This window comes from Colwellia sp. KS18-150, from assembly GCF_057551365.1.
This window is the reverse complement of record NZ_BAAJMC010000002.1, coordinates 403,701-519,043: the sequence shown is the minus strand read 5'-3', so window position 1 is coordinate 519,043 and position 115,343 is coordinate 403,701. Positions and strand designations below refer to the sequence as shown.

The 115,343-nt window shown below is 38.3% G+C and carries 81 protein-coding genes and 1 pseudogene (2 of these 82 cut by a window edge); 35 read left to right on the top strand and 47 right to left on the bottom strand.

What is annotated here, in order from left to right; all coding sequences use genetic code 11:
* On the bottom strand, positions 1 to 577 hold the 5' end (the start) of the coding sequence (locus tag AC27IF_RS05435; protein WP_487052730.1) for a sulfatase-like hydrolase/transferase. 1,235 nt of this gene lie to the left of the window's left edge; 577 of the gene's 1,812 nt are visible here — the first part of the coding sequence; its start codon is at positions 575 to 577; its stop codon lies beyond the left edge, outside the window.
* Between the two features lie 40 nt (positions 578 to 617).
* On the bottom strand, positions 618 to 1,781 hold the full coding sequence (locus AC27IF_RS05430; RefSeq protein ID WP_487052728.1) for an AGE family epimerase/isomerase: 1,164 nt from the start codon (positions 1,779 to 1,781) through the stop codon (positions 618 to 620).
* A gap of 467 nt (positions 1,782 to 2,248) precedes the next feature.
* Here AC27IF_RS05430 and AC27IF_RS05425 point away from each other — a divergent pair, with 467 nt between their 5' ends.
* Complete coding sequence (locus AC27IF_RS05425; RefSeq protein ID WP_487052727.1) at positions 2,249 to 3,718, top strand: MFS transporter; 1,470 nt, start codon at positions 2,249 to 2,251, stop codon at positions 3,716 to 3,718.
* A gap of 61 nt (positions 3,719 to 3,779) precedes the next feature.
* Here AC27IF_RS05425 and AC27IF_RS05420 read toward each other — a convergent pair whose 3' ends face one another.
* Positions 3,780 to 4,775, bottom strand: a complete 996-nt coding sequence (locus AC27IF_RS05420) for a LacI family DNA-binding transcriptional regulator (protein WP_487052726.1) — start codon at positions 4,773 to 4,775, stop codon at positions 3,780 to 3,782.
* Positions 4,776 to 5,184: 409 nt separating this feature from the next.
* Between AC27IF_RS05420 and AC27IF_RS05415 the strand changes: the two genes are divergently transcribed.
* Genes AC27IF_RS05415 through AC27IF_RS05405 form a run of 3 tightly spaced genes read left to right on the top strand, consistent with a single transcriptional unit; the run spans position 5,185 to position 10,292 of the window.
* A complete protein-coding gene (locus AC27IF_RS05415; protein ID WP_487052725.1) occupies positions 5,185 to 6,375 on the top strand; it encodes a glycoside hydrolase family 130 protein in 1,191 nt (396 codons plus the stop codon).
* A 12-nt stretch (positions 6,376 to 6,387) separates the two neighbouring features.
* Entirely contained in the window at positions 6,388 to 7,596 is a 1,209-nt protein-coding gene (locus tag AC27IF_RS05410; RefSeq protein ID WP_487052723.1) for an AGE family epimerase/isomerase, read from the top strand.
* Positions 7,593 to 10,292, top strand: a complete 2,700-nt coding sequence (locus tag AC27IF_RS05405) for a hypothetical protein (RefSeq protein WP_487052722.1) — start codon at positions 7,593 to 7,595, stop codon at positions 10,290 to 10,292. The genes AC27IF_RS05410 and AC27IF_RS05405 overlap by 4 nt, the downstream gene beginning before the upstream one ends.
* Positions 10,293 to 10,542: 250 nt before the next feature.
* Here the strand turns inward: AC27IF_RS05405 and AC27IF_RS05400 are convergent, their stop codons facing one another.
* The 5 genes from AC27IF_RS05400 to aroQ all read right to left on the bottom strand — a co-directional run bounded on the left by AC27IF_RS05400 (position 10,543) and on the right by aroQ (position 13,602).
* Complete coding sequence (locus tag AC27IF_RS05400) at positions 10,543 to 10,809, bottom strand: hypothetical protein (RefSeq protein ID WP_487052721.1); 267 nt, start codon at positions 10,807 to 10,809, stop codon at positions 10,543 to 10,545.
* Positions 10,810 to 10,957: 148 nt separating this feature from the next.
* Positions 10,958 to 11,116: an oxidoreductase-like domain-containing protein gene (locus tag AC27IF_RS05395; protein WP_487052720.1), complete on the bottom strand. Its 159-nt coding sequence runs from the start codon at positions 11,114 to 11,116 to the stop codon at positions 10,958 to 10,960.
* A gap of 108 nt (positions 11,117 to 11,224) precedes the next feature.
* A complete protein-coding gene (accC, locus tag AC27IF_RS05390; protein WP_487052719.1) occupies positions 11,225 to 12,571 on the bottom strand; it encodes an acetyl-CoA carboxylase biotin carboxylase subunit in 1,347 nt (448 codons plus the stop codon).
* A gap of 23 nt (positions 12,572 to 12,594) precedes the next feature.
* The gene (accB, locus tag AC27IF_RS05385; RefSeq protein ID WP_487052718.1) at positions 12,595 to 13,044 is read right to left on the bottom strand and encodes an acetyl-CoA carboxylase biotin carboxyl carrier protein; all 450 of its coding nucleotides are present in this window, start codon (positions 13,042 to 13,044) and stop codon (positions 12,595 to 12,597) included.
* 99 nt (positions 13,045 to 13,143) lie between these two features.
* Positions 13,144 to 13,602, bottom strand: coding sequence for a type II 3-dehydroquinate dehydratase (gene aroQ / locus AC27IF_RS05380; protein ID WP_487052717.1), 459 nt, complete (start codon positions 13,600 to 13,602; stop codon positions 13,144 to 13,146).
* 565 nt (positions 13,603 to 14,167) lie between these two features.
* Here aroQ and AC27IF_RS05375 point away from each other — a divergent pair.
* Genes AC27IF_RS05375 through AC27IF_RS05365 form a run of 3 tightly spaced genes read left to right on the top strand, consistent with a single transcriptional unit; the run spans position 14,168 to position 18,212 of the window.
* The gene (locus AC27IF_RS05375) at positions 14,168 to 14,554 is read left to right on the top strand and encodes a type 2 periplasmic-binding domain-containing protein (RefSeq protein WP_487052716.1); all 387 of its coding nucleotides are present in this window, start codon (positions 14,168 to 14,170) and stop codon (positions 14,552 to 14,554) included.
* Positions 14,532 to 15,755, top strand: a complete 1,224-nt coding sequence (locus AC27IF_RS05370; RefSeq protein ID WP_487052715.1) for a hypothetical protein — start codon at positions 14,532 to 14,534, stop codon at positions 15,753 to 15,755. The genes AC27IF_RS05375 and AC27IF_RS05370 overlap by 23 nt, the downstream gene beginning before the upstream one ends.
* A gap of 9 nt (positions 15,756 to 15,764) precedes the next feature.
* Positions 15,765 to 18,212, top strand: coding sequence for a putative bifunctional diguanylate cyclase/phosphodiesterase (locus AC27IF_RS05365; protein ID WP_487052713.1), 2,448 nt, complete (start codon positions 15,765 to 15,767; stop codon positions 18,210 to 18,212).
* 63 nt (positions 18,213 to 18,275) lie between these two features.
* Here AC27IF_RS05365 and AC27IF_RS05360 read toward each other — a convergent pair whose 3' ends face one another.
* The gene (locus AC27IF_RS05360; RefSeq protein WP_487052712.1) at positions 18,276 to 20,177 is read right to left on the bottom strand and encodes a protein-disulfide reductase DsbD; all 1,902 of its coding nucleotides are present in this window, start codon (positions 20,175 to 20,177) and stop codon (positions 18,276 to 18,278) included.
* Positions 20,178 to 20,182: 5 nt separating this feature from the next.
* Entirely contained in the window at positions 20,183 to 20,497 is a 315-nt protein-coding gene (gene cutA / locus AC27IF_RS05355) for a divalent-cation tolerance protein CutA (RefSeq protein ID WP_487052711.1), read from the bottom strand.
* 141 nt (positions 20,498 to 20,638) lie between these two features.
* Between cutA and AC27IF_RS05350 the strand changes: the two genes are divergently transcribed.
* From AC27IF_RS05350 to AC27IF_RS05325, 6 genes are all read left to right on the top strand, one after another.
* The gene (locus AC27IF_RS05350) at positions 20,639 to 21,166 is read left to right on the top strand and encodes an FxsA family protein (protein WP_487052710.1); all 528 of its coding nucleotides are present in this window, start codon (positions 20,639 to 20,641) and stop codon (positions 21,164 to 21,166) included.
* 117 nt (positions 21,167 to 21,283) lie between these two features.
* Positions 21,284 to 21,574: a co-chaperone GroES gene (locus tag AC27IF_RS05345; RefSeq protein WP_487052708.1), complete on the top strand. Its 291-nt coding sequence runs from the start codon at positions 21,284 to 21,286 to the stop codon at positions 21,572 to 21,574.
* A gap of 88 nt (positions 21,575 to 21,662) precedes the next feature.
* Positions 21,663 to 23,312 carry a chaperonin GroEL gene (gene groL, locus AC27IF_RS05340; RefSeq protein WP_487052706.1) on the top strand — a complete coding sequence of 550 codons (1,650 nt, stop codon included), beginning with the start codon at positions 21,663 to 21,665 and terminating at the stop codon, positions 23,310 to 23,312.
* 742 nt (positions 23,313 to 24,054) lie between these two features.
* Positions 24,055 to 24,621 (top strand): DUF4136 domain-containing protein, encoded by a 567-nt coding sequence (locus tag AC27IF_RS05335; RefSeq protein WP_487052705.1) that lies wholly within the window; start codon positions 24,055 to 24,057, stop codon positions 24,619 to 24,621.
* Between the two features lie 69 nt (positions 24,622 to 24,690).
* Positions 24,691 to 25,197: a DUF3016 domain-containing protein gene (locus AC27IF_RS05330; protein ID WP_487052704.1), complete on the top strand. Its 507-nt coding sequence runs from the start codon at positions 24,691 to 24,693 to the stop codon at positions 25,195 to 25,197.
* A gap of 153 nt (positions 25,198 to 25,350) precedes the next feature.
* The gene (locus tag AC27IF_RS05325) at positions 25,351 to 26,982 is read left to right on the top strand and encodes a mechanosensitive ion channel family protein (RefSeq protein ID WP_487052703.1); all 1,632 of its coding nucleotides are present in this window, start codon (positions 25,351 to 25,353) and stop codon (positions 26,980 to 26,982) included.
* Between the two features lie 58 nt (positions 26,983 to 27,040).
* Here AC27IF_RS05325 and AC27IF_RS05320 read toward each other — a convergent pair whose 3' ends face one another.
* On the bottom strand, positions 27,041 to 27,349 hold the full coding sequence (locus AC27IF_RS05320) for a hypothetical protein (protein WP_487052701.1): 309 nt from the start codon (positions 27,347 to 27,349) through the stop codon (positions 27,041 to 27,043).
* A 42-nt stretch (positions 27,350 to 27,391) separates the two neighbouring features.
* Positions 27,392 to 28,432 carry an EF-P beta-lysylation protein EpmB gene (gene epmB, locus AC27IF_RS05315; protein ID WP_487052699.1) on the bottom strand — a complete coding sequence of 347 codons (1,041 nt, stop codon included), beginning with the start codon at positions 28,430 to 28,432 and terminating at the stop codon, positions 27,392 to 27,394.
* Positions 28,433 to 28,499: 67 nt separating this feature from the next.
* Between epmB and efp the strand changes: the two genes are divergently transcribed.
* From efp to AC27IF_RS05300, 3 genes are all read left to right on the top strand, one after another.
* Positions 28,500 to 29,072: an elongation factor P gene (gene efp, locus AC27IF_RS05310; RefSeq protein WP_487052698.1), complete on the top strand. Its 573-nt coding sequence runs from the start codon at positions 28,500 to 28,502 to the stop codon at positions 29,070 to 29,072.
* Positions 29,073 to 29,134: 62 nt separating this feature from the next.
* A complete protein-coding gene (locus AC27IF_RS05305; RefSeq protein WP_487052696.1) occupies positions 29,135 to 29,797 on the top strand; it encodes a porin family protein in 663 nt (220 codons plus the stop codon).
* A gap of 300 nt (positions 29,798 to 30,097) precedes the next feature.
* Positions 30,098 to 31,120 carry a LacI family DNA-binding transcriptional regulator gene (locus AC27IF_RS05300; protein WP_487052694.1) on the top strand — a complete coding sequence of 341 codons (1,023 nt, stop codon included), beginning with the start codon at positions 30,098 to 30,100 and terminating at the stop codon, positions 31,118 to 31,120.
* A gap of 79 nt (positions 31,121 to 31,199) precedes the next feature.
* Here the strand turns inward: AC27IF_RS05300 and AC27IF_RS05295 are convergent, their stop codons facing one another.
* From AC27IF_RS05295 to AC27IF_RS05285, 3 genes are all read right to left on the bottom strand, one after another.
* Positions 31,200 to 32,690: an MFS transporter gene (locus AC27IF_RS05295; RefSeq protein ID WP_487052692.1), complete on the bottom strand. Its 1,491-nt coding sequence runs from the start codon at positions 32,688 to 32,690 to the stop codon at positions 31,200 to 31,202.
* A 191-nt stretch (positions 32,691 to 32,881) separates the two neighbouring features.
* Positions 32,882 to 33,871: a glucokinase gene (locus AC27IF_RS05290; RefSeq protein ID WP_487052691.1), complete on the bottom strand. Its 990-nt coding sequence runs from the start codon at positions 33,869 to 33,871 to the stop codon at positions 32,882 to 32,884.
* Between the two features lie 17 nt (positions 33,872 to 33,888).
* On the bottom strand, positions 33,889 to 36,357 hold the full coding sequence (locus tag AC27IF_RS05285) for a glycoside hydrolase family 31 protein (RefSeq protein WP_487052765.1): 2,469 nt from the start codon (positions 36,355 to 36,357) through the stop codon (positions 33,889 to 33,891).
* A 282-nt stretch (positions 36,358 to 36,639) separates the two neighbouring features.
* Between AC27IF_RS05285 and AC27IF_RS05280 the strand changes: the two genes are divergently transcribed.
* The 4 genes from AC27IF_RS05280 (at position 36,640) to AC27IF_RS05265 (ending at position 41,926) form a co-directional block, all read left to right on the top strand.
* Positions 36,640 to 38,271 (top strand): alpha-glucosidase family protein, encoded by a 1,632-nt coding sequence (locus AC27IF_RS05280; RefSeq protein ID WP_487052689.1) that lies wholly within the window; start codon positions 36,640 to 36,642, stop codon positions 38,269 to 38,271.
* Between the two features lie 42 nt (positions 38,272 to 38,313).
* Positions 38,314 to 40,092, top strand: a complete 1,779-nt coding sequence (locus AC27IF_RS05275; protein WP_487052688.1) for an alpha-amylase family glycosyl hydrolase — start codon at positions 38,314 to 38,316, stop codon at positions 40,090 to 40,092.
* Positions 40,093 to 40,116: 24 nt separating this feature from the next.
* A complete protein-coding gene (locus AC27IF_RS05270) occupies positions 40,117 to 41,271 on the top strand; it encodes an alpha/beta hydrolase-fold protein (protein ID WP_487052686.1) in 1,155 nt (384 codons plus the stop codon).
* A 145-nt stretch (positions 41,272 to 41,416) separates the two neighbouring features.
* Entirely contained in the window at positions 41,417 to 41,926 is a 510-nt protein-coding gene (locus AC27IF_RS05265) for a DUF2780 domain-containing protein (protein ID WP_487052685.1), read from the top strand.
* Positions 41,927 to 41,994: 68 nt separating this feature from the next.
* Here the strand turns inward: AC27IF_RS05265 and AC27IF_RS05260 are convergent, their stop codons facing one another.
* From AC27IF_RS05260 to AC27IF_RS05225, 8 genes are all read right to left on the bottom strand, one after another.
* A complete protein-coding gene (locus AC27IF_RS05260) occupies positions 41,995 to 42,828 on the bottom strand; it encodes a substrate-binding periplasmic protein (protein WP_487052684.1) in 834 nt (277 codons plus the stop codon).
* 173 nt (positions 42,829 to 43,001) lie between these two features.
* Positions 43,002 to 44,078: a class II fructose-bisphosphate aldolase gene (gene fbaA, locus AC27IF_RS05255; protein ID WP_487052683.1), complete on the bottom strand. Its 1,077-nt coding sequence runs from the start codon at positions 44,076 to 44,078 to the stop codon at positions 43,002 to 43,004.
* A gap of 1 nt (position 44,079) precedes the next feature.
* The gene (eda, locus tag AC27IF_RS05250) at positions 44,080 to 44,703 is read right to left on the bottom strand and encodes a bifunctional 4-hydroxy-2-oxoglutarate aldolase/2-dehydro-3-deoxy-phosphogluconate aldolase (protein ID WP_487052682.1); all 624 of its coding nucleotides are present in this window, start codon (positions 44,701 to 44,703) and stop codon (positions 44,080 to 44,082) included.
* A 49-nt stretch (positions 44,704 to 44,752) separates the two neighbouring features.
* Positions 44,753 to 45,694, bottom strand: a complete 942-nt coding sequence (locus tag AC27IF_RS05245) for a sugar kinase (protein ID WP_487052681.1) — start codon at positions 45,692 to 45,694, stop codon at positions 44,753 to 44,755.
* 4 nt (positions 45,695 to 45,698) lie between these two features.
* Positions 45,699 to 47,075: an MFS transporter gene (locus AC27IF_RS05240; RefSeq protein ID WP_487052680.1), complete on the bottom strand. Its 1,377-nt coding sequence runs from the start codon at positions 47,073 to 47,075 to the stop codon at positions 45,699 to 45,701.
* On the bottom strand, positions 47,075 to 47,473 hold the full coding sequence (locus tag AC27IF_RS05235; protein ID WP_487052679.1) for a cupin domain-containing protein: 399 nt from the start codon (positions 47,471 to 47,473) through the stop codon (positions 47,075 to 47,077). The genes AC27IF_RS05240 and AC27IF_RS05235 overlap by 1 nt, the downstream gene beginning before the upstream one ends.
* An 11-nt stretch (positions 47,474 to 47,484) precedes the next feature.
* Positions 47,485 to 49,668, bottom strand: a complete 2,184-nt coding sequence (locus AC27IF_RS05230) for a heparinase II/III domain-containing protein (RefSeq protein ID WP_487052763.1) — start codon at positions 49,666 to 49,668, stop codon at positions 47,485 to 47,487.
* 92 nt (positions 49,669 to 49,760) lie between these two features.
* On the bottom strand, positions 49,761 to 52,016 hold the full coding sequence (locus tag AC27IF_RS05225; protein ID WP_487052678.1) for a chondroitinase-B domain-containing protein: 2,256 nt from the start codon (positions 52,014 to 52,016) through the stop codon (positions 49,761 to 49,763).
* A 584-nt stretch (positions 52,017 to 52,600) separates the two neighbouring features.
* Between AC27IF_RS05225 and AC27IF_RS05220 the strand changes: the two genes are divergently transcribed.
* From AC27IF_RS05220 to AC27IF_RS05210, 3 genes are all read left to right on the top strand, one after another.
* Positions 52,601 to 53,335: a FadR/GntR family transcriptional regulator gene (locus tag AC27IF_RS05220; RefSeq protein ID WP_487052677.1), complete on the top strand. Its 735-nt coding sequence runs from the start codon at positions 52,601 to 52,603 to the stop codon at positions 53,333 to 53,335.
* A 1,273-nt stretch (positions 53,336 to 54,608) separates the two neighbouring features.
* Entirely contained in the window at positions 54,609 to 57,605 is a 2,997-nt protein-coding gene (locus AC27IF_RS05215; protein WP_487052762.1) for a TonB-dependent receptor, read from the top strand.
* Between the two features lie 64 nt (positions 57,606 to 57,669).
* Positions 57,670 to 61,353: a VCBS domain-containing protein gene (locus AC27IF_RS05210; protein WP_487052676.1), complete on the top strand. Its 3,684-nt coding sequence runs from the start codon at positions 57,670 to 57,672 to the stop codon at positions 61,351 to 61,353.
* Positions 61,354 to 61,759: 406 nt separating this feature from the next.
* On the opposite strand, the pseudogene AC27IF_RS05205 reads toward AC27IF_RS05210, so the two are convergent.
* From AC27IF_RS05205 to AC27IF_RS05170, 8 genes and pseudogenes are all read right to left on the bottom strand, one after another.
* Positions 61,760 to 61,917 (bottom strand): annotated as a pseudogene (locus AC27IF_RS05205) (IS982 family transposase); the annotation flags it as partial.
* A 328-nt stretch (positions 61,918 to 62,245) separates the two neighbouring features.
* Entirely contained in the window at positions 62,246 to 63,130 is an 885-nt protein-coding gene (locus tag AC27IF_RS05200) for an NAD(P)-dependent oxidoreductase (RefSeq protein WP_487052675.1), read from the bottom strand.
* Between the two features lie 599 nt (positions 63,131 to 63,729).
* The gene (locus tag AC27IF_RS05195) at positions 63,730 to 64,218 is read right to left on the bottom strand and encodes a gluconokinase (protein WP_487052674.1); all 489 of its coding nucleotides are present in this window, start codon (positions 64,216 to 64,218) and stop codon (positions 63,730 to 63,732) included.
* 14 nt (positions 64,219 to 64,232) lie between these two features.
* Positions 64,233 to 65,471: an Nramp family divalent metal transporter gene (locus AC27IF_RS05190; RefSeq protein WP_487052673.1), complete on the bottom strand. Its 1,239-nt coding sequence runs from the start codon at positions 65,469 to 65,471 to the stop codon at positions 64,233 to 64,235.
* A gap of 42 nt (positions 65,472 to 65,513) precedes the next feature.
* The gene (locus AC27IF_RS05185; RefSeq protein WP_487052672.1) at positions 65,514 to 66,278 is read right to left on the bottom strand and encodes an SDR family NAD(P)-dependent oxidoreductase; all 765 of its coding nucleotides are present in this window, start codon (positions 66,276 to 66,278) and stop codon (positions 65,514 to 65,516) included.
* A 108-nt stretch (positions 66,279 to 66,386) separates the two neighbouring features.
* Positions 66,387 to 68,600 (bottom strand): polysaccharide lyase 6 family protein, encoded by a 2,214-nt coding sequence (locus AC27IF_RS05180; protein WP_487052761.1) that lies wholly within the window; start codon positions 68,598 to 68,600, stop codon positions 66,387 to 66,389.
* A 488-nt stretch (positions 68,601 to 69,088) separates the two neighbouring features.
* Positions 69,089 to 69,835: an SDR family NAD(P)-dependent oxidoreductase gene (locus tag AC27IF_RS05175; RefSeq protein ID WP_487052671.1), complete on the bottom strand. Its 747-nt coding sequence runs from the start codon at positions 69,833 to 69,835 to the stop codon at positions 69,089 to 69,091.
* Between the two features lie 120 nt (positions 69,836 to 69,955).
* Complete coding sequence (locus AC27IF_RS05170) at positions 69,956 to 72,859, bottom strand: TonB-dependent receptor (RefSeq protein ID WP_487052670.1); 2,904 nt, start codon at positions 72,857 to 72,859, stop codon at positions 69,956 to 69,958.
* A 497-nt stretch (positions 72,860 to 73,356) separates the two neighbouring features.
* Here AC27IF_RS05170 and AC27IF_RS05165 point away from each other — a divergent pair, with 497 nt between their 5' ends.
* Entirely contained in the window at positions 73,357 to 75,075 is a 1,719-nt protein-coding gene (locus AC27IF_RS05165) for a phytoene desaturase family protein (protein ID WP_487052669.1), read from the top strand.
* 14 nt (positions 75,076 to 75,089) lie between these two features.
* Here the strand turns inward: AC27IF_RS05165 and AC27IF_RS05160 are convergent, their stop codons facing one another.
* The 7 genes from AC27IF_RS05160 to AC27IF_RS05130 all read right to left on the bottom strand — a co-directional run bounded on the left by AC27IF_RS05160 (position 75,090) and on the right by AC27IF_RS05130 (position 85,082).
* Positions 75,090 to 75,989: a mechanosensitive ion channel family protein gene (locus AC27IF_RS05160; protein ID WP_487052668.1), complete on the bottom strand. Its 900-nt coding sequence runs from the start codon at positions 75,987 to 75,989 to the stop codon at positions 75,090 to 75,092.
* A 129-nt stretch (positions 75,990 to 76,118) separates the two neighbouring features.
* Positions 76,119 to 77,396 (bottom strand): M56 family metallopeptidase, encoded by a 1,278-nt coding sequence (locus tag AC27IF_RS05155; RefSeq protein ID WP_487052667.1) that lies wholly within the window; start codon positions 77,394 to 77,396, stop codon positions 76,119 to 76,121.
* Positions 77,389 to 77,763, bottom strand: coding sequence for a BlaI/MecI/CopY family transcriptional regulator (locus tag AC27IF_RS05150; protein ID WP_487052666.1), 375 nt, complete (start codon positions 77,761 to 77,763; stop codon positions 77,389 to 77,391). The genes AC27IF_RS05155 and AC27IF_RS05150 overlap by 8 nt, the downstream gene beginning before the upstream one ends.
* A gap of 200 nt (positions 77,764 to 77,963) precedes the next feature.
* Positions 77,964 to 78,875 carry an aldo/keto reductase gene (locus AC27IF_RS05145; RefSeq protein WP_487052665.1) on the bottom strand — a complete coding sequence of 304 codons (912 nt, stop codon included), beginning with the start codon at positions 78,873 to 78,875 and terminating at the stop codon, positions 77,964 to 77,966.
* 19 nt (positions 78,876 to 78,894) lie between these two features.
* On the bottom strand, positions 78,895 to 80,403 hold the full coding sequence (locus tag AC27IF_RS05140) for a tryptophan halogenase family protein (protein ID WP_487052664.1): 1,509 nt from the start codon (positions 80,401 to 80,403) through the stop codon (positions 78,895 to 78,897).
* A gap of 8 nt (positions 80,404 to 80,411) precedes the next feature.
* Positions 80,412 to 81,980, bottom strand: coding sequence for a tryptophan halogenase family protein (locus tag AC27IF_RS05135; protein WP_487052663.1), 1,569 nt, complete (start codon positions 81,978 to 81,980; stop codon positions 80,412 to 80,414).
* Positions 81,981 to 82,109: 129 nt separating this feature from the next.
* Complete coding sequence (locus AC27IF_RS05130) at positions 82,110 to 85,082, bottom strand: TonB-dependent receptor (protein WP_487052662.1); 2,973 nt, start codon at positions 85,080 to 85,082, stop codon at positions 82,110 to 82,112.
* Positions 85,083 to 85,519: 437 nt separating this feature from the next.
* Between AC27IF_RS05130 and AC27IF_RS05125 the strand changes: the two genes are divergently transcribed.
* Both AC27IF_RS05125 and AC27IF_RS05120 read left to right on the top strand, forming a co-directional pair.
* Positions 85,520 to 88,204, top strand: a complete 2,685-nt coding sequence (locus AC27IF_RS05125; RefSeq protein ID WP_487052661.1) for a hypothetical protein — start codon at positions 85,520 to 85,522, stop codon at positions 88,202 to 88,204.
* Between the two features lie 194 nt (positions 88,205 to 88,398).
* A complete protein-coding gene (locus tag AC27IF_RS05120) occupies positions 88,399 to 89,151 on the top strand; it encodes a hypothetical protein (RefSeq protein WP_487052660.1) in 753 nt (250 codons plus the stop codon).
* Between the two features lie 92 nt (positions 89,152 to 89,243).
* On the opposite strand, the gene AC27IF_RS05115 is transcribed toward AC27IF_RS05120, so the two are convergent.
* The 3 genes from AC27IF_RS05115 to AC27IF_RS05105 are packed head-to-tail and all read right to left on the bottom strand — an operon-like array spanning position 89,244 to position 91,635.
* Positions 89,244 to 89,396 (bottom strand): DUF5989 family protein, encoded by a 153-nt coding sequence (locus AC27IF_RS05115; RefSeq protein WP_487052659.1) that lies wholly within the window; start codon positions 89,394 to 89,396, stop codon positions 89,244 to 89,246.
* Entirely contained in the window at positions 89,396 to 89,800 is a 405-nt protein-coding gene (locus AC27IF_RS05110) for an SxtJ family membrane protein (protein ID WP_487052658.1), read from the bottom strand. The genes AC27IF_RS05115 and AC27IF_RS05110 overlap by 1 nt, the downstream gene beginning before the upstream one ends.
* Before the next feature lie 2 nt (positions 89,801 to 89,802).
* Positions 89,803 to 91,635, bottom strand: coding sequence for a carbamoyltransferase family protein (locus AC27IF_RS05105; RefSeq protein ID WP_487052657.1), 1,833 nt, complete (start codon positions 91,633 to 91,635; stop codon positions 89,803 to 89,805).
* 179 nt (positions 91,636 to 91,814) lie between these two features.
* Here AC27IF_RS05105 and AC27IF_RS05100 point away from each other — a divergent pair, with 179 nt between their 5' ends.
* From AC27IF_RS05100 to AC27IF_RS05090, 3 genes are read left to right on the top strand one after another with little or no spacing between them, the layout of a single operon-like run.
* Positions 91,815 to 93,701 (top strand): SGNH/GDSL hydrolase family protein, encoded by a 1,887-nt coding sequence (locus tag AC27IF_RS05100; protein ID WP_487052656.1) that lies wholly within the window; start codon positions 91,815 to 91,817, stop codon positions 93,699 to 93,701.
* Between the two features lie 6 nt (positions 93,702 to 93,707).
* Positions 93,708 to 95,492, top strand: coding sequence for an SGNH/GDSL hydrolase family protein (locus AC27IF_RS05095; RefSeq protein ID WP_487052655.1), 1,785 nt, complete (start codon positions 93,708 to 93,710; stop codon positions 95,490 to 95,492).
* Positions 95,493 to 95,527: 35 nt separating this feature from the next.
* Entirely contained in the window at positions 95,528 to 96,220 is a 693-nt protein-coding gene (locus AC27IF_RS05090; protein ID WP_487052654.1) for a GDSL-type esterase/lipase family protein, read from the top strand.
* Between the two features lie 47 nt (positions 96,221 to 96,267).
* On the opposite strand, the gene AC27IF_RS05085 is transcribed toward AC27IF_RS05090, so the two are convergent.
* Positions 96,268 to 98,235 (bottom strand): alpha/beta hydrolase family protein, encoded by a 1,968-nt coding sequence (locus AC27IF_RS05085; RefSeq protein ID WP_487052653.1) that lies wholly within the window; start codon positions 98,233 to 98,235, stop codon positions 96,268 to 96,270.
* Positions 98,236 to 98,447: 212 nt separating this feature from the next.
* On the opposite strand from AC27IF_RS05085, the gene AC27IF_RS05080 reads away from it, so the two are divergent.
* Entirely contained in the window at positions 98,448 to 102,635 is a 4,188-nt protein-coding gene (locus AC27IF_RS05080; protein WP_487052652.1) for an alpha-1,6-glucosidase domain-containing protein, read from the top strand.
* A 142-nt stretch (positions 102,636 to 102,777) separates the two neighbouring features.
* Here the strand turns inward: AC27IF_RS05080 and AC27IF_RS05075 are convergent, their stop codons facing one another.
* Positions 102,778 to 104,619, bottom strand: coding sequence for a DUF885 domain-containing protein (locus tag AC27IF_RS05075; RefSeq protein WP_487052651.1), 1,842 nt, complete (start codon positions 104,617 to 104,619; stop codon positions 102,778 to 102,780).
* A 218-nt stretch (positions 104,620 to 104,837) separates the two neighbouring features.
* Between AC27IF_RS05075 and pulA the strand changes: the two genes are divergently transcribed.
* Positions 104,838 to 107,642 carry a pullulanase-type alpha-1,6-glucosidase gene (gene pulA / locus AC27IF_RS05070; RefSeq protein ID WP_487052650.1) on the top strand — a complete coding sequence of 935 codons (2,805 nt, stop codon included), beginning with the start codon at positions 104,838 to 104,840 and terminating at the stop codon, positions 107,640 to 107,642.
* Positions 107,643 to 107,666: 24 nt separating this feature from the next.
* Here the strand turns inward: pulA and AC27IF_RS05065 are convergent, their stop codons facing one another.
* On the bottom strand, positions 107,667 to 108,539 hold the full coding sequence (locus AC27IF_RS05065; protein WP_487052649.1) for a 1-acyl-sn-glycerol-3-phosphate acyltransferase: 873 nt from the start codon (positions 108,537 to 108,539) through the stop codon (positions 107,667 to 107,669).
* Positions 108,540 to 108,764: 225 nt separating this feature from the next.
* Here AC27IF_RS05065 and AC27IF_RS05060 point away from each other — a divergent pair, with 225 nt between their 5' ends.
* The 4 genes from AC27IF_RS05060 to panP all read left to right on the top strand — a co-directional run bounded on the left by AC27IF_RS05060 (position 108,765) and on the right by panP (position 113,173).
* Positions 108,765 to 109,694 carry an ABC transporter ATP-binding protein gene (locus AC27IF_RS05060; protein ID WP_487052648.1) on the top strand — a complete coding sequence of 310 codons (930 nt, stop codon included), beginning with the start codon at positions 108,765 to 108,767 and terminating at the stop codon, positions 109,692 to 109,694.
* Between the two features lie 4 nt (positions 109,695 to 109,698).
* Positions 109,699 to 110,463 carry an ABC transporter permease gene (locus tag AC27IF_RS05055; protein WP_487052647.1) on the top strand — a complete coding sequence of 255 codons (765 nt, stop codon included), beginning with the start codon at positions 109,699 to 109,701 and terminating at the stop codon, positions 110,461 to 110,463.
* A 13-nt stretch (positions 110,464 to 110,476) separates the two neighbouring features.
* Positions 110,477 to 111,178: a tRNA (guanine(46)-N(7))-methyltransferase TrmB gene (trmB, locus tag AC27IF_RS05050; protein WP_487052646.1), complete on the top strand. Its 702-nt coding sequence runs from the start codon at positions 110,477 to 110,479 to the stop codon at positions 111,176 to 111,178.
* 366 nt (positions 111,179 to 111,544) lie between these two features.
* Positions 111,545 to 113,173 carry a pyridoxal-dependent aspartate 1-decarboxylase PanP gene (gene panP / locus AC27IF_RS05045; protein WP_487052645.1) on the top strand — a complete coding sequence of 543 codons (1,629 nt, stop codon included), beginning with the start codon at positions 111,545 to 111,547 and terminating at the stop codon, positions 113,171 to 113,173.
* A gap of 85 nt (positions 113,174 to 113,258) precedes the next feature.
* Here panP and panC read toward each other — a convergent pair whose 3' ends face one another.
* The 3 genes from panC to folK form a co-directional block, all read right to left on the bottom strand.
* Positions 113,259 to 114,113, bottom strand: coding sequence for a pantoate--beta-alanine ligase (gene panC / locus AC27IF_RS05040; protein WP_487052644.1), 855 nt, complete (start codon positions 114,111 to 114,113; stop codon positions 113,259 to 113,261).
* Between the two features lie 64 nt (positions 114,114 to 114,177).
* Positions 114,178 to 114,972, bottom strand: coding sequence for a 3-methyl-2-oxobutanoate hydroxymethyltransferase (gene panB / locus AC27IF_RS05035; RefSeq protein ID WP_487052643.1), 795 nt, complete (start codon positions 114,970 to 114,972; stop codon positions 114,178 to 114,180).
* A gap of 103 nt (positions 114,973 to 115,075) precedes the next feature.
* Positions 115,076 to 115,343 carry the 3' portion of a 2-amino-4-hydroxy-6-hydroxymethyldihydropteridine diphosphokinase gene (gene folK / locus AC27IF_RS05030; protein WP_487052642.1) on the bottom strand. It continues 227 nt past the right edge of the window, so only the last 268 of its 495 coding nucleotides appear in the window; the start codon falls outside the window, past its right edge; its stop codon occupies positions 115,076 to 115,078.

Sequence of the window (115,343 nt, the reverse complement as noted above, 5' to 3'; positions counted from 1 at the left end):
CTAACCAAGGCTCATGCGGAGCGAGGAAGCTTACATAAGCAAAAAATGGTTGCTCAGATGATTCAGACATAAAGTCAATGGCATAGTCAGTGATGACTTCTGATACCCATTTATCATGGGCTACCGGTTTGCCGTTGAAAAAGCCTGTGTTATTTTCGTGGCGGTAGAGCTCAGCATAGTAGGCACTGTCAAAACCTCTATCTTCAGGTAAGTAGCCTTTAGTTTTGCCTAAATGCCACTTTCCCCAAGTACCTGTTCGATAGTTATTATTTTGTAAAACTTGCGAAATAAGTGTTTCTGACAAGTGTAAGTAGTCTCTACCACCATGCACACCAGAAACACCTGTTTTATAAAAATCTCGACCAGTTAATAATGCTGATCGAGTGGTAGCGCATACAGGGGAGACGCCGAAATCGGTAAATTGTAATGATTGGCTAGCCAATCTATCGAGAGATGGCGTATTAATATGAGGATGAGATTGTGCTGATCTATCATCAAAGCCCATATCATCAGCTGATATTAATAAGATATTAGGTCGTTTTAGTTCTGCTGTTTCACCTAAAGGTATATTTAACATGAGACAGAGTGCCAATATGAGTTTATGGCTAACGGTTAGGTTATTTAACATGGTACTTACTCGCAAATTTTTGTGCTTCTAAACCAGCTACCACAAGGTGGTAAAGGGTACTGGCAGGGGCATTATCAACCAGTATTTGATTATCCTGATCAAGGCTGTCGATGTACTGGCCATGATGAGGGGAGTTTAAATAATGTTGTGATAATGCAGTAATCGCTGTAATGCTATCTGCAGTATAAGGGTATTCATCTTCATTGGAAGTAAACTCAGCTTGTGCCAAACTGGCCTTTATCCACTCTGTCATTGGCCAGCAGCGCTTTGATGGTTTGGTGACCACGCCAGAAAGGTTTACCGCATCGAATAATAGATTGCTTGGTTTGTCTAGACCAAACTTTAAAGCATTATGGTATAAAGCATGACAATATTCATCGACTGGGGCTTGAGTGTACTTTTGGTATTGTCTAAGCAGCCAAACCCATTCCATCATGTGCCCTGGTTCAACAACTTCCCCAATCTCACCTTGTGCTACTTGCCAGTTATCAGTAAAGTATTCTAGCAGCACTTTATTTTCATGATCAAAGAAGATGGTTTCAAACAAACAGTACACTTCACCCGCTTTGGCGAGCCATTTACCATCTTGAGTAAATTGGTATAGCGCTAAAAAGGCTTCAAATAGATGCATGTGAGGGTTTTGACGTCGATGCGTACTTGAGTAATCACCTTCCATCCAACCTCCTGGGGCTTCTTTTAAATTGTTATCAATAGTATTGAGTAATTGATTGGCTTTTTTTAGCGCATTTAAATCATTGAAAACATGATAACGCCAAGCATAAGCTAAAAGAAAGAAGGCAATATCATACAGATCATTATTTGGGTTAATAATGATATTATCTGCATTTAAGATGTGAGCATAATGAGACTTTTCAGGGATTTTGGCGTATTGTTGACAAAAATTTTCTAGTGAAACGACCAGATCAAAACCATTGTCAATCCAACCTTCTTGTGTAGCAGCGCTAAAGACAAACATTTGCCTTGCTTGTACCCGTACACGTTTATTACTTTCAAAGTCTGGCAATCCATTAGCAGAAAACTGCTCTATACTAGCTCCATCACTGTCTACCCCTTTTGAACTCCATAAGGGTAGGGCAGAGTTGGCTAACCATTCAACATAGTTTTTGATCGCTACCGATAGTTCTTTGTTCATTAATGATACTTCCAAAAATTAGACTTTTTTTCATTTTATCTAAAGCCACCTGAGAATAGCGTTATTCTTTCATACATTATGAACCGGTTCAAGTTGGATTTGTTCATCAACTTAAAACTAAGTGTTGTTTATCTATCACTGTGGAGTGATTGATTGAAATGGTGTACAGAATGTTTTTTTAAGTTGATGAATAGTAGATGTTTTGTTCATTTTTTTCTGGTTGTGTTTGTTAAAATTGATTTATTACACGTAACCTGTGGTTCACTATTATATTGGCAGTTATAGAAGGGAATTAATTATTGACAGTCTAGCTAATTGTTGATTACTATATTGGTATCTTTTGAACCGGTTCATGATAGGGCGGTTAATTACCGTATTCCCTGCGAAGCGGACACAATAAGCAATAATGAAATGCAGATAAATATTGTGTGAATTATAATAATATAAATAGAATAGGTAGTTACAATATGATTTTAAATGAGGATAGGCCGGCGTTAAAAGAAAAAATTGCCTATGGTTTTGGCGATTTTGCCTCGTCAATGTTTTGGAAATTATTTGCTGTCTATTTGATGGTGTTCTATACCGATGTGTTTGGTATGTCTGCTGCTGCAGTGGGGACCATGTTCTTATTAGTGAGAATTTGGGATGCGGCAAATGATCCTATTATGGGAATTATTGCCGATAGAACCAATACTCGATGGGGGAAATTTAGGCCTTTCATCGTTTTTGGCGCTATTCCTTTTTCATTGGTAGGAGTGTTAACTTTCACTACGCCTGATTGGGCGCTGGAATATAAAATAGCCTACGCGTACGTTACTTACACCCTTATGATGATGGTATATACCCTAGTAAATGTTCCTTATGGTTCATTACTTGGAGTTATGTCGTCTCATAGTGAAGACAGAACAACATTGGCTTCTTTTCGTATGGTATTTGCCTTCGCCGGCGGTATTGTTTCACTTGCCATGATAGAGCCGTTACTTGACTATTTTAGTACTATGGCCGGTAGTGAGCCAGACTTGCAAGCTGGCTGGATGTATACGGTAATGGTCTATGGCGTCTTGTGTTCGATATTGTTCTACTTTACTTTTGCTTGGACAAAAGAACGTGTACAGCCACCAAAAGAGCAAAAAAACTCACTCAAATCTGATTTAAAAAATCTAGCTAAAAACAAGCATTGGTTTATTTTATTAGGCGCAGCACTATCAACGTTGATATTTAATAGTATTCGAGATGGCGCAGCGGTTTATTATTTAAAGTATTACTTTGAAGTGAGTGAAGTCAATATTTTTGGTATCTCTTTTAGTCTTATTGCTACTTACCTTGTTATTGGTCAGGCTGCTAATATTATCGGCGTTATGTTAGCTAAACCTATTTCTTCGGCTATCGGTAAAAAGAATACCTTTATGTTCGCGATGTTTATTGCTGCAATTTTGTCTTTTGGTGTTTTTTATTTTAGCGCTACACAGGTGTGGTTTATCTTATTATCACAAGTGTTTATTAGCATGTGTGCCGGCATTATATTTCCACTGTTATGGTCAATGTATGCAGATACTGCGGATTATTCTGAATACACCACAGGTAGACGCTCTACTGGCTTGATCTTCTCTTCAGCCTCTTTCGCACAGAAAATGGGCTGGACCTTAGGAGGGGCAATCACGGGTTGGACATTAGCAATCTACGGTTATCAAGCGAACGTAGAACAAACTGAAACAGCCAAAGAAGGTTTACGTATGATGGTGAGTTACTTACCCGGCTTAGGAGCATTGTTATCAGGAATATTCATCTATTTTTATAACCTAACCGACGATGTTGTAGAAGAGATAAATAAAAAGCTACGCCAAGGAATTACTCAAAGGAAACAAGAGGCAACAGTCGGAGCTTACGAAAATGATATGAAAGCTGATTTACAAAAAGCTTCTACACAAGTTTCATAAATTAATTTTTGAAAGTCACTAGGTGTTGAAATAAATTCAATAATCAACACCTAGTTAGGCATCAGCTTTTTACCGCAGTACTTTCTCTAATAACAAAATCATAAGGAAGTACAAACTCAGTTTGATTAGGTTTTTTACCTTCAATGAGTTGCAATAATAATTCAGCAGACTTCTCACCTATTTTTTCTGCTGGCTGTGCTACTGTTGTAAGGGCAGGAGTAAGGTATCGAGATACTTGGCGATCATCAAATCCGGTAATTGATATATCTTCAGGCACTCGAATGCCATGGTTTGCAAATCCTTTCATTGCCGAAATAGCCATCTCATCATTCATTGAAAATATGGCAGTGGGCCTCTTAGTTTCCATTCGAGAAAAGTACTCTGATGCGCTTAATCCTGACCAGTATTTGAAATCACCTTCAAAAATTAATTCCTCATCAAAATCAATTTTGGCCTTTTCTAACGCTTTTTTGTAACCTGAAAGCCTATCTACTGTATGAGGATTGCTAGCTAATCCTGAAATAACGCCAATACGTTTATGACCTAGTGAAATGAGGTAGTCGACGACCTTTTGGCTAGCACCTACATTATCAATTCTCACCGAAGGATATGGAGTGTTTTCACAACTACCTGCACTAACAGCGATAACATCATCATTAGGAAGCATCGAATCTCCTTCAATAAAAGGACGCAAATTAATTATACCGTCAGCAAGGCGTGTTTCTACCATCTGAATGAAGTCTTGCTCACGCTTTATGTCGTCTCTAGTATCACCGAGTAATACACTATATCCCTGCTTTTGAGCTACATATTCAATACCACTAATAACTTGTGCGAAAAATAAGTTAGCAATATCCGGTACTAAGATAACTATGGTACGGGATTGTTTATTACGAAACTTTTGCGAAAGCATATTAGGTTTGTAATTTAATTTTTGAATAGCGGCTTGTACTTTAGTTAAATTTTTTGGAGATACTGTTTTAGGTGCACTAAGTGCTTTTGAAACTGTCCCTGTAGATAAGCCAGCTTCTTTGGCTACATCTCTGATGGTACTCATTTATATTTCCTTAAAGAATAATGTAAATACACGGAAAACAACTGCTTTATCATTATTTTTACAACTTAATTGAAATAATACTAGTAAAAATTGTTCAAAAAAGCTAAATTACAAATATGAACCGGTTCATTGTTGGTTTGTATTTTTGTTGAGCATGTTTAGTCCACTACTAATGAAACTTAGCTGTATTTTTGTTCGTTAATGTTAACTAATGAATTACGAGTAAATTATCTCCGGTTCATTGTTTTAGGAGCTGTAATAAATATTAATGTTGTTGAGACAATACTAACTAAGTTAGAGGGCATGCAGCTTGGCTGCTCAATCAATAAAAACAGAACAATGGTTTGTTATCACCTTTTGATTAGGTAATGAATTTCAGTAGTACAATGGAATAATAGAGAAGTAAATTATGACCAATAGAGTAAAAGTAAGTTTTCAGGAAAAGAAAACAAAATTATTAAATGAAAGTGAGCAGTTACTAACGTTAAAGAATCAGCCTAGTAAACAATATAACGGTATTTATCAACGTTGGGAAAACCCTATCATCACTCGCGATCATATACCATTGGACTGGCGATATGACTTTAATGAGCAATCTAACCCTATGTTATTAGAACGAATTGGAGTTAATGCTACCTTAAATTCTGGTGCCATCATGTTTAATAATAAATATGTTGTAGTTGTTAGAGTGGAAGGCAATGACCGAAAATCATTTTTCGCTGTTGCAGAAAGTGAAAACGGTATTGATAATTTTAGATTCTGGTCAAACCCAATAACCTTACCGGAAACAGAAAAGCCTGATACAAATGTTTATGATATGCGTCTTACTGCGCATGAAGATGGTTATATTTACGGGTTATTTTGCACTGAAAGAAAAGATACCACGCAAATGGAAAACACCAGTGCCGCAGAAGCACAATGTGGCATTGCCCGTACTAAAGATATGGTGAATTGGGAAAGATTACCTGATTTGATCACTTATTCAGGTCAACAACGCAATGTAGTTTTACATAGTGAGTTTGTCGAAGGTAAATATGCTTTATTTACTCGTCCACAAGATGGGTTTATCAGTGTTGGCGGAGGTGGCGGCATTGGCTGGGGATTAAGCGACTCTATGGAAAATGCAGAGATAAAAGAAGAGGTTATCGTCGACTCTAAAACTTACCATACCATTAATGAAGTTAAAAATGGTCAAGGCCCTGCGCCGATTAAAACAGCCGAAGGTTGGTTACATTTGGCTCATGGCGTGCGTAACACTGCAGCAGGTCTACGTTATGTTCTATATGCTTTTATGACGGATTTACAGCAACCATGGAAGATTATCCATAAGCCTGCAGGTCATTTAATTGCCCCTGAAGGAAGCGAACGTGTTGGTGACGTATCTAATGTTGTATTTAGTAATGGCTGGATTGTAAATGAACAAGGAGATGTCAATATTTACTATGCATCTTCAGATACAAGAATGCATGTAGCTACAAGCAGTATCGCTCAGTTAATTGATTATTGTAAAAATACACCAGAAGATGGTTTACGATCAGCAACATCAGTGCAGGCAATTAATACCTTAATTGCTAATAATGCTGCATACGCTAAATCATAAGGCGCAGTATTTATGGAAGTTCTTGCATTTAATAGCGATAGCATAACCACAGAGTTAGACAGTATTGGGCAGTGGTGGTTAAAAAATACTTTTGATGATAATCATGGAGGCTTTGTTGGTGAAGTCGATTTTGCTGGTGAAGTTGTGGCAGATGCCAATAAAGGCATTGTGCAAAATAGCCGAATCTTATGGTTCTATAGCGAAAAAGCACGCTTTAGTAATAAAGAAGAATATAAGCGTGCTGCTAAGGTTGCATTTGAGTATTTACTGACTCACTTCGATGATGATGAATATGGCGGTGCAATATGGGAAGTTTCGGCATCGGGCCAGCCAATAAATGGTAAGAAACAAACCTATGCACAAAGTTTCTGTATTTATGCCTTTTCTGCTTATTACCAATTAACCGGTGATGAAATAGCGCTTAAAAAGGCTAGGCAATACTTTCAACTCGTTGAAAAGCATGCAAGAGATTCTATACATGGTGGTTACATTGAAGCCTATACTCAGGATTGGAGAATCATTGATGATTTGCGATTAAGTGATAAAGACTTAAACGCACCTAAATCTATGAACACTCATTTACATGTACTTGAAGCATATAGTGCTCTATATACCGTTTTACCTACACCAGAAGTAAAAGAAGCATTAACTCATGTGCTGGCTGTGTTCGATCAACATATTATTAATCATGACAATAACCATTTAAGGTTGTTTTTTGATCTTGAGTGGCAGGATTTATCGCGAACCATTTCTTATGGTCATGATATTGAAGCGAGTTGGTTAATTTGGGAGGCCGTTGAAATTCTTAATTGTGAGGTGGTAATCACAAAGTTTCGTCCCATTATTTTGATGTTAGCTGATACTTGTCTAAAAGAAGCGATTGGTACTCATATGCAAGTGTGTGATGAATATGAAATTGCTGACAATGTACGACATGAAGAAAGTCACTGGTGGGTGCAAGCGGAAGCCTTGGTGGGATTTTTAAATGCCTACAAGCTAACTAAAGAGCAAAAATATATCACGGCTTGTGAAAATATATGGCAATTCATTATGCAGTACCATAAAGATGAAATTGCAGGTGAATGGCATTGGCTCTCAACGTTTGATAACAATGAAACAAGTGGTTTTTATAAAGCAGGCTTTTGGAAAGCGCCATATCACAATGGTAGAGCGATGATGGAAGTTGTAAAGCTATTTAAGGTATTAGGGGATAACTCGTGAGCTATAAATGGATAGTGTTGTTAGTTGCTTTTACCGCGACTACTGTGAATGCCGCTGACTTTGAAAACTTTATTACTCGTGATGGTCATCAATTAAAAGATGGCAAAGAAGACTTTCGCTTTGCTGGCTTTAATGCCCCAGAGTTACATCGCATTGAAGATGATAGTAAAGGTGTCTGTAAAGCAGACAGTCGAGGTTGGGGGCAATACTTTAAGTGGCCAACTTCTGACGAGCAAGAAAATTGGGTTAAGTCACTAGTAGGTACGGGTCATAAAGTGACTCGAATTTATGTGCTTTCTGTTGAACATGATGAAGATAAAGCGTGTCAGCGAGAAACTCATATTTTAAGACCGTTAACAGCCAATGGTATGCCACAGTTAAACGAGCAGGCTATGGTGGTTTATGATCAAATGATTGCTCATGCGAGTGAACATAAGCTACGTTTGATATTACCTTTTATTGACCATTGGTGGTGGTGGGGTGGCCGTGAACAGCTAGCCGCTTTTTATAACGAAACTGCAGATGACTTTTATGATACCAATAGTAAAACGTTTAACGCTTATTTAGATATTATTAGTCAGGTTATAACGCGTAAAAATACTATTACCGGTCGGTATTATTATCAAGAAAAGGCGATTATGGCGTGGGAAACTGGCAATGAGTTAAAAGATAGTACTGCTGATTTTGTACGTGTCACTGCAGCGCATATTAAATCATTAGCACCTCAACAGCTGGTGGTCGATGGTAATTATTTATCAATTTTAGAGCATTCTTTAAATGATGATAATGTTGATATTATTAACAACCACTTCTATACGGTTAATCACAATAATAAACCGGAAACTATTGTTAATGATTTAACTAAAATTGCTGGTCGAAAAGCCTATCTGGTTGGTGAATATGGCCTTAAACCTTACCAAGGTTTAGATGACATTATGCAAACGGCAATTCATCATGAGGTTGAAGGCGCTAAAGCTGTCGGGGCTTTTATATGGGGCTATAGAGGGCATAGGCACAATGGTGGTTTTTATTGGCATCGTGAAGGTAGTAGTCCTTATTATAGTTATCATTTACCGGGATTTAGTGACGGGGAAGCTAATGAAGAGTTGCAAGTTACGCAACTGGTAAGGAAGGCGCAAGCACAAATGAATGGTTTAGAAAAAGCACCTGCGTTAGCTAAACCAGAAGCTCCAAAGTTTAGACATATTTCTGCGGATAGAAAGCTATATTGGATGGGATCTCCTTTAGGGCAAAGCTACATTATAGAGCGCAAATTGAGTACTGATGATAACTGGCAGGTTATTGCAGAGAATATTTCCGATGGTCAAAACCGTTTCGACCCACAAACGAGTGTTTTGTTTCAAGATAAAAGTAATTTAGAAAAGAGCAAAGGTTATGATTACCGTATTATCGCAGTTAATGAAAGTGGTCAGTCAGAGCCATCTAAAGTTATCTCTATAGATTTTAACAAGGCTAATGATAATTTTGTGACGGTAAAGGATGGTCACTTTTATCGCCAAGGCCAGCCTTACCATTTTATTGGTACTAATTATTGGTATGGGCCTTTAATTGCCGCAAAAAATGGCGATCGCCAACGTTTACATCGCGAGCTTGAGCAACTGCAAGACCATGGTGTGACAAATTTAAGAATACTAGTAGGTGCAGACGGAGGGCAAGGTGACTCTGTAATTAAACCCGCTTTACAACTCTCGCCAGGGGAATATAACCAAGCTTTGCTTGAAGGCTTAGATTACCTCTTAGTTGAAATGAAAAAGCGTAATATGGTGGCGGTGCTGTATTTGACTAATAACTGGATCTGGTCAGGGGGGATGTCACAATATCTAAACTGGCATGGCTATGGTGAGGTGCCAAATCCATTTAAAGTTGGGGTGAGTTGGGATGATTACATGGCGTACACTAAGCAGTTTCATGGTTGCTCTCCTTGTACACAAGACTTTTATCAACATATTGAAACTATATTAACTCGCACCAACAGTATAACTGGAGAGTTATATAGTGACGATGCCACGATTATGTCATGGCAGTTAGCGAATGAACCACGAGTATTTACCAAGGAAAACTACCTCGCTTTTAAAACTTGGCTAGAAACTTCAGTAGCTTTAATGGCAAAGTTAGCTCCAAAGCAGTTAATCTCTACTGGTAATGAAGGAGCAGCAGGTAGTTTAAATAGTATTGAGGTATATAAAAACCTTCATGATAATGGTGATATTGATTATCTTACTATGCATATTTGGCCAAAAAATTGGTCTTGGTATGATAAAAATAATCAAATTAGCTCCACCAAAGTGGCTATTAATAAGGCTAAGAAATACATGGCAGATCATTTAAAGGTAGCACAAGTGCTGAACAAACCGATAGTGCTATCTGAATTTGGTTTTCCACGCCACCTAGAAAGTTTATCTGTGCTTAATTCTACTACCTATCGTGATCAATTTTTCACTGAAATATTCCAACTGGTATTAAGTAGTAAAGAGCAAAACGGTTACTTAGCAGGGCTAAACTTTTGGGCTTATGGCGGTTTTGGACGTGCTAACCCTGAGCATTACGGTCAATGGCAGCTAGGCGATGATTACTTGGGTGATCCAGCCCAAGAGCCACAAGGTCTCAATACCGTTTTTGCTTCTGATGACAGCACCTTGGAAATAATTGCCAATTATAATGAAAAACTGAAGTAGCTATTGCTATATTTTCTAGCTGGCTTGGGGGAGTTACTTCCTTAAAAACTTTTAATATTCAAAGAGCTTTAACCAAATGAACTACTACAACTCTAATTTTGTGATGATAATCATTATGAAATGGTGTTTAGTACAGCATTAAAAATGAAACCTCTATACAAGTGCAGTAATCGATTTGATGGTGTTAAATCGCTATTGAATTTTAGGCATAAAAAAACAGCTTCGTAGCTGTTTTTTTTATGCTTTAACGCTAATGCCTAAAAGAAATCTCAGGCTTAATATTGATCATGCCATCGGCAGTTATTGTAGCAATTTTTTTATCTAATTTTAAAATCGCTAACGGCGTGTTATTAACATAACGTATATAAGTTAGCATGTAACCAAATTGACCAAGGTTTGATACAGAGAATTGTTGGCTTAGAGTTAATTTATCCCAATCAACACCTTGCTCATCACTTGCTTCTCTTCTATCAGTTAACGTATTGTCTAACTCTAAAGTAGTGGCAGTATTTAACATGTATCACCTCGTTCATTAGCATAAATTAATAGTAAGCTAATCATATCAAGCTCATAAATCGATACTGTTTTGAAGTGTTAACCTCTGTTACATATTGTACAAATTAACATCAAGGTGAATGGTAGGAAAATTTAAGAGGATTATTCTTTTAAGAAGCTAACGTTTGTTGCTCTTTTAATTTAGCCTGCGCTATGCGCCACTTTTGTAGTTCAGCATAGTAATGATCCCAGACACAAGGATTACAAGCACCGCCACCGCAACAGTCGTCATCAGCGGGAGGGGAAGGTTTGTTTAATTGTTCACTCATAACATTTCTCGTTCGTACTACTCGCTGTTATTGTACAATAAAACATTCAGAAACAAAAAAGCTCTGCCAGTGCAGAGCTTTTTTAATTTAATCTTACGGTTGTAAAACTTATTCTGCTTCAGCTAATTTCTTTTCTAGGTAATGAATATTAGCACCGCCATTTACAAAGCCTTGATCGTTTAGAATATCTTGATGCAAGGTAATATTTGTTTTAATACCATCAATGACTAATTCAGATAGTGCATTACGCATACGAGCTATAGCAACGTCACGGTTATCACCCCAAGTGATTAGTTTCCCTATCATGGAGTCATAATGAGGTGGAACAGAGTAATCAGCGTAAATATGAGAATCCCAACGAACTCCTAGGCCACCTGGAGGATGAAAACGGGTAATTTTCCCTGGTGAAGGAATAAAAGTACGTGGATCTTCAGCGTTAATACGACACTCTATTGAATGACCTGAAATTTTAATATCTTCTTGGGTATAAGATAAAGGCTGACCGGCGGCAACACGAAGCTGCTCTTTGATCAGATCAACATCAGTGATCATTTCAGTTACAGGATGTTCTACTTGAATACGGGTATTCATTTCAATGAAATAGAATTCGCCATTTTCATATAAGAATTCAAATGTACCTGCACCGCGATAATTAATTTCGATACACGCATTACAACAACGCTCACCAATTTTGGCTCGCATTTCAGGCGTAATTCCTGGAGCAGGAGCTTCCTCAACAACTTTTTGATGACGACGTTGCATAGAGCAGTCGCGCTCACCTAAGTGTATTGCAGCACCTTGACCATCAGCGATAATTTGGATTTCAACATGACGAGGGTTTTCAAGGAATTTTTCCATGTATACCATGTCATTTTTGAAAATTGTACCCGCTTCTTTCTTGGTTAATGCGATTGACTCAATCAACTCTTCTTCAGAGCGAACAACGCGCATACCACGACCACCACCGCCACCGGCAGCTTTAACGATAACAGGATATCCAATGCGTTTGGCGTGTGCCTTATTAACATCCTCATCATCAGTTAATGGGCCGTCTGAGCCAGGAACACAAGGAACACCTGCGGCTTTCATTGCTCTGATCGCAGCAACTTTATCGCCCATAATGCGGATACTTTCTGCTTTTGGTCCAATAAAGGCAAAACCTGATTTCTCTACTTGTTCAGCAAAGTCAGCATTTTCAGCTAAAAAGCCATAACCTGGATGTATTGCTACAGCATTGGTAACTTCAGCAGCCGTAATAATCATAGGGATATTAAGGTAACTATCTGGAGCTGGTGCTTTACCTATACAGATGGTTTCATCAGCTAATAGTACGTGCTTTAAATTTTTATCAGCGGTTGAATGCACAGCAACGGTTTTGATACCTAGCTCTTTACAAGCGCGTAAAATTCTTAAGGCAATTTCGCCACGGTTGGCGATAACAACTTTATCTAACATGGAATGACCCTTTTAGGTTGGGCTTATTCAATGATGAATAGCGGTTGATCAAATTCGATAGCATCTTCGTTTTTCGCTAGCACTTCTTTGATTACACCTGATTTATCGGCTTCAATTTGGTTCATCATTTTCATTGCTTCAACAATACAAAGTGTATCGCCAGCATTTACGTGTTGACCTACTTCAACAAAAGATGGTGCGTCAGGAGAAGCAGAAGCATAAAAAGTGCCTACCATAGGTGAACGTACAAGATGACCTGTTAATGCAGGAGCACTAGCTTCAGCAGCAGGTGCTGCGCTAACTTGAGCGGCAACAGGAGCAGCGATTGGTGCTGCTTGCATAACAGGAGCCGCGGCAACTACAGGAGCGCCTCGGCTGATACGTACAGATTCTTCACCTTCAGAAATCTCTAATTCATTAATTCCTGATTCTTCAACTAATTCAATAAGTTTTTTAATTTTACGAATATCCATTGTGATACCTTTTGTTCGTTGTGCTTAAATTAATAGTAAGCTAATGACAAGTCACTAGCTGTTAATGTTTGTTATATCTATTTACGCAAATAACGCCTGCTATTTACTTTTATTGTTTGTTAAGTATGACTGTGCAAAATCAAGCGCATAGCTATACCCTTTTGCTCCTAATCCACATATAACGCCAGTAGCGACATCGGATAAATAAGAATGTTGTCTAAATTCTTCGCGTGCATGTACATTAGATAAATGTACTTCTATAAAAGGTATATCAACAGCTAACAATGCGTCACGAATCGCGACACTCGTGTGAGTAAAAGCAGCAGGATTGATAATAATAAAGTCAATTTTTTTAAATGCTTGATGTATAGCATCAATTAATTGATGTTCTGCATTTGCTTGTACATGCGTTAATGTTATGTGCTCAGCTTTCGCTTCTGCAGTTAAATGTTCGATTATTTCATCTAAGGTTTGAGCACCATAAATTTCTGGCTCTCGTTTGCCTAGCATATTTAAATTAGGGCCATTTAGCACTAAAACGTTAAAATTTGTCGTCATCTTCGGTAAAAACACCTTTAAAATAGAGTTACACTTGATAATTACATAAAACTACTTTGCTGTGAATAAAAAAAGCATTGTTTTTCATATTAGCGACATTATGGGGTATTTCGAAGAATATAGCAGCAAAATACTGGTCTAATCTCTTTTGTTGTAAGTTTGGTTGGTATTTTTTGATTAATACGACTACACTTGGTTTAGTGTTTACGATTTTTTAAGGTATTGTTTTTAAAAGGATTGTTCATAGTTCAATTGAACTGGATGTAATGGAATGTGTTAGTGTATCTTGTTATATATCAAGTGATTAGCTGTTGTATTAATATAATCTACACAGGATCACATATTTGATAACTTGATCAAAAACTAAAGGTTGTAACTCAAGGGTGAATTCTGATACCTTGTTACAAAATGTGAATCTTTGTATAACATTTTCAATAAGCTATAATTTATTTGTTTGAATTTTTCTTGTAGCTAACACCAATCCTATTAAATTCCCCCACTTAATAATTGGTGTAGCAAGGACTGTATTATCAAAACACTTTATTTTTTGTGCTTACTTATTCTTATGGTTAGCTTTAGCTCAACAGCGACTGCTGTTGAAATTATTGTGCATCCATCAGTAAGTGAGAACAATGTCACTATATCTCAATTACGTCGTATTTATACTATGCGACAAACCCAGTGGTCTGATGGCCACCATATTGTCGTGTTTGTTTTACCAAGGCAGCATCAATTGCATCAACGCTTTAGTAAAGAGCGATTACAAATTTTCCCATACCAATTAGAGCGCATTTGGAATAAATTAACTTATTCAGGCCTTGGTGTTGCTCCTATTTTAGTGAATACCCCAGAAGAATTAGTAGATGCAGTAACAAAAACACCTGGTGCAATAGGCTATACCGAAATCATTGTCGACAAAGGAGCAGTAAATGTCATCAGTATTAACCAATAATTTATATCGCCTAAGAAGGTGTACTTTATTATTACGGAACATGGCATGTGCAACCTTGATGATGAGTGCTTATTGTCATGGCGAAAACTTCCAAGTACATGGCTTTGCAGCTCAAGGTCTTATTAATGTCAATGGTAGTGATTTTGTTAATGATGACGGTGAGCTATCGGCTGAATTAACTGAAATAGGATTAAATGCTTCGTATATATTAACGCCGACGCTTAGATTGGCAGGTCAAGTTGTTTATCTTGATGGCGGAAATCGTTATGACCCAGGTGTTAGAGTTGATTACGCATTACTGGATTGGTCGGCATATAATAGTCAAAACTGGCAAGTTAATTTCTACTTGGGACGCTATAAAAACTATCACTGGCTATATTCAAGTACTCGGGATGTTCCTTTTACTAGACCTACTATCATTTTACCTCAGTCTGTATATTTTGACGGTTTTCGTGATATATCAGTCGGTGCAGACGGCGGAGCTATTAAAATAAGTCATAGTTCTGATAACTTGGGTGACTTTGATTTCAATATTAGTACCGGTTCGTCGCCGATCTCAGAAGAACAAACCAAAATAATTTTAAGTGAGTTTGCTTTAGGAGACATGAAGCACACCCATGATTTACAAACAAGTTTGTATTGGCAGCCCTTTTTATCTCCATGGCGTTTTGGTATTGCCTTATTAGATAGTGAATTTGAATATCATGCTGCTTCAGAAGGAGATATGTTTCAAGACGCTAATATTGTTTTACAACGTGTTATTGCTAATGTACTTTATGAAGGTGAATCATGGGAGTTCAGCGGTGAAATATTGCAAGAGCGTTTTGTTCTTGATGACTTCTATTATCAAGGATTTCATCAAGACAATATTGGCCAAGGTATTTATGTGCAATCTCGTTATAAGGTTAATACTGACTTAACCTTATTGGCAAGGTATGAGCGTTTCTATGCGAATAAAGATGATAAAAAAGGTTATGATCTTGAAGAAAATACGCAAGGGATCGTGCCTCGTTATTTTGGCTATCAGCATGATGCTACGTTAGGTTTGTCTTATGATTTGTCTGATAATTTAAGGTTGCAGTTTGAGTACCATTATATTGAAGGCACAGCACGACTTACACCGGTTGTTTTGCCTAATCCTGAAGTTAATGATAATGAAAATTGGCAGATGTGGGCAATGCACCTCATGTATTGGTTTTAGGGGCTACTGATGACTAAGCGCTTTATTAGTGTTCCGGTTAAGTTGTTAACCTTAATCATTTCTACCTTGTTATTTTTGGCAATAGGCTTTTCAATGTTGTCATTATCTCGCCTACAAGAGGATTATAAGCAATATCAGCAAAATACCTTAGATCAAGGGAAAGCACAATTTGAGCTCCATAGTGATATTTTACGTTCAAAATTGACTGTGTGGTTAGAGTCTTTCGCTGAATTGACTCAATTAGCGCAGCAAGATAGCTTCGAGCCGTTTTCAGAAAAGTTGGCTGAGCAATTTGATGGTTTACAATTACATTTGAATGTTGAAAATCTATGGTTGATTGATGCCAAGAATAAGTCGTTATTTATTACTTCAACAGTGCCTGACATTGTCAAAGAAAATATAGAACAGGTTCAGCGCTTTCAACAACCTCAACATAAAATATTTTGCCAACAATATTGCCAGCTCTTACTGAGCTTACCTTTACTTAATAGGCACGGCGAATTCGTAGTGGTAACCATGAGTGCTTCGTTGGTTGATATGCTCTACGCTATTAATACGTCTTTAAATAGCGATGTTGCGGTAGTAAGTTTTCCGGTAACTCAACGAGGGGAGGGAGAGGGAAAAATCATATCTTCCTCGAATATGCAATTAGCCCAATCTTTGTTAGATGCTAATCAAGAAAGTGATCTTACACTTGTATTGGAGCAAGGGTTACAAATAGACTTAGCAGAACAAAGTTACTTAATTAATTTATTACCTTTAGCTAGAAATATTGAGCGAGAGTTTTACCTTTCTTTAATTGATGATGTTACCCCGTTTAAAGCTCAAAACACTAAATATAGACAACAATTTCTTTTTTCGTTAACTGGGTTATTCTTATTGCTCAGCCTCTTTGTCTATTCTGTTGCTCGACCATTCACCAAGCGTTTATTGCGCTTATCAAATGCTTTACCTTTGCTAGCCAATAAGAAGTTTGACCAATTTCGTCAGGTAAAGTTAAAAAGGCCTATTGTATTTTCCGATGAATTAGATGTGTTAACTGACTCAGCGTTAGAGCTAAGTTATGAGTTGGAGCAACTTAATATTGAGGTAGAGCAAAAAACTAAAGAGCTTGAAAATATAGCCATGTATGACTTGTTAACAGGTTTACCAAATAGAAATATGCTGAACTATCAATTGCGTAAGTCTATTGCCAATATTGGCCGTTATGGTCATGGTGTGGCGGTACTGTTCTTAGACTTAGATGACTTTAAAAAAGTAAATGATAGTAATGGCCACAGTGAAGGAGATAAGTTACTGATCCAAGCAGCTGACCGAGTTAGGTTAAGTGCTGGGAAAATTGATCTTGCTTGTCGTTTTGGTGGAGATGAATTTGTATTAATACTAGGGCACTTATCTTCTGTCGAAGAAGCGGTAAACATTGCTGAACAATTACTTGTACAGTTTAAAGAGCCAATCAGATTAGGCTCGAGTATTTTCTATGTGTCTACTAGTATAGGTATCGCTTACACCGAGTCAGCCGGTGAAAAAGCAGAAGATTTAGTGTCTCATGCCGATATTGCTATGTATGAAGCAAAAGATAATGGTGGTGCTCAATATCATGTCTATCATCCTGCTATGTACCAACGTGTTGCTCATCGAGTGATGCTTGAAGGTGAGGTAAGACAAGCATTAGCGAAAAGGCAGTTTAGTTTAAGTTTACAGCCACAACTGTGTGCTAAAAATAAAAAACTATTTGGTTTTGAAGCTTTGCTACGTTGGCAACATCCTGAAAGAGGGATGATTTCTCCTGAAGATTTTATTCCTATCTTAGAAAACTCACAGCATATGATTGAATTAGGTTATTGGATTATTCATCGCTGTTTTGAGCTAGCATTAATGTTTAAGAAAAGAGGCTTGGGAGATTTACAGATTGCCATCAACCTTTCTGCAGGACAATTTGCGGATATTAATTTACCTGATTATTTACAAAGTTTATTGGATAAATTTTCATTATCAGCAGAGCAATTTGAATTAGAGTTAACTGAGCAAACATTAGTTAAAGATATTGATAATACAATCGCGATGATGGATAGCCTAAAAGCGATGGGCTTTAGTTTTGCAATTGATGATTTTGGTACAGGGTATTCTTCTCTTGCTTACATACGTAAAATGCCAATAGACGTGATCAAAATAGATAAAAGCTTTGTTTTCGGCATGTTAGAAAACCACGCTGACTATCAAATTATTATATCGACCATAGCTATGGTTAAAAATTTAGGGTTAACGGTTATCGCAGAAGGTGTTGAAACCGGTGCTCAATTGCGAAGCTTAACTGAGAATGACTGTGACATAATACAAGGTTACTATTTTTCTAAACCAGTACCAGAAGTAGAGTTGTTAACTTTTCTTGATAATCATATTCAAGACGGCTATTGGAAAACTAAGGTAGACAAACAAACTGCTAAAATAATTTAAAAATAAAGCCTTACTTAACATATCATTAAGTAAGGCTTTATTCTATTAAGTAAGTTTAGTTTGTTAAAAAATACTCTTTATATGAGCACTAAAATCATCTGCTTTCATAAAACCAGTCACTCTTTGTTGGCTTAGCTCTTTACCTTGCAAATCAAAAAATAAAATAGAGGGCAAGCCAAAAACATTAAAATGTTCCATTATGGCTACGCTATCATTAGTGCCAGTGTCAGTTAAATCAATTTGAAGTAACACTGAGTTTGCTAAGGCTGCTTGAACTTTAGCTTCAGGAAAAGTGTACTCTTCAAATTCCTTACAAGCTATACACCAATCCGCGTATAAATCTACCATCACAGTTTTACCCTGAGAGTTGGCCTGGGCTACCGCATTTTCTAGTTCAGCTAAAGACGTTACTTGGGTAAAATGCTGTATTTGACCGTGTTGTTCCATACCTTGAATAGACTGTGATTTATTAGGCATGAATGTTTGATAAGCCATATTAGCACCAATAAACATCATCAAGAAAATGAGTAATGAACGCAGACCATAAGCAAAGCCTTTTGGTTGATTAAGTGCCGAATTTTGATTGGCCACGTAAAAGTAACTTGCTGAACCGAGTACTAATAACGCCCATAGAGCTTGAGCGGCTATTGCAGGAATAAAGCGCTCTAATAAAAAGACTGGTACGGCTAGCAGTAATAACCCAAAGATGTTCTTAATAATATTCATCCAAGCACCTGCCTTGGGTAATAATTTACCGCCTGAGCTACCTAAGATTAATAAAGGTAATCCCATCCCTAAGCTCAATGCATATAAAGCAGATGCACCTAAGATCACATCGCCTGTTTGGGAAATATATAATAAAGCACCGGTTAGTGGCGCGGTAGTACATGGAGAAGCGACTAAGCCAGAAATAACCCCCATAATCACTACCCCAAAAATAGAGCCGCCTTTTTGCTTGTTACTTAAGTTATTCAGTTTATTTTGCCAGCTAGCAGGTAGTGCTAAATTAAAAACACCGAACATTGAAAGTGCGAGAAAAATAAATAATACGCTAAGTGCTATTAAAACTATTGGGTGCTGAAACATTGCTTGAAACTGAGCACCAGCTAATGCCACGACAATACCAAGTAAAGTGTAAGTTATTGCCATACCTTGTACGTAAAAGAAGGATAAGGTAAAGGCTTTCTTGGTTGATAAAGGAGTGTCCTGATTGTTCCCTGCACCAACAATAATGCCAGTTAAAATTGGGTACATAGGAAATACACATGGGGTAAATGAGAGTAGTAAACCACCAACAAAAAAAGCAACTAATGTTAAAAGTAAGCTATCTTGTTTTAACATATCCGCAAGCTGATGCTGCTCACTAACCTTGCTATTATCTTCTATATTAGCAGGGGAGGTATTGTTTTCTTCTAAGTTCATCGCAGAGAGAATGTCAGCCGGGCTGTTGTTTTCTGTCTGAGTTAAAATGTCATCCAGAGCAATAACCTTTTTGGTTGGGGGATAACATAATCCTTTTTCAGCACAACCTTGATACCGAACAGTGACAAGAGCATTCTCACCTGAATCTTCGATATTGATAATGAAATTAACAGCTTCTGTATAAACTTGTTGTACGCCAAAGAACTCATCTTCATGATCTATTCCCTGAGGTAACTCCACTGCGGATAGCGTTGCATTCTCACTAGCAAACTTAAATTGATGACGATATAAATAATAACCTTCGCTAATATCAAAGCTGATGTGTAGTTGATTATTCTGTTGATCAAAGTTAAATATAAAGGCTTCGTCTACTTTTAAAAACTCATCATCGTTACTAAACAGCGACGAATCTGAAGTGTCAAAAATGGATTGCTGAGCATGGACAATAGAAGGCTGTACACTACCAAGTATGAAAACTAAGGCAAATAATACGTATAAATGTTTTTTTAAAATTAAAATTAAAAACGATGGTAAATTTTTCATTACTGCTACTTCAAATATTCACGGATCCAGTTTAAATAGTGTTTATCACCTTGCTGGATATTCAAGGCAATCACTTCAACTACATCATAAGGGTGTAGTTCATTAATGCGTTCATTTAATAGTGAAAATTTATCACTATTAGTTTTTATTAACAGTTGTACTTCAGTACCGCATTTTAATTCACCTTGCCAATGATAAATGGAGGTCATGGTTGGTAAAATGTTTATGCAGGCTGCTAGTTGTTCAGTAATTAAAGTTTCAGCAAGCGCTTTTGCTACTTGCTCATCAGGACAAGTGGTTAATACCAGTTGAAATTCCATAGGTCACACTTTCGGTAATAGTCTTGTCTTATTCTCTTAAAAAAAACCTTACAACACCAGCAATAACTGTTGTAAAAATACTCTACGCTTGAAAAAGACCTGTTAACCCCAATATATCTTACAAAGAAAACAGGAGTCTTTATGTTTCGCATATTATTTGCACTATTTATTATTGTCCCAATTATTGAAATAACGGTATTGATGCAGGTGGGGGAATTGATTGGCGCTTGGCCAACAGTTGCTATTGTCATTGTTAGTGCTTGGCTTGGAGCTAAGTATGTACGCCAACAAGGTATTGCGACCTTGCAATCAGTACAAACTAAAATGGCTCAAGGTGAAATGCCTTCTAGTGAAATCGTCACCGGCATGATGTTACTCGTTGCTGGGGTATTATTAGTAACACCAGGTTTTGTTACAGATACCTTTGGATTATTGTTATTGATACCGGCTGTTAGGCAAGCAATCGCTAGTTCAGTGCAGCAGTATATCATTACCAATCAAGGTAGTACGTTTAGAGCAAGTGGCAGTTTTCATTCTTCTACGTTCACAAAAACAACTGGCAATACCTATGAGAATGAAGTTGATAACGATGACGTATTTAGCAATAAAGAGTCAATTAGTCATCATCAGGGGGAAACTATTGATGGGGATTTCAAACGAAAAGATTAGATAAAAATGAAAAACTTCATCTAAAGACTTGTGAAGTTCCTTTTTAGCCCCATTTATCTTATCAGCAGTATTCAAAATACATTTTATATTTAATTAATGACTCTCAGGAGAGCATAAATGAGCATTCGTCCATTACACGATCGCGTTATCGTAAAACGCAAAGAAGTTGAATCAAAATCTGCTGGCGGCATTGTATTAACAGGTAGTGCAGCTGAAAAATCTACTCGCGGTGAAGTGATTGCAGTAGGTAATGGCCGTATTCTAGAAAATGGCGAAGTGCGCGCACTAGACGTTAAAATTGGCGATCAAGTGATTTTCTCTGAAGGTTACGGTGTTAAAACTGAAAAAATTGACGGCGAAGAAGTATTGATTCTTTCTGAAGCTGATATTTTAGCAATTGTAGAATAGTCGCATAAATTAGTACGTAGGCGGGAATTTATTCGCGCGAATAAATTCCCGCTTACAAAAAACAAACCAAATCATAGGAATAAATAACATGGCTGCAAAAGACGTATTATTTGGAAATGACGCTCGTGTAAAAATGCTGAAAGGCGTAAATGTTTTAGCCGATGCGGTAAAAGTAACATTAGGCCCTAAAGGTCGTAACGTGGTATTAGACAAATCTTTTGGTGGTCCAACGATCACTAAAGATGGTGTATCCGTTGCTAAAGAGATTGAGCTTGAAGACAAGTTTGAGAACATGGGCGCGCAAATGGTTAAAGAAGTTGCTTCTAAAGCCAATGATGAAGCGGGCGACGGTACAACTACTGCGACAGTTTTAGCTCAAGCGATTGTTAATGAAGGCTTAAAATCAATTGCTGCTGGTATGAACCCAATGGATCTTAAGCGCGGTATTGATAAAGCCGTTGTGGCTGCAGTTGAAGTGTTAAAAGATACTTCTACACCGGTTACTGATAATAAAGCGATTGAACAAGTAGGTACTATCTCTGCTAACTCTGATGAAACTGTAGGCAAAATTATCGCTACAGCCATGGATAAAGTAGGTACTGAAGGTGTTATTACTGTTGAAGAAGGTCAAGCTTTAACTGATGAGCTTGATGTTGTTGAAGGTATGCAATTCGACCGTGGTTATTTATCTCCATATTTCATCAACAGCCAAGAAAATGGCACAGTTGAAATGGAAAGCCCATTTATTCTTCTTGTAGATAAAAAAGTTTCAAACATTCGTGAGTTATTAACAACACTTGAAGGTGTTGCTAAAGCTGGTAAGCCATTACTGATTATTGCTGAAGATGTTGAAGGTGAAGCCTTAGCAACATTAGTAGTTAACAACATGCGTGGTATCGTTAAAGTTGCCGCAGTTAAAGCACCTGGTTTTGGTGACCGTCGTAAGGCTATGCTTCAAGATGTTGCTACCTTAACTGCAGGTACTGTGATTTCTGAAGAAATTGGTATGGAGCTTGAAAAAGCTACTTTAGAAGATTTAGGTCAAGCTAAGCGAGTTATCATTTCTAAAGACAATACGACTATTATCGATGGTATTGGTGAAGAAGCCGATATCCAAGCACGTGTTGCTCAAATTCGTGGTCAAATTGAAGAGTCATCTTCAGATTACGATAAAGAAAAACTTCAAGAACGTTTGGCTAAATTAGCCGGCGGTGTTGCGGTAATTAAAGTTGGTGCAGCCACTGAAGTTGAAATGAAAGAGAAAAAAGCTCGAGTAGAAGACGCTTTACACGCAACACGCGCAGCAGTTGAAGAAGGTGTTGTTGCCGGTGGTGGTACTGCATTAGTACGCGCAGCTGAAGCAATTAAAGATCTTGAAGGAGCTAACGAAGATCAAACTCACGGCGTAAATGTTGCTATCCGTGCTATGGAAGCACCACTGCGTCAAATCGTATCAAACTGTGGTGATGAATCTTCAGTTGTATTAAACGAAGTACGTAATGGTGAAGGTAACTACGGTTACAATGCTGGCAATAGTACTTACGGTGATATGATTGCAATGGGTATTTTAGATCCAACTAAAGTAACTCGTAGCGCATTACAATTTGCAGCTTCAGTTGCTGGTTTAATGTTAACTACTGAAGCCATGATTACCGATGCACCACAAGATGCTGCACCTGCAATGCCTGATATGGGCGGCATGGGCGGTGGTATGGGTGGCATGCCGGGCATGATGTAATTTATGCTGGTCTAAATTGTTAATTTCATCGTTGCTATATAGCTCGTTTAAGAAACACTAAACGTCACTATAAAGCGCCTTGAACTAAACAGTTTATCCTGCGCATAAAGCATTTTAATGTCTATAGCACATACTGAATAAGTAAATAAAAGCTCGCTTAGGCGGGCTTTTTTGTTTTCGTACAAGCAGAAATGATTAGTTTGCTTAAGAAACACTAAACGTCACTATAAAGCGCCTTGAACTAAACAGTTTATCCAGCGCATAAAACATTTTAATGTCTATAGCACATACTGAATAAGTAAATAAAATCTCGCTTAGGCGGGCTTTTTTGTTTTTGTAAAAGCAGAAATGATTAGTTTGCTTAAGAAACACAAAACGCCACTATAAAGCGCCTTGAATTAAACTGTTTATCCTGCGCATAAAGCATTTTAATGTCTATAGCACATACTGAATAAGTAAATAAAAGTTCGCTTAGGCGGGCTTTTTTGTTTTTGTAATGCAGAAGTGAGTAGTTCTTTTAAGCTCGTTTAAGGAACACAATACGTCGTTACCAAGTGCCTTGCTCTAATATGATTTATCCAGCGAAAATTCTATATTCGTTATAAACTTTTAAAATCCGCTTAAGCGGTTTCTTGTTATCTTAATTACACTCTGTTTCATAAATAAACTTAGTGAATTTGTATTTATATGTCAGAATATGACACTATAGTTTTGAAAAAATTACTATTTCTAGGATTAGGAAATGAAAAGAATGATGAAACTGTTTGCTGTAGTTTTTACTACTATTACGTTAGCTGCCTGTGTACAAGTACCAGTAGAAAATAATAGCCGAGCAAACCAATTAGCGGTTTCTAGTGTTAGGGATATGCCAATGACATATCCAAAGGGAAGTCTTTTTTCAATGTCGCCCAAATATGTGAAAGAAACTTCACTTAAGGCGAGTCAAACTCAGGCTGTATACCAGTTATATACAAACGCTATTGTAGGCGACCTGCAAGAACACGGTTTTATGGATACACAATCGCCAAGCAAAGCTGCTTTTCATGTGGATTTTGGTATCGCGCTAACTCAAGATTTTTCTGATGATACTATTGATAAAAAATTTGGTATTTCACCAGGCTTGCCTGAGCAAGACGATTTAAAGAAAGGAAGCTTTTTAATTAGCATTGAAGATGTTAAATCAGGTGAGCGTGTATGGCGTGGTATCGCACAAGGATTTGCTCATGAAGAGCTCACAGAAGAAGAAAGGGTTCAGCGAACTAAACAAATAGTCACCACAGTAATGAAACAATTTTATCAACCTCATTAACATTTGTTAACAGCACTATCCTTGTGAATGTGTTTTACTTAAGCTGTACCAAAAGAAGAGGATATTGATATGAAAACATTAACTACAACCTTGTTAGCTTTATTTACTGTTGTTTCATTGCAAAATGTTGCTTATGCGGCAACTTCTGAGGTTACATGGACAGATTATGAAAAGTATCGCGATATTCACCCTGGTGAAGGCAGTCGAAAGCATTTTCGAGAAAATACCTTTCATAATTTTGAAAAGCACTTTACTAAATTAGCCGAACGCTTGCCTGAAGGGCAAGTGTTGAAAATAGATGTTACAGATGTTGATCTAGCAGGAGACACCAATGCTGGTGGCATAAATCGCTATCGTATTGTTAAGGAAATATACTTTCCACGAATGAATTTTTCTTATCAGTTAGTTGATGCCGATGGCACTATCATCAAAGAAGAGACTGTTGAACTGAGAGATATGAATTTTATGTCTGGAAGCAACCTTAAATATAGAAACAAATCGTTAGGTTATGAAAAGAAAATGCTAGATGACTGGTTTTTCAAAACCTTTGAAGACAAAATTATTAAACAAGAATAATTTATCTTTAAGTCATGAAAGTTAAATAAAAGCTGCCTCGGCAGCTTTTTTTATGTAAAAAACTTAATATTTTTGTGCTATTCAAAACTCCATCTTGAGGTTAATTGTTTACCTGTGTAATCTATTTGTAATCCTATCTCTCGGAAAATATTAATGAAATCCTTACTAAGCGCTTTTTTCTGTCTACATGTATTGTTAAGCCCTTTTAGTTTATATGCACAAGAGCAAGAAGCACCCAAAGTTTCACTCAAAGACGTCTTAGAGAAAGAAAGTCATAAAGAGAATCCTGAAGATGAAATTGAAGATACAGAAGACTATGATGTCCCAGAAGATAAATATAATAGAGGGCAGCCGAGAAATAGCTTTGAAGGCTTTATATTAGCGGCTGAAAACCAAGATTTTAGTCGGGCAATAGAGTTTCTTGATTTTAGAAATGTGAGTGAAAGCACCCTTTCGCTAGGTAAAGAAGAACTGGCGAGACAACTCTACGTGGTTTTTAGTCGGACTTTATGGCTTGATATCGACAGTATTACTAATGATCCACTTGGAAACCTTGAAGAAAAACATATCCCAAGCTACCGTGAGTTAATCGGTACTGTCCCTACGGCACAAGGTAAAATCAAACTCCTTTTGCAACGAGTGCCTAGAAAAAACGATAGAGTGAAAATTTGGAAAATATCTAATGCTACGGTTGAGAAAATTCCACTACTAAGTAAAGAATATGCTTATACCCCGCTAGGTGAATGGTTATCAAAAAACTTACCTTCCTCCAGTTTTTTAGGCGTTAAACTGTGGCAGTGGGTATATTTTTTATACATGTTCTTTATATTTTTCCTGATTGCTAAAGTGGTAACTTGGTTAGTGAGCAGGGTTTTAGTGATGTTTTATCCCACCCTTTCGTTGGAAACACAACATTTTATTAAGCGACCTTTAGCATTATTATTTGCCGTTATCTTTGTACGTAATTTTCTGCCGGAAGCTAATGCTACATTAGCTTCAAAAGCCGTTGCAGAGGGAGCAACGTTACTGACTATAGCTTGGCTGTGGCTGCTATTTTGTTTTGTTGACTTGATGAAAACTAAGCTAGCAGAGCGCTTTGTTAAACAAGATAAACCATTAGCAGTTTTTTTATTAAGACCGGCAGGTACGGTAGTAAAGTCTCTGCTTGTGGTGATGACGGTATTAATATGGTTTGAAAATTTAGGTTTTAGTGCCACTACTTTATTAGCAGGTTTAGGGATAGGTGGTTTAGCCATTGCTTTAGCGGCACAAAAAACCGTAGAAAATATCATCGGGGCAATCACTTTATACACATCAGCGCCAGTTAAAATAGGCGATTTTTGTCGGTTTGGTAAACACTTAGGCGTAGTTGAAGAAATTGGGTTACGGGCGACAAGAATACGAACGCTTGATAGAACCGTTATCTATATTGCCAATGCTAAGTTTGTTGATATGGAAATTGAAAACTTTTCGGAGCGTGAAAGAATAGCTTTTCGACCTAAAATGTATTTATCACCAACAACGACAATGGCAAATATTGAAGCTCTGTTAACAGAGTTAAGAGATACCTTCGCATCTCAAGATACTCTCTCTACTGAGCCACAACGTGTTCACATTAAAGCCTGTACACAAAAAGGTATTGAACTGAATATTTTACTCTATGTAAAAACCACTAATTTTGATTCATATTTAAATGAAATTAATCAATTAAATTTAACCATAATATCGTTACTAGAAAAACATCAATGTCCGTTGCATGTTGTTAGCGATAGAGTGCTTGTGTAGTTAGCCTGAGCTGGTTTAAAAGAAGATTTAACCGAGCTCAGATTAGGCGTGTTTTATTTTAGGCGCTATGACTTTGTTCAAAGCCAGCGAGCACAGTAAATAGTTGCTCTATTTTCTTCACTAAAGGTATTAATAATTGCTGCTGTTCTTTATTGGCTTGCCAATGTAATAAGTCATCAGCAATTTCTTCAACGTATGGCTGAAATGTATTTGCCGAGCATTCAAAGCCAGCGTCTTTTTTGAACACAGCTTCAAAGCTTGCTTTTTTATGTTCGCGAAGATCGGCTAGGGTTGCGTCAGCGGTAAGTGCTTTTTTTAAGATAACAGATATATTTTCAATTAACTGCTGTTCAATAGCTTTAGTCATGGTTAGTACTTCGTTTAATCAAGGGGTAAAAATCTGTGGGAATTATCGCAGATTTATCGGTGTTTTGTTAGTTTGGCCGGCAATTTCCCTTACTAACTTTGGCATTAAAAACCCAGGTAAACTTGCTAGCATTTCTTGAGCTATAGAGATTGCTTTTTCTTCACTAACATCAAAGTGAGCGGCACCTTGTACTTGATCAAATAAATGCAAGTAATAAGGCATAATTCCAGCATCAAAAATAGTTTCACTTAAGGCTATTAACGTTTTGGCATCGTCATTAACCTCTTTCAGTAAAACACTTTGATTAAAAAGCGGAATTCTTGCCTGACGTAGCGGCTCAAGTGCATCAATGACATCAGTTGATACTTCATTACTATGGTTAATATGTAGCACTATAGTGGCTTTTAAACGTGTATTAGCGAGTAGTTGCACAAATTCATGAGTTATTCGATTAGGAATGACAACAGGCAAGCGGCTATGAATGCGCAATCGTTTAACGTGAGGTATTTTTTCAACCTGCCTGATTAGCCAGCCTAAATGTTCATCGCTTGCCATAAGTGGATCGCCGCCACTGAAGATGACTTCAGAAATTGATTTATGTTCGGCGATATAGGTTAATGCACTTTGCCAGCGCAGCTTATTCGGACTATTGTCTTGATAGGGAAAATGGCGTCTAAAGCAATATCGACAATTAATCGCACAACCCGCTTTAACGATCATTAAGACACGATTTTTATATTTATGTAGTAAACCTTCTGCAACCGTATCATGCTCTTCTAAAGGGTCAGCAATAAAGCCGTCGGTAACAACAAACTCACTTGATAGCGGCATTACCTGCTTTAACAATGGGTCGTTAATATCACCTTTTTTCATGCGCTCAATGAAAGGTAATGGCACACGAACTGGAAATAATTTTTTCGCTTTGAAGTGCTGTAAATAGTTATCGGCATCAATATCAAGTAAGGAGAGTAACTTTTGTGGGTCCGTAACGACTTGACGCAGATCTTTTTGCCATGAATTTTCACTGCAAAGATGCAATTGAGGGTCAATTTGGGTTATTATCTGCGACAATTCTAATTTCAACTTATGTTCTCTACCTTATATGATGCGTAGTTTAAAGGTAATAGACAATTAATTAAAGAGCACACTTATGGCTAATTTCAGTACTAACCAGTTTAAAGCTGGACTTAAAATCATGCTTGATGGCGAACCTTGTAATATTCTTGAAAACGAATTGGTCAAGCCTGGTAAAGGGCAAGCCTTTAACCGCGTTAAAATTCGTAAGCTTGTTTCTGGTAAAGTATTAGAAAAAACCTTCAAATCTGGTGAGTCAGTAGAAGGCGCAGATGTTATGGATGTTGAATTAGCATACCTTTATGCTGATGGTGAATTTTGGCATTTTATGAATAATGATACGTTTGAGCAAATTGCTGCAGATGATAAAGCCGTTGCCGATACAGTGAAATGGTTAGTAGAAGGTGATGTATGTACTATCACTTTATGGAATAACTCGCCAATTTCGGTTACACCACCAAATTTCGTAGAAATAGACATTACAGAAACAGATCCAGGTTTAAAAGGTGATACAGCTGGTACTGGTGGTAAGCCTGCGACATTATCTACAGGTGCGGTTATTCGAGTGCCTTTATTTGTTCAAATTGGAGAAAAAGTAAAAATTGATACTCGTTCAGGAGAATATGTATCAAGAGCAGGGACAAAATAGAGTGTCTTGATGACATTTTTTTGTTAATTTAGTGTAAAGTTTTATTTATTAAAGGGAATGATATGAAAAGAATAGTGCTCATCAGTTGTATTTTGACATTATTTACGCTGAGTATTAGTACAGAGTCTAATGCTAAACAAACGAAAAGAGATGATAAGTGGGAAGCTAGCTTTCAATTACTCAATAGCTTATCTACTGACATTAATGGCGAAAATAACACGGGTGTCGAAATTGATGATGATATCGGTTGGGGCTTTACCTTAGGGTATAATGTCAATCCTCATATCCTCGTTAATTTTGAATTTGCTTCTACCACACCAAGATATGAAGCAACACTCATTGATGAAGATGAAGACCCTTTCACCCTTAAACATAAAATGGACTTGTACCACAGTCAATTTAATGTAGTTTATAACTTCTTCACTGAACAGTTTACACCGTATGTACAAGCCGGTGCCGGTTGGAGCTATCTTGATAGTAATATTGCTGATGGTCCACCAAATACTGTGTGTTGGTGGGATCCGTGGTGGGGTTATATTTGTGACGGTTATCAAAGTACATACGACGATACCCGCTTCTCATACAATGTTGCCGCTGGTGTTAGATATGAGCTAGATAATAGTATGTTTTTCCGTGCTAGCTACCAACAAAACTGGGTAGACTTAAGCCATTCAAGTGACTTAAGCTTAGGCATGATTCATTTAGAAGTGGGATCTATATTCTAAATTAATTGGTCATTGATTTTAAAAGCCCAAGTATTGTCTTAATACTTGGGCTTTTTACTTTCTAAAATAGTTTTTTGGACTTATTCAAGTTCGAAATATTTATCTAAAACTAGTGAGCATTGGTCATTCATTGTTTGTTAGGAAATGATTAAAAGAGACTAAAAATCTTAGTAGCCTCTAGTTTACATTTTACTGTTTTATTTAACTATTTGTACTAAAAGCACAACATTTAATCACTATACTTACATAGCATAGTGGGGTATATTCTGGTAATAATTAGCCTTGTTAGGGTTTACTTAAGTGAAAGAAAAAGCTACTTCTTTTGATATTGCTTATCAAGCAGGCGTTTCTCAATCTACCGTTTCTAGAGCACTGCGCAATAGTCCGTTAGTGAATGAAGAAACTCGACAAAAAATTCAGGCGATAGCCAAAGAATTAAATTATAAGGTTGATAAAAACGCCAGTAACTTGCGATCACAACATTGTGACACTATCGCTCTGTTGTTATTCGAAGATCCCACCAATGATGATTCGGCAATCAATCCATTTTTCCTTTCAATGTTAGGAAGTATTACCCGAGCTTGTGCTGATAAAGGCTATGATTTATTAGTTTCTTTTCAACAAGCAAGTAACGACTGGCATGCTGACTTTGAAGACAGTAATAAAGCCGATGGTCTAATTTTATTAGGTTACGGTGATTATATTGATTATAAAGAAAAGTTAATTCAACTTAGTGAACAAGGTACTCATTTTGTTCGTTGGGGCGCAGAAGTGGAAGACTTACCTGTTGTCTCTATCGGTTGTGATAATATTTTAGGTGGTAAAGAAATTACTGAGCATGTCATTAAGCAAGGTAAAAAACACTTCGCTTTTTTGGGGAGTGCCTCAAGCCATGCACCTGAGTTTTTCGACCGTTATAAAGGTCACTGCCAAGCATTAAATAATCACGGTTTAGTGATTAATGAAAATGCTCAATTTAATGCTTTTTATACCGAAGAAGCAGGCTATGATGCTGCTTGTAAGTTAATTGCTAGTGGTGAAAAATTTGATGCTATCTGTGCAGCAAGTGATTTAATTGCTATCGGTGCTATGCGCGCTTTAAAGGAGCACAATATCAGTATTCCTGAGCAAGTTGCCGTGGTTGGCTTTGATGATATAGCCATTGCTAGTTTTACTTTCCCACCGTTAACCACTGTGAAGCAAGACACCAAATTAGCCGGCGAGTTGTTGGTTAATACTTTGTTAGAGTCTATCGAAGGTAAAGATACAACAACAACCTTGATTCCGCCAGAGATGGTTATTCGTAAATCTTGTGGAACTTAATCGGATTGATATCAATCTCAAATAGATAATAAAAAAGGGCGCTAATTAGCGCCCTTTTTAGTGACCATTATAAATCACATTACGCTGTAACTTCTTTATTACTTGATGGTGAGCTTTGCTCTACACCATCTTTAACAAAAAAGACTGATAGTGCTGCTAAGAGCATTGAGCCACCTGCCATCATAATGATATAAATTGCTTGGTTATCAAACACTGCGGTTAAAATCCAACCGGCGAAAATACCTGAAACAATCTGTGGTGCTGCGATGGTAAAGTTGAAAATTCCCATATAAACACCAGTTTGTTTTACCGGTAAAGAGCCAGCTAGAATAGCGTATGGCATGGCTAAAATTGCCGCCCACGCAATACCTATACCTACCATAGGTAAGAATAATGATACTGCCCCTTGAGGTACTTCAATTTGCGTTATACCTAAGTTAACTAAAGTTAAGGTTGTATCTTGCATTAGCATAATACTGATATAACCAATACCACCAGCAAACAATGATAAAGAGTAAGTAAGTTTACGGCCTATTTTATTGGCAACTTTAGCCATGAATAAAGAGGCAATAGCGGCAAATAATGAGTAAGCGGCGAAGATTATACCCACCCAATCACCCGCAGTACCTTTTGCTTTAGCAATATGCTCAGGAATAGTACCGACAGTTTCTAAATGATGCGGGTCAAACCATTTAGCATCAATTTCCCAAATATGCTGTGCGATAGCTGGCATGGTATAAACCCACATAATAAATAACGCAAACCATGAAAAGAATTGCACCACGGCTAATTGCTTCATTGTGGTCGGCATCGTTTTCATTAGTCCAAAAAATGCAGATAGTTTCTCACCGAGAGAGCTTTCTGATTCATTCTTTTCTAACTCGGCTAGCCCATTAGTGCCAGGGGCATATTCTTTGGTTCTAAATACTGTCCATAGAACAGAGCCTAGCATGACAGAGGCACCTATATAGAATGCCCATATAACTGATGGGGCAACATTGCCGGTACTGGCAGTATTTTCTAAACCAATAACATTGGTTAGTAAGAAAGGAAGGATTGAACCAAAGACAGCGCCAATATTAATTAAAAATGATTGAATAGAGTAACCAATATTACGTTGTTCACTTGGTACCATGTCAGAGACTAAAGCTCGAAATGGTTGAAAAGCTAAGTTAAAGGAAGCATCCATTAAGGCTAGCATCATAGCGCCGAAAAATAATGGCGTAATGAAGCTCGCTAAAGTAGCTGAGTTGGGCATAAGTAACATACCAATGGCAGCAGCAATACCACCGGCTAATATATACGGGTTTCGACGGCCGAACTTGTTCCAGGTTCTATCTGATGCAGAGCCAACTATAGGTTGGATCAGTAAGCCCATGATTGGCGCTACCAACCAAAATAATGATAGTGAATGAAGATCTGCCCCTAAATCAGATAGTATTCGACTGGCATTAGCATTTTGAAGTGCAAAACCGAATTGAACACCTAGAAAGCCAAAACTGACATTCCATATTTGCCAAAAACTAAGGCGAGGTTTTTGTGAAGTAGAACTTGTATTATTGGAGGTCATGTAACGGACTCTTCTATTAATTCGATTGGTTTGAATCATACACATCAACTTTAGTTGTTATGCATTAAACAAGGGTATATTGAAAAAGTATCTTATACACAAGGTATGAGTTATTTCAATATACCCAGATTGCGAATTAACAGCTATCTATTACATACGTATTCAATGATTAAATACGTTAAGGAGGGAAACTACTGTTGTAATAAAAAAGCAGCAGCGCCAAGTAGGCCTGGCTGTTGCTCAGTGATCACATAAGTCGGTGCTTGCTCAGTAATATGAGATAAACGGCCTTTAGTTTCAAAGCGCTCTCTGAACTTACTCGCTTTAAGAAAGTCGATAAAACGAGGCACAATACCACCGGCAATATAAGCACCGCCTTGGCTGTTAGTGATTAAGGCTAGGTTACCCGCAAAACTTCCCAAGGCTTGACAAAAGATCAATAAAGTTTGGTGACAAAGATGACAAGTTTCATCAATACCTTGCTTACTGATTTCTTCTGCCGACAGTTTACCTTGCACTTCATCTTCATCTTCATTTGCTAAAGCTTGATAAATTTGTTCAAGGCCATAGCCTGATAAAAGCTGTTCATAAGAAACACGCTCTTTAATGGTATTTAAAAAACGTAACACAGCAATTTCTTGTTCACCTATAGGGGCAAAGTCTACATGCCCACCTTCACCACTAACGCAGTGCCACTGACTTTTACCTGCAATTGATACCGGAATTAAGTTAGCAACCCCTAAACCTGTACCTGGACCACACACTGAAATTGGCATACCTGAAACTGCCTCACCGCCACCGATTTTAACTTTTTGGTCATCGTTTAATAGAGGAATAGCCATCGCGATAGCTGTGTAGTCATTGATAAAAGTTAAACTATTTAATGATAAAGTGGCTTTTAATTCTTTTTGAGAAAATTGCCAAGGCAAGTTTGTCATCGAAATTATGTCTTTGTCAGTAGGGCAGGCAATGGCCAAACAAGCATCAATAGAGCAGTCGTATAGCTCTTTAGACTTAATATATAGCGCAAGTACGTCTGCTAAGCTGTCAAAATCAGCACATCGATAAGTTTCAATATCAGTAAACTTCTTTTCAGTTTCGGCATTTGCCTGTGCAATACGAATATTGGTGCCGCCAATATCGGCAATTAATTTGATGGTATTGGTTACTGCTGTATTCATTGTAAAATATTACCCGATTACTTTATTTGTAGCGTTAATGGTTTATGCTGCCAAGAAAGTGAAATGGTTAAGGTATTATTTTTCTCATTCCAAACACTGTCAATATGTTCTTTGTTTGCAATCGTTACACGACTTGGTTTTGCTTGCCAATTATGGATAACTAATGTGATATCTCTACTACTTGGCATACCCTGATAAGCATTCTTATTATGGGTTAAATTGACGGTTAAATTTTGTTCTTTCTGGCTTGCAGTAAATGATAATAGCTCAAACGCATCTTGCTTGATAGCTTGAAATATTTCACCGTCATCTTCATACATTTGATAGTCAGCTGAGGTTACTGATTTATCAGCATAATAATGTAAAGTAAGCTTACTTGCGTCATAATCTTTGGTAGATTGAATATCATCTATCATAGGGATGAAACTACCCGCTCGCACTAACACAGGTAAGGTTTCTAATTGAGTTTCGAGTTCAATAACTTGCCCACCTTGGTACTTTTTACTTGGCGAGTTTTCATCAGTAAAGTAATCAAACCAAACACCTTGAGGTAAAGGGATAGAAACTGACTTTACGCCAGCATCGACAACAGGAGTCACTAAAAAGGCATCACCCCAAAGGTAAGTTTTAGCATTATTTAATTGCTCACTCTCTAGACCTTGTTCAAAAAATAGCGGGCGCATTAATGGCATGCCTGTGGTGCTATTTTCATAAGCTAGGGTATAATTATACGGCAGCAACTTGTACCTAAGCTTAATAAATTTTCGTAAAATATCTTGGGTTTCTTTATCGTGAAAAACTACTTCTGGTGCGATATTGTCTTGTGCGTGTGGGCGATAAATAGGCTGGAAAACACCGTATTGCAACCAACGAATATACATTTCTTTATCAAATTTTTCACCGCCAGCAAAGCCGCCTAAATCAGAATGGGTGTAACCCATACCTAATAAACCCATTTGTAAGCTCAATTCAACTTGTGGTTTTAAACCGCCCCATGAACGACTAACATCGCCTGTCCAAGGGATCATGCCATAACGTTGTGAACCCGCAAAGCCAGAGCGCATCAGAATAAATGGTCGTTTAGTGGGGGCTAGCGACAATTGGTTATCAAAGACCATTTTTGCCCATTGATGTCCATAGACGTTATGGATGGCATCGCCATTAACAACACTGCCATCACTTAGTGTGTGTAAGGTATCGCTTGGATGAACTTCAGGCTCACCCAAATCCCCCCACCAGCCTGCTACACCTTGTTGGTATAAATCTTTATAGATGTCATTAAACCAAGTTTGTCCTTTGTTATTAAATACATCCACTAAACCTGTATTACCAAAGTAAAAATCAAAACGCTTTGGTTTTCCGTCTTCAGCTTTCGCTAGCGCTTCACTTTCTTCTGCATCAGCCCATTTTTTTGAGGTGGTTAAGATAAATGGCTCAGTGATTAATAAGGTATTTACCCCTTGAGCTTTAATGTCACTCATCATGTCGACTGGCGTGGGAAATGCTTTCTTATCCCAAGCTAAATTACCCATATGGCCTTGAATATCTTTACCAAACCAATATAGATCTAAAATCAAGGCATCCAATGGAAAGTCTAATTCAATGAATTTATTTACCGTATCTCGTACTTCTTGCTCACTGCGGTAACCAAAACGTGAGGCATAATTGCCAAATGCCCACCTTGGCGGCATAGGTTGTTTACCTGTCACTTCAACATAGTTATTAATGAGCTCAGGGTAACTGTCACCAGCAAAGACAATGTAAGCCATACGACCAGAGACCGCTTCAAACTGCATGATGTTTTTGTTTGATTTACCCAAATCCATCCAGCCTTTAGCAGAGTTATCAAAGAGCAATATGTACTTATTACTCGACATGACCGCAGGTATACTGAAATTCATTTGGTTGGATTGTGTTTCATAACCATAATGGGCACGGTTATATAGTGGCATTCTATGGCCTCGTCTATCCATACCTAGTACGCGCTCACCACCGCCAATAAGCTTTTCATTACCACTTAACGCGAATCGAAATCCTTGTATACTATGATCTTGCTCGTCCTCGCGGACCTTACCAGTAAAAAAGCCTTGCTCTTCTTTTAACAATAGCTGCTGCTTTTTATTATCGATTCTATAAAAGGCAATACTTAAAGGCGATTTAGTGATCACTGCTGATAATTTTTCGCTTGAAAAAGATAGTTTATTGTCTTTATCTTTCAATGAAAATACTTGCTTGCTAGCGTCTTCTTTTATCGCAAATGAAGGCAATTGAGCAGCGCTTTTAGCCAAAGAGCTTAACTTGCTGCTATCAGATTGAAAGTGTACTTCAATGGCTTGTTCGCCATAAGCGCTCAAGTTCAACTGACCTTGCGCAGTGTTGATCACTAAGGTGTTATCAGTTAATTGGTGATTAACGTAAGTGTTTTTAGTACTGGCATAACTTGTAAATGGAATAACCAAGAACGTTAAGAGTGTAGCTGCTTTCATAGAGGTAAAAAAAGTCAAAAGGTATTCCTCAAGTAAACTCATTTTATAGTAATTTCGATAATACCCCCCACAGCCAAGAGCAGCATCTTGAATACGTATGCAAGTTGAAAACTATTGGTCACTGTTGCTAGCTACAAATCAATCAATACATACGTATGCAATCATAAAATATCAATACATACGTATGCAAAGGCTATTACCTGTTTAGTTTATTACGTATTCTTGATTTAGATTCATAGACAAAAATATAACAGCAAAAATAAGTAATAACCGGGGTTAAAGATGAGTGAACAAATGTGGTGGCGCGGTGCGGTAATTTATCAGATATATCCGCGTAGCTTTTCTGATGCTAACCAAGATGGCATAGGTGATTTACCGGGTATCATTAATAAATTAGATTATATTGCTAGTTTAGGTGTAGATGCTATTTGGATATCTCCATTTTTTAAATCTCCTATGAAAGACTTTGGTTATGACATCAGTGACTATCGCGATATTGACCCAATCTTTGGCACGTTAGATGATTTTGATGAGCTTATCGAAAAAGCGCATGCATTGAATATTAAAATTATGATTGACCAAGTGCTAAGTCATACTTCAGATCAACATCAATGGTTTCTTGAAAGCCGTGAAGATCAAGCAAATGATAAAGCCGATTGGTATGTATGGGCTGATGCTAAAGAAGATGGCACCGCACCTAATAATTGGTTATCTATTTTCGGTGGTACAGGCTGGACATGGGAGCCTCGTCGTCAACAGTATTACTTGCATAACTTCTTATCTAGTCAGCCAGATCTTAATTTTCATAATAAGGCTGTACAGCAAGCAGTACTTGATAATGTTGAATTTTGGTTAAAACGCGGTGTCGATGGCTTTAGACTTGATGCGATAAACTTTTGTTTTCATGATGCTCAATTAAGGGATAATCCAGCAAAACCTAAAGAATTAAGACAAAGTATCGGCTTTGATGAAAAAAATCCTTACGCTTATCAGTACCATTATTTCAATAATACTCAAGATGAAAATTTAGCGTTTATTGAATCAATTCGCAGCTTACTAAATAAATACCCTAATACCGTGGCATTGGGCGAGATATCTTCTGAAGATTCATTGAAAACAATGGCCGAATATACCCAAGGTGAAGGCAGGTTGCATATGGGGTATAGCTTTGATTTGTTAACAGATGATTTCTCAGCAGATTATATTAAACAAGTGGTGAAATCTTTAGAGGCTAATGTTGCCGATGGTTGGCCTTGTTGGGCAATTTCTAACCATGATGTACAACGAGTGGTGAGTCGTTGGGGTAATACGCTAAACGCTGAGCACAATACTGATTTAGCTAAAATGCTGTTTGCAATGATCTCTTCTTTACGTGGAAGCATCTGTAGTTATCAAGGTGAAGAACTGGGTTTAACTGAAGCCGATATCGCCTATGAAGATATTCAAGATCCCTACGGTATTACTTTTTGGCCACAATTTAAAGGTAGAGATGGTTGTCGTACCCCACACCCTTGGGAACATGATCAAGTCAACGCGGGCTTTAGCTCAGAAAAACCTTGGTTGCCAGTTTCAGTTGAGCATCAAGAAAAATCAGTAGATTTACAAGAAAGTGACGAAAATTCAGTGTTAAATGGTTACCGCCACTTTAATCAATGGCGTAAAAATCACAGTGCGTTATTGTATGGCGATATTACCTTTATTGATTCACCAAAGCATATACTTGCTTTTATTCGACAAGATGGTGATGAACAGTTACTGGTTTGTTTCAATTTTTCGGATCAAAGCCAAACCTTTGCAAATGAATTATTTTCTAAAAAGTTATCAACACTAACGGATCATAAATTACTAACAACAAATATTGATGACGGGCAGATAAACTTGCCAGCCTTTGGTTGTTTTTACGCGACTTTATAATAATAAAAATATCTACAATAGTGCAGTTTTTGAGGGTTAAAAATGAAAAAGCAGTTTTTACAATCGAGTGTGTTAATACTGAGTTGTGTATTTAGTAGCATAGCTGTTAATGCAAAAGTAACTGATGCGAAACAAGATAGTACAGCAAAGGCTGCTAAATTGGCGCCATATCAACAAAGAGACTTCCAAGATGAAGTGTTCTATTTTGTTTTACCTGATAGATTTTATAATGGTGATACCAGTAACGATCTTGGTGCCGCCGCCGGTGATAAAAAACGTGCCATATCGCGTGGTGGTTTAGATAAAACAGATAAAGGTATGTTCCACGGTGGTGACTTAGTTGGTCTTACTGAAAAATTACCTTATTTAGATAATATGGGCATTTCAGCTATTTGGTTAACGCCAGTGCTTCGTAACCAAGCGATGCAAGCGGATAGCTCAGGGTACCATGGTTACTGGATTTTAGATTTTACTGAAATTGACCCTCATCTAGGTAGCAATGCTGACTTAAAACACTTTATCGATGAAGCACATAAGCGTAATATCAAGGTGTTTTTCGATATTATTACTAACCACACCGCCGATGTTATCAAGTATAAAGAGTGTCATGGCGAAGATGGCTTAGGTTGGTTAATCGAAGAAGGGAATTGCCCTTTTAAATCGTTAGCACAAATGGCTAAGGGTGATAAATACACACCACTAATTCCTACTGGCAACGAAGAACTTAAAACACCAGCATGGCTTAATGAAATTAGTGCTTACCATAACCAAGGTGACTCTTTTTGGGAAGGTGAAAGTGCGATTCGCGGTGACTTTAGTGGTTTAGATGATGTTGATACTAATAGCGACTTTGTTGTTAAAGGTATGACACAGATATATACCGATATTATTGATGAATTTAGACCCGATGGTTTTCGAATTGATACCGTTAAGCATGTCAATATTGAGTTTTGGCAGTCGTTCTCTCCAGCACTTATTAATCATGCTAAAAAAATAGGCATCGATAACTTCTTTATGTATGGCGAAGTGTATAGCTTTGACTCAGAATTTTTAAGTCAATTTACCACCAAGGCTAAACTACAATCGGTTTTAGATTTTGCTTTACAAGGTGCGATAAGAAGTACGCTAGTCGATCAAAAAGGCACGAATGAATTGGCGAATTTATTTGCTCAAGATCATTTTTATACGACAGATCATGATGGCTTAGAGAACACCAATGCCAATCAACTGGTCAATTTTACCGGTAATCATGATATGGGACGCTTTGCTTTCTTCTTAAAAGACAGCAAGTTTAACTATAGTGAAGCAGAGCAAATTCAGCGTAACTTACTGGCTAATGCCATTATGTATTTCAGCCGTGGTGTACCGGTTGTGTATTATGGTGATGAACAAGGTTTCATTGGTGATGGTGGTGATCAAGCTTCTCGCCAAGATATGATGCCTTCAAAAGTGGCGAGTTATAATGATGACGACTTATTAGCGACAGATAAAACGACCGCGGATGATAACTTTGATACAAGCCACTTGTTTTATCAAACTTATGCTAAGTATGCAGACTTGTATCAGCAATATCCTGCATTACGTTTTGGTGAGCAATCAACGCTTTATTCACAAGATAAGCCAGGGATTTTCGCTATACAAAGAGCTTATACCGCTAACGATAAAGCGCAAGATGTTATTGTGGTTTTCAATACGGCGAAAGAAACGCAAAAACTTAATACCGTCACTAAACTAGCTAATGCCAAGCTAGTGTTCCAATCTACGAGTAATGAAACGGGTACTATTGCACCGCTAAGTTTTTCTATTTACCAAATTAATTAGTAGATAGATAGACAAGGAGTTGTTGTGAAAAAGGTTGTCTTGATTTTAGCTCTGTCTGCAGTCTCAATATCAATTATCGTTTCAGCCTTTTTTACTGATGACAGTAATGCAATTACTTTTGTACTTGAATCGCCAACGTTAACGGCTGAAAGTGATGTCTATGTTGAAGGTAACCATAGCCAACTAGGCTCATGGCAACCGGATCAAATCAAGATGACTTACTTTGGGGTAAAGAAAGGGGGTCATCGTTGGCAAAAGACCTTAAGCTTTCCCCGCGGAGAAATTATCGAGTTTAAGTTTACTCAAGGTAGCTGGTCTAATGAAGGCGCCAATCCAGATGGCTCACCGTTAGCTAATAATTATTTAACGGTAGCATCGTCACAAACCGTTATTACAAAAATCACCCATTGGCGCACTGGCGTAGACTTACCTGTACACGGACAAATTACCGGTATGGTTAAGTATCATAGGCAATTAACCGGTGAGGGCGTATTACCCCGAGATATCATTGTTTGGTTACCACCTAATTATCAACAAAATAACCAAGACCGCTATCCTGTATTGTACATGCATGACGGCCAAAATATTATCGATCCAAATACCTCTTCATTTAAAGTTGATTGGTCGGTTGATGAAGCGCTAACCACCTTGATATCGACAGGAAAACTACCACCCATGATTGTGGTAGGGATGAATAGCACTGCTAATCGAGGACCAGAATACGCTCCTGGTGTTGATGGTGAGGCTTATATGAATTTTGTGGTGAATAAAGTAAAGCCCTTAATTGATAGTACTTACCGCACTAAAACGACTAGAGAGCATACTTTAGTTGGCGGCTCATCGATGGGAGGAATGATATCGTTAATGCTGTTATGGCAATATGATGAAGTTTTCTCAAAGGCTATTTGTATGTCACCTGCTTTTAAAATTGAAACGCTGGACTATGTTGCTGAAATTGAAAATTACCAAGGCCAGAAAAAAGACATCAAAATTTATATCGACAATGGTGGCGTCGGGTTAGAAAAGCGTCTGCAACCAGGGATTGATGATATGTTGCAAGCTTTAAAGGCACAAGGATTTCAAGATGACTTACGCTGGGTTGTTGATGAAAGTGCTCAACATAGTGAAGCTGCTTGGGCTGAACGTTTTCCATTAGCGTTAACTTGGTTAATGGAATAGGTTGGCAATTTTTATTCTCTTCTGTCTGGCTTATGTGTTTTATCGCAACGATATCATAGTGATTAAGGTTAGCTAACCTAGTTAATAACATGTTAATATTTGTTTAATGTCATCTAAAATTAAGAGCACTAAAGGAATACTTATCATGAAAGCCAATGTAGTTTTATTATCAATCGCAATGGGAGTTGTTGCTATGCCAACAGTTGCGATTGAAATTCCAAATGTATTAAAAGAGCAAGCCAAAGAAGCTAAAACAGAGCAAAGTGCCAATAGCAATGAATTAGTAACGCTTGCTGCAAGTCAACTTGGCTTGTCAGAAAGTACTATCACTAGCGGTTTAGGCTCACTATTTAAAGTAGCAAAAGACAACTTGTCTGCTGACAACTTTTCAATGTTATCTAATGCAATTCCAGATATAAATACTTATATCAAAAAAGCACCTAGCTCTTCTTTATCAGGTGTTTCTTCTTTATTTGGCAGTACTGATACTAGTAAAAAAGCGGAAGGGATTGCTTATTTAGACTCTGCCTTTAAAGAATTAGGCATTCCAAAAGACAGTATTCCAACCATGGTGAGTACCGTTAGTGGTTATTTGGAAAGTAATGGTTATGGTGATGCTTCGAACATGCTTAAATCAGGGTTAAGTTTCTTATAGCATTTCTCTATTGCTGTATCTAAATGATAAAAGCCGATAGTAACTATCGGCTTTTATGTTTTATCATCTTATTGTTGATACTCTTTATCAAACTCAAACCATAGCTCCTTTCGATGTAACGGTGTTAATTTAGGCAAGTTGGTTGATTTAACTGAAAATACCGTACGCTGTGAGAGTTTCGCTCTCTTTAATTTATCTTTATAGTACTTATTAAATAGCGCTTTTAGCATACCGTTGCTCACCATAAGCTCCAAACCTTCAGTTAAGCGTTTAGCTAGCCTAGGCTCTGTTGGAGACACAAAAATGTAGGTTGGTGCAGGAATATAAAGAGCAATATTGGGTGCAACCATTAAATCCTTTAACGACTCTTTATGGGCTGTAATTTCATCGTAAATCTCATTAACTCCTCTTGGAATATAATCAATACGCTGGCTCTGTAGCATATAGAAAAGCCCTTCATATGAGCTTGAAACATTTAAAGTAAAGTTGTTATTAGCTAACACCTTTGTTGTCGCCCAGCCGCGGCGAACTCCGGCTTTTAAATTTTTTAAATCGTCAAGGGTAGTAATAGAGGTAAAGTCAGTTTGGTTATTTTTATTAATTGCTAATAAGCGATAATTCAATATCCCCCGTCGAATAGGAATGCGAATAGCTAAAGTATTGTCTTCCCATAGCTGGGTAGTGAGCGCTACGAAGGTATTAATGGTATTGCCTGATTTAATTTCTAATATAGCTCTTTCTATCGATGTTGCTGGCCCTTGAAGTTTTATTTCATAGTCGCCAAATTCAGGCTTAGTTAAGGTTAACGCTTTATTGATAAGCTCCATTTTATAAACTGAGCGTATGTCGGAGCTTGCTTGTCCTAGGTTAATCTTAATAACATCAACGGCAAATGTAGTCATTGAATTGATTAGACAGCACAACAAGAAAATGAACTTACTATGGAATAACACATTATCTTCCTTTGTTAATAGCACACCAACCAGTTCGATTGGTGTGCTTAAAAGGTTTAGCTATTTTTATTGAGTATAGCCAGTAAAGGTAACAATTCCATTCTGTTAGATTTTAAAAAAGATTAATATCTGTCTTTACAATTTAAATCTAAAAAGCACTTTTGCAGTCGTTCATTCATGCTTTCTTCTGCTTTTCGTAACCAAACTCTAGGATCATAGAATTTTTTATTTGGCGACTCATCTCCTTTCGGGTTACCAATTTGACTTTGTAAGTACTTAGTTTTTTTCTGATAATACTGATGTACACCTTGCCAACATGCCCATTGAGTATCAGTATCAATATTCATCTTGATAGTACCGTAAGAAATTGCTTCTTTAATATCACCAATATCAGATCCCGAGCCACCATGAAAAACAAAATTTAATGGATGGTGGGGTAGTGAATATTTTTCAGCGACATAAGCTTGAGATTTTTTCAAAATCATCGGTGTTAAGGTGACATGACCTGATTTATAAACACCATGAACGTTTCCAAAAGAAGCGGCGACAATGAAGTTACGACTAATGGCACTTAACTTATTGTAGGCATAAGCAACATCTTCTGGTTGCGTATAGAGTTTAGCGTTATCGATATTGGTGTTATCAACGCCATCTTCTTCACCACCAGTACAGCCTAATTCAATTTCTAAAGTCATCGCCATGTTAGACATTCGCTTTAGATAATGAGCTGAAATAGCAATGTTTTCTTCAAGCGTCTCTTCTGATAAATCAATCATATGAGAGCTAAATAAAGGCTCGCCAGTTAGTTCAAAATGTTTTTCACCTTCAGTTAATAACCCGTCGATCCAAGGTAATAACTTTTTAGAGGCATGATCGGTATGGATAACTACAGGTATGCCATAAAACTTTGCCACACTCTGAATATACTTAGCCGCAATAACTCCACCTTGAATAGCAGCATCCATAGCGGATAAGTTAGCGCCTTTGCCAATAAAAAATGCAGCCCCTGAATAAGACAACTGAATGATAATAGGAGAATTAATTTCCTGTGCTGCTTCTAAAGCGGCATTAACGGAATTAGTACCAACAACATTCACTGCAGGTAAAGCAAACTGGTTTTCTTTGGCATAATCAAAAAGCACACTAAGATCTTCACCAAAGACAAAGCCGCTATTAATTAAGTCGGATAAAGGTTTCATTTTAATCAGTACTCAGAGCTTCTCTACAAGCGGCGGTGATTTCAGACCATTGACCAGACTCAACCCAATCAGCTTTGGCAACCCAAGTACCACCCACAGCAAAAACATTTTTTAGCGATAAAAAGTCCTGTTGATTGTTTTGACTGATACCACCTGTAGGACAAAAGGTAATATCACTAAACACTGAGCCCATGGCTTTTAAGAATGGAGCCCCACCAGATAATGACGCTGGAAATAATTTTAGCTCTCTATAACCAAACTCTCGAGCCAGTAAAATATCGGCGGCATTTGATACACCCGGTAAAACAGGCACTGAGCAATCAGCTAGATCAGATAATAATCGCGCAGAAATAGTCGGAGTAATAATGAAGTCACTTCCTGCTTCAATAGCTTGTTTTAAAATGTTGGCGTCAACTACGGTACCTGCACCAACTTTTAATTCTGGTAATTGTTCTTTGATGGCTTTAATAACATCAATAGAAGCTTCGGTTCTTAAAACAACTTCAACTAAATGAATGCCAGCAGCAGCCATTGCCTTGGCAATTTCAACGCCTTGAGTCACTGTGTTAGCTTGAATAATAGGTAGCAGTGTTTGCGTTCCCATTAAGTGGGAAAATGAATTCATGCTTTTTCCTTGATAAAAATTGATAGATTTTGGATGTAATTAAAAGAATTTAACTCGATTGTTTAATGAAGTTAGAAAATATATCTCGGTCAACAATAGCGCCGTAATGTTGTATAACAAAGCCTGCTGCTTTTGATGCTAAATCTACCGCTGAAGATATATTATGTCCTTCAACTCTAGCACCCAGATAAATACCATTAAATGAGTCACCTGCAGACGTTGTATCAACAACATGCTCCACCGGCGTGATCGGAAAATGATATGCCTTTTCATCGGCATAGCAAAAAATACCTGCTTCGCCATTTTTGATAACTAATTCTTTGAACTGGTATTGTTTACAAAATTCATACACTGCTTCTGAGTTATCAATTGAGTAAAGTTGTTCAAAATCATCAACACCGGGTAACAAGGTATCAGCATATTTAAAGGCTAATTCAAATTGCTCCTTAGCTTGCGCTTGGCTATCCCACATGCGAGCACGGTAATTTGGATCGAATACAATTGAAACCCCAGCCGCTTTGAGTTTTTCAACCATCAGCCAAAATGCTGAGCGAGCCGCTGGCTCAACTACAGCCAGAGAAATCCCTGAGAAGAAAAACATATCACCTTGCGAAAGTGCATTAATAGCATCTTCGTCAATATGTTGCATCACTTGTCGTGCCGCAGAGTCACTGCGCCAGTAGGTGAAGCTACGCTCACCTACATCATCAAGTTGAATAGAATATAAACCAGGTATCTTGGTCTGAGATTGATAAACAAAATCAGTACCAATATTTTCATTATCAAAATACTGGATCATATCGGTACTGAAGTTATCTTGCCCAACGGCTGTTACTAGGTGCACTTTTACCTCAGAAAAAGTGCGCTTTAAGTAGACGGCGGTGTTAAAAACATCACCAGCGAAAGACTGCTTTAATGTAGTTGATGACTTATCTTGTGAAGATGCCATCAACTCAATCATACATTCGCCGAATAAAAAAATGTTTTTCATGAAACTAACCTTTCTCTTGTATGGGTTGAGCATTTTCTATTGAATCGGTTGTGTTTGGCTTTATAGGTTCAACTTTTGGAATAAGGAACCAAATTGCAGCCATAGCAATAATTGCTAATGATCCACCAATGATAAATACAGGCATATAACTCACAACACCATCTGCATCCGGGCGAGTTAAAATTGGTACTAATGCAATTAAACCAGCTACTGCTAATTTAGCAGCCATACCGGCAAAACCGGCAAGTGTACCAACTGAATTTTTACTAAATAAGTCACTTGGGAGTGTTTGAACATTACCAATAGCGGTTTGGAAACCAAATAAAATAACTGCCATGGTGAGAACAATAGAAATACTTTCGTACTCTTTACCAATCACTAAAAATAATGGGTAAACCATTAAAACAAACGCTGGTAGCATAATTAAACAACCCAACGTAATGACTAACTTACGAGTTTTGTCTGTATTCCATCCCGCACTAAAGCGATTTTGAGCAAGAAGACCACCAAACCATGCACCAAACATTGCGCCTACGTATGGTATCCAACCGTATTGAGCAATTGCTGCAAGATCCATATTGTATACATCAGTAAGGAAAATCGGTGTCCACACAACAAATAACCACCAGATAGGGTCAATCGCAGCAGAAGCTATAATAACTCCCCAACTTTGTTTATGTTTAAGTAACTCGGTTGTCGTTGGTGTGTATGCATCTTCTTCAGATTCAACTACTTCAGAGTGCTTCTGACCCGTTAAGATATATTCACGCTCTTCTGGGGTGATCCAAGGGTGAGCGCCTGGTGGTGCTTTAACAAGAATACACCAAGGAATAAGCCACAATAAACCAATTGCACCAATAACAATAAACACGGTTTGCCAGCTATTATGAAGCGCCATCCAAGCAATTAATGGTATTGAAATAATCCCACCAATAGCAGCACCCGAGTTAAAAATACCTTGAGCTAAAGCTCGCTCTTTAGCGGGGAACCAGTCAGCGTTACTTTTTGTCGCACCAGGCCAGTTACCTGCTTCTGCAACACCTAAGATTGCTCGGAATATAGAAAAACTCAGTACACCTTGTGCAAAAGCATGAAGCACAGTAGCGATAGACCACACACCAATAGCCAGAACAAACCCTAATCGAGTGCCAACCCAGTCAAATATTTTACCGAAGATAGCTTGACCGAAAGCATAAGAGAACACAAAAATCACTGAGATTGTTGCATAAATTTGATTTCGCTCATACGGGCTGCTATCAGGAAATAAATCGACTGAAATTGATGGCCAAAGTACACTAAGTGCTTGACGATCAATATAGTTTATAATAGTGGCTAGTGCGATTAACGCAATAACCCACCAACGTAATCCTTTTAATTGCATTATTTATCCTCCACGGGTTTACTGTTTAGTTTTTCTACATCGATATTATCAAATGCGCCTGCAGGTAAGAAGTCTTCACGAGGAGGGCTAAAGGTATCAATCAAGATACCGCCTGTCGGGCAAGTAGCACCATGGTCTGCCCATGGTTGTATTAAACAACTGTCACCAGCTTTCATTATTGTGGTGACACCATCAATGTTAAAATGAAATTCACCTTCTACAACATAAGTGACTTGAGAATGTCGATGAGCATGATTGTAACCAATTGCCCCTTTATCGAACCAAATTTTAACGGCCATTAATTCGTGGTTGTAACCTAACATTTGACGTTTTAAACCGCCGCCAATGTCCTCAATTTCTGCGTCACTTGCAGATGTAAAAATGTCACTTTGACTCATAATTAAAACCCTTACTTCTTAATTTCGAAAAATGTAAAACGGCTACTAAATTGATACTCTGAGCCATTGAACGAAAATTTATTAACCTGTTTAGCTTTACTGTTTTTAGTTGAGTTAAAAGCCAATAAATAATGCTTATTGCCTAAAAAGCTAATGGTGACTATGTCTATTTCTTTATCTTTACTATGTGTTAAAGCCTGTAACTTACTAACTGCATCTATGGTGAATTCTTTTGATGGGTTGTATTCACCGTGTGGCTCTAAGACACTGACAAAAGAATGGTTTGCCACTTGCTCTTTACGGTAAATAAATGCGTTTTCATTACGTAGGTTAAACAAAGGATCGTTAGCACCAAGCTGAGTAAAGATTATCGAGGAATCGCCATCCATAAGTGAAGATTGTGTATAGAACTTGCCATTTTCATTTAACCAAGTGATCTGAGCTAGTCCTGATTTTGGCTGTGCTTGTGATTTTAACCATAAGTGCTGATAGCCATTATCTTTTCCTAAAACTGGTAAGCTGGTTAAATTAGTATCTAAATCAAAGTTTGTACTAATTAAATGGCCTTTATAATGAGTAGGTAAGTCATATTGGTGTTTGTTTTTAGCTGAGGCATCAAATATATCCACCACTAAAGCTTGCGCTAACTCAGGTATCTTAATCAAAGCCATAGTGCGCTTTAAGTTAACATCTGGATAAGCGGTATTGATTTGGGCTGAGCTAACAGTAATGTTTTCATCTTTTTCAAAAAAGATTAACTCTGGCGTATTGGCATTGCCGACTTTTACATTAGCATTAAAATGGCTTTGTTCATCAACTATTACAGTGTTATGCGCAACTGTTTGTTTAGCCCATGTTTTATTCTCAGGCAGGTATCTGCCACCATATTTGGCTTCTACATTTAAAAAACGTGCCGCACCATAATCTGAAACAATCTCTTCGCCGCTATCATAAAACTGCCAAGTTAATTTATCAAAATGGCCGTGCCCCAAACCCTGTGCTGCAGGTTTAAATAGTAATGCTTGTTCGCCATCAACATCTTGGCGCATGATAACTAACGCACCTTGCTTGCCGTCATTACCGTCGCCAAATGCTACCGATTTAAAATGATAGGTTTGTTCAAGGTTTTCATCTAATGCCTGAGCAACCTTTAAACCATCCCCCGTTAATAAAATCTGATCTTGCTGCTTGGCAATATCAAGAAAGCCAGTATCGCCTGTTAACCCATAAGCTATGGTAACCCCATTAACTAATTCTATGGTGTCCGTCCCTTTAGATTTGATGGCATCATTGATGGGAAAGAAAAGTTTGTTGTAACTTAATTGAATCGTAGTATCTATGGCTTTTAGTACAATACCGTCTCGATATTCAAATATTTTACGCTGTGGCTCATTAGTCTCAATGGCTTTTGCAAAGGTGATAAAAGGCATTAAAGCGTAACGTTGGTAATAAGGACCTTCGTTATAATAACCTTGTGGTGAAAATAGTTCGTCAAGTTGTCTTAAAAAGCCACCCTTGCCAGATTTATCTAATCCATAAAGCGCTTGTTCAACCCACTCTAATTCACCCAAGACATAACCTGTCATACCAACTGCGGCCGTTGTCCATGTGCCGTGATTATGAACCTTGTTAAAGGTTTCAGGTGAATCTACCGATAGAAACTTAACAATAGGGCGAAATAAACCTGTCTCAATTTTGTTTTTTTCATTACTCGTTAATGACGTTAAAATTAAATCGTAAGCTTGGCTAGTGTGAACTAACCACACGGCCTCATTTAAACTTTGCCAAAATAATTTTCCTGGGTTTTGTTTGCCAACTTTTCTTTTAGGATGCACCGGTAGGGTAGGGTAAAGCTCGGCGTAGCTTAATAGCATGTCACGAACAAAATTAGCATAACTAGTATTATCTGTAAGCTGATAAAGCACACCAGCATCATACATTAATTTATAATTTTTCTTATGGCGCTCATGGGTATAGCCGCCACCACCATCTTTAGGAATAGGCACTACCATAGGACTCTTTAAGGCAGCATCAACAGATTTTTGTTTAGCTAAGAAAGCCGTTTGAAACTTACCAGGTTTGGTAATGGCAACTTTCATCTGAGTAACATCATTTTTATCAATCACTAAATTAGGATGCTCTGCAGCTTTAGTTTCAGTGATGGAGAATAATATTGATGCACAAAACAATAGCATTGCGGAACTTTTTAGTATTGAGTTAACAATGCTTTTGCTTAACATGTTTTGTACCTGCTTTGTGTGAGTGTTAATAAACAATTTAATACCTACTACTTAACGTGGTTATTTTTTATGATGGCTGTATGAGGCATAGGCGCGTAAAGTTCGATTACCTTAGGCAAGTTGGTTTTATCAAATTGGTTTTCTATCACCCATGTAATGGGTTCACCAACTGTATGCTCAATATCAATGCCAGCTGTGTCGGTGAAAATGTTTTTTGAAATATGAGTCGCCTGAACACCGTGTAACTTAATAGTAGCACCACTCTTATTACGTTTACCTTGAGATGATTGGCTTATGCTGTTGTCAGAGAAAAGTAAGTGGGGTCCAAATGTACTCTCATCTTTACCACCACGGTATAAGTTTACTAAAGCCCCTTGAATGTTTTCAAAAGTATTATTAGTAATGTTAAGGTATTCTGCATTATAAATACCTAAATCATCTTGCTCTTTGTTTAATCTAAAAATATCACCGGTGATATTGATGAACTGATTATCAGTTATATCAATGCTATCAGCGAAAGCTCTACTGCCAGAATCAAAGAAATGGAAAGAATGATTAATATCGAGATCTTTAATAACACTGTTAGTAACCACTAAACGGTAGTTAACTAACATCCCCCATTTAGCTGTTCTAATTAGCGTATTACCCGAAGAGTCAGGGCTGTTTTTTCCAGAGATGCTCAAGCCATCAATTTTCAAACTACCGTCATTGATAATTTCAAATAAAGTAGAACGTTCAAAACTTAACGCCACTGATAGTGGCTTTACTGCTTTAATGGTGAGTGTTTTATCTAGCTGAATAATTTTACTTTCAATATACTCACCTGCGGACAGCATTAATATATCACCGTCACTAGCCGTTTTAACGGCATTGAATAGGGCATTTTCGCCAGACTGAACTTGAATAACCTTGCCGCTATCAAATGGCGTGACCAATTCAGTTTTTTTATACCAGCTAGGACCTGTTTGTGCTTTAGTCGTTGGTACTAATGATTTAGTTGCACCTACATTTTGATTTTGTGGGTACAGTAGGCCATTTTGAGCTCGGGCTAACTTGACAACTTGTTCTGTTATGCCACTGTTAATAACTTGGCTGGTCACTGGATTGGAAATATTATCGACAAAGGTGATACCACTAATGTCATCAAAAAGAGTAAACGGAGATTTTTTATTTTCATTGAAAAATAAGTTTTGCTTAATTATTGAATCTTGCGGAGTTGCTGAGCGCTCTTGATCACTGCCTGCCGCTAATTGAATGTGAGCTACGTTAATAAAGCTATTATTTTCAACCTGTGCATTAACAACTTGATGGTAGCGATTGATTGGAGAGTTAGGTACACCATTCATGATAGTAAAGCCACTACCAAAACGGTAACCGGTTAACCCTTCTAAATAGTTATTTTTGATGATTTGATCGCGATTGATGATGCGGATACCACCGGTATGCTCAACACCATTGCCTTTAAATACATTGCCCTCAATTAAATTACCATTACCATGGCGCATGGTTAAGGTACCTCGAGATTCAAAAAAGGTGTTATTTAGGATTTTGTTTTTACCTGATTTAATCGAGATGATTTCTACTTCGCCGTCACAACGATCAAAATAGTTATTTTCAACGATAGTAAAAGAGTCAGACATGGAGAAGTGGCTAGTGCCAATCCGTAAGGTTTCCCCACCATTTGAGCCTAAAATTGGGCGAGGACCAAAGTAGTTATGATCGATACGATGATAATTTTGCTGACTTTGTTCAGTATTGAGACGAACGGCTAGCGTTACGCCTTTATTTCTTTTACCGACAAGAGAATTATGATCAAAGCGGTTATGTCGGCCATACATGCTCACCCAATAGTCAGATTCAAACCTGTCTGGGTTGCTATAATTTTCGATGACTACTTCAGTGACACGTGAATGATTAGCAAGCTCACCTTTTTTGTGACGAAAAGCGATGACTTCATTGCTAGGGGTGTAACCGTTTTTGAATACTAATCCTGAGACGATTAAATGCTCACCAGCAAGTCTCAAGTTAGACTGGCCAGATAAGATTACTTGGCCTTTGGTTTCTGCGGTTAATTCTATAGGGTTTGCTTTAGTACCATGTCCTTTAAAAACAATTTCAAAATTGTTCCATGTGCCATTTTTAAGCATGATTTTATCGCCGGGTTTAACCGCGGTTAAAGATTCTTTAAATGCTTTTGGCGACTCTACCAGCCAGTTTTTCGCTAAGGCTTGCACTGAAAACACTACGCAGAAAAGCGAAATTGCAAGAGCACGGATAATGTTAGGTGTTTTTATATTAAGCATAATAACTCTATATGTACTTTTGAAAAATAAGGGCTCAATCTACTCCTGTAATAAAGAGCCCTTTACAACTAAATTTAACTAAAATGATACCTTGGCGCGTAAGAAGTACTTGCGACCAGAGTACTAGTATGTAGTAACAGTTCCTGTATACCACCTTCTACTAAATAAGCTTGTTGCGATTTATAAAAACAACTTTGCCCACTAACGCTAAACGGAATTTTTAAAGTTCATAACACGACTAGGGCCAGCAATTGGTGATAGTACTGCTATTCAACGTAGAGTGGACCCAATAAGAGTCTAAACCACGAATAGATATTTAATTTTAGTAATACCTATTGTATTTTAATTTAAACAATACCAAGCCCTTTTGTCAACCAATTTATATTACCAATGGAATTGTGTTTAATGCTAATTGGTAATAACTCATTATTGGGCTTCAACTAGCTGGAGATTGGGCTTTAACTTGGATGTTTTTGTTAAACAATAACGAATAAAGTTGCTTAATACCTTTGCCATTAACAAAATAAGTCGATATGATTATAAAATATAGTCATTATTTTTTTCGTTATTGGTAAGGATCGAATATGGGCAACCGCAGGTTGTTTTGGAGCATTGTTGAAAAGATTGAAGCGTCCATTAATTCAGGGCTGTATTCGCCTGGTAGTCGCTTGCCCCCAGAGCGAGAGTTAGCTGAAACGTTTGATATTAGTAGACCGACAGTTCGTGAAGCTATTATAGCTTTAGAAGTTAGAAAAAAGGTTGAAGTTAAAACGGGATCAGGTGTATACGTTTTAAAATCGGTTAACCAGCTAAGCGCCGAAGAAAAAGTAAATGCCTTTGAGGTTACACAAGCTCGAGCGTTGATTGAAGGTGAAGTAGCTGCTATAGCTGCTACCACGATAACTGAAGCGGAATTAGAAGCGTTACATCAAACATTAGTTGACATGGAAAATGGTCAATATGTTGAAGCGGCTGATAAAGAGTTTCATCGAATAATTGCTCATGCTACGCGCAATAACGCCATGATATTATCAGCAACAAACTTGTGGAAGTTACGCTCTTCAACTCCTGAAATAATTAAAGATTATGACAGTGTTTGTAGTAAAGATAACTCAAAAACGCTTGCTGAGCATAAAGCAATTTATCAGGCATTAAAGTCCGGAGACGCAACTTTAGCAAGAAGTGCCATGCATAGTCATTTTAATAGGCTAATTAATGCCTTGTTTGATGCGATTGAATCGAGAGCCTTAGAAGAAATACAGCGTAAAAACAGTGAAAAAAGAGGGCTTTATTCAATCCCTAACCCGACCAGCAATTAATTTCATTTATTGTATTGAGACAGCTAATGACAAAAGATAAGTGGTCATTAGCTGTTTAAAATCATCGCATTCACCCCTTTGTAAATTCTAAATCAATCTTAATAAGTACTTTATGTTTATAGATGTTAAAAACAGCTTCGAGTGTCATTTTTATCATCTATTTAGTTTTATCTTCAGCATCACCTTATATACTTAAAAACATAGTAAATAATCATTCCTGTATTTTCCTTGTTCATAACTATTGCTCCTCATCTTTTGGCAATTTCAACTTTTGTCACTGGTGTGTATTTTTGATGTTATTGGTAATATGCTCGCGTTCTATCGATAACTCAGAGGTATAAGCTGTCATCAAATAATTTAGTCATTCATGAAGACTGTTTTTGTAAATCAAAAGTAGTCTTTAAATACTTTTGCTAACTTCATATTTAATAACTGCATCTAAGTTGTCGTTATCTTTTAGCCAACGGTTACTTTGTATGAGGGGAGTTATTCCTCTATACCAATATTAATCAAGCTTTCGCATAATTATCTAGTACATTACTCAATAATTACGCTTTAAGTTTTGGTAAGTTGTTGTGAATTAATTTGTTTTTCATTGTATATAAACATGGTAAGGCAGCGTGTTAGTCTTTGTTACAATTGTGTTGTAACCAATATTGTGTTTTTGGTAATGTTTGTTCCTTGTTTTTGGTTGACAATTGGTTGTTGCGGTGGTTATATTGTACTCATAATAAAAATACTGATGTGAATAAATTGATGGGCAGGTATTAGTGCTGGGTCATTTACATATGATCATATACGTAACAATTAATCATAGCTTTTTGGTGTTTATTAGAAGAAATGTTTTATCTATTTTATTTCGTTCTTCAGGGTTAGTTAATTTCATGTGCAGACGCGCCACTATACGCTGAGCGTTCAGATACTTGATATATAGTTGAAAATAGTTAAACCAAAAATACACCAATAGATTCAGTAAAGAGAGTGGAAATTATGAAGCATTTCAATATCCAGACATGCATAAAGATATAAGTTTTAGGGCTGTTAACCCATAAATTTTTAAATTGTAACTCGTAACTATAATTATTGGTTATGTTTTCTGGTAAGTGCGTCTCAATAAATTGGCTGTCAATTTAATTTGGGTTTTATATGCGAAATTGATATCCCTCTAACACAAGTATAACAAATAAATGGCAGTAACATGCTTATAATAAAACAAAGCGGAGAATACGGTATGACATTGAAACTAAGTAAAAAAACAAAACCCATCCATAAAATGGGGAAGTTTAGACTTTCGCCTATAGCAAAATGGGTGAAATTTGCCGCTATTACTTCGGTAACTAGCTCTTTTGCATTTTCGGCTACCGCACAAGAAGCCCAAACTGAAAATCTAGATAAAGCCGATAAAGATATAGAAGTTGTTCAAGTTGTTGGTACACGTAGAACAATTCAAGACCAAATTGCAATAAAGCGTGAAGCTACCACTGTTGTTGACGGTTTATCTGCTTCAGATATTGGTGATTTACCTGCGCTTTCAATTGGTGAAGCGCTAGAAACATTAACGGGTGCATCATCTCACCGTGAAAATGGCGGTGCTACAGAAATAAGTATTCGTGGTTTAGGCCCATTCTTAAGTGCGACTCATATTAATGGCCGTGAAGCAACCAATGGTAGTGGTGATCGTTCAGTTAACTTTTCTCAGTTCCCATCAGAGCTAATGAAGAAAGTGGCTATTTATAAAACACAAGACGCTTCCATGGTTGAAGGTGGTGTTGCGGGTGTTATTACCCTAGAGACACTTAAGCCTTTAGATTTTGGTAAGCAACGTTTTCAGGCTGAAGTAAAAGGTAACTACAACCCTGACCAAGGAAACGTTGACAATTCACTTCAAGGTGATTTTGGCTACCGTGGAACACTAAGTTATGTTGATCAGTTTGAATTTGATAACGGTCAAGCATTTGGTGTGAGTGTAGGTTTACAACGTCAAGATATTAGCCAACCAGAAGCTGAGTATAGAAGTTCAAGCCCAACTGGCTCATCTTTGTGGGCATGTTTGAATGATCCAACCAATACCAATACTGGCTTTTTCCGTAGTTCAGCGGGCGATTGTGAAGATGAAATTGTTGGCTCTAATAACCAAGGTTATAATACTGAGATTGATCCAGAGACAGGTCTTGCTGTAGATGAAGGTACACCATACGCATTTACTGGCTCAAGCCGAAGCTTCCGTCAAAATGAAACCTCTGATGAAAGAGACGCTTTATTCGTTGCTTTACAATACAGCCCTTCAGATAAGTGGGATATAAATTTAGACGCTCAAATATCAGATCGTACCCAAGCTGAAGCGCGTCATGATTTACTTTTCTTACAAAAGCGTGTTACACCGGGTGTAACGGGAGAAAATCTGATCACAAACAGTGTTGGCGGTATTCTACATTGGGAAGGTGAAGAGCGTTTCGAATCTGCGGGTGAGCAGTTTTCACGTGAAGAAAACTATCGTGGCTACGGCTTGAACGTTGAGCATTTTTTCTCAGATGATCTAAAGATTAGTGTTGACCTTGGCTACTCTAAAACCAGCCGTGAAGAATTACAAATATCTAACCGAGGAAGAACGAGCTTCCGTCCGTCCTTTTCTTGGGATTTAGGTGAGTATATTCCGCAATTAACAGTAACTGATTTTGATGTGACTGATATATCAAATTTTACTGATAGCCTTCGTACTCGTATCGACAGAGAAAATGTACGCGACAATGAAATTCTGGGTGCACGAGTTGATATTCATTATAATTTAGATAGTGATATTTTTAGTAGCGTTCAAGCTGGCGTTCGAGTTTCAGAACTTACGTTTGTTCAATTTGGTGGAACTAACGGTAATGGCTCAAGAAATACATTTAATTTAGATGAATCTGTAACATCGGCCATCGACGTACTTGAAGGTTGTCAAATAGACTTCCCTGAAACAGATTTTTTATCCAGTGTTTCTGACGGTGATATTATCACTAATGTTGACAGCTCAGGTAGTGTTGTAGAAAGCGGTACAGGCTCTTCGTGGGCAACTTACAATAACGAATGTTTCTCTCAAGCAGTAGTAGCTTCTCAAGGTGGCGAATTCATATACCCAGAGGTTATATACGAGAATGCGGGTACTATTGACGTAACAGAAGAAACAACCTCTGCTTATGCAATGCTTAACTACGATACTGAAATGTTTGGTAAATTTATTCGTGGTAACTTTGGTGTTCGTATAGTGAATACTGACGTAACTTCTCTTGGCTTTAGAGAAGGTTTTGACGTTGTCACTGATCCGGCGACAGGTATAGTCAGTTTAGTGCCAAACGGTACTATTGAACAGATTGAAGGTGGTGGTGATTACACTGAAGTACTACCAAGTTTTAACTTAGTTGTTGATTATGATGAAGATATCATGATAAGAGCTGGTATTTATCGAGGTATGTCTCGTGCAGATCCATCTGATCTAGGTTATAGCCGCACATTCCAAACCGATGACGATAGTGACCCTGAATCAGTTGAAGACTTGTTAGTTGGTGTTAATGGTTCTGGTAACCCTAACCTTCAACCATTAATGTCATGGAACTATGATGCTGCTGTCGAATGGTACCCGAGCGATGATTCTATTGTAGCGTTAGGTGTTTATTACAAGCAATTCAATGGCGGTTTCCAACAGCAAACACAGTTAGAGACTTTTATCGTTGACGGTGTGGAAGTTTCTTTACCTATTACCAATTCAGTAACTACTGACGAAAATAGTGACCTTTATGGTTTTGAAGCGTCATTTTCATATCGTTGGGATTCTGGCGTTGGTGTGAAGTTTGGTTACAACTATGCGGATACAAGCTATGAGTTCGAAGATAGTAACTACGGCGATACCTTTACTACTGATTTAGACGGTGTAACTACTCAGCTTACCGACGGTATTGTTCCTCCTGGCTCAGTACCTGGATTTTCTGAGCATGTATTTAATGGACAGCTTTACTACCAAATTGGCGATTTTGATACCGCACTTATCTACAAGTATCGTAGCGAATATTTCCAACCTTACACTTCTAACGGTACAAGACTACGTTATGTTGATGAGGCAGAAGTTTGGGAAGCTCGTGCTTCTTACAAAATCAATAAACACGTTCGTCTTAAATTTTCAGCAATTAACTTGTTTAGCGAACCTAAAAGCCAGAGCTTCTATGTTCAGGGCAATACGGGTGAAGTGAATGACTACGGTCCTCGCCTATTTGCAGGTATCAGCGTTAAGTACTAGCCACGTCTAGTACTTAAATAAAACAAGCTAAATTTGAAGAAAGAAATCTTTCAGGAGTAAAAAAATGAATAATAAATCTCTTATATCAATTGTCATTGCTGCAAGCCTAGTAGGTTGTGGCGGTGATGAAAGTGCCGAGCTGGATGGTAATACTCGAGGTAGCATAGCAATAACCGGTAGCGACTTTATCGCTGGCGCCTCGCTTACAGCATTAGCTACTGATGCTGACGGAATTCAAGCCGACACCATTACCTACGTTTGGTCAACCGGTACTACCGGTACAACCTACACAATTACCGAAGCAGATGAAGGCTCAGTTATTTCTGTTTCTGCTAACTATACCGATGATGCTGGTTTTACAGAAGGTGTTGGTGCATCTACACCTGCTATCAACCCAACCTTAAATGTTTCTGCTAGCATTATTAAAGGTCCTGTCGATGGTGCAAGTTGTGACATATTTGCAGTTGATGATAGTGGTGCTGCGGTTCTTCCTGCGCAAGCTACTGCAACCTCTGACGCTTCAGGTGGCGTTACATTTAGTAATGTACACTTCGAAGGTGCAGGTTTAATTACATGTACTGGCGGTTCTTATACGGATGAATCAACTGGTTTAACCATAGAGGCTCCTCAACTAAGATCTGTAGTGAGTGTTGTTGAAAATATAGTTGAGACTAATGAAGAAGGGGAGGAAGTATTACTAGCGCCACCTACTTATGCCGTTTCTCCTTTAACCGAAATGGCCGTTCAAAACGCTGGTAGTGATTTAAACCAATTTGCTGATGAAGCTGAAATCATTAACGGTCGCTTTGGCATTCGTTTTGATACAACAGAAGTGCTTCCTACTGTAGTTGGTACTGATGATCTTGGTGTTGAAGGTGCTGAAGATGCTGACAGATATGGTTCTGTGCTAGCGCTAATATCGCAATTCGATGCCGACAACGCAGACGCAGATTTAGCTACTGTTCTTGAAGAGCTTGCTACTGACCTCGCTGATGGTTCATTTTCTGAAGAGTCTTTAGTGACACTTGAGACAGCACAAATTAATTTGCAAACTACTTCACAAGTTGCAAGTGCTGTTGATGAAGCGTTACTTGACGTAATTGGCGCAGCTGTGGGTTACAACAATGACCCTGTTGCAGCAATCATCGAAGGTGAATTTAGCGGTACTGTTCAAAATACTGCTACGGATCCATTAACAGGTTTAGTAACTATTATTGATCCAAACTTTGAAGAAGACGCTTTTGTTGCGCAAACTGATGTAGCACTTGATTACGGTACATTTAGTATCAGTGCCAACGGTAGCTGGTCGTATACGGTTAACACTGAAAACGAAACTGTAGTGGCTCTTGAGTTAGGTAATTCTGTAAATGATTCAATCACTATCGCGTCTATTGATGGCACCACTGCTGAAGTTAATGTTCGTGTTGCGAAGCTTACTCAGGTTGTAAAAATAACGGATACAGGTACAGATACAGGTGAGATTAGATTTAGCGTTGATGACCTTCGTCAAGGTAAGTTGAGTGCATCTTTCGCTAAAGAGGTTGCTCTTGGTAGTGATGGAAATAATAAAGATGCTTATATTACCCTTTATGGTTCATCTGGTAGCTCTAGTGAATCGTTAATCGATTTACGTATTCAAGGTGAGCAATCTACAATTAACGATGACGGCACTGAAACTCCAATAGACCCTCGTTTCTTTGTTCGAAATACTGACAGTGATGCCTACCCAGGAAATATGATCACTGCACCATTTGTTGAAGATCAGTTTTATAATGTAGAAATTACATGGGACTTAGATGCAACAGAACAAATCACCGTGACTATTGATGGTGAAGTGATTGGTGGCGGTTCTTTCTCTACCGCGGCAGTTGTTGACTCTGATTTTACAGGTTTAGACCAGTGGTTTGTTGATGGTGTACAAGCTATCCAATTTAGATTTGGTGATAATGATAGAACTATTCCTTTCGGTTCTTTCTATGTAGATAACATTGAGGTATTTTCTGATACCGCAGGTACTACAAGCGTATTTTCTGATGACTTTGAAGGTTATAATGTCGGTGAAACTTTAGATGGTGATGCAAGTTTGTACGGTTTAGCTATTTACTCTGAAGTTGCCGTATTTGATGCAGGTGACGGTACAGTAGAGCCTACGCCAGCAGTATTCTTTGATTTGACAGGGGCTATTGCCAGTGATGAAGCTACGTCAACAGGTGCAGTAAGTGTACTTGACCCAGATGAAGGCGAAGCGTCAGTAGTTGCCTCAACTCTTATTGGTACTTATGGTGATTTGTCAATTTTAGCCGATGGTTCATGGACTTATACTCTTGATACCACCGATGCAACAATCGCTGCACTTATTGTTGGTGAGCGTGAAACAGATACTTTCACCATTGAATCTTTTGATGGTACTACTGCTGAAGTGTCGATCACAATTACAGGCACTGTTGTTGTTAATACAGGTGCTAACAATGTTGCAGTTATTATCGATACCGACTCTGGTGATACAGGTGAACTTCGTTATGCACTAGGTGACAATGGTCCTCTTGATGCAGGAAGAGTTGAAGTAAAGGTCAAGCGTCTTGACGATAGCCTTGGTGATGGAGATGCTTTCATTACACTGTTTAATTCAAATACCAATAATGATGGTGCTATATTAGACCTTCGTATCAAAGATGACAGCTTTAGTGTTCGTAGTCCAAGTGACATTGATACTTCTGCCGCTACTATGGTACCAGACACATTCATGGATGTAGTAATTACTTGGGAATACCCTAATGGTGATACTGCGGTTAATCCATTAGTTACAGTTGAAATAGATGGTGTGAGTTTTGTAGCTGAAGGTTTTACTCCTGATAACAACTCAATAGGTGGTGTAACCCATGTTGCCTTTAGATTTGGTGATAATAGTGGGGTTAGAGCAGCTACAGGTAAGTTTACTCTTGATGACTTAGTTATCTTCTCTGATACCGCAGGCACATCAGAAGTGTTCTCTGATGACTTTGAGTCATATGCAGAAGGCGATTCGCTTGATACTGACAATGCTGCATCTGAGTATAATAGCAGTACCTCAGAAGCATCAATAGAGACGATTCCTCCTGTGGGCGGCCCTGGAACAGATGGTAATAAATTCGCTGCAATTACTGATACAACGGATGATACGGGTGAGTTACGCTATGCTCTGGGTGGTGATGGCCCATTAGCAGCAGGTCGATTTGAAGTTGCAATAAAACGTTTAGATGATGATCTTGGTGATGGAGACGCTTTCATTACACTGTTTAATTCAAATACCAATAATGATGGTGCTATATTAGACCTTCGTATCAAAGATGACAGCTTTAGTGTTCGTAGTCCAAGTGACATTGACACTTCTGCCGCTACTTTGGTGCCAGACACATTCATGGATGTAGTGGTTACTTGGGAATATCCTAATGGTGATACTGCGGTTAATCCTCTAGTAACTGTTGAAGTTGACGGAGTTCGCTTTACGGCTAATGGCTTTACCCCAGACAACAACTCTTTTGGCGGTGTTACTCATGTAGCGGTTAGGTTTGGTGATAACTCAGGTGTAAGAGAAGCTACTGGTATCGTCTCTGTTGATAACTTTGTAATTTACTCTGATACAGCAGGTACAACAGAAGTATTCTCTGATGACTTTGAGTCATATGCAGATGGTGATTCACTTGATACAGATAATGCTGCTTCAGTTTATAATTCCTCAACATCTGAAGCTATTGTTGCTATTGAATAAAGCTTTATAACAGAAAGCTCTAAACTGTAAATAATAAAATCCCGATAGTCTAACTGATTATCGGGATTTTTTGTTACTAGGGCTTCAAGCAAATACATGGGGTAGTCCTGAGTAAACCCCACGAATTTTCAGCTACAAATCATTACTGAATCCTTTAATTAAAAGGTGAATTTTTCTAGTGTGTAGTCAATAGCAAGGTATCTATTTTAAATCATTTAGCTTTATCGTGTTCAGCGAGTTATATTAAATAGCAGCTGTCAGCATTTTAACTAATTTTTGAATGACATTAACAAACCTTAGAGCAAGATTTTAGAGCGCTTGAGATAGTTCAATGAAAGACAAGCAGACAATAAATAAGCCTTTAAATCGAAGCTGAAATATCGGTCAATTGCTCAGTATTAACCTCATGAAAGGCGATAATTATCGTCATAATTTCATTCTTTAACATTCGAAAGGTGCGTCGACGCTTTTGACTACCGTCAGCAATAAGTTGCTTTTCTAGTTCGGGAATACATACTCGACAAAAATCATCAACACCACTGCATATTCAACTCGTTTATTCATACCTATTTCTTAATATCATTCTGTTTTCTTGTGGAAAGATCGGATCGTGGAACAGGTAATTAGTTAAATTTTTTATCCCGAGTTGGGGTTAGGTAATCATAGAAGATTAATAGAGTTTTAACTAGGAATGGCAGGGTGAGTTCACAATACCTGAGGGGCAGGGAAGCATTCTACATTGCTTTAATTAACTATCAATGATTTAAGGTAAACGACTTACTTTAAATGAATTTAATTGAAATTTTTGATAAAAAAAAGCCCTTCAAATGAAGGGCTAAAAAGAGTGCAGAAAATCTACAATCCCATCAATTCTACATGTCAAAACATTTACTTACTTCGAAAACTTAGTGTTGAAGTAATCAAAAACTACTGGCACGTCATTTTGGCCTAAACCAGCATCAACAGCAGCTTGTAAATTAGCTGAAGTACCTTGAGCGATTAATGACTCACTACCTAGGTCAGCAACCATTTGGTTGAAGTAACCAAGATCTTTGTTGGCATTAGCAACAGAGAAGCCTAATTTTTCTTCGTTATCTACCGCGTAAAACTTAGTAAACTGCATGAATGGTGAGTTAGAAGGACCAGCTGACATAATGTCAAATAACTGTTGTCCGTCAACTCCAGCAGCTTTTGCTACAGCAAATGCTTGTGACATCGCAGTAACCGTAGTCATACCAATAAAGTTATTGATTAGCTTAGTTGTGTGACCAGCGCCAAGTGCACCAAGGTGGAATACGTTCTCACCTTGCTCATCTAATACCGGCTTAACTTTATTAAAAGTATCGATATCACCAGCAGCCATGATATTTAATAAACCATCTTTAGCATGTGCAGGAGTACGTCCTAATGGAGCATCAATCATGCCACAGCCTTTCTCAGCAAGAGCAGCACCAATTTTACGTGTTGAATCAGGAATAGAAGTACCGAAGTCAATAAGAGTTTTCCCTTCAGTCATACCAGCTAAGATACCGTCTTCAGCGTAAACTACTAATTCAACAACTTTTGAAGTAGTAAGGGCAAGCATTACTATGTCACTTTTTTCAGCTAGTTCTTTACCTGAAGAAACTTCAGTAGCATTACCGCGAGCAATAACTTTTGCAACAGCATCTTTGTTAAGGTCCATTACGTTTACTTGAAAACCACGAGTCTGTAGGTTTTCAACCATGTTTCCACCCATAAGGCCAAGGCCGATGAAACCTATAGTAGGTTTGCTCATATCTAACTCCTAAATATATTATTAATGTTTATCTGAGAGTGAATACTTTCACCAAAGCCCAGATTAATGTCTGATTTATGTAACCAATAAAGCTAAATCTTCATTAACTTCTTTAGTTGGATGATTCCAGTAAATTAGCAACATTGAAAAACCTGAAAATCAAAGTTTGTTCATATGTCATATCTATCAAACGAAATAGTGGTAAATGAGCTCATGGTCAGCATCATACTTACCACTATTTCGTCCCACTGGAAGTTAAATGTCTATTTACAACTCTTAACAATCAGGAACAACCAAATACTAACCAAAACACAGTTAAGTGTCAACCAATTGTTTGGTATTGGTAATAAGAATGTTTTTGGTTGGTAATTTAATTGGCTAAAGAGTGTGAAATAGAGAGTTAATAATATGCTGGTAAGTTAACGTATTGATTTTAAGTACTTATATCTACGGAGTTAATGTGACGACATTAAGGTTTTTTCAGTCTAGTTATACATTTCTAACAAAATTTTTATGGTGGTGGCTTTACCAAAAGTAATTATATTTTTATAAAAGAATACGCTTTGGTTAGAAAATAACGCGACTATGGTAACCTCAGGTCACGGACTGGATAAACGCAGAGCAACATTTTTTACTATTGCTTCTGGTGTTTGCTGTATATCTATAAGCCAGCCATAGTTTGGTAACTCAAAAGTCTCTAGTTGCGAAGCCAGTAATGCGGGGTTAAAAAAATGATCAGTGCGTAAGTTTAATCGTTCAGTTAATAATGTTTTTGAGCCTTGAAGCATAAGCCAAGTGATATTATGCAAACATTTTGATGATAGTATTTCACGGTAAGACTCTTTGAGTGCCGAGCAAGCTAGCACGGCACCGTCAGTAAGCTCCCATGAAGCTAATGACGCAGAAAGCTCTTCAAGCCAAGGCTGTCTATCTTCATCATTAAGCGCCTGACCACTTGTCATTTTTCGGACATTAGCCTCGGGATGGAAATCATCACCATCATAAAAAGGCAAAGACAGCTCTTCAGCTAATAGTTTCCCTATAGTCGACTTGCCGGTACCTGATACGCCACAAACGATCACTATCATTTCATTCACCAATTCTAACCAATAAGGGCTAAAACGCCGTTATAAGAAATGATCACTGAGAATAATAACGCTAACCCTAATACAAAGTTAAGCAAATAACCGGCGGCATATTCTCTCATCAGTTTTTTATTATTAATCATTAAAATAATCCCTAAGATAACCAAAGGTAGTACAAAGACATTGAAAACTTGGGTTAATAATTGCCCTTTAATTGGGTTAAACCCAAAGACAGGAATTGTCAGAGCAAAAATAGCCGCAACACCGGTGATGATGCGAAATTGTTTAGATTGAGTGTCGAGTTTCCCCGAGCGATAATCTTCAATTAGTAGCGGTGCAATTAACATGCATGGGAATACCGAAGACAATCCTGCAGCTAACGTACCAAAAAAGAACACAGTTAAGGCAGTTTTGCCGGCAATGGGCTCTAAGGCCGTCACCATATCTAACACCTTAGTGACTTTAGCGCCTTCATGAAATAATGAGCCTGCCGCCACGGCCATAACCGAGGCGCTAATGATAAACACTAAAATAGCAGCAACAATTGCATCTTTTTTCTGTTGCCCTCTATCGTCTATCGTCCAACCTTTACCTTGAATAAACAAAGGCCTTGATAAGAAAGTTGCCGCAGCCATCGTCGTACCCACAAAGGCAGCAACCATCATTTTCCCTCCTTCTACTTCAGGAATAACAGGTAATAACCCCCTGACCACTTCCGTCGGTAATGGATGAACAACAAATAACGATAAAACAAAGGATAACCCCATACAGGAGACAAAAATCACTAACACTTTTTCGAATAATGAATATTTACCAATCAGTAATATCGCGTACATAATACTAATAACTAACACCGCAATGCTGAGCACGACAGCATACTTATGTGGGATGACCGAAGGGAAATACATGGCAATCATTTCAAAGAGGATATTGGCAGAAATACCCAGTATGCCCATTAGTGAATTCCATTGACCAAAAGAGACGCCAATAATGATGAGAATTGCCATCGGTTTACCAAATTTGAGGTGCTTTTTGAAACTATAAAGCGCCGTTTCACCTGTTACTAAAGCAAAATTTCCGTAGGCATAAATAAGTACCCCAGAAAAAAGACAACTTAATAACAATACCCACAATAGCTGCATACCAAAAGTACTGCCTGCCACTATCATGGCAGTCACACTGCCGGTACCTATGGTATAACCGATGGCTAAAAATGCGGGGCCAAAACTTAATAACGCTTTAATAATACTGGACATAATAACTTTCTCAAAAATAATTTTATCGTGTTTCATCAATGACTACATGTTGTAAACGCCGCCATTAATATCGAGTGTTGCGCCGGTAATAAAGCCATCATATTCTGAAGCTAAATAGGTGACGGCTCTGGCAACGTCATCAGCATTACCTGCTCGTTCAATGGGAATGCCAGCAATAGTTTGATTAGCGGATTCTTCTGTGGTGTGAGTGTTATGAAAGGAAGTACCCAAGATAAGTCCAGGAGCAACAGCATTCACCCGAGTACCCTGTGCACCTAACTCTGTTGCCAATGCGCGGGTAAAAGTTAGTATTGCCCCTTTGCTAGTAGCGTAGGCTAAAGAGCCGGGATGCCCCCCTTTACGACCTGCCAGTGAGGCAAGATTCACCATGCTACTGTGCTCATTCCTACCTAAATAAGGTGCTGCGGCTTGTGAGACCCACATCATTGACGTTAAATTAATATCCATCACTTTATGCCAAAGCGACTCATCCATGTCGGTGAGTAATCGACGCTCAACTAAAGAGCCGGCATTATTAATTAAAATATCTAAACTCCCTAGTGCTTCAACCGTTTGCTCAACCAAGGTTTTTGCCTGCGCTTCTTTGGTTAAGTCTCCGCTAATAGCAATGGCTTGTTGTCCTTTGCTTTTTGCATACTCAATAAGTTTATTGGCAGTCTCTGCGCTGGAAAAATAGTGGATAGCGACATGAGCGCCGCTATCAATAAAATGCTTGGTGATGGCTTCACCAATGCCTTGCGCGCCTGCCGTAATAAGCACGTTTTTTCCGTTTAATTTGTTGTTCATGTTTTTCCTAAATCAAAAGTGTTCATCAGGGGAGGTGGATATATTTTTGCTGAAGGTGACTAACCACTTTTTTGTTAGTCACCAGCTAGGGTAATGGGAATTAAACCTTTAATTGTTAACTACATTCGTTGCCTGATAACCGTCATGGTTTGCGCGAATGTTATCGGTATCTTTAAGGACGATGTCTTCGATAACCGTGATGGGGCCACCGTTAGTAAGGAATAGCTCCAAGGGTGCACTTTCATTCCAGGTTGTATTGGAAATATTCAAGCGTTGCACGCCATGAAAATACATGGATGCACCTGAGCGGTGGGTTGAGCCTTTACCGACATTTGATAAGGTATTGTTAGTTACCGTGACAATAGGGCCAAAGGTACTTTCGTCTCGACCGCCTCGGTAGACTGTAGCCACTTCTTCTTTAACATCCGTAAACGTGTTTCCCGAAATGGTTAAGTTCTCAACGCTGTAAACCCCCAGATCATCCACTTCTCGGTTCAATTGCAAAATTGCACCGGTCACATTAATAAATTCTGAGTCAAGAACTTCAATCGTGTCAGCAAACGTACCAGCATTGGCTTTAAAGAAGTAAAAATAACCATTAACATCTAAATCAGTGACTTTAATATTACGTACCGATAAGTTGTAATTAATATTCATCGAAGTACTGCTAGTACTAATGACGTTATTACCCTTATAGTCCGGTGACTCAGCGCCGTCGAACCAAAGATTTTCAAGCGCAAGTGCGCCGCCATTTTCTATATTAATGAAGTTTGGCTTTTGAGAGCGAATAACCGGCTTCTTACCTGCTTTCGCCATCAGAGTGATTGGATGATAAACTTGTGCAAACTTTGTCAGTAAGTATTCACCACCGTTTTCAAGTACTAATATATCCCCCGCTTGACTCTCGCTTAATGCCGTTAATAGGGTGTTAGTGCCGCTAGGTACTGCAATGTGTTTACCACTGTTAAAGGCAATCACCGCTTCCGTTTTAGGATAAAAACTCGCTCCCACTTCTTGTTTAGTGACTGGCAATTTCACTTCCCCAAAACCTATTTCATCAAGTAGTGCTTGTGACGGTGATTTAAGGCCGTGCTTATTGACTGTGACAGCATAAGGCGTCGCAGAAAAACCAGACTCAATGGCGGTGCTGGCTTCTTCATTTAAATAGTTACCTGCAAACTCAATACCTGACATATCATCATAAAGCGTGAACGGCGATAAATTCGAGGTACCTAAAATGATGTTACCTTTAAACTCTGACGTACTTGGCGGCGCTGAGCGCTCTTCATCGGCACCAGCCCCAAGTTCAATGTAGTCACTGTCAATAACGATATTGTTATTCATGGCCGAATCAATCACTGGGTCATAGCGATTAGGCGGTGAATTAGGTACGCCATTCATAATAACAAGTGCACCACGCAAGCGCTGACCCGTTAAACCGTACATGTAGTTATTACTCACCGACTGACTTTCGTTAATAATACGAATACCGCCAGTATTGGGTTTACGGTTACCTAAAAAGTAGTTCCCTTCCACCTTGGTAAAGTGACCATGGCGCATGGTTAGTGTGCCTTGCGTTTCGAAAAAGACATTGTTGATTAGCGCATTGCCGCTGGACTTATTTGAAATGATTTCATGCTCACCGTTAGTACGGTCAAAGTAGTTGTACTGCGCTGTGGTGTTAGAATACTCTCGAGAGAAATGACTGGTGCCAATACGTAAGGTTTCACCGCCATTCGAACCAAGAATTTGTCTTGGGCCAAAGTAGTTGTACTCAATGAGGTGATTATTTTTACGACTTGCTTCAGTATTCATTCTAACGGCAAGCGTCACTCCACGATTTCTTTTATTCACTAACGAGTTATGGTCAAAACGGTTGTTTTTACCGTACATTGCCACCCACAAATCTGACATCGGGCGATCAATGGTACTGAAATTATCAATCACGGTATTCGTGACGCGAGAATGGTTGGCAACTTCTTCAGTTGAGGTTCTAAATGAGATAACTTCGCCGGTTGGGGTTGATCCATCTTTAAAGACTAATCCTGAGATAACAAGGTATTCACCTGAAAAGCTTAAATTAGACTGACCTGTGATAATTACTTTACCTGGGGTTTGTGCGGTCAATGTAATTGGCTTATCCGCCAAGCCCTTACCGGTAAATACTAATTCCACATCACGCCAAATACCGTCAGCAAGTATAATTTCATCTCCCGGTTTTGCGGTCGATACCACTTGGTTAAACTGTTCAATGTTACTTACTAGATTGTTCGCTACTTGAGCATCTTTACTTTGGGTGCAGGCAAAAAGGGCAAATACCATAAGTAATAGTAAAAAGTGTGGTTTAGTGTTTTTCAACATCTTGTTGTTCTCCAGATCTCTATTCTTTTATCTATGAAAAAAGTACTTAATAGGCATTTAAATTTTTTAATTTAATTGATGCCGTTATTATTACGTTTTGTTACTGCAACTAATGTATTTAGCTTTAGTTAGTAAACTTCTGAGTGTGTCGCTATTGCTGTATATTATTTTTTTTGTTTATTTTTCTTTAATTAGCCAGATGAAACTATAGGCCGCCGTTAATGTCGATAATGCTCAATGAGCTAACAATTTTATAGGTATCGAATCATGTGAAAGCGATTGCTTTGGCATTTAGTTACGTAAATTGCTTACGTAAATTTACTTACTTGTTTAGGTAAGTGATCTGTTAGTAAAGTGTTGAATAATCCTTAAATGACTTCATTTAGGAAACATTCTACTAACCTTATGTTTAATCTTTAGAACTTAAAAACATGGCTATTAATAACTTACTAAGAAAAGAGTAAGCCGCCATTTATATCTATGCAGTTACCTGTCATATAAGAAGAATTTTCACTAGTAAGAAATGAAACTAGCTTAGCCACTTCTTCAGCATCCCCTTCACGTTTTAATGCGGTTGCACCGGCAACATTTTTACGGACATTATCTTGGGTAAACTTATCGTGATAGCCAGTATCAATTATGCCGGGGCAAACACAATTAACTCTGATGTTTGGACCAAGCTCTTTTGCTAAACCACGAGTAAATGTCATTACTGCACCTTTAGATGTAGCATAAGCTGCAGCTCCTGGGCCACCGCCATCTCTACCAGCTTGAGAAGCGAAAGTAACAATGGTACTGCCTGATTTCATATAAGGGATACAAGCTCTGCACATCATAAACAGTGATTTTAGGTTAACATCCATAACACTGTCCCAGTGCTCTGTGGACATTTCAGAAATTTTTACACGCTTTATTAAGCCACCTGAAACATGTACCAATGAATCAATTTGACCAAATGACTCTATGGTTGTTTTGATTACGGTATCAACATCACTTTGTTTGGTAAGATCAGCCTGAACAGCGATAGCTTTTGAGCCGAGGCTTTCAATCTCTTTAACGGCTGATAGGGCACTTTCATTGCTTGCGTGATAGGTTAAAACAACATTAGCACCTGCTTTAGCTGCATCAATTGCACAAGCTTTGCCTATATCTCTACCGCCACCAGAAATAATAACTACCTTTGCGTTCATAGACATTGTTTTCTCCTAAAAAAGCCATTTCACTATTGGTGTTTACCACTAATAGTGAAATGAATTATGGTTAAAATGTTGATAAAAAGAGCCTATTATTTATAGACTCTTTTTATTTATCAAGCATTAAAACTTAGCGCGAACACCAACAGTGTATCGACGATCTGCTTCAGTATAGCTCCAAGCGCTACCGTATTCGTTTGTGAATACTGAGTGCTCACCTGTTAAGTTAGTGGCATTAGCAACAACAGTGAAGTTCTCATTAATATCCCAGCTTGCTGACATATCTAATTGACCACGTGAATCACGGTAGTTATCAGAGAAGTTAAGAACACGTTTTTCATTTTCTGTTGATAGGTAATCAGAACGATAGTTATACGCTAAACGTACAGCAAAGCTCTCATATTCCCAAAAACCTTGTAAGTTATACGTGTGCTCTGAAATCTCTAGTAATGGTCTAACATTTTCGCCTTCAACGGTTGGTTGTTCACTATCTGCATACGTATAGTTAGCACTTAAACCTAAACCAGAAAATGCACCAGGTAAGAAGTCAAAGTGTTGTTGGTAACCAATTTCGAAACCTTGCACTTTACCAGATTCACCATTGGTGTCTTTAGTAGTATCAATACCGGTTAAACCTGAATCACGTAAACCTTCTACGTATGCCATACCAGCGGCATCATCAGAATTAGTGTGGAATTCCATATTCGGGTTATCTACACCAGCGCTATCAAGTGTACAAACAGCGTACCACTCAGTAACGTTTTGACCAGAAGTAGATGAATCAGCCACACAAGTATTTTCACTGCTTAAGAAAGATTCAACATCTTTGTAGAATAAGGCGAAAGATACCATGTTACCTTCACCAAAGTAGTGCTCAACTGATAAGTCAAATTGAGTTGCACGGTATGGGTCAAGATCAATAGAACCTTGTGTTGCTTTAGTGATGTCATTGTTAACATCAAACGCAGGGCTTAATTCACTAAAATCAGCACGACGCATTACTTTAGCCGCAGCAAAGCGTACTAATGTATCGTCATTAAGTGTATAAGTTACGTTTAAGCTTGGTAAAAAGTCATTGTAATCATTTTTACCAGTTACTTTGGCATCATCAAGAATTACAGAAGACTCAAGATCTGTTTGAATATAACGACCACCAACAATAGCAGTGATATCATCAAAATCTAAGTAAGCTGATAAGTAAATGGCAGCCGTATCTTCAGAAATTTCACGGAACGCACCGTTTTGAAATTCTTGATTATCACGAAGGCTTCCTGTGATAGCCATATCTGTTCCAGCTAATAATGATTGTAATTGGCTGTAAACATTAGCAGGGTTATCTAAACCGTGATAAATTTGAGATGTTAATAAGTCGTTTTGACCAGATAGGCCAATTTGATCAAAAGAGTTTGCATAAGTATTTGTAGAGAAGCTTCCTGGGAATGCAGCGTTATAGTCATTAATCCATATTGTAGCTAATTCACCATCATTATCACCACCGACATGATGTGCATTCTTATAAATATCTTTAACTTCTTCTTTATAAGATTCAAAGCTGTAATCACGTTGAGTAACACGAATACCTGCTTTTAGTTGAGATAGCCATTCTAAACCTAATGGCTCATCCATTGCGATATCGAAACGTGCAGCCGTTTCATCATTAGATGTTTCGTCAAGTTCACTTTTAAAAGTACGTAATGCTAATACGTCTGGGTTAGTGTAAGCATCTGATTGAGAGTGAATAATACTAGGTAATTTATCACCACTTTGTGAGAAAACACCATCATAGTTGTAGTTAGTAAGCGAATCTTCTGTACCATCGAATTCACTTCTCATGATTGGGCGTAAAGTAAATTCAGAATCAGGTTGCGTGCTCTCTGAAGATGCGATAGATACTTCACCTGAAATCATAATGGTATCAGTTAGACTCCATTCAGCACCAAGGGCATGAGAGAAAGAGTCAGTTTCACGGAAGTCACTGTATGTTTTAGGAATAGCGAACTCATTTGTTAAGGTGTAATTATTTATTTGACCTGTGCTATCAGCAGTGGTTGATGAATCTGTAACCAAAGAGCCACCAACACCAATAATAGAAGTACCTGCTTGTTTACCTGTGCGTTGAGTACCATTTAAATCAAGATATACCATGCCATCACCAGACTCAGGCGCCCATTGTAGTGATAGGTTTAAAGCGGTACGTTCACGGTTTTCTACATATTGTTCAACTGTATGTTGATCTCTTACAATAAATTCACCGTTGTCAGGGTTACCTGTTTCACCATCGATATCAATATCGTTGAATAAAGTACGTTCAATAAACTGATCTTGGCGAATTTCACGATCTTGGTAAGCAAGCATAACAATAGCACCAAATGAACCGGCGCTGCCTAGATCCCAGTTATCACCAATTGAACCACTAAAGATAGGTGCCCAGTTTTCTGTTTTATCAGCATATTCAAAATCTAATGACATAGCGCCAGTTAATTCATCTAGCTCTAATGGACGAACAGTCTTCATGCTTACAGTACCACCTAAGGCACCTTCAATCATATCGGCAGTAGGTGATTTAACAACTTCAACTGTTTTTAAGAAACTTGATGGGAAATCATCTAGACTAATACCGTCACGTGAATCACCTACAGTTGAGCGACCATTTAATTCAACGCGGTTTTGAGGTAAACCACGGATAGACACGCTTTCACCAATACCAAAATCTGAGTTGATTGATACACCAGTAATACGTTGCAATGCTTCAGCGATGTTGTTATCTGGTAATTTACCAATGTCTTCTGCAACGATAGCATCAACAATACGACCATCTGTACGCTTAACAAGAGCTGCGGCTTTCATACTGCCTAACATACCCGTTACTTCAATGACTTCAATATCATCTTTCTTTTCTACTGGAGCTGCTTCTTCAGCAAAAGCCGTCGCAGACATCATAGATACTAAAGCGGTTGTGCAAATCGTTCTTTTTAAAGACACTTTACTGTAATTATTTAGTGCTTCACTAATTTTATTCAGTTTCATTTTGTTCTCCCAAACGTGTTTCTTTATCTTTCTTATAGTAATGAAAAATATATTTAGTTATATATCGTCCTGCATAGAAACTAACCAATAAAATAGTAGTTGTCAACCACTTGTTATTACCAAAATCGTTTTGAATTCATTGTTTATCTATTTAATTGGTGATGTGGCTTGTTTTGGTTTATGAAATATCTTCGCTATAAGCCCTATTTTAAAAGACTTGAGCTAATGTTTGGTTTCCCTTGTTTTATATCTTGCTTCTACTATTTAAATATAGATCATTAATTGATCTTTTATGAATATTGAATGTGATAAACATTCATTTAGCTTGAATCGAGTTGGACTTTTTATTCGTGTTAGTTAGATGTATTACAGTTATTGGTTAACCAATTATTCGTGGTTTACTCTATTCATATAGTGCACTATCGATTAGTTTGTGGTCAGTTAGTAACCATGCTAGTTTCTTAAGACACTAATAAATAGGTTTTCACAAAATAATTATGATAGAAACAAGTGAAAAAACTGAAACATCGCCAGATGAAAAAATTACCCCAGAAACTAAAAAGGAAAACAACACTAAAAAGGTAAGGGTGCGTACTGGCAGACGATTTAGAAAAGAAGATTTAGCTAAGGATTACGATGTTATCGTCGTGGGCTCTGGCATAGGAGGGCTAGCAAATGCTGCTCTGCTATCACTCTTAGGAAAAAAAGTTTGCGTACTGGAACAGCATTATACTGCCGGTGGATTTACTCATGCGTATTGGCGAAAAGGCTACGAATGGGATGTCGGTGTGCATTATATTGGTGAAGTACATAAAGAGCATTCAACACTGCGTCGTATTTTCGATGTCATCAGTGAAGGGCGGTTACAATGGGCTGAAATGGATCCTGTGTACGATCGCATTGTGCTTGGAAATGAAGAGTTTGATTTTGTTGCTGGTCGTGAAAATTTCATTAAAAGTTTGATCGGTCATTTTCCCGATGAAGAACAAACCATTCGTGAGTATGTTGCTCTGGTAAGATTGATGAGCCGAAAAACACCACTGTTTTTTGCCGGTAAAGTACTGCCAGCTTGGTTAGCTAAACTTTATAATAAAATTCGTCCTTTGCTTGTCCCAAAAGCCTTTTTTCAAACCACTCGTGATGTACTTGAATCATTAACGGACAATCAAAAATTGATCTCTGTGTTGACTGGGCAATGGGGAGATTATGGTCAAGTACCCAAAGATTCCTCATTCTTAATGCATGCCTTAATTGTTAAGCATTACCTTGCTGGTGCGGCTTACCCTGTGGGTGGTGCGGCTGCTATTGCTAGGACAATCATTCCAACTATTCAAAAATCTGGCGGTGAAGTGTTTACCTTTGCCGAGGTTGATGAAGTCTTGATTGAAAAGAATAAAGCTTATGGCGTACGTCTAATGGACGGTAGTGAAATTAAAGCAGATAAAATTGTCAGTAATGTTGGCTTTATGAATACGGTAAAACGCTTGTTACCACTTGCTAGTCGTCAAAAGCATAACGTTGAGCGATGGACTACAGAGGTAGAGTATTCAAGTAGCACTATTTGCTTATATGCTGGCTTTAAAGGCAATACAGAAAAGCTAAAATTAAAAAGCACTAATTTATGGCTATACCCAAATGGCGATCATGAAGGAAATTTAGCAAAATTTTCTCAAGGGAGTATTCAAGATATAGATGCAGAATTACCACTAGTCTATATTTCTTTCCCATCGAGTAAAGATCCTTTGTGGGAGTCTAGGTTTCCTGATAAGTCTACCGTTGAAATTGTGTCAGTAACACATATGGAGTGGTTCGAGCAATGGCAAGGTACTACTTGGAATGAGCGTGGTGATGATTACTTAGCTTATAAAGAGCAGCTGTCACAAAAGCTATTAGCTAAACTGTTTAAACGAGAGCCACAATTACGTGACGCGCTCGATTTTTATGAATTATCAACTCCTTTGTCAACGCAGTTTTATCAACTAAATACCCAAGGGGAAATTTACGGTCTTGATCATTATGTTGATAGATTTAATAAATCTTTTCTGCACACAGAAACACCGGTCAAAAATTTATATATGACTGGTGCAGATGTTATTACCGCAGGCGTAGGCGGTGCATTGATGGCTGGTGTAATGACATCAATGCGTATGATGGGCCTAAGAAAGTCTTCACAGATCACTGCTTTATTTAAGGACTATAAGCAAAATAACAGTTAATTTTAGTGATCTTATTATGATTGAGTGACTTGGTGTATGTGTACATCGCGTTGTGGGAAAGGTATATGGATTTTAGCTTCATCGAGTGCAGTATATATTGCAGCATAAGCTTTATATTTTGACTCATAAAGATTGATAGTTGGCGTCCATAAACGAATACCTAAAGTAATAGCACTATCTGAAAACTCATCAATACCAACGAGTAGTTTTCCTTTTTCACCGATGATATCAAGGGATGACATTGTCTTCTCTAAGATTTTTACCACCTCTAATGGATTATGGTCATAGGAAATACCTACAGATAACTCAAGTAATGAGTCATGCTGTGAATTATGTAATATCTCGCCAACTATATGCTTATTAGGGATAGTAATAATCACATCATCTTCATTTTTTAATAAGGTGTAAGCCAGTAAAACTTCTTCTACCACGCCTGTGACACCATGAACGGTAATAGTATCGCCCACGACGAAAGGTCTAATAAGAATGATGTTAAACCCGGCGGCATAGTTGGCAAGTAATCCTTGTAAGGCCAAACCTGCACCAAGAGAAATTGCACCAATAGCGGCAATAAATGGCGTAACGCTGATACCTAATTTACCAAGCGCAACAATGGTTATCATCACCACCACCAGCATCTTAGTGGTGTTTGATAAAAATTGGCTTAAGGTAATATCAAGCTTGTGTCGTAAACATAACTTTAAAACCCAGTTAGATACTTTACCGGCAAATATATAGCCAATAATGAAAATAATTAGAGCGCCAACTAGTTGAAAACTATAATTAGTAAAAAACTCAATGATTACATTGTATATGTTGGCAACTTGGTCAATTTCTTCTTGTAATAAATTTGCAGGGTTAAGCGTGGTGCTAGTACTTTTTTCAGCACTGTTAGCAAGTTGAGTGGTGAACACAAACATTCCTTAATCGTTAAGATAAATTATTATTAATAAACTAGCCGTTGGTATATATGTAGAGACAAACGGCTTGGTTTATTGGCTAACTTAACGATTAACTTTGCTAGTTTCAACAATAAATTGACTTTACTGCGTGACTTTAATTCTCTCCATCAGTGGCTCAGGTTGTGTACTCGAGTCATCCATTAAATAGTCTAATTGCACTAGTAAGTTCTTAGTTACTTTACCTGTCGCTTGATAGCGCCATTGCTTTAAAGCGGTTAATGCGGTTTTATCAAACACATAAGCAGGTTTACCATTGACCACTTCTGCATTGCTAACACTACCATCTGATTCGACATCAAACTTTAATACTACAGAGCCCTCGATGTTTTGTTGAGCGGCTTTTATAGGATACTTAGGTTCAACTCTATAGACAGGGTGAACATCAATGCGTGCTTGCTCAATGACCTTATCTTTATTGACATGATTACCTGCATAACTAACGCCTGCAAGTAATGCGGTGGAAATCAGTGCTACTAAGCTAAATTTGGTATTAGCGAATAATTTACTTGTCACTGACATGGCTTTAATTTGTTTAATTCGATTAAGCATAAAGTGTTTATCTCCATTGTGTTTAAAACTCATTAAGGTAAAGGCATTAGGCGGTGAGGTTTCAGCCGCTAACACTAATGCTTTACAGTATTGGATCCTCGATTCAGTCTGTTTGCGCGCCAGAACAGTTTCATCACAGGAGTGCTCTTGATCTTGGCGAAATGCAGCATAAGCTCGCCAAGCTAATGGGTGAAACCAAAATAGCGCTAAGAGCAATAGCGCTACTTGATTCGCCCACATATGGTGGTGAGAATAATGGCAAACTTCATGAGCAATGATCAGCTCTTGCTGCTCAGGGCTATAAAGCTCAGTAAAATCCTCAGGAATAACTAAGATGGTATGGAATAAACCTAATAAAATAGGGCTATGAATATGGTGGCTTTGTTTAACAGGCAAAGTCTTAGGAATGCTAGTTTTCAATGAGCTTGCTAGCTTATCATTTTCAATTGCTCGCAATTTTAGTGACTTTTTAAAATTGACATGAATAGCAAACCAGTAGAGCAACATACTGATAAATCCGACAATCCATAAGGTTTTTAAAGTTACAACCACAAGGTTATTTTCATTTAAATGTTGCTTAAACTCTTCACTAGGTTGAACAAGGTAGCTTTGTATACTGTCATTACTCAGCTCACTAACATGATGCCATGGTAGTTCGATATTGTAGAGTAGCAATGCCAAGGGCAATAACAACCATAAGCCATAACAAGTATTCGCGTCAGCTTTCATGCGCAAAGGGTGACGAATTAATAACAGTAATATGAGTAACAATGTTAATGGCAGCAGTGAAGAGGCGAGTAAGTTAATCATTATTTTCTTCCCACTGTGAAATTAATGATTTTAATGCTTCAATGTCTTCTTTATTTAAATCATTTTGCTTAGCAAATCCTGCCACTAACGGGGCAACTTTACCGCTAAACATTCGCTCAATTAAACTCTTACTCTCTTTTAATGTATAAGCTTCACGCTCTAGTAATGGTGAGTAAATATAATGACGTTGCTGTTTCTCAAAGCTAATTGCTTCTTTCTTAACTAGGCGGTTCAATAAAGTCTTTACGGTTTTATCATGCCAAGCTTTATGTTCATTTAAGCGAGCAATAATATCGGTGGCACTAGCAGGGTATTGTTGCCAAAGTGCTTCTAATACTTCAAATTCGGCGTTACTAATTTCAGTCATGTGGAACCTAGACCCATTGATTACAGATGTAATTTATAACTATAGATTACACTTGTAATTCATAAAGTCAAGGGAGTGTTATGTTTTATTCTAGAGTGATTGTCAGAGGAGTTGTTAAATCAAGGTATGGCATCAGGGGAGTTTAGACATGTACTGCAGGGGAGGACTTAGCAGTACATGTTAACGTAGGTTAGGGGGAATTAAGCCACTTCATGACCATTTCTCGCTTCTAGCAAGCGATACCAATCTTCGTGACTGTAATCTAGAGCTAGTGATTTCTTCGCGGCAACAATACGCTCTGGCGTGGTTGAGCCAATAATTGGACTAATATTAGCAGGGTGCTTTAATAACCAAGCCAAAATCAACTGCCAAGTTTGACAGTCATACTTGGCAGCTTGTTGGTTTATTTCGCTGTCGATACGTGCTTCATCTGTCGGTGAAAAAGTATTGCCCCAGGCAGGATAAACAACGCCACCAAGTGGGCACCAAGCAATAGGAGTAATACCCAATTGCTGACATTGATCTAAGGTGCCGTCAGTGAAGCTGTTGATGTTGTGAATATTAATTTCAATTTGGTTAACCAACAGTGGCTCATCTAATACGGATTGTAATAAGTTGAGTTGTGACGGGCTAAAGTTACTGACGCCAAAATGTTTTACCTTACCACTGGCTTTTAAATTCATTAATGTTTCAGCCACTTGCTTAGCATCAAATAAATAGTCAGGGCGATGTAATAAAAACATATCTAAATAATCGGTATTTAATCGCTTTAATGATGTTTCTACTTGGGTTGTTAAATAGCTATCAGAGAAGTCATAACATTTAGGGTCGCCAACTGTTGGCGTGTCACCCACTCGGATACCTGCTTTTGAGGTCAGAATAATGTCATTACGCAATGACGGTGACTCTGCTAAAATTTCACCAAAAAGGCTTTCACATTCACCACCGCCATAAATATCAGCATGGTCAAAATGGTTATAACCTGCATCTAGTGCGGCTTGAATGGCGAGCTTGCCTTTGGCTCTATCTTGAGGGGTATTATCGCCGGCAATGCGCATGCAGCCGTAAATTAAACGAGAAGATTTTTGCTCTGCTAGGGTAATATGTTTCATAAAGTAATTCTTATATTTACTAGGTTAAAAAGGGACAATATTTTTTCAAGTAGGCTTCATGACTAGGAAGCGATTTCACTGTATTAGTCATGTTGTCATAGAAAGAGTTCATTGTTCTGGGTAAATCAATTTTTTGCTTATAAGCCATAATTGGCGCAACGGTTTTAGGTAAAATATTTTGCCCGGTTAATACCGCTAACCAGTTATCTTGTTTAAAGAGATCTTTACCGTTGATATCTAAATGACCATGGGTTGAAAACAAGTCTATTTGGTTTTGCAGTGTTTCTGGAATGTCCATATGTTGGCAGTAACGCCAAAACTCACTGTCATCACGTTTGGTCGCTTTATAATGTAAAATGATAAAGTCGCGAATATGTTCATATTCTTCCATGGTTTGCTGATTATACAGCTTAGTATTAATTTCATCACACTGCTTGTTGGGAAATAAATACACTAAACGCATAATTGCCCGCTGAATTAAATGTAAGCTGGTAGATTCTAATGGCTCTAAAAACCCTGAAGATAAGCCTATAGCGACACAGTTTTTATGCCAGAATTTTTCACGGCAACCGACCTGAAAGTTAATCACTTTAGGCTCAGTCAATACTTCACCTTCTACACTGCTCATTAGTTCATCCATCGCATCTTGCTCACTGATAAATTCACTACAGTGTACTGTGCCATTGCCCATTCGAGTTTGTAATGGAATACGCCATTGCCAGCCAGATTGTTTGGCAATAGAGCGAGTATAAGGATTAATGGCTTTGATGTGACTCGTTTGCATTGCAATAGCACGATTACATAATAAGTTTTCTGACCAATCGATAAATTTAACATCCAAGGTTTTATTAATCAGTAAGGCGCTAGCGCCACTACAATCAATGAAAAAATCACCGTTAATCTTCTGACCACTTGCTAAAGTTACCGAGGTGATAAAACCAATTTGCTGATGGCTATCAACGTTAGTAATTTTACCTTCTTGGCGTTTTACCCCTAGCTTTTGAGCATAAGATGTTAAATATTTTGCGTATAAGCCGGCATCAAAATGGTAAGCATAATCAAAGCCGGAAAACAGTGATTTTGGATCTTTGGCAGGCAGAGAAAACTTGTCATGCTTGGCTAAGTGCCATGCGCTGGCATAATCCTGCAAGGGTTTATCATTACCCGCTGCTCTATGTTTATTCCAGAAATAGGAAAAAGGAATATAGTCAAAATCCACCGCAAACTTGCCAAAAGGGTGAAAGTATTGATGATTTTGCTCTGGCCAATTTTCAAAGCTAATACCTAATTTTATTGAACCGTTACATTGCTTTAAAAAATCATTTTCATCAATTCCTAACATACGATTAAAGGTTTTGATGGGCGGTATAGTTGCTTCGCCAACACCCACGGTGCCAATACTATCAGACTCAATTAAAGTAATATTTACCTTGGACTCAAGCTGCTTTGCTAGCATAGCTGCAGTCATCCAACCGGCTGAGCCACCGCCGACAATAACGATGTTATTTATTTGTTCTGATACTGACATGGCTAACCTTATTTATTCGCTATTTTGTTGGTGGAATTATTACAGAGATTATTGAGGAACACTTTATGATCTTTAAAGTTGCTAGCACTGCGAGCAATAAACTGATCTATATGGGCTAAATCATATTTATTTGCTTGTTGGTTAAAAGACAGTTGTTGGTTAATTTCTGGAAAAACCCCATAGCCTGCTAAAATGGCATGCCAAGACACTGGCGGATAAAAGCTGACAATTTTAGCTTGAGTAATGACCTTATGTAAATCTTCACCCTTTAACCAGGCCTGAACCATTTTTTTCAAATTATTAGAAATGTTTGGGTTTTCACTATTTTGTTGCCAATAAGGCGTATCATCTCGATCACTTAAGCGATAATGAGCAACAATATAATCGCGTATGCCATCAAAGCGGGCATTCATTTGTTGATTAAAACTCGTTTGTTGTAATGCTAGTTCGCTATTACTGCCAGCATTGGCTGACATGTACACTGCGTCATAAGCGCTGATAAAGCCTTCAATACTTTCTTGAACAAAGTGTAGGGCAGTTGCCTCTAATGGCTCTATAAAACCTTGTGATAAGCCGATGGCGACACAATTACGATGCCAATGTTTTTCAACGCGGCCCACTTTCATGCGTAAATGATTCGCTTTAATATTATCATCCGTTAAGCCAAGTTTAGCTCTTAATTCAGCTTCTGCTTGCTCGGGGGTGCAAAAGTCTGAACTATAAACGTAGCCATTACCGGTGCGGTTTGTGAGTGGTATATCCCATGCCCAACCACATTTCATCGCAGTGGCAATAGTTTGAGAATTTAACTTCTCACCTTCACTATGCGGTGTAGCAATAGTGACCGCACTATCGTTAAATAAATTTTCTTTAAAACTAATAAAAGGTACTTGTAAGGATTTTTGTAAAAGCAGACTAGCAAATCCGGTACAATCTACGAATAAATCAGCACTGATGTGTTCGTTATTATCGAGTGTTAATTGTTCAATATCACCATCATTGGTTAACGATACCTCAGTTACCTTGGCACAGATATGATTTATGCCTTTAGCTCTGGCTACTTTACCTAAATACTTACCCAATAATATCGAATCAAAGTGATAGCCATAGCTAATATCAAAGGGGAAGTTATCATTACCAATAGGTGCTTTTTGCTGTTTTGCCAGCGTTGCGGCTAAAAAGAAACGATCTACATGGCTGTCAATATCATAACCTTGACGTCTAAACTGACTATTATGCACAAAAGCTGGCGCAGTATGGGCATCAATAATTGAGGTGAAAGGGTGGAAGTAACTAGTAAACCCTTGACGATGCGTCCAATTGTTAAATAATATGCCATTTTTATAGGTGGCATTACATTCGGGCATCCATTCATGCTCTTGGAGACCTATTTTATCGAAAAAGCTTTTTAATTGTGGCGTCGAGCCTTCACCAACACCGATAACGCCAATGTCGGGTGACTCGATTAAGGTAATGGATAACTCATGGTTAGCCAGTTGAGATTGCCAAGTTTGAGCCATTAAATTAGCTGTCATCCAGCCAGCGGTACCGCCGCCAAGAATGATAATTTTTTTCATAACAAGCTATCCAACTATTGAAATATACCTAAAAATGCATAGGTATCAGTAAAAATAAAAAGAGCAACATCAACTATAGTCATTGAATGTTGCTCTTAAATTTATACCTGAGTAAATAGGCAGTTTAATTTACATCTTGTAGTTAACACCGAAGTAAATTGTACGGCCAAAGTACTGAATTGTACCTGTACGTGTGGTATCACCAAAGTATGAAAGGTTTGGTTCATCAGTGATGTTATCCGCAGAAATTACACCTTGTAGGTTTTCTGTGAAGTTATACGACATTTGCGCTGAAATAATCGTTTCTTCTTGGAAGTATGCCGACTGATCACTACCGATGGCTATTTGTCTACTTAAGTAAGCAGAGCGGTAACGGCCATTAATACGTGCAGAGAATTTATCATCCCAATCGTAGAATAATGTCGCACTCAATACACGAGGTGACAAACCTTCAATTGGACTAGGCGCACCCTCTTCACCAGGCACCTGCGATTCAACTTCAATCTCACTTTCTGTGTAAGAGAAGTTAACGTTTGCGCCTAAACCTGAGAAATAACCTGGTAAGAAGCTAAACGTTTGCGTATAACCAATTTCAACACCGCGCATGTAACCGGCATCAGCATTGTTTTCTGCATGTGTATAGGTACCATTCACATACTCAATAAGCTCACCTGTTACCGGATCGTATAGCTTATTTTCAGGTGTTGGTGGAACTTCTATGCCTGCAGCAGCATAATCAAAGTCTTTATCTTCGCCGTCACCAACCATGTTTTCAATGTCTTTATACCAAAGAGCCACAACGAATGCACCGTCAGTCTCTGTGAAATAATGTTCAAATGATAAATCGTATTGATTAGCATAGAAAGGACGTAAGAAAGGACTTGTTGAACTGTCTAAGTTAATTTGATGACGACCTTCGTCTTTATCTTCAACCCAATCAAAGTTACCACTGTTTGCCATTGTCGGCATTTCAGGACGTGACATTACTTTTGCGTAAGCAAAACGTATTTGGTCATCATCTGTAACTTGGAAGTTTAAGTTTAATGAAGGTAAGATATCATTATAGGTATCACCTACTTTTTTACGTTCCCAGTCGTAGCTAGCCACGCCTAGGTCATCATATACAGCTTCACCGTTACCAGCACCAACACTTACTAAACCAGTACTGTTTTGCTCAGAGCGTACATAGCGAACACCGACATTACCCGTAAGTGGAACACCAAATAATTCAGTATCCAAGTTTACTTGTAAATAGGCAGCTAATACGTCTTCTTCAACTAAGTTACCTTGAGTCATAGTCCAACTATGATCCCATGTACGTACTGGAGTACGATCTACACCGGGTATCCAAGCATTTAAAATAGCATCGTTATCGATAGCTAAAAAGTCTGGCATACCTGACAGCTCACCACCTACAGAAGAAGCTGTTGCATCGCCTGAACTTAATTGGTGTGGAGCAAAGTTTTGGGTAATAATCGTTTCGCCAGCATCGTTTGTACCAAACGTTAGGTAAGCACCATTTCGCATATTGAAATCAGTGGTACCATATAAAAAGCGGCCACGACTTAGTTCATAATCACGTTGTGAAGCACGAACACCAGCTTCTACTGAGCTAAATATGTCGCTTTCTAATTGATAAGCAAAATCAACACGAATTGCATCAGAAGTGTTTGACTCAATATGTGGGTATGACTCAGCACTAGTCACCATCATATGGTCAGTATCTGTAAAGTCTTGGTTGAAGTTAATATAAGGCTGGTTCAAACCATTAAGTTGATAATCAAGTACGATATTGTCATCAATGATTGGGAACTCAGCGCTAGAGTCTTCAAAGTAAGCTAAACGTAACACTTGGTCTTTATAAGTTTCATCACCTTCAGAGTGAGAAAGATCAACGGTCATGGTTAAATCATCGCTAATATCCCATTCACCTTTTAAACCAAACGCTGACGATTTACTGTCTGTAGTATTATCATCGGCTTGTGTTTGTACATTAAGGTCGCGAGATGCGCCAGGTAAAGGTGGAGCAAGCGCAGTACCTGTTGGATCTCTGTAGATGGTACCACCGACTAAAGAGCCGTTAGACATTAGTGGGTTGTCTAACAATAAAGTAGAGCCCGCAGTTGCGATATTATTGATGCCTGAAACACGGATACCACGGTCAATTTTTTTAGAATCGAACTTAGAGTGAAAAGCATCAAATTGGAAACGAAGGTCATCTCTTGGTTCGTAGTTTAATGCCAAAGTAAATGCATTACGCTCATCTTCACCAACACGATTATTTAATTCGAAACCTGAAGAAACTAAAACTTCTTCTGTTGGCGCGCCATCATAAGTGGCTGATAGGTCTTCTGGGTCGAATTGGTAGTTCACAAAACGACTCGACGCAGTAGGTTGAAACATGTTTGCCCAACCGATAGAGAAACCTAAAGTTTCATCAAGGAATTTACCTTGGTATGCTAAAGTTAAGCGACGACCAAAAGTGTCAGACTCATCGCTATCAGCAGCTAATTTATTGTAGTTGCCATGTAATGATGCACGAACAGCATGATCTTCGTCATTGTCTAAAGCATTAGCTGTTTCTAAGTTAATCGTTGCGGCAACACCACCTTCGATTAATGAAGCTTTCTGTGATTTATAAACTTGCGCGCCAGTGATTAATTCAGATGGGAAAATATCAAATTGAATTGAACGGCCACCAGCCGTAGATACCATTTCACGACCATTTAAGGTAGAAAAAACGTAACCACCAGATAAACCACGTACGTTTAATTCACTTGATTGACCATCAATACGTACCGAGGTAACACCTGGTAAACGCGTTAATGAGTCAGCAATTGATACATCGGGTAGACCACCGATATCATCTGCAGAGATAGCGTCAACAACGGTATCTGAAAAACGTTTGGTGTTGAGTGATTTTATTACACTCCCTCTAAAACCTGTAACTTCGATAACTTCTACATCATCGGTTGCTTGTTCTTGTTGTGCTTCGGTTTCAGTTGCTGCTTCAGCGGCTAATGCATAACTAGGTATAGCTGCAAGTTGCAAGCCTCCTAACATTAGTGCGATAGAGAGTGCACTGGGCTTAAATGTTTTCATGTGTATTCCTTAAGGCAAGTTGTATTTATGCTTAATATTTATGCTCTGTGCCTTATTTTAATTATCGGCATCATGGCAATTAATTGTTACCTTGGTTTTTTCTCGGAATATAGCGATATACACTATTATTTTAGTAATTTTTTTATATTTTCAGCCTCTCGAGTGTAAAAACAACCTAATCAAAAAACAAGCAATTGTTCTATGCATACGTATGCAGCTTCATATCTCGCTATGCATACGTATTCATAGCCTTTCAAGGGAATGAGGTTATATACAAGGCAAGTGACTTTGTGTAGGTTTAAGGCGTTACTAATAAAAATTTATATCGGAATAAAGTAATCAAAAAAGTTATGTTCTACTTATTCAGCAAAGTATGGCATAACAAGAAAATATATACACATAAACTAAAACCATATAGTTAATGGAGTTATAAACTCATGAAATACAAATTCAAGCCGCTCATGCTTGGTAGTGCTATAGCCGTTAGTGCAGCCTTAAGTGGTTGTGGTAGCGATCAAGCCCAGCCAGAAATAACTGACGTTTTTAAAGAAGTAGGTCTTTGGTGTAAAAGCCCTGAGATAGTACAAATTGCTAGTGCCGATTCATATCCTTTATCAGCTGAAGAACAAGCTAGTCTTGATGCAGGTAAAGCAGAGGCCAAAGCTGCCGATTTAGCAGCAGCTGATCCAGACGGTAATTGGACCGAAGAAGAAATCGCTGCATGGGAAGTTGAATGGGAAGCTAATTTTGAATACGGTGACTTAGACTTATATGAGTTACTAGGCTTAACGTTAGAAGAGCAAGAGCGTCAAGCAGCTGCTAAAGAAGAAGCCCGAGCTTTTCAAATAGAGCAAGGTCAAGATGTTATCCGTGGTGATGATTTTGATGCTTGGTTTGATGCCTGGTTTGCTGATATTCCTCCAGCAAGTTATTTAGGCCCGTCACAACGTATTGAACGTTCAGTAAACGCCACTACGCCTGAAATGGACGGTGAAGAAATTTGTTATGCTCCGCCTTTATCTTGTCCTAATTATAAAGCTATCGATGAGTCAGGAACTTATGACTGTATTATTCCTGAGGTAAATCCAATTGCTGCTCCTCCTGCTGAATATATTGCCGGTGCTGGTGAAGCAGTTGCTTATTATCGTCATGAAGATCATGTTGAAGGTGCTGATAACAGCGCACTTTATGAAACCGTAGTTGTTCATACTTGGAACAATGATGATTGTACCGCTTATGCTGATAACAGCATCTCACCACAGTGGGGATTAAGTGGCGCAGATCAAGCAGGCATCGATGATAACTATGGTGTTTATTGGGTATTAGACCTAGTTGATGAGCCTAGCAATTGTGCCAATATTATTATTAATGACACAGCAGCAGATAAAAAGATCTCTGAATCTGATTTATTAATGCCTATTGGTCCATCAGGTGAAGTCGTAGAGCATAATATTGATAAAAACTCTTATGCCGATGATAACTTCCCAGCTAACTCTTTAGATGGCTTGTTATATCTTAACCAACATCCATTTTTTGGTGCTGAAGCTTCTTCAGGTATTAAATCTTGTGGTTGGAGCTTAGAGTCAGATGAGTCAGGTGAACAATGTATCGGTCAAGCGTTAACTTGTCCTGATGGTTCAGTTGCTGTTGGTGTTGGTGCGGTGGATGTTGCCTCTAAATGTGTAACCGTATTTGATCCAGAGACTACTGATTTACTACTTCGTGGTGGCTTTAATGGTTGGGGTGATGCAGAAGATCCAAACTTTGATGCTTCACAGTTAGCTTATACGGGCGAAGGTCAGTATCGTGTTAACTTCCCATACACAACAGAGTGTGAAGTTGTTGAGCCAGTAGAAGCGGTTGAAGCAACTGAAGATACACCTGCCGTTGAAGCGGTTGAAGGTGAAGATTGCGTTAGTTCGTATGACTTTAAAGTCGCTGATATTGATTGGTCTGAGCCATCAACTTTCGGTAGCATCAAAGGCGGCGATCAATCTGCGGTAGGTTCAACTATCCAGATGACAGTGGGTGAAGGTGTTGGTCAAAACATGAAAGTTGATATGGAAAAAGATAAAACCTATCAATTTTTAGTAAACGCTGCAGATCCAGCAGCTGTTATGTTAACTATCAATGAAGTACCAGTAGATACTTTCCCAACAATTACTGTTGGTGAAGATACTGTTGCACTTACATATAAAGCCAGTGGTCAATATGTTTCTGAACAAGCTTTAGTCACAGGGACTACTTACTCAGTAAGTGTTGCTGACTTTGGCACGGCTATGGGAGCACCTGCTGATAACGTATTAATGGGTGATACTGCCGTAACTTTAGTTGCTGATGGCCCTGCGTTTAGTTTTACACCAGAAAGAGAAGGTAACCATATCTTTGTATTAGATCTTTCTGATTTAGTTGCACCAACTTTTAAAGTTGAAACACCAAAACCATTTGGCGCAGAAGCATTGTTTATTCGCGGTACAGTAACAGGTTGGGGTGACCCAGCGCCAGATGCTGATGAAATGGTATGGAACCCTGAAGATCGTACTTATAGTGTAATTTACGGTTTAGAAGCTGGTGATCATAACTTTAAGTTTGCAAGTAAAGCATGGGGCGGAGCGCTTGATATTGGTGGTGATTTCTTCACTTTCTCTGAAGATGGCGAAACGTTAACAGGCGACGGTAATATCTTAGTTCAGCCTGCAAAAGCGACTTCTTATAAGTTCTCTATTTCATATGCAACTGCTGACCCAGTATTGAAAGTTGAAGAAGCACCACTTTACTTACGTGGTGGCGTTACAGGAACAGGTTGGGATGCTGCTGACGGCAACCAATTAGTATTTGCACCAGAAGATGAGGGTAACCCATCTGAAGCATCACACGTTTATTCTCTTGAAGTTGAATATGCAGGTGGTAGCTCTGAGTTTAAAGTAGCAGATACAGGTTGGGGCGGAACTTTTGGTTACAACTACGGTGTTGAAGTTGAAGGCACTGCTGTAACACTTGGTGAAGCTATGCCATTAGTTAATAATGGTAACAACATTGGTATTGATGTTCCTGCTGGTACTTATATCTTCGCCTTTGAAGATGGCGTTACTAAAACAATGACAGTTACTGCTAAAGAGTAGTTATAACCATTAACGGTTAGTTAAATCATTAAAGCCTTGTTACAGTAACAAGGCTTTTTTTAACATCGTTTTAGGGGAGGTTTATCTACTGACGATAAAACCATGAATAGTTAAACGGCTATTATTAAATATAGCTTCATGGTTAAAATGATGTGAAAATTCATCGACTGATAATAATAAAATTAAGGATTAACATGCAGTTATTCAAAGTTATAGGCATTCTTGTGGTAGGTATGTTCATCGGTTATTTTCTGACACTGTTATTCAGTGATAACCAAAGTACCTCAGAACAAATAAATCATCCTATTGAAATAAAAACTGATGATGAAAAGCATACTGAGTTATCGCTCGACAAAACGGTGCAATCGTCAGAAGTAGTATCATTGCCTTGTCATCAGCAAGATAGTCAGGTTTCGAATAACGACACGAATACTGCCAGTGAAGAAAGATTAGTAATCAAAACAGATGCAAAACTCAAGCAGAAATACACACGGCTAGAACAAGAACTTCGAGAATATAAACAACAGGTTAAATCCTTGAAAAGACAAGTCGGAGAATTAGATGAAAGTAATGTTACCGATGAAGAGTTGTTAGCCTTTGTACCGAAAAATTATGAAGGTTTAGTTGTTCATTCTAAAGGGAAAACACGTGATGAAATATTTGATTTTCATCATCAACCAGAGGACCTCAATGAGGGATTTGATCTGAGCCAAGAAATACTTTCTTTTATCGTAAGTCATCCCTATAGTTATGGTGTTGAGGTGAATTCAGTCATTTGTAAAAAGTCTAATTGTGAGCTTTTAATTAATGAAAAAGAGCGCCCAAGTTGGGATCGTATTTATCATGAAATGAACAAGCAAACATGGTGGGAATTCACTTCAATGATTTCCTCATCGACTACAGATGAAAACGGTAATATTTTTATTTATTATTTTATGTCCAAGTAGCCGACAAGGTAATAAGGCCCTACTATTGTCCCTGACAAAATGCCTTTTCAGTAATAGACTAATTCATCCTAGTATGAATACCAAAATATGCCCTAAAATAACGTATAAATAAAGGTGGCTAGCGCCGATTGCTGCGAAGCCACAACTAAACCGCCGAGTAGACTTAAAATAACAATAATAGGTAACAGCCACATTTTTTTTCTTACCCGTAAAAATGCCCAAAGGTCAGTAATAAATTCAATCATTAAAAAGGGTTCTCCAAATTGTCTTTTGTAATACTATCGCTGCGTTTTATGTAATTTGAGCAAGTGTTATTGGTTTTCTTAAATTGTAAGTTATTGAATAGCCTTAACACCAAGCCAATAGGGAACATAAGTAAGTAAAAAGTAACGCCTAGTATTATTCGCGTGTTGATAAAGCCAATAATACCGCCGATAAACATCCAAGACTTGTACGGTATTAGTAATAATTTGGGTGCTAATAGCGCTAAACTAGCAAAAACAGCAGTTATCCATAATGTCCACCACTGTATGCCTTTCCCGAAAATCCATGGGGCGATAATCCCGATAAATAAAGGAAAAGCCCAAGCCATTAATAAACCAAAACTTTTCAGAACATCAGTGGTAATTTCTGGTTTTTGTATCGTCATGATTAATCCAACTCAAATTGATTTAGCTTTGCTTGCTCAATCGCTTCATGGGGCATATCTGCCTTCGATAACAGTACATTTTCCATCACTAAGTAATCCATTTCAGTATTTAAAAAACAATTGATGGCATCTTCAGGGCTGCATACGGGGGGTTCACCGCGAACATTAAAAGAAGTATTAATTAACACACTGCTGTCGGTGAGCGCTTTAAAGGTATTGAGCAATTTGTGAAGATTAGGGTTAGTTTCATAGTGAACTGTTTGTAATCTCGCCGTGTAATCCACATGAGTGATGGCCGGTAAGATTGAGCGTGCTTGATGTAATTTTTCTATCCCTTGCAAGCCATGCTCAACAGGAAGTTTTAACTCATCATTGATATCAGCCACGATTAACATGTACGGACTATCGCCTTTATGCTGAAAATATTTACTGACATCTTCAGCTAAAACAATGGGGGCAAATGGGCGAAATGATTCACGATATTTTATCTTCAAATTCATGACCGACTGCATTTTTTGATTTCGAGCATCTCCTAAGATGCTACGATTACCTAAAGCTCTAGGGCCAAACTCCATCTTGCCTTGAAACCAGCCGACAACATTTCCTTCATCAAGTAATTTCGCCGTTTGTTGCGATAATTCATCTTCAGATAACTGGCTAAAAGGAAGGCTCTTATCTTGCAAGGTTTGACAGATTTCATCCGCGCTAAAACTGGGGCCTAAATATGCCCCTTGCATCAAGTTATTTTGTTGCTTCTTGCCGTCATAATAATGATGCCACGCTACTAAAGCGGCACCTAAGGCGCCACCCGCATCACCGGCAGCCGGTTGTATCCAAACATTTTCAAAAGGACCTTCACGTAAAATTCGTCCATTAGCAACACAATTAAGCGCAACGCCACCGGCAAGGCATAAGTTTTTACTGGTGGTTAAAGTCGATAAATGCTGAACAATTTTAAGTACTATTTCTTCGGTAACTACTTGGATAGAGCGGGCGAGGTCCATTTCTTTTTGTGATATCTCTGATTCACCCCTTCGAGGCGCACCACCAAATAATTGATCAAATTTGGCGTTAGTCATGGTGCTTCCGACAGCAAAGTCAAAGTAAGACATATCTAATACAAAGCTGCCATCATCTTTAACATCAATTAGCTTTTCGAAAATGGTATTGACATATTTAGGCTCACCAAATGGCGCTAACCCCATAAGTTTATATTCACCGGAATTTACCTTAAAACCGGCATAATAGGTAAATGCTGAATAGAGTAACCCTAAAGAATGTGGAAATTGAATTTCCCAAAGGGGAGTTAAGCGCTCATCACTTCCTTGCCATGCTGACGAGGTTGCCCATTCGCCGACACCATCAAGGCACAATACCGCCGCGTCGTTATAGGGGCTTGGGAAAAATGCTGAGCCTGCATGAGATAAGTGATGTTCGCTAAATAATAGCTGTGGCAATTTCGCTTTTTTATCTAAACCTGCCATTAATCTTAATTCACGGCGTAAAACACTTTTTAAATAGAGTTTTTCTTTGAGCCAAATCGGCATAGCACGAATAAAGGAGCGAATACCACGAGGCGCATGAGCAAAGTAAGTTTCTAACAAGCGTTCGAATTTGAGTAAAGGCTTATCGTAGAAAATAATGCTGTCGATATCGTTGATCGTACAATTGGCTTGCGATAAACAAAACTGAATTGCTTGAGCAGGAAACTCAGGATCATGTTTTATGCGAGAAAACCTTTCCTCTTGAGCGGCAGCAACAATTTCACCATCATGTATTAGTGCAGCGGCGCTATCGTGATAAAAAGCTGAGATACCGAGTATTTTTGTGGTCATAAGTTATTTATTTCTACTGCTGTTAAATCGTAACGACAACTCCCTTGGATTATAGGCACAAAAAAGTACGAAAAGCCATGCGCTGCAAACGTATTCAATACTCTGAGCCTTGCAATAATTAGTACTGTTAAGTAGGGTGTTATCATTGGTTAAATCACTGCTCGTGAGTATTCATTTCTGTGTCAAAATTTACCGTTAAAAAGCTTAGTTTTTATTTAATCTTGTTTGCTATGCCTTTTATCTTATTGCTATTAGTCGAGTTGACGCTCAGGGGCGTAGGATTTGGTGAAGAAATTCCTTTATTTATTCCGGTTGAACAGGAAAAAGACACTCGTTCGCCTTTGTATCTTCAACCTAATCCAAAGGTGATTAATCGCTATTTTGCCAACGAAAAACTCGCTCCTAAAGTTAGCCCTGATACGGTTTATTTTAACAAACATAAATCGACTGACAGCTTTCGGATATTTATACAAGGTGGCTCTACTGCTGCAGGCTTCCCTTATGGCAGGTGGGCATCGTTACAAGGCATGCTAGAGCAGCGCTTTAAACGAATTTACCCAGATAAAAATATTGAAATTATCAATACGGCTATGGCGGCAGTTAATAGTTATACCTTGCTTGATTTTGTTGATGAAATTATTGAACAACAACCAGATCTGGTTCTCATCTATGCTGGTCATAATGAGTATTTAGGCGTTATGGGCGTTGGCTCAGCATTCGCGGCTAAAGGAGGTCGACTGACGACCTTACTGCATTTAAAGTTTAAAAATTGGCGTATCTATCAATTATTGCAAAGCGTGTATTTTGCCTTGTTGTCAAGCGATGAGCAGGCGGTAAAAACCGATAAAACGTTAATGTCGCAAGTGGTGAAGGAAAAAGAAATTCGCCTAAATAGTGATTTATACCAACGGGGTATTGAGCAGTTTACTGAAAATATGTCGTTAATTATCAGTAAATATCGTCAGGCTGGCATACCGATTGTGCTGGGTAATTTAGTCAGTAATGAAAGTGGTCAAGTACCTTTTACTAGCGTGGGTAAAGTCGATTGGCCGTTATATAAAAAACTATTAGCTCAGCAAAGCAAAGAGCAAATTGCAGCGAATATAGTCAAATTACAGCAAGCTATAGCTCGAAATAAAATGGCGGTCAGTTATTATCAATTAGGTTTAAACCTAGAGCTTATAGGCAAATATCAAGAGGCAAAACAAGCATTTATTACCGCTAAAGATTTAGACTTATTACGTTTTAGAGCGCCCAGTGAATTTAATACCATTGTTAAAACATTAGCGGTGAAGCATAAACTTTATTTTGCCGGTGTTAATAGCAGGTTTATAGCAAGTAGTGCTAATGGCATTATCGGCAACTCACTTATTTTAGAGCACCTTCATCCGACAGTGTCGGGGTATTTTGAATTAGCAGAAGCTTATGTTGATGTCATAAATAACGAGCAGCTGATTAAGACCACAGCTCAAAATTACCCCAGTGAACAAGCTCGTTTAGATGTGCCTGTGAGTAAAGTAGACAAGCTCTATGGCGACTTTGTTATAGCGAAACTCATGAATGATTATCCTTTTGTAGCAACAAGTCAGCAGCATGACAATATTGAGTTACCAGCAAGTGAATCATTTGAAAAACAAGCCTTGATTAAGCGCATTAAAAATGACAGTTGGCTTGGCATACAAAAAAACTTACTGGTTAAGTATCAACAAGCGCAAGATATCCCAGAAGCGGCAAAAGTGGCTGGCGCTATCAGTACGGCGATGGTGGATAATCATAAAGCCTCTTACATAGCGGGTCAGCTTTATCAGCAAATGAACGATTGGCAGTTAGCCCGTTTTTATCATCAAAAAGCATATAATAATCAAACGTTAACTGAAAAAGAAAAAGTAAAATATGCACTGGTGCTAGCACAAGATTACTTTATGTTGAAACAATACACTCACAGCATGGATATTTTAAATACCGCTAACGAAATAGTGCCTAATACTTCTCCTTTAAAAGCAAAAATATCGCAATATTTACGTAATACAAAACGAGCAATGACATTAAATGAACCTACAGATTAACAGCCAATGATAAACAAAAAACGAATTTATCAAGTTATCGCCCTTAGTATTCCGGTGGCATTTTTTGTCATACTTGAGCTTGGGTTACGTGCTTTTGATTATGGCCGAGAGCTGTCATTGTTTATTGATTATCCGGCTAATGAAAAATCGACAGCGCCAGATTATTTATTACCAAGACCTGACGTAGTAAAACGTTATTTTCCTGAGGGTTCTACAGCGCCGAATGTCACCATTGAGACGAATTTTTTCTTAAAGAATAAGCCTAAAGATGGTTTACGTATTGTCGTACAGGGTGGCTCAACAGCGGCTGGCTTTCCTTTTGGTTATGGGGCATCAATTGCCGGCATGTTGGACTATCGTTTAAAGCAGAGTTTTCCTGATAACCATGTCGAGGTCATTAATACTGCACTGTCAGCCGTTAATAGTTACACCATTTTAGATTTTGTTGATGAGATCATTGAACAACAGCCCGATGCGGTATTAATTTATGCCGGCCATAACGAATACTTAGGTATTTTGGGTGTCGGCTCTGCCTATACTGCTGCTAATTCGTCAGCAGCAACCTTGTTATATTTAAAGTTAAAAGGCTTGAGGCTTTTTCAATTACTGCAAAATATTTATTGGCAATTTAGTCACTCAGATGCACCTCAAAGTACTGTTGAAGATAAACGCGCCTCTCGCACTTTTATGTCTAAAGTGGCGAAGCATAAAAATATTCCTTATGGCTCAGCATTATATAACGCTGGTTTAGCCCAATTTCGCACGAATATTTCTTTGGTGATTGATAAATACCAAGCGGCGGGCATTCCGGTATTTATTAGCTCTATTGCCAGCAATTTATCCCATCAAGCGCCGTTTAGCTCTACAGCAACTACCATCGCAGGTAAAGAGAATGAAGACAGTGCGGAGCTATTTTTTCAACAAGGACAGAAAGCATTCGCGGCACAAGATTATCAACAAGCTAAACAGTCATTTATTAAGGCAAGAGATCTCGATTTATTACGTTTTCGAGCGCCTAGTGAAATGAATACCGTTATTGCGGATTTAGCGAATGATGACCATGTCTATTTTGTCGATAGCTTACAAGCTTTAAATCGTCATGCTGAGCATGGCATTATTGGTAAGTCGTTAATGTTAGAGCACTTACATCCGACGATAAAAGGGTATTTTATTATTGCTGATAGTTTTTATCAGGCAATTGATGAGTCAGCTATATTCGGTAAGTTTCCTCGCACCATATCAAGACAAGCCGCCGAGAAAGATGTCCCTGTTTTTGACTCAGAAGTGTATTGGGGTAAAGCGAAAATTGCCGGTTTAATGGCCGATTATCCTTTTACTGATCAGCCTCAAAAGCCACGGCTACCCGTAGTGAAAACGTGGAGTGATAAATTAGGTTTAGCGGCTTATAAAAAACAGGCTAGCTGGCTGACGATAGCTTCAGAAAATTTAGCGCGCTCGAAAGGAAAAAACTCGGCTTTATATGTAAAATCAGCCAAGTTACTCAGTGATGCCATGCCTTTTGATGCGCCAAATAATTACCGTGCAGGTATTGCGTTAATTAATACAAAGCAATATTCGCAAGCCCAACGTTATTTAATACGGGCAATTGAGATTGATGAAAGTAATATTAATTATCAGCTAGCACTGAGCCATGCTTACCTTGAGCAAGGAAAGTTAACATTAGCCATTCCTTATCTAGAGTCGGTGCTGAAAATAGCGCCAACGAATGTAACGGCGAATGATGTTTTACCTAAAATAAAAGCCCACTTAGCCAAGAAGGGTAAATCATAAAACTAAGTAAATTGTAATTTATCAGGAGAGTGAGTTTGAATATTATTAAAGTATTACTATTAGGCGTTGGGTGTTTTGCGTTGAACCTAGCTGCTCAGCAACTACCCGCTGTTTATAAGTCGCCTTTGGCCTTCTCTAAGGAAGTGGAAAAGCTAATATCCCTTGATGAAAAAGTAAAAGTTCAGCCAAATGGCGTGGTGATCACAGGCAGTTCTAGTGTGCGGTTTTGGCAAAGCATCCACCAAGATTTTACCAATATCAATGTTACTTCTCGTGGCTTTGGTGGCAGTAATATGAATGATTTATTGCATTTTTCCCATGAGTTAATTACTCAATATAAACCTCGAGCAGTCGCTATTTATGAAGGGGATAATGATATAGCCCAAGGTATTTCACCGAAAAAAATTGTCAGTACTTTTATTGAACTGAAAAATAAATTAAGAGAAGAATTACCTGAGCTTAGGGTTTACTTTATATCGATTAAACCGAGTATTGCCAGACAGAAAATGTGGCCAGATATGGTGAAAGCTAATCAATTAGTTGCTCAGGTTTGTGAAAAAGATTTAGCGTGTACTTATATCGATGTTGCTAGTCATTTGCTCAGTGATGGTTTACCTAAGCAAGATATTTTTATCGGTGACGGTTTGCATTTAAACGCTAAAGGCTACCAGTTATGGTCACAAGCTATTGTGCCTGTTATTGAGGGTAAAGAAGCCAACAATAAGTAAAGGTAAAGCTTATTGTTGGCAGGTTTTTATTTTGTTAATCGTTGGCTTTATTCTTTTAAATGTTTATCGAAAAAGTTAACCATCTCTTCAAGCGTTTGCATTCTATGGGCTTGCACACTTAAGTGATGGTTAGCATCTTCAATTTCAACATAACGAACATCTTTATCATGATCTGATAGTTCATCCGCCATTTCACGACTATGCTTTACGGGAACCACTTTGTCGTCGGTACCATGAATTAACAAAATAGGAATATTAATGTTTTTAGCAAAATTCACTGGTGAAGCCGCTTCTAGTTTATCGCTATCAGTACCCATTTGCTTTCGCACAATCTTCTTATTAGTAAAATGACGAGCATCTCTAACAATCAGCTCAAGGTCTGAAACGCCAGCAAAGCTTGCGGCACATTTAAAGCTGTCAGCATGTTTAACTGCAGCCATCAATGCTGCGTAGCCACCATAACTTGCACCGCCAATACAAACTTTATCTGAGTTAATATTATGGCTGGTGATTAACCACTTCGCAGCATCTTGTAAATCGTCCTGCATAGCTTGCCCCCAACCTTCAATAGAGGCCATTTCAAAGTCATAACCATAGCCTGAAGAGCCTCGAAAGTTTGGTTGAAATACTACATAGCCACGATTAGCTAACAGCTCAGCCCAATAGTCAAAACCTGCATAATCACGCGCCATAGGGCCGCCATGAGGCAAGATAATGGCAGGGAGTTTGTCTTTATCAGAGCTGTTGACGGGTTTAGTGATATAACCTTCAATGTTTAAACCGTCTCTAGCCTTGTAATGCACTAGTTGCTTGCTGGCATAATTCGTTTCATTGATGTCAGGGTATGAGCTAGCAATGTACTCTAAACTTTTTTTGTTTCTATCTCCTAAGTAATAATCACCAGCTCTTTTGCTTGAACTGGAATATAAAATATATCTTTTCATATCTCTGGACATACTAATGATGGTGTTATCAGAATCTGGAATACCTTTGTTTAAGGCTTTTTTAAAGGCAATATACTCTTTATCCCAATAGATTTTATTATCAGAATCACCTTCATGACTTAAACCCACAACTGCGCCAGTTTTAGGAGAGTAAATTAATGAGCCATTCACATCGTATTTATCATCAGAGTAGACTAATTCACGAGCGAGTGACTTATCTTGTAAATCCACTTTGAAAATAGCGTTTCTTCCGTCATGCAAAGCTCGTATGTAAAGAATATTGGGATCGGCGTCAAAGCCAAGTACATGAACAACCTCTTTCTCAAAAACTTCGTAAGACCAAAGATCTCTATCAATCTCGCCATCAACGTCAAAAAGTTTATAACGGACATGCGTTTCATCGACTTCATAGCTTATTCTTGCTCTACCTTGTTGATCGGCAACCCAATCGTCGATATAACTTTTGGCTTTTTTAATTCGTGAGCGTCTATTCGAACGAATATTTACTTCATATAAAGACGGCTTGTTGCGTATATCAAAATCTATCGCCATCAAAATTTTATCTTCTTCATCGGGCATCAAGCTGATGATATTGTCTTGAAATTGGGCGTTGAACTCTCCTTTAGCGTCTTTAGGTTTTATTAACAAAGTGAGTTTTTTATCTGTTGATAAGTCAACTTTATATAAGCGAGTAGAGGTATATTTGATCGTTCTTTGTCGAGAAGTATATGCTGCGCTCACTAACAACACGTCATCGTTAGCCCAGGTGTACCAATTTAAGCGAACATCAAGATTATCTGCTTGTAGTACTGGCGTTTGATCACCGGTTTTGAGGTTGTAAGCCATTAAGATTAATGTGCCATTGAGGTTTTTTACCATCGCAAGGGCGTTACCACTGGGAGATAATTTAACATTACTCATGCTAGGTAAACTACCGTAAGCGCTAACAGGTAAGCTTTGCTTATTGGAAGCAATAGCAAAACTAATTGATGATGAAAATATAAGTAGACAGCTAATGATGCTGGTGAATATTCCTTTACATATAAAATTGTTATGGCGTTGATAACTCATTTTATTCCTTAATATAAAGTTATTATTGTTGGATGTTATTTGTACCATGGTTCAATTTTATTTTCTAGTTGTTGCGTTAACGGTTCACTTTATGAATACGTATGTAATGATAATCGCGTAAGTGTTGAATACGTATGTAGTCGCTATTAAATAGTATTTTTTAGTTTTAGCATGAGGTATTACGTCAAAAATATAATAAATAGGACAAAATTTTGATATTACCAACAAGTATTAAAAAGCTCTTAATATGTACAGCGCTTACTACCACGGTTGTTTCCTGTGGCGGCGGCGGTGGATCAGATGATGGTGGCGGTACTACGCCTCCTCCAGTAACACCGACTAATAACACCCCCACGGTGAGTTCTCTGACGGTTGAAATAAGTGACTCTTCAGCAACTTACACATGGGCAGTGGCTGATGCTGATGGCGATGCTTTAACTTGTGTGTTAAATCCAGGCGACGGAATAGACAGCGTAAACATTGCGGATTGCTCGGCAACGACATCCGCAACAGTTGTGTATGAGACTGCCGGTAGCTACACAGCAAATTTGCAAGTTAGCGATCCTGATAATGCTTCTAGTAATCAAGATTTAAATATTACCATCGAAGATACTTCATTACCTGAGCCTGTTGTTACTGCCGGTGACAATGAAGTCGTTATTTTCTATAACCGTACCGATGCTGATTATACCGATTGGGGCTTGCACTTATGGGCGAATGAAAATTGTGGCGCCTATGGTGGCGAAGATATTGATTGGGCAGCACCACAGGCAAAATCCGGTGATGATGAAAACTATGGTGCGTACTGGGTAGTTAGCTTAAAAGCAGATTATGAGCAAAGTGATTGTTTAAATTACATAATGCATAAGGGTGATCAGAAAGCGCCGAATGATGCCGATCAACAAGCGATCTTATCAGGCAGTAGAATGTTGTGGTTAATTGATGGCGTGAGTGAAATTTTTACTGAGCCGACATTAGCACCTTCAGGCGTTGTGATTAAAGATACTGCGGCACATTGGGCAACTGTCGATACAGTGTTTTGGAATACATCTGATAATGCGGTTGCTAAAATTCGCCTTTATAGTTCATCAGAAAATGATTTAGGTTTTGATGGCGAAACAGGGATAAGTGGTGACAACTATATTGAGTACATGCCAGCTACTAATGCTGCGGATGACTTGGGTATGCCAAGATATAACGCTTTGGAAGCTTTCGAAGCAACCAACCCTGATGTAGATAAAGCTAAGCAAATGCTAACAGGTAAATTGTTAGCGATTGCTTATGATGGTGATGATGCGGTACTCGCAGCGACTTATGTGCAAACACCACGTGTACTTGACGCTTTGTATACTTCGGGTAATGAAGATGCCAATGAAGCTGTGCTTGGTTTAAGTTATACCGATACAGAAATTTCAGCAAGTCTTTGGGCACCAACGGCTAAACAAGTTTCTTTGCAAATATTCAATGCAGAGAAAGCGCTACAAAGTACAGAAACTATGGTGCTCAATAGTGAAACCGGTGTGTGGTCTTTTACTTTGCCTATCGCAAATGATCGATTATTTTATCGTTACCAGCTAGATGTTTACCATCATCAAAATTTATCATTTGAAAGCATCTGGTCAACAGATCCTTACTCAGTATCTTTATCAACAAACGGTATGTACTCGCAGTTTGTTAATTTAACAGATGCAGACTTAAAACCAGCAGACTGGGGAACCCACTCTGTACCTACTATTGCCGATATTGAAGATGCGATTATCTATGAAGGCAATATTCGTGACTTTAGTGTTCGTGATACCAGTACCAGTGCGGCTAACCGAGGTAAGTATTTAGCCTTTACCGAAGATGCTTCTGTGCCAGTTACACATTTGAAGTCGCTGGTTACTGCCGGTTTAACTCACTTTCAAATTTTACCTGCTAACGATATTGCCAGTGTAGAAGAAGATTATAGTAAGCAAATCAATTTAACCAATACGGTCGCTGAGCTTTGTGCCATTAACGCGAGCGCACCTGTATGTGGTGTTGAAGATGATGCGGACACCTTAGAATCAGTATTTGTTAGTTATGACACGAGTACCGAGCAAGCAAAAACCTTAACCGAAGCCATTCGCGATATTGACGGTTATAACTTTGGTTATGATCCTAAGCATTTTAATGCGCCTGATGGTGCCTTTGCCAGTGATTCTGACGGTGCTAGCCGTGTTTTAGAAATGCGCTCAATGATTAAGGCACTACATGATATGGGCTTACGAGCTTCTCTAGATGTAGTGTATAACCATACTAACTCAGCAGGTTTATGGGACAACTCAGTATTAGATAAAGTAGTGCCCGGCTACTATTATCGCCGTGATTTAACCACAGGTAATGTTTTCAATGAAACCTGTTGTCAAGATACGGAAACTGAACATAAGATGATGGATAAGCTAATGGCTGACTCCTTAGTTTTATGGGCAGAAGAATATAAGTTTGATGCTTTTCGTTTCGACATCATGGGTAGCCATTCAAAAGATTCTATCCTTAATGCCCGCACAGCAGTACAAGCTGTAGATGCCGATACCTACTTTTACGGTGAAGGTTGGGGACGTTCAGATCAAGGTTATGAACAAGCAGCGCAATATGAAATGGCTGACTCAGAAGTTGGGACATTTAATGATAGACCACGTGATATTATCCGCGGCGCGTCATTATTTAACGACTCGGCGAGCTTAAATGATCAAGATATTATGCGTTTAGGTTTATCGGGTACGCTTCAAGATTATCAGCTACAAGATAGCAGCGGTACTATCAAGTCAGGTAAAGACTTTTCACAGTCATCTTATGCTAAAGATCCTGCAGATATCATTAACTACGTTTCAAAGCACGATGGTTCCACTTTATGGGATAAATTACAGTATGGCTTAGCTACCGACATGTCGGTAGATGACAGAGTTCGTGCACAAAATATCGCCATTACTATGCCGCTGTTAAGTCAAGGTATTCCATTTTTACAAATTGGTGGCGATTTAATTCGCTCTAAATCAATGGATAAAAACAGCTATAACAATGGTGATTGGTATAACTGGGTTGATTTCACTAAAAACAGTAATAACTGGAATGTGGGTTTACCGGTAGAGATTGATGACGGTAAAACTGTCGATGACGTTAAGGCGTTAATTGCTAATGCTGAAACAAGTGTACAGGCAAGTGATATTGAATTTGCTGGTAATGTTTTTCAAGAGTTTCTTGCCATACGTAGCGCGAGTAAATTATTTAGTTTAGCAAGCGCACAAGATGTTTATGACCGTGTTGGTTTTCATAATACCGGTGCTAGTCAAACCAAAGGTTTGATAGTAATGAGTCTCGATGATGGTACAGGCTTCACTGATTTAGATGCAAATAACGATGCTATTGTTGTGGTAATCAATGGTAGTGATGCCGAGCAATCACATGCAGTACCAACAGCAACAGGGTTTGAACTGCATAGTGTCCAACAAACATCTGTTGATACTGCTGTGCAAACCGCGAGTTTTACCGTTGGTGCTAACGATGGTACTTTCACGGTTCCTGCATTAACTACGGCTGTTTTTGTGAAGCCTCAAGGTGGTAGTCAAGGCGCTGGATTAGCTGCAGGCGCTACACGCGATGCACCAGATATCGCTCCATACGGCAACAACACTATTTATATTCGTGGTTCAATGAATGATGATGGCAATTCAGGTTTTGATGCTGATGATACCTTTACTTATGATGGCAACGGTATTTATAGCTTAGACACAACGCTGCTAGCTGGCGCGCAAACTTTTACCATTACTTCGGTAGATTCTGTTGCAGTAGATTTAGGTTTTAGTGATGTGAGTATTAGTGGTAGTTCAATTGCTGTTACCGATAATGCTGATAGCATGGAATTTACTGCCGATGCTGCGGGTAGCTTTACATTTAAGTTAAATGCATCAGGTGCTACGCCAGAATTATCGGTTAGTAGTGTTTCGCCAACGGTAGATTGTACCGCACTGCTGGACTCTGCCGACCCTATCCCATTTACTATTGCTGGTGACGGTGAGCTTTATGTGAAAGGTGATCATTCAGGATGGAACGCTGAAGAAGCTTATCGTCTGCATTATAAGGGAAATAATGTTTATCAAGCGGTGGCTGATTTTGATGGTGCTATGCAATTTAAATTAGCATCAAGTGATGGCAGTTGGACCACACAACTATGGGCACAAGCTGATGGTGGCGGTATTAATGGTGAAGATTTAGCGGTTGGTATTAGTTACCCTGTAGCCTATGAAGGCGCAGGTACGGATAATAACCAAGCAACATTAGCTGCAGGTACCTATAGCTTTATGTTAACGCTTGATGAAGCTAACCCAGCACAAGGTGCTAATGTTGGCTCATTAATTATTCAACAGTGTCAGCCTTAGTTTAATAGTGTATAAAAAAAGCCGAGCAAGGTAACTTGCTCGGCTTTTTTGTGAAGTTAATCAAATAAGCATTTTAAAGCGCGAACAAGTTCCCGCCTACTTTATAAACTCAATACGTAGGTGGGATTTTAATCGTGCCAATTTATAAATTGCTTTCGATATATTTATCGACTAAATCTTCAAGTACATTCAATGGCACTGGACCATTACTCAAGACCACTTCATGGAATTGGCGAATATCAAATTTATCACCTAACGCTTTTTTCGCTTTAGCTCTAATTTCAACAATTTTTAACATCCCCACTTTATAAGCGGTTGCTTGAGAAGGCATGACTACATGACGTTCAGCCATTTTTACTGCATCAGATTTTGCATTGGGGGTATTATTGACGTAATAATTTAAGCCTTCCTCAACTGTCCATTTTTTAACGTGAATACCGGTATCAACTACCAATCGACAAGCTCGCCATAACTCCATCGCTAAACGGCCAAAATCTGAATATGGGTCTTGATAAAAACCAATTTCTTTTGGAATTAGCTCAGAATATAGTCCCCAACCTTCAACGTAGGCGGTATATCTACCAAAACGTCTGAATTTAGGAATACCGGTTAGCTCTTGTTTTATCGCTATTTGCATGTGGTGACCTGGAAGTCCCTCATGATAGGCTAATGCCGCCATTTGATAAGTCGGCATGGCTTCCATTTTATATAAATTGGCATAATAGAAACCAGGGCGAGAGCCATCTGGTGCCGGTTGCTGGTAAAAGGCTTTACCCGCTGATTTTTCTCTAAATGCTTCGACACGTTTAACCACTAGCTCTGCTTTAGGCTTAGTAATGAATAATTCGTCTAAGTGACCCTTCATTTCATCAATAAGGGCGGTGGCTTCATTTAAATACTGCGTTCTTCCTGCTTCATCATCGGCATAATAAAACTGTTTATCATGACGCATAAATTCAAAGAATTCGTTCAAATCACCTTCAAAATTAACTTTTTTCATAATATCGCGCATTTCATTATGAATTCGGTCAACTTCTTTTAAGCCAATGCTATGGATTTCATCGGCAGTTAAATCTGTTGTTGTGGTGCGTTGTAAAGCATTATTGTAATAGGCTTCACCATCAGGGAACTTCCATGCACCGTCGCGTGTGTCAGCTACTTTTTCAAGATCTTTTAAATAAGTCACTAATGAAGAGTATGCCGGTTTTACTTGCGATAATAATGCTTTGTTGGCATCACTGATCAATGTTTGTTTTTCTTCAGCGCTGATCTCAAGCTTATTAACTTTCTTGCTAAAGTCTGCCAACAAAGTACTGTCAGTTCCTTCTTCAAAAGGTGCGCCTTTTAAGATGTTTTCAGAGTCTCTGATCACATGAGCAAAAACAAATTTCGGGGCGATAATTCCTTTTTCTTGACGAATTTTCAGTTGCTCAACCAGTTGCTCGATAAGTACTTCGATACCCACTAGGCGCGAAATATAATCTTGAGCTTGTTTAACATCAACAATCGAGTGCTGGTTAATCAAAAATGCCGGGATACCTGAGTGTAAACCGTACATTTGATTAACTGGGTATGTATGAAAGCGCCATTTATAATCAGCAATTTCATTTTCTAGTTTTTGAATTAATAACTGATGAGACAACTTAGTCTGTGCATCTAAACCAGAAGGATCAATCGCCTGGACACGTATTAAATCTTGCTTGGTAATATTTAGCTCTTTTAGGCTATTTTCTTCAGAGATATCATTCCATTTACCGTAATCTTTTTTTATGCCTAAATAAGTTTGCATCATAGGGCTACGATCAACGCCGGCATCAAAGATTTCATCGAATAATTGATTAGCTTGTTGTGATGCATTCATTTCAGCAGGACTTTCAATACTGGCTGGTTTTTTATCTGCAGTCGCTGTTGGCGATGGAGGGGTGCAGGCAGCAATAAAAATGCTGGTAAGTGCAACACATAGTAATGATTTTTTAAAAGGCATAGATCTTCCTAATTTATTTGGGTGACATAGTTTGTACTTAATTATCAGTATTAGGCAATAGCATAACGATAAAAACGCTAAATTTTGCGATTAATAAATGTATTTAGTCTCTTTAGGTTAGTTGGCGTTGAATACGTATGCACTCTGGTGAAATTAGTTTGTTTCTGTAGCTGTACCGAGTAAGTTAATAGCAATAAAAATTAACAAGAATTGCTATTATGACAAAGACTTCAAAATCACTTCTGACCTATGCAGCACTTTCTGCTTCGATATTGTTAGCTGCCTGTGGTGATAACCCAAAATCTGGTGGGGCTGAATCAACAACACAGCTTAATGCTAGCATTGCCCAAGCGTTAGCCAGCCAAGCCACTTCAAGCTCTGCTCACTGGTTAACCCCTGAATTATTGGTTATGCCAAAGTCTGAAGATAAAGTGCTATATCAGCTGATAAATACTGCCCAAGGTAACTTTGATGCCATTACTTTATCGACGGCAGCACTCCCTAAGGCAATAGTTGAAAAATTTCCCCATTTAGCGGATTTTCAAGCCTATCAAGTGCCGCTGTCAGCCTCGCAAGCAAAAACTTGGCTAAAACAAGAGTTACTTGTCGTTGCACTGAATAAAGCGGCAGAAGTAAAAAATGTTTCTTTTGTACAAACCGGTGCGGTGATTGATACGCTATATACACAAGGGGATAACGATGCCGATGAGGTTACTGATTTAGGTGCGACTATTACCTCAGACACTGTTAATTTTAAGTTATGGGCGCCAACCGCACAACAAGTTGAGTTACTGTTGTTTAATGATGACTTAACACCAGCTTCGACACCGAAACTAGCTATGGTTGAAGATAGCCATACAGGTGTTTGGTCAACGTCTGGGGATAAATCGCTTAGCGGCGCTTATTATCAATATCAAATAACGGTCTACCATCCTGAAACACAAAAGATTGAAACACTTGTTACCACAGACCCGTATTCTTTAAGTTTGTCAGTCAATAGTGAGTTTTCACAAGTGGTGGATTTAAATGATGATTCAACTAAGCCTGAAAATTGGGAGAATCATCAGGTACCTAGTATCAAAAATGTTGAAGATAATATTTTCTATGAAGTACATATTAGAGATTTTAGCTTTGACGATACCGCACTTTCCTCTGATGAAATTCGTGGTAAATACCAAGCTTTTAGTGAACAAGAATCGAATGGTATTAAACATTTAAAAGCGCTTAAACAAGCCGGTTTAAACAATATTCATTTATTACCTACTTATGATTTGGCTAGCATTAACGAAGATTCGTCACAAGTGGTGGATATTAATGACACCATTGCCGTCGTTAAAGGAAAAGTTTGTGCTGATGCGCCTACTATCAGTATTTGTGTTGAAGAATATAATGAAAAGCAAACGTTAAAATCTTTATTAGCAAGCTTTGATGTCAGCACTGAACAAGCACAGTTAGTCGTGAGTGAGCTACGTCAATTTGATAATTTTAACTGGGGCTATGATCCTTTTCATTATACGGTTCCAGAAGGAAGTTATGCGTTAAATCCTCAAGGGAAAAGTCGTTTAGTTGAATTTAGACAAATGGTTCAAAGCATTCATGAATTAGGCTTTAGAGTCATTATGGATGTAGTTTACAACCATACTTTTCAGTTTGGCTTAGCCGAAAAATCTGTATTAGATAAAATCGTTCCGGGTTATTACCATAGATTAAATATTATGACAGGTATCGTAGAGCAATCTACCTGTTATACCTGTGGTAACACGGCTACTGAGCGAGCGATGATGGCAAAACTGATGACTGATTCGTTAGTGACTTGGGCCCGAGATTACAAAATTGATGGCTTTCGTTTTGATTTAATGGGTCACCAAACCAAAGCGGCTATGCTGTCGGCAAGAGAAGCGGTTCGCGCAGTAGATAGTGACACCTACTTCTATGGTGAAGGGTGGAACTTTGGTGAAGTAGCCAATAACAGTCGTTTTGTTCAAGCCAGTCAATTAGAGCTAGGGGGCACTGAAATTGGTACCTTTAGTGATAGATTACGTGATGCAGTGCGCGGCGGTGGTAACAATACCCGTGATTCACAGGGCTTAGGTAATGGCTTATTGCTTTTACCGAATGAGAAACAAACTAAAGCAGGAGCAGAGCGAGAATTCTCAGAGCGTATTGACCAATTACGTGTTGGTTTAGCGGGCAACTTAGCGACTTTTCCAATTAAAGCGCTTAATGGAAAAATAGTACTAGGTAAGGATGTTCCTTATGGTGATCAACCGACAGGTTATGCTTTAGATCCGGCCGATACCATTAATTATGTTTCTAAGCATGATAATCAAACATTATGGGATAATAGTCAGTATCGTTTAGCTTTTGATGTGTCGACTGAAGATAGAGTAAGAATGCACGTACAAAGCTTGTCATTCACTTTATTCGCACAAGGCATTCCATTTTTACATATGGGCAGCGAGTTCTTACGCTCTAAATCTTTCCTAAGAGATAGTTACGATTATAGTGATTGGTTTAACCGCGTTGATTTTTCGAAACAAAATAACTACTACAATATTGGCTTACCACCAGCAGATAAAGATCAAGATAACTGGCCTTTAATTGCAGAGGTATTAAAAGGTCACGAAGGTCGAGATCATGTTGAAGCTAATCATATTGAGCTAAGTAGTGAGTTGTTTAAAGAAATGTTAGCCATTCGTATGAATTCGCCACTGTTTAGACTCACCACAGCGACAGATATTATTGATAAAGTGAGCTTTCTCAATACGGATAATGCTCAGCTTGGTTTAATCGTAATGAAAATTGACGATACTAAAGGCCAGCGTATTGATGAAAATGTTGAGGGCTTAATCCTAGTCTTTAATATGAGTGATAAAGTGCAAACCTTTGCTTATCCTCAGGCGAGTGAATATCAATTGCATGCTATCCAGAAAAATAGTGTCGATAATCTTATTAAACAAAGTCGCGCTGATAAGCAAGGCTTTACGGTGCCGGCCTTATCGAGCGCTGTGTTTGTTAAATAACCTAGGTTAAATCATTTGTGCGTGTTAAAGCGTAGGTGATAAATGCAATACGTAGCCCTTACCAGCAAATGTTAGCTGGTAAGTGGTTTCATTGCTGTTGTTAGATTTAGTGTGCTTTTCTAGTAAACCTTTTTCTACTAATAACGTTAACATTTGGCCTGATAGCTCTGCTAGTTTAGCTTTGGTGTTAATTTCCATTTGAGTGGCAACACCTTTAAATGAATAAAGCGCGCGAATTATAGCGGCTTCTGACTCTGATATTGATGGTAACTGGCCACTATAGGGAGGATATTGATCTTTAGGGTATTTACCGTGAACACTTTTATATGATGCTTGCATCGCTTGAATATCTTCTTCTTTGTCACCGGTAAGTTGAAAGGTATGAAAAACACCGGCTTCTTTGCTTAAGTAGTCTACTTTCGCAAGAAAAATAGGCAAATTACAGCCCTCAGCCACATGATAAAACCCTGTCTTCCATTTTTTTACTGAGCCACGAGTACCTTCTGGTGTGAATAAGAAAAAAATTCGTTGGCCTTTTTGAGAATCAATAAAAGCTTTTATTTGTTCAACCTGTCCTTGACCGTTAGGAGAGCGATCAATTGGCATTGCTCCCATCCACATTAACAATTTTCCCAGTACAGGGGTTTTGCACATACTGTCTTTGATTGAGAAATAAATTTTAACATCGTGGAAAATGGCAGCACCGAGTGCATAAATAAAATCCCAATTCGAAGTATGAGGCGCGGCAATAGTAACACCTGCACCTTCAGGTGGATATTTACATACTTTCCAACCTGCTAATTTAAACCACAGGGTGAAGATTGATTTTAAAAAGTATTTAGTGAAAATTCCGTCGAAAATGGTTTTTTCGCGAATTGATAGCGTGTTTTTTGACATGTATTTAATCGATAAAAAGGAAATTGAAACCAATGTTAGCAATTATAGCATAAGCAGTTTCAGTACGTATCTAACCATTATCAAGCTTTTATGATTAACTATTTTATTCGCTATTAGCTTTTTAAAAACGGATTTGCTAATAGGGTTGAAATTATAATTAATAGCACCATATTAAACAGCCCAAGAGACAGTAGTTTTCTTCGAGAATTTTAACAAGGTAAGCCCATGACTTATGCATTAGAAATTTCTGATTTAGCCAAAACCTACAAAGGCGGTTTTCAGGCACTTAAAGGTATTGATTTACGTGTAAAACAAGGTGATTTTTTTGCTTTGCTTGGCCCTAACGGTGCCGGTAAATCAACTACGATTGGCGTGATCACTTCACTAGTCAATAAAAGCCAAGGGCAGGTAAAAGTTTATGGTCATGATATTGATAGCGACTTAGAAAAGGCAAAGTCATTTATTGGCTTGGTTCCGCAAGAATTCAACTTCAGTCAGTTTGAACCGTTAATGAATATTTTAGTTAACCAAGCGGGCTATTATGGTGTTACTCGAAAAGTTGCTATTGAACGAGCAGAAAAGTATTTAAAACAGTTAGAGTTATGGGATAAACGTAACGTTGCCGCTCGGACTCTCTCTGGTGGAATGAAACGCCGATTGATGATAGCGCGAGCGTTAATGCATGAGCCTAAAATGTTGATTTTAGATGAGCCAACCGCCGGTGTTGATATTGAAGTGCGCCGAGATATGTGGGAATTTTTACGTGAACTCAATGAAGAAGGTATTACTATAATTCTTACCACGCATTATCTTGAAGAAGCAGAGATGTTATGTCGAAATATCGCCATTATTGATGGTGGCGAAATCGTTGAAGATACCAGTATGAAAGCCTTGTTATCACAATTAGATATTGAAACCTTTGTGTTAGATTTAGATTGTCAAGATCAAGAAGTTAGCCTCAATGATATCGAGCATAGGTTTCTAGATAGTCATACATTAGAAGTCGATTTACATAAAAAGCAAACCCTTAATCAAGTATTTGAACAGTTATCAACACAAGGTGTCGGCGTGTTAAGTATGCGTAATAAAAGTAACCGCTTAGAAGCCTTGTTCGTTAACCTCATCTCAAAAAAATCAACAGCAGTCGAGGCTTAATATTATGAATAACTCCATCGCCTTAAAAAGTATTTTACATAAAGAAATTCAGCGCTTTATGCGTATATGGGTGCAAACCTTAGTGCCACCAGCAATTACTATCAGTTTGTATTTTGTTATCTTTGGCTCGCTAATTGGTTCGCGTATAGGAGAAATGGGCGGTTTTGACTATATGTCATTTATCGTACCTGGCTTAATTATGATGAGTGTTATTACTAACTCATACTCTAACGTTGCCTCATCATTTTTTAGTGCTAAATGGCAACGCAATGTTGAAGAAATGCTTGTTGCGCCTGTTCCTAACTGGGTGATTGTAGCCGGCTATGTTGGTGGTGGTATGGCACGTGGCATTTTAGTCGGCCTAATTGTTACCTTGGTCTCACTATTTTTTGTTGATATCAAGATTCATAATATTTGGATTATCATTGCGACAGTGTCGCTAACTTCTGCGACTTTCTCGTTAGGTGGCTTGATTAATGCCATCTTTGCCGGAAGTTTTGATGATATCTCGATAATTCCTACTTTTGTCTTAACACCATTAACTTACCTTGGCGGTGTGTTCTATTCAATCAGCTTATTACCTGATTTTTGGCAAGGCGTTTCGCAAATCAATCCAATAGTCTATATGGTGAATGCCTTTAGATATGGATTCTTAGGTATCTCAGACGTCAACATTACCACTGCATTTGCAGTAATTGGCTTCTTCATTGTGACATTATTTACTGTTGCCATGACGTTAATTAGCAAAGGCATTGGCTTACGAAGTTAAAGGGAAGTTGCAGATGACAAAAGATATAACGGGTGATTCTAAAGCGATTATTTCTAATCAAGATGGCATACATGAAAAGCTTGATGAAGTGGTAGAAAAACATCTATCACATCCATTTCAAAAGCCTTATCAAGAGCATACTAAGCAAGCTTTTGCTGAAATGGATAGTCATGTACAAGCTTTTTTAGCGGCTAATCCTGAAGGTGAGATTATTTTAGACGCCTGCTGTGGCGTTGGCCAAAGTACACGTTTATTAGCAGAAAAAAATCCACAGGCCATAGTGATTGGTGTTGATAAATCTGCGCATCGCATCAATAAAAATGTTGAAGGTTTTTCTGAAGAAGACGGTTATCAAGCAAATAATTACCATCTTGTTCGAGCCGATTTAAATGACTTTTATCGCTTAGTAAAAGACGCGAATTGGCCTGTTGCTTTGCATTATATTTTGTACCCTAATCCTTGGCCTAAATCAAAACATTTACAACGACGCTGGCATGGTAGTGCGGTATTTCCGCAGATGACGAGTATCGGAAAAACGCTTGTTTTGCGTAGTAATTGGCCTTTGTATTTACAAGAGTTTCAACAAGCTGCAGCCAAAGTAAATTTATCGGGCGAAATAGTTAAACTTCAAGATATTGAGCAGCCATTAACGCCTTTTGAGGCAAAATACCAAGCTAGTGGGCAAGATTGCTGGCAGTTGGTACTTAATCGTTAAGGGGTAATATTTACTATTTAATAGTGATATTGACTACTGTTGGGTATTTGCTATTAATGGTGTTTTGTTAAAATTAACTATAAATCATGATGTTAGTGTTTTGGCATGACAGTTGATTACTTTTTATTATTATTTAAATATTAAAAAGGAAAATGCCATGAAAGCGGTTAAAAATGAAATATTGTTGATAGTGTTTGTGCTAATTAGCGGTATTCAAGCAGGTTTAATTTACGCCAGTACAATGGTTAATTAGCAGCTAAATAGTCACTATCAATACGCTTTATTCTGAAAATAGAAGACTTTTATGCATTTTTTCATTAAAGTGCCACAATTAAATGAACTCCTTAGTGGCTTTTAACCGTAACGATGAAGCAGAGCAAACGTACAGCACAAGCATCAAATGAATCTTTACATAGAATTTTCACTGTTGCTGAAGCACCCGATTCAACTTTAGGGTTAATTGAACAAGAAATGTCCCACAACCTTGTTGGCTTTCTTAATAACCATATTGTTGCCAGTAAAAATGCTTTAACGGATATAGAGCAAGACTTTATTAGTCCAAACATACCAGAGCAACCTGAGTTTGTTTCTGATCATATGCGCCACTTGTTAGATAAACTCGTTGCGCAATCGGTACATACTGCAAGCCCTAGCTTTATTGGTCATATGACCTCAGCATTACCTTCTTTTATCTTACCTTTATCTAAACTCATGGTTGGCTTAAATCAGAACCTAGTTAAGGTGGAGACCTCAAAAGCCTTTACACCCTTAGAGCGCCAAGTGCTGGGTATGATGCACAACTTGGTTTACCAGCAAGATGAAGATTTCTATCAGGCGTGGATGCACAGTGCCAATCATTCTTTAGGTGCCTTTTGTTCAGGTGGAACGGTTGCGAATATTACAGCCCTTTGGGTGGCACGTAATAAGTTACTGAAAGCGGACGGCGATTTTAAAGGTATTACCCGCTCAGGGTTATTCTCGGCATTACAACATTATGGCTATCAAGGTTTAGCCATTCTAGTTTCTGAGCGAGGTCATTACTCCTTGCAAAAGTCAGCCGATATCTTGGGGATTGGCCAAGACAGTGTCATCGCTATTGAAACAGATGAAAATAATAAAATAGATTGTCAGAAATTAGCGCAAAAGTGTGCAGAGCTTACCGCAAAGAATATTAAAGTATTAGCTATTGTTGGTGTTGCGGGTACCACTGAAACCGGTAATGTTGACCCGCTTGATAAAATGGCCGATGTGGCTGAGCAGTATCAGTGTTTTTTCCATGTTGACGCTGCTTGGGGGGGCGCGACTTTATTATCAAATAAACACCGAGGTCTTCTCAAAGGAATAGAGCGCGCTGATTCAGTGACAATTGATGCCCATAAACAAATGTATGTTCCTATGGGGGCAGGGGTTGTTTTGTTTAAAGATCCCTCTTCAGTAGCTGATATAGAACACCATGCTGAGTATATATTACGAAAAGGCTCTAAAGATCTGGGTAGTCATACGCTAGAAGGCTCACGCCCTGGTATGGCGATGCTAGTGTATGCAAGTTTGCATATTATTAGCCGTCCGGGTTATGAAATGCTTATCAACCAAGCGATAGAGAAAGCAGAATATTTTGCCGATATTATCAATCAGCATGAAGATTTTGAATTGATCACTAAGCCTGAGCTTTGTTTACTCACATATCGCTATGTTCCTAAATCTGTGCAGGCACTATTAGCCAATGTTGACGAACAACAACAGTCAGAGATTAATTTATTGTTAGGTAAATTAACGAAGTTTATTCAAAAGCGTCAGCGTGAAGACGGTCGCTCATTTGTCTCTCGTACTCGTATTCAAGTGGGACGTTATAATGGCGAAAAAGTGATTGTTTTCAGAGTGGTGTTAGCGAATCCATTAACCAGTAAACAAAACTTACATGATATTTTAGCTGAGCAGTGTGTATTGGCTCAAGAAAGTGAAAATTTCTTACCGCAGTTATTGGCGAAGTCTTAAATATTATCGCAACTGAAGTAATTGTAGGTGAGCATTTATGTTGACAAGATATGAAGCTTAAACGCCACCTACAATAGACTAAAACTTACAAGCTAACCGGTAAGTTATCAATGAGTCGTGCTTTACCTAAATACGCGGCAGCGAGAATTACCACTTCTTTATCACTTGGCAGTGCTGGCTCTAGCGTTTGTGCGTGACACAAGTTAATGTAATCAGTTTTTAAGCCTGCCTGTTCAAACTTCTCACTCGCTTGCATGATAAGTGCAGCATAATCTCGAGGTTGATGACTGGCTCGTAACTGTTCACTTAACCATTGTAAGGTTAGATAAAGCGATGGCGCAATTGCCATTTCTTCAGGGGTGAGGTATCCATTACGTGAGCTCATGGCAAGGCCAGAAGTTTCACGAATTATTTCTACCGGAATAATATCCACAGGCATCGATAAATCTTCAACCATGGTTTTAATCACTTGTAGCTGCTGATAATCTTTAGAGCCAAAGCAGGCGACATCAGGTTGTACTAGGTTAAATAATTTACATACAACAGTGGCTACACCTCGAAAATGCCCCGGACGACTAGCGCCACAATGCAAATTAGAAATATTAGGCACTTCAACATAACTATTTTCACCAAACCCTTTTGGATAAATAGTATCGGCTGTTGGGGTAAATAATAAGTCAGTATTCACCGAGATTAAGCTGCTTTTATCTTGTGCTAACGTTCTTGGGTAGTTGTCAATATCTTCACTTAAACCAAATTGCATTGGATTAACAAAAATACTGACAATAACTTTATCCGCATATTTGTGAGCAGACTTTACTAGCGCCAAGTGACCGTCATGCAAATTACCCATAGTTGGTACAAAAGCTATGGTGAGTCCTTGCATTCGCCATTCTTTAACTTGGGCGCGTAAATCTTTAATATTTTCAACTGTGTTCATGATGTTCTTACTTTCTAGATTAGGCCTTAGCCTGATATTGAAGTGAGCCTAACGGCCAACCTGCCTATTTGAATATATGATCGTCGCCAGGGAAGTTACCCGCTGATACTTCGCTAATATAAAGTTCAATGGCTTTTTTAATATCGCCGGTTTCTTTGATAAAGTTACGAGAGAATTTAGGCATATAGCTACAAGAAATCCCTAACGCATCATGCATAACTAAGATTTGGCCATCAGTATATTTACCTGCACCAATACCTATTGTAGGGATAGATATTGCCTCTGAGATAGCTTTACCTAGTGGCTCAGGAATACACTCTAATACTAACAGTTGAGCTCCAGCCGCTTCTAAAGCTTGAGCATCTTGGATCATTTTATCGGCATGCTCTTTTTCACGACCTTGTACTTTAAAGCCACCGAATACATTTACCGATTGCGGTGTTAGTCCTAGGTGAGCACACACAGGAATTCCTCGTTCAACCAATGATTTAATGGTATCAGCAAGCCAAGAGCCACCTTCCATTTTTACCATACTCGCTCCAGCTTGCATCAACTTGGTAGCATTGGTTAGCGCCTGTTCTGTGCTTGCATAAGTCATAAAGGGCATATCGCCAATGACTAAGGTATTTTCAACGCCTCGTCTTACGCATTGAGTATGGTAAGCCATATCGTCAATTGAAACGGGTAAGGTGTCATCTTGACCTTGTAACACCATGCCTAGTGAATCACCAATTAATATAGCGTGAATACCTGCTTGATCAAATAGCTTGGCAAAGCTTGCATCATAGGCGGTAATCGTTGAAATTTTTTCCCCTTGTTGCTTCATTTTTAACAAGGTTGATGTGGTTATTTTAGCCATAAGGTTCTCAAGACGTAGGTTGCGTTTAATATTAGAGTTGAGTAATTACTCAGTTTCACTACTTTCGCACAATTCTTTTTCTACTGCAATATACGGATATTGCTTAGCTTAGTTTTACCATGGCATTGTTAGCAATGTTTTGGCTCAAAAGTTTTACACTTTCACCATTAGGTAAAGTTAGGTCACTGGCAATTTCTGCTAATGGCAATAAAACGAATTCACGTTCAGTCATGCCATAGTGCGGAATCGTAAGGCGTTCACAGCTAATGATTTTATGGCCAAAAAGGATAATATCAAGATCTAAAATACGAGCGCCCCAACGGTTTTCTTTTCGCACTCTACCGGCTTTATTTTCGATAGCTTGCAACGCG

What these genes read in the sequence shown, in the direction of transcription:
- AC27IF_RS05200 (WP_487052675.1), bottom strand. Translation starts at nt 63,130, where the DNA reads ATGAGCAAACCTACTATAGGTTTCATCGGCCTTGGCCTTATGGGTGGA.
- AC27IF_RS05115 (WP_487052659.1), bottom strand. Translation starts at nt 89,396, where the DNA reads ATGATTGAATTTATTACTGACCTTTGGGCATTTTTACGGGTAAGAAAA.
- AC27IF_RS05105 (WP_487052657.1), bottom strand. Translation starts at nt 91,635, where the DNA reads ATGACCACAAAAATACTCGGTATCTCAGCTTTTTATCACGATAGCGCC.
- AC27IF_RS05260 (WP_487052684.1), bottom strand. Translation starts at nt 42,828, where the DNA reads ATGACTACATTTGCCGTTGATGTTATTAAGATTAACCTAGGACAAGCA.
- AC27IF_RS05220 (WP_487052677.1), top strand. Translation starts at nt 52,601, where the DNA reads ATGGGCAACCGCAGGTTGTTTTGGAGCATTGTTGAAAAGATTGAAGCG.
- AC27IF_RS05425 (WP_487052727.1), top strand. Translation starts at nt 2,249, where the DNA reads ATGATTTTAAATGAGGATAGGCCGGCGTTAAAAGAAAAAATTGCCTAT.
- AC27IF_RS05360 (WP_487052712.1), bottom strand. Translation starts at nt 20,177, where the DNA reads ATGAAAAATTTACCATCGTTTTTAATTTTAATTTTAAAAAAACATTTA.
- accC (WP_487052719.1), bottom strand. Translation starts at nt 12,571, where the DNA reads ATGTTAGATAAAGTTGTTATCGCCAACCGTGGCGAAATTGCCTTAAGA.
- panB (WP_487052643.1), bottom strand. Translation starts at nt 114,972, where the DNA reads ATGGCTAAAATAACCACATCAACCTTGTTAAAAATGAAGCAACAAGGG.
- groL (WP_487052706.1), top strand. Translation starts at nt 21,663, where the DNA reads ATGGCTGCAAAAGACGTATTATTTGGAAATGACGCTCGTGTAAAAATG.
- AC27IF_RS05370 (WP_487052715.1), top strand. Translation starts at nt 14,532, where the DNA reads ATGTCATCAGTATTAACCAATAATTTATATCGCCTAAGAAGGTGTACT.
- AC27IF_RS05350 (WP_487052710.1), top strand. Translation starts at nt 20,639, where the DNA reads ATGTTTCGCATATTATTTGCACTATTTATTATTGTCCCAATTATTGAA.
- eda (WP_487052682.1), bottom strand. Translation starts at nt 44,703, where the DNA reads ATGAATTCATTTTCCCACTTAATGGGAACGCAAACACTGCTACCTATT.
- AC27IF_RS05135 (WP_487052663.1), bottom strand. Translation starts at nt 81,980, where the DNA reads ATGAAAAAAATTATCATTCTTGGCGGCGGTACCGCTGGCTGGATGACA.
- AC27IF_RS05415 (WP_487052725.1), top strand. Translation starts at nt 5,185, where the DNA reads ATGACCAATAGAGTAAAAGTAAGTTTTCAGGAAAAGAAAACAAAATTA.
- AC27IF_RS05145 (WP_487052665.1), bottom strand. Translation starts at nt 78,875, where the DNA reads ATGAAACATATTACCCTAGCAGAGCAAAAATCTTCTCGTTTAATTTAC.
- AC27IF_RS05400 (WP_487052721.1), bottom strand. Translation starts at nt 10,809, where the DNA reads ATGTTAAATACTGCCACTACTTTAGAGTTAGACAATACGTTAACTGAT.
- AC27IF_RS05225 (WP_487052678.1), bottom strand. Translation starts at nt 52,016, where the DNA reads ATGCTTAATATAAAAACACCTAACATTATCCGTGCTCTTGCAATTTCG.
- AC27IF_RS05190 (WP_487052673.1), bottom strand. Translation starts at nt 65,471, where the DNA reads ATGTCCAGTATTATTAAAGCGTTATTAAGTTTTGGCCCCGCATTTTTA.
- AC27IF_RS05180 (WP_487052761.1), bottom strand. Translation starts at nt 68,600, where the DNA reads ATGGTATTTGCCCTTTTTGCCTGCACCCAAAGTAAAGATGCTCAAGTA.
- AC27IF_RS05120 (WP_487052660.1), top strand. Translation starts at nt 88,399, where the DNA reads ATGCAGTTATTCAAAGTTATAGGCATTCTTGTGGTAGGTATGTTCATC.
- AC27IF_RS05335 (WP_487052705.1), top strand. Translation starts at nt 24,055, where the DNA reads ATGAAAAGAATGATGAAACTGTTTGCTGTAGTTTTTACTACTATTACG.
- AC27IF_RS05280 (WP_487052689.1), top strand. Translation starts at nt 36,640, where the DNA reads ATGAGTGAACAAATGTGGTGGCGCGGTGCGGTAATTTATCAGATATAT.
- AC27IF_RS05430 (WP_487052728.1), bottom strand. Translation starts at nt 1,781, where the DNA reads ATGAACAAAGAACTATCGGTAGCGATCAAAAACTATGTTGAATGGTTA.
- AC27IF_RS05215 (WP_487052762.1), top strand. Translation starts at nt 54,609, where the DNA reads ATGGGGAAGTTTAGACTTTCGCCTATAGCAAAATGGGTGAAATTTGCC.
- AC27IF_RS05305 (WP_487052696.1), top strand. Translation starts at nt 29,135, where the DNA reads ATGAAAAGAATAGTGCTCATCAGTTGTATTTTGACATTATTTACGCTG.
- AC27IF_RS05365 (WP_487052713.1), top strand. Translation starts at nt 15,765, where the DNA reads ATGACTAAGCGCTTTATTAGTGTTCCGGTTAAGTTGTTAACCTTAATC.
- AC27IF_RS05170 (WP_487052670.1), bottom strand. Translation starts at nt 72,859, where the DNA reads ATGAAACTGAATAAAATTAGTGAAGCACTAAATAATTACAGTAAAGTG.
- AC27IF_RS05125 (WP_487052661.1), top strand. Translation starts at nt 85,520, where the DNA reads ATGAAATACAAATTCAAGCCGCTCATGCTTGGTAGTGCTATAGCCGTT.
- fbaA (WP_487052683.1), bottom strand. Translation starts at nt 44,078, where the DNA reads ATGAAACCTTTATCCGACTTAATTAATAGCGGCTTTGTCTTTGGTGAA.
- AC27IF_RS05410 (WP_487052723.1), top strand. Translation starts at nt 6,388, where the DNA reads ATGGAAGTTCTTGCATTTAATAGCGATAGCATAACCACAGAGTTAGAC.
- AC27IF_RS05210 (WP_487052676.1), top strand. Translation starts at nt 57,670, where the DNA reads ATGAATAATAAATCTCTTATATCAATTGTCATTGCTGCAAGCCTAGTA.
- AC27IF_RS05140 (WP_487052664.1), bottom strand. Translation starts at nt 80,403, where the DNA reads ATGTCAGTATCAGAACAAATAAATAACATCGTTATTGTCGGCGGTGGC.
- trmB (WP_487052646.1), top strand. Translation starts at nt 110,477, where the DNA reads ATGACAAAAGATATAACGGGTGATTCTAAAGCGATTATTTCTAATCAA.
- AC27IF_RS05330 (WP_487052704.1), top strand. Translation starts at nt 24,691, where the DNA reads ATGAAAACATTAACTACAACCTTGTTAGCTTTATTTACTGTTGTTTCA.
- accB (WP_487052718.1), bottom strand. Translation starts at nt 13,044, where the DNA reads ATGGATATTCGTAAAATTAAAAAACTTATTGAATTAGTTGAAGAATCA.
- AC27IF_RS05055 (WP_487052647.1), top strand. Translation starts at nt 109,699, where the DNA reads ATGAATAACTCCATCGCCTTAAAAAGTATTTTACATAAAGAAATTCAG.
- cutA (WP_487052711.1), bottom strand. Translation starts at nt 20,497, where the DNA reads ATGGAATTTCAACTGGTATTAACCACTTGTCCTGATGAGCAAGTAGCA.
- efp (WP_487052698.1), top strand. Translation starts at nt 28,500, where the DNA reads ATGGCTAATTTCAGTACTAACCAGTTTAAAGCTGGACTTAAAATCATG.
- AC27IF_RS05155 (WP_487052667.1), bottom strand. Translation starts at nt 77,396, where the DNA reads ATGATTAACTTACTCGCCTCTTCACTGCTGCCATTAACATTGTTACTC.
- AC27IF_RS05085 (WP_487052653.1), bottom strand. Translation starts at nt 98,235, where the DNA reads ATGAGTTATCAACGCCATAACAATTTTATATGTAAAGGAATATTCACC.
- AC27IF_RS05195 (WP_487052674.1), bottom strand. Translation starts at nt 64,218, where the DNA reads ATGATAGTGATCGTTTGTGGCGTATCAGGTACCGGCAAGTCGACTATA.
- aroQ (WP_487052717.1), bottom strand. Translation starts at nt 13,602, where the DNA reads ATGACGACAAATTTTAACGTTTTAGTGCTAAATGGCCCTAATTTAAAT.
- AC27IF_RS05295 (WP_487052692.1), bottom strand. Translation starts at nt 32,690, where the DNA reads ATGACCTCCAATAATACAAGTTCTACTTCACAAAAACCTCGCCTTAGT.
- AC27IF_RS05075 (WP_487052651.1), bottom strand. Translation starts at nt 104,619, where the DNA reads ATGCCTTTTAAAAAATCATTACTATGTGTTGCACTTACCAGCATTTTT.
- pulA (WP_487052650.1), top strand. Translation starts at nt 104,838, where the DNA reads ATGACAAAGACTTCAAAATCACTTCTGACCTATGCAGCACTTTCTGCT.
- AC27IF_RS05230 (WP_487052763.1), bottom strand. Translation starts at nt 49,668, where the DNA reads ATGCTATTGTTTTGTGCATCAATATTATTCTCCATCACTGAAACTAAA.
- AC27IF_RS05265 (WP_487052685.1), top strand. Translation starts at nt 41,417, where the DNA reads ATGAAAGCCAATGTAGTTTTATTATCAATCGCAATGGGAGTTGTTGCT.
- AC27IF_RS05095 (WP_487052655.1), top strand. Translation starts at nt 93,708, where the DNA reads ATGATAAACAAAAAACGAATTTATCAAGTTATCGCCCTTAGTATTCCG.
- AC27IF_RS05060 (WP_487052648.1), top strand. Translation starts at nt 108,765, where the DNA reads ATGACTTATGCATTAGAAATTTCTGATTTAGCCAAAACCTACAAAGGC.
- AC27IF_RS05320 (WP_487052701.1), bottom strand. Translation starts at nt 27,349, where the DNA reads ATGACTAAAGCTATTGAACAGCAGTTAATTGAAAATATATCTGTTATC.
- AC27IF_RS05185 (WP_487052672.1), bottom strand. Translation starts at nt 66,278, where the DNA reads ATGAACAACAAATTAAACGGAAAAAACGTGCTTATTACGGCAGGCGCG.
- AC27IF_RS05325 (WP_487052703.1), top strand. Translation starts at nt 25,351, where the DNA reads ATGAAATCCTTACTAAGCGCTTTTTTCTGTCTACATGTATTGTTAAGC.
- AC27IF_RS05420 (WP_487052726.1), bottom strand. Translation starts at nt 4,775, where the DNA reads ATGAGTACCATCAGAGATGTAGCCAAAGAAGCTGGCTTATCTACAGGG.
- panC (WP_487052644.1), bottom strand. Translation starts at nt 114,113, where the DNA reads ATGAACACAGTTGAAAATATTAAAGATTTACGCGCCCAAGTTAAAGAA.
- panP (WP_487052645.1), top strand. Translation starts at nt 111,545, where the DNA reads ATGAAGCAGAGCAAACGTACAGCACAAGCATCAAATGAATCTTTACAT.
- AC27IF_RS05150 (WP_487052666.1), bottom strand. Translation starts at nt 77,763, where the DNA reads ATGACTGAAATTAGTAACGCCGAATTTGAAGTATTAGAAGCACTTTGG.
- AC27IF_RS05345 (WP_487052708.1), top strand. Translation starts at nt 21,284, where the DNA reads ATGAGCATTCGTCCATTACACGATCGCGTTATCGTAAAACGCAAAGAA.
- AC27IF_RS05235 (WP_487052679.1), bottom strand. Translation starts at nt 47,473, where the DNA reads ATGAGTCAAAGTGACATTTTTACATCTGCAAGTGACGCAGAAATTGAG.
- AC27IF_RS05110 (WP_487052658.1), bottom strand. Translation starts at nt 89,800, where the DNA reads ATGACGATACAAAAACCAGAAATTACCACTGATGTTCTGAAAAGTTTT.
- AC27IF_RS05395 (WP_487052720.1), bottom strand. Translation starts at nt 11,116, where the DNA reads ATGAGTGAACAATTAAACAAACCTTCCCCTCCCGCTGATGACGACTGT.
- AC27IF_RS05375 (WP_487052716.1), top strand. Translation starts at nt 14,168, where the DNA reads ATGGTTAGCTTTAGCTCAACAGCGACTGCTGTTGAAATTATTGTGCAT.
- AC27IF_RS05065 (WP_487052649.1), bottom strand. Translation starts at nt 108,539, where the DNA reads ATGTCAAAAAACACGCTATCAATTCGCGAAAAAACCATTTTCGACGGA.
- AC27IF_RS05165 (WP_487052669.1), top strand. Translation starts at nt 73,357, where the DNA reads ATGATAGAAACAAGTGAAAAAACTGAAACATCGCCAGATGAAAAAATT.
- AC27IF_RS05130 (WP_487052662.1), bottom strand. Translation starts at nt 85,082, where the DNA reads ATGAAAACATTTAAGCCCAGTGCACTCTCTATCGCACTAATGTTAGGA.
- AC27IF_RS05275 (WP_487052688.1), top strand. Translation starts at nt 38,314, where the DNA reads ATGAAAAAGCAGTTTTTACAATCGAGTGTGTTAATACTGAGTTGTGTA.
- AC27IF_RS05285 (WP_487052765.1), bottom strand. Translation starts at nt 36,357, where the DNA reads ATGAAAGCAGCTACACTCTTAACGTTCTTGGTTATTCCATTTACAAGT.
- AC27IF_RS05175 (WP_487052671.1), bottom strand. Translation starts at nt 69,835, where the DNA reads ATGTCTATGAACGCAAAGGTAGTTATTATTTCTGGTGGCGGTAGAGAT.
- AC27IF_RS05240 (WP_487052680.1), bottom strand. Translation starts at nt 47,075, where the DNA reads ATGCAATTAAAAGGATTACGTTGGTGGGTTATTGCGTTAATCGCACTA.
- AC27IF_RS05290 (WP_487052691.1), bottom strand. Translation starts at nt 33,871, where the DNA reads ATGAATACAGCAGTAACCAATACCATCAAATTAATTGCCGATATTGGC.
- AC27IF_RS05245 (WP_487052681.1), bottom strand. Translation starts at nt 45,694, where the DNA reads ATGAAAAACATTTTTTTATTCGGCGAATGTATGATTGAGTTGATGGCA.